This window comes from bacterium (genome assembly GCA_019695305.1).
Taxonomy (GTDB): Bacteria; UBA10199; UBA10199; order UBA10199; family JAIBAG01; genus JAIBAG01.
In genome coordinates this window covers 1-115,343 of record JAIBAG010000004.1, presented here as the reverse complement: position 1 = coordinate 115,343, position 115,343 = coordinate 1, and the positions used below count along the sequence as shown (strand labels likewise).

Here is a 115,343-nt window from a genome sequence, read left to right as displayed (position 1 = left end):
AAGATTTGTTTTGGGAACATGTCCTAAAAAACGGGTAGAATCATGAATGGCAATCAATTCTTTTAATTCTTCATAAGAATCGGCGTGCAAATCACCATGCTTCACATGATTACTTTTGGCCGACATATCGGCTTTGGATATCTCAGGAAAACCAGCAAAAGAATCAAAACCATAAATGCGACGAGTTAAATTAACAGGCTCTAAAATAGCACTGAACTTTGACCAGCTCATTAAGCCAAAACCGCGAAAAACTCCACATTCTACAATAGAGCCTTTTACAGGCAGAACACGCTTGAAAATTTCGTAGAGTGCCAAAAAACGGGTGATATTCTGGCGACGCACATATTTGGGGAAATTCTCTATTTTTTTTCCCCACGACTCCGGATTTCTATCAAAACAGGCAGCATTTTTTTTCGCTTCGTCTTTTTCGGCAGAAGTTCTAAGCCCACCTTCTACATGAATTTGCCCTGCTTTTTTTGATTGAGAGGATTTTTTCATAGTTACTTTCTATTTTTTATAAAACTCTACTATTTTTTCACAAACATAATCCACATCGTCATCGGTCAAAGCCGTGTGCATAGGCAATAACATGTATTTTTTACTCATGGCTTCGGCGTAAGGAACATCGGTATTAAGCCCCAGCTTCTCAAACTGGTGAATAAGATGCCCCCCCCATTGAATAATTGTTTTAATACCGTTTTCTTCCAAAAAAAAGCGTAATTTTTCGCGATTTTCGGCCTCAATTTCGTAGTTTTGGTAAATATCAAAGTGGGCATCATCGGCATCAGGAGCAGGAGGTAAAAGCACTTCTTTGATGTCTTTAAGAGCATTTTGATAACGCATCGCCAAAGCGCGCCTTTTGGCAATGGCTTCGGGGTATCTTTTTAACTTAAGTAGTAAAATGGCAGCCTGGATATTGTCTAGTCGTGAATTATAGCCAAACATCCATACTTTTCCGTCGTCGCCACGACCATGATCGCGCAACAGCTTTAATATTGTAGCCACTTCATCATCGTTTGTAATTACTGCTCCTCCGTCTCCAAAACAGCCTAATGTTTTTGAGGGATAAAAGCTAAATGCTCCGGCGGCACCAAAGGTGCCGGCAAATTTATTTTTAAATTTTGAACCAAGTGCCTGACAAGAATCCTCCACAATCACCAAATTGTGATTTTGGGCTAATTTTGTAACAGGCTCCATGTTGGCGGTGCGACCGTTAAGCTGAACTGGCATAATGGCACGCGTCCGCTTGGTTATTTTACGTTTTACATCGTCCGCATCAATCAAGTGATCTCTAGCACAATCCACCAGAACGGGCTTTGCCCCCACATGATCAACGGCGGCGGCCGTTGCCACAAAGGTATGGGTAGGAACAATCACCTCATCCCCCGGTTTAATGCCCACAGCCTTAAGCGCCATCATTAAAGCCATTGTACCGTCAGCCGTTCCCAGCACATGCTTAACGCCTAAAAATTGCCCCAGCTGCTTCTCAAACTCAAAAAGCTCCTGCTGCATGATATAGGCGCCCCGGCGACATGTTTCGGTAAGCACCCGGGAATAATCCTCGTCATGCTCTTTAAAAATGTGAGGGTAATTAAAAAATGGAATATCTCTTTTTTTCATAACTTAAAATCCCGTCAAACTTTAGTAGCTGCAACATACAGCACATTTGAACACCGGCTGGGCTCATGGGAAGAAATAGCCACCGGAGGAACATACGGCGCCGTATGAATATCTATTTCTGCCGGCATAGGCAATAACTCCCCAAAAAAAATACGCTTGAGCCACTTTTTGCCCGACATCGTTTTCGGCATCAGATTAAGAGCTACAACAAGTTTTTTAATCAGGCGAATTATTTTTTGCTTTAATCCAAGAGCAGTTTCAGAGAGATTTCCCAGAAAAACACAGGAAAACCCCAAAGATTGAAGCAGGGCATTGAGTTCAACAACACCATAATAGTGAGTGGAATAAGGGCTGGGGTTAAAATCGAACAGATCTTTATTGGCTGTGGCTATCAAAACCACACCCCCGGGACGCAAAACCCGCTTGCACTCCTGAATAAACTGCTTGGCAGAAGGAAGGTAATAAATAGCTTCAAATAAAATAACAACATCCAGACTGGAATCATCAAATGGCAGATGTTCGGCATCCATTTCGGTAATAGAAATGCGGTTCCCATAATGGGCCCGCGCCTGTAAAACCAGATCGGGTGTGATATCACCGGCCCGTATACTGCGAGAGACAGAAGCCAAATAGCCAAGCCCCTGCCCCACACCACAGGCTATTTCTAAAACATCTTTATTATGACAATAACCGCCCGCCCATACATACCGTTGAACAACACGGCACAACTGAGCCTGAGACACTTTTTCACCCGCTATTTCAGTAACATTTTTAAAATTTTGCACCATAATTTATAAGCTTTGATAAACGGTTTCCTGCATCCCTTGAGGCATTAACACTTCATTAATAATTCTTTTAAAAACAACCTGGTCGTCAAATTCTTCTTTCATACGTATAAGCGATTGCCGTCCCATCTCACGACATAATTCAGGATTGGTGATGATTTTTTCAATAGCCCGTGCAAGAGCTTTTGAGTCTTGAGGAGGAACAAGATAGCCGTTTCGACCATCTTCCACCGGCCCACGACATTCGGGAGTATCTGCCGCAATAACCGGCTTGGAATAAGCCATGGCTTCCAGAAGCGCACGAGGATAGCCACCTTCCCTGTAATAAGAAGGTAAAACGGAAATATCCGATAAAGCGTATAATTCCCGCACATCTTTTCTAAAACCCAGCCATTTCAAATGAGACATGGACTCCATACCACGTATATAGGAAACAGGTACTATAGAAGGATTTGAAGGTTCTTCGGGAGCCACCAACAGAAAATAAAGATGGGGCAAAGTTTTATGCAATTGAACAGCCGCCTCGGCAAACTCCTTCACTCCTTTTTGCTCAATTAAACGGGCCACCATAATCACAATCTGGCATTCTTCTGGTATTCCCAATTCCTTGCGCATATTTTTAAGTTTAGCAGGATCAATACGCTCCATACAAAAATCGGTTAAGTCAACTGCGTTTTGAGTCATAAAAGTCTTTTCTTGAGTCACCAGACGTTGCGAAACAAAATCGGAAAGATCTCTGGGATTTGTAAACCACACTTTATGAGTAGCCAAGCACGATAGTTTATACAAAATAGTCATCAACCCCTGAAGCAGAGATTCTTTAAAAGAAGAAGGAGCATTAAAAGTTCTGCCTAGCCCGCGCACCGCCATCACTCTTAAAGGAATACCGGCAAAAAAAGCGGCAAATTGCCCATAAATATTGGGCTTGGTGGTAAAGGTAATGACCGCATCACATTTTTCTTCTCTCATCATTTTATAAAGTTTGAAAAAATAACGAAGATCACTGAGAGGCGAAATAAAACGCTTCATCGGAAGCTCCCGATGCGTGGACAAAACTTCATTTTTTAATTCTTCACGATACATATCAGCAGAAAGGCCTTCTACAACACCACCCACCGTCACCAGCTTTACTCCCGGAATTTGTTTCAAAAGACGAGAGAGTGTCTTGCAAAATAAAAGAGTGGAAAGATCATCAGGATTCACACAAAGAATCTTCATTTATATTTTCCCCACGATGCCAGCATAAAAAAAGTCCATAAGCGCTTAGCCCAGCGCTCATCATCAAGAGATGTTTGCCTGTTTACAAGAGCACTTACCTGATCACGGTCAAACATATCAAACAAAATACTGTTTTGAGACAAACAGGTATCCCTGGCCATATCATAAAGATCCTCTTTCATCCAGCGTACAAGAGGCATTTCAAAACCTCTTTTGGGGGCCGATACGATTCCGTCTGGCAAATACCGTTTGGCAATAGACCGTAAAACAGGCTTGGTATCTCCTCCCGATAGCAAATTTCTTTTATCAAGTCCGGCCACCCAATAAACCAGTTCCTGATCTAAAAAAGGAGAACGCCCCTCCAGGCCATGAGCCATGGTTGCCATATCAATTTTAGGCAGTAAACAATCAGCCATCCCCACTAAAAAATCAAAAGCCATAAACTGGGCTAACGGCGGCAAGGAAGAATAGTCGGATAATCTTTCACTTAAAACTTCACGCGTAGAGAGCTGGTTATGAAAAGAATTTTTGCCAAGAAAAGCTTTTTCTTCTTCATCAAACCCGTCAGAAGACCACAACAGATAACGAGTTTGGGCATCGGCCTGAGCTGCCCGTATAAAACGATGAAAAAAGGAATAAGCATTCCGAAAGCCCTGAGGTTGCGGCAGTATTTTTGCCAGCCCGCCCAGACTTCCTTGAGGCAACAGCTGCAGGATAAACTGAATTTTTTGAAGCCAGCGCATGGCATAGGTACGTCTGTAGCCACCAAAAAGTTCATCACTACCTTCGCCGTTAAGAACAACTTTTACATACCGTGATGCCTCCTGAGAAATGGCATAAGTAGGTACAGCGGAAGGATCGGCAAAAGGTTCATCATAAGTCCGTACTATTTGAGGCAACAAATCTCTCAAATCCGGGTCGAGCCGTATTTCGCGATGCTGCGTATGATAACGTTCGGCTACCAGACTGGCTAAATGAGATTCATCAAAACTGGAATTTCCAAAACTAACGGTAAATGTCTGCAGCGGCTGGGAAGACTGCAAAGCCGCCATAGCGGTAATTAAACCACTATCAATGCCTCCCGATAAAAATACCCCTACCGGCACATCGGCACGCAAGCGAAGTTTAATGGCTTCGTTTAAAAGACGTTCCGTTTCTTTTTCAATTTCCTGAGGCGACAAGATACGGGATGCCTCGTTCGGGAAACTCCAGTAGTTTATTTCTTCCCGCACGGTAAAATTTTCTTTAAAACATACAAGGGTACCGGGATTAATTTCTGTTATTTCTTTATAAATAGTTTGGGGGCCCACCACAAAACCAAGAGTCAAATAATCGGAAAGAGCCTGTGAGGAAAGATTTACTGATATATCAGGATATTTTAAAATTCCTTTTATTTCCGACGCAAAAACAAGACACTGATGATCCTGATAAACATACAAAGGTTTTTTACCTACCCGGTCACGACCTAGCCATAGAATTTTCTTTTTTATGTCCCAAAGAGCCACGGCAAACATCCCGCGCGCGCGCTTTAAGGTTTTTTCAATCCCCCATCGCTCCATGGCCTCCAGCAACACTTCCGTATCGGATGTTCCTCTAAACTGAACACCCATACCAGCAAGCTCTTCGCGCAATTCAACATAATTATAAATTTCCCCGTTAAAGGTGAGTACAAAGTTACCGCTCTGAGAAAGCATGGGCTGCTTCCCATCTTTGCTTAAATCAATAATGGCCAAACGGGCATGACCCAGCACCAGTTGCCCCTGGGCATCTGCCCATGTTCCATGGCCATCCGGCCCGCGATGACTGATCGCAGACACAATCGACGAAACCTTTTCTAAAAGAAAAGCGGCTTCTTTGGGGGAGTTAAGATAAATTCCGGCAATACCACACATAGTTTTAAAGTTTTAGCCTCTGTATAAACTCAATAAACTCTGGCGCCAGAGACTGTGAACCCCAAAAAGACAAATGATGCAAATCGCGAAACAGGAGTTTGCCATCAGCCACCGGGTAACAAAAATCATCAGGACACAAATTCAAGGAAGGATCCCAAAAATAAACATTCTTATTTTTTTCCATGAGTTCCGAAAGCGTTTTCAATTCGGTTTCCTGCTCCTGTACAAGTAATTTTTTAGAGGCCCTGCAGCTTTCATTGTCAGACCTGAACCACTCGGGGGCACATTGAGCCGCTGACAGGCCAAAAGAAGGCGTAGGGCCTGTAAATACAACGGAAACCCCCTTTAAGTTCACGGCAGAAACAAATGCCGATAAATCGGACATTGTTTTTTCATACACTTCCTTAGAAGACAGTTCACGTCCGTTTTCCAGATAAATACGAGACGGATTACCCCCTTCAAGAGACGAAGGTTTCTCAAAAAGGGAGCGTGCCCCGATCAGAACAATATCTCCCGGCTTTGAATTTTTAATAACCGAATCCAGAACATAATCAAAGTAATCTTTACACAGGTCGTAACGGTAGTTAATTCCTCCCACCATTTGAAAAGCACTGATTAAACGACAGTTGCTGATGGTTAATGCCGAATAACCATAACCCGTTTTTTGAGATACCGCTTCCAGCATGGGAACAAGGTGCTGGGCATGGGAATTTCCTATTAAATAAATAAATTTTTCATTTTTCTCTACGGTTGAACAACGTTCCAGCAGGTTGGGAGACAGAGCATCACGATATTCCAGATGGCAACTTCGTTGTGGTGTTTTAAGAGAAGGCGTCAGAGGTTCGTTTTCTTTGGGCCACAAATTATAATACTGAGAAACATTACCCAGATATAAACGGGAAGGAGGCAACTCATAGAGAGCATAAACGAGAACAAGACAAACAAGGCCACCGGCCATCCCCATGAGCACAACCTTCCCTCCCTTCACAGAAGCATGCCGGCAAGGCATTTCTATATAGGTGTAAGATAAATACGCAGCACTTATAAAAAGAAAACAAGCCACCACCACAGGTAAAAAATGTTCCAGATTAAAGTTCCAGCGCATGAGAACAAAAACGGGATAATGCCATAAATAAAGCGAATAAGACATGAGTCCGGCTTTAACAAACGGACCGGAACCAATGGTTTTATTCAGCGGCGAAGACGAAAATCCGGCAATAATAAAAAAAGCCGTACCCAAAACAACCAGTACATAATTCAATAAATTTCCCGGGCCTGCGTTAAAAGAAAAAAACAAAGCCACAATCAAACACAAACAGGCCGCATACTGTAAAATAATATTTATTTTTCTGCCTATAGAGGCAGCAATAGCATCCTTGTTTCTAAATAAAAGAACGCCAGTAAAAAGCTCCCAAAAGCGGGCCAGCGGATTATAAAACGCCGAAACACCGGCATGAAAGAGTAAATAAATCCAGTAGCCCAGAGATAAAAGAGCACACAGGCCGATAAGAATATCTACTTTAATCTTAGCACGAACCGACGCTATAAAAAGTCCGGCTGTTAAGATGAGAGGAAAAACAAAATAAAACTGTTCTTCTACACCTAATGACCAGGTATGAACAAAAGGATTAAGCGAAAGATCAGGGCTAAAATAATCAAAACGCGCGTATAACAGGGCCACATTACTGGCTCCTACAAGAGCTGCCGCAGCCGTTTTAAACAAGCTTCTCAATTCGGAAAATGGAATGAGTAAACAGCTTAAAATGAGGCTGATGATAATATTGACATAAAGAGCCGGAAGAATTCTTTTAATACGACGACTATAAAAAGAAAGTCCTCCCTTGAAATATCCGCTAACCAGACTCGCTTGCAACGATTGAGTCACCACAAATCCGGAAATCACAAAAAAGATATCTACTCCCAGAAACCCGTTTTTAAAAATACCGGGAAACAAATGGTATAAAATAACAAGAATAACTGCCACGGCCCGCAACCCATCAATATCGGGGCGATAATAATTTTTATTTTCAGGAATTAGTTTCAAGAATTATGTTTTCTTTTCAAGAACAAAAACAGCATCGGCGGATAACAGAGGCAAAACCATAGCGGCGCTTTTTACCTTAAATCCATGCAATTCACATTCGGCAGCAATTTGATTGAGGGGCATGGGACATGGAGCCGGCACATGGTTGCGCTTAATCCGGGACAAAACAAAATGCTTAAAACGCTGCAGGGGCGTATCTACACTACACGTAACAATAGCCAGTTTGCTTGTTAAGGCCGCAATTTCCTTTAAGGCCGCCCGTTTAATATCTAAAGGCACCCGATGAAGAAAACCCAGTGTTACCACACACGCAAATGAAGAGCGTGCAAACGGTGTTTTGGTAATATCGGCCTGGGTACAGCTTAATAATCTGCCTTGAGGATATTCTTCTTTCGCCATCGCCATCATTTCGGGAGAAATATCGCTGGCCACAATTTTGAAAGGAAAGTTGTGAAGAAGCTCGCCAAGAATACCCGTGCCGCAAGGGATATCTAAAAGCTGATCGGAAGATGTCCAAGTATACCGGCTCAATTCACGCGCAATTTTTTTATGTTCGAGCCATGTTACAAAACGGCCCCATGACCAATCTTTGGTATGGAAATTCTTATATTCCAGAGCTCGTTCCGGAGTACGATAGGCGTCTAGTGTATCTTTTTTATAATCAGTACTATTTTTCATTGAGGGAGTAGTGCGTAACTTTCAGAAACTTGTTTTTCATAAAATGATTTAACATAGATTCTGGTTGCCAAACTTTTAATTGCAGCAGGCCAGGAAAGGTAATTTAAAGAATCTAAAGCAACATACCAATGCTTAAGCTGCTCTTTAAGTAAAAAAAGATTGTAGACCGGCGATGATAAAACTCCCATTTGCTGGAAATAAGCTTTTAAAAAAGCATTCTCAGCTTTTCGGTCAGGCTCATTTAAGAAAAGCAAACGCTTATTCCCCCAATAGAGAATCCGGTAAGTCATTAAAAAACGAGCCAGATCTGCCTCATAAAAGGTCACTTTAGTTTTACCCGGATCCAGAAAATAAATAGTTTTTTCTGTATCAAGTAAAACATTTCGAATGTCAATGCCTTTAAAGGTAGGCACTTCAAAAGTTTGTGCCTTAAAATTACTAATAGATAAAATCTTCTTTAAAATACGCTCTGGCCAGGCACTTTTGCTATTCTTGGCCAATTCATGACAATAAAATTCATATTTAGACACAGAATCAGACAAACTAAAAAGACGAGAAGTAGAATGCAATTGATGAAAACGACCTAAACTTGCCCCTATTCTTCCCATCAAATCCTGTAATTGTTTACCATCCTTTATAAAACCAAAACGCCTTCGTAAATCCATACGACGGAACTGATGAATAATATCAGGAGCAAATATACGATCGGTAATAAGCGCATTATAGGCGGGAATTGTTCCGCGCAAATTAACCCAACGAACATTAAAGTGGTCCACTTTCCAATTTTGGTTCAAAAACCTCAAGCTGGCTGCTTCTTCATCACCTAATATTCGATCTTTATGATTAATAGGCAATATTTCAATATCGCTCCCTCTCATATTGTCTTTTGGAATTTTTACAAAAAAATGAAGTTCTTGTGAGGAAATGCTTAAGGGAAAGGTAAATGAAAAATAGTTTTTACTTAAAGGGCCTATGTGCACAGAATTCATATCGGCAACGCCCAGAATTTCTCTCGCCACCTGAAAGCCCAACTCCTGATAAGTTTTTTCGTTTGAACTTATAGCCATTTTTCAGCCCACATCTGAAAATTAAGCATCAACATTATTTTTTCGGCACGCCCGCCTTCGTAGCGATAAAAATTATCCATTTCTTTTTTGACTTCATGCTCATTTAAAACACCTGTTTTTTTAATTTGAGCGGAAGAAAGATAATCCTGAGCCATTGTTTTCCAGGGACCACGTAACCAGTCATAAAGAGGGATGGAAAACCCTCTTTTTGGCAAATTTAGAACTGATGGTTCAATATGAGCTTTCATCATCTGTTTTAAAATATGTTTATGGTCACCGCTTTTGTAAAGGTAGGGTAACGGCAGAGAAAAACTGAATTCAGCCAGACGGTGATCGAGCAAAGGATCACGGCATTCTAAAGAAACAGCCATTGAAGCCCGGTCTACCTTGGTTAAAATATCATCGGCCAGAAAAGTAGTGAAATCGGTACGCATCATATGATCGATAAAATCATGTTTGGATTCCAATTTTATCTCTTTCTCAAAAACCGTTCCCTCTACCATGTTCTCATGCTCCAGATTCAGCAAATCTCCTACAGAATTCATTGTCCATCCCTTTTCGTTCATAACCCGAATTAAATCGGATGGGCCACGAACACCTATAATATCCGTCGTTTTCTCATAGCGGGCTATGGTTTGAGGATTCCAGCGAGGACCTTTTGTTGTAGAGAGTGCTGCCGAGATTAAAGCCTGATATGGCAAAGCCCTTAAAAGATACTGAGCGGCCAGTCGCACAGGAAAAGGAAAACAGCGAAGACGATTATAACGTGCATTATAAGAGGGATAACTTCCGTACCCACAAAAAAGTTCGTCTCCTCCATCGGCCGAAAGAGCCACCTTCACATCTTGCCTGGCAAGACGGCACAGAATAGAGGTAGGAATACCCGATGTATCTCCAAATGGTTCATCCCATATTTCAACAAAACGTGAAAGCGCCTGCTGTGAATCGTAAGCGTTAATTGTTTTGATGGTGTGTTTTAAATCCAGACTGTTAGCAACCGCTGCGGCTTTTGTGCTTTCATCATAAAGAGGATCTTCAAATCCTATTGTGATTTGTTCCAAATCTACATTCAAACGCTTTTTAACAACCATTGCCAAAAAAGAGGAATCAACCCCTCCAGAAAGAAACATTCCCACTGGAACATCTGACACCAGACGATAGGAAAATGCACTATCACACAAAGCGGCTAATTGTTCACTCGCCTCTTCAAAAGATCCCTTAAACGAGCCTCTTTTTACAGAATCCAAACTCCAATACTGCACCAAAGAAGTTGTTCCGTTTTCCGAAATACGTAAAAAATGTCCCGCCGGAACTTTATAGGTATCCTGATAAATGGTGGTATCGCTTACCGTATAGCCAAAGCAAAAAAACTGCTGCAATCCCTTGCTTCTTAAAGTGCGAATAAATAGCGGGTGAGCATACAGTGCTTTTAATTCAGATCCGAATAAAATATTGTTTGAATTTTTTTGATAATAAAGAGGCTTTACACCCACGCGGTCTCTCACCAGACAAAGTGAACAGTTTCGCGTATCCCATACGGCAAAAGCAAACATACCAATAAACCGCTTTAAGGCTTCTTCTAAACCCCAGCAGTGAATAGCATTGACCACCACTTCGGTATCAGAATTACCAATGAAGCGATATCCTTTAGCCTCCAGATCGGGCTTGATTTCCCGAAAATTGTAAACCTCTCCGTTAAAAACAATGACAAGCGAACGATCGTGGCTCCACATAGGCTGATGACCGTTTGCAGAAAGATCAAGGATAGAAAGACGACGGTGAGCCAGCCCGATACGACCGTGATGATAAAAACCTTCATCATCGGGACCACGATGGAGGATAGCATCCGCCATCAATCGCAAATTAACAGGATCAACAGGACTTCCAAAACTTAATTCACCCGCTATTCCACACATATAGTCTTTTTCCCCATCACTCTCCAGATTTCAGAAAGCCGCTTTACCTTGTCATCAATCAGATAGTCGGCAAATACCGAACGTCTGGCTTCTTCTCCCAGCTTAGCGCGTATTTTTTCGTCAGATAGCAATAAGCGCCAGCGAGCAGCAAGGGCATCAACATCACCCGGAGCAATTAAAAAACCGTTTTCTCCGTCTTTAATCGCTTCACGCAAGCCTCCAACAGCCGAAGCCACAACAGGTTTTCCTAAAGCCATAGCTTCCAAAACTGCACGCCCAAAACCTTCCGCCAAAGAAGGATGCAATACAATATCCGCCAGACTTGCAATATTTAACGCGTCTTTTCTCCAACCCGTAAATCGCACATGTTCCAACAAACCATGTTTTTTGATTAAATCTTCCAGTTCATTCTTATAAGCACGATATTCCTCAATAACATGATCGCCTACAAAGTATAAACGCGCACGAGGAAAATCTTTTACCAGTTGTGCCAGGGCTAAAATGGCAAGATGTTGTCCTTTAGGACGATACAGCTGCGCCAGAACAACTGTATTAAGAAAACCGGAGTTGATATCGAGCTCTTTAGCCAGACCCGAGTTATCCTTATTTTCAACCTGGGATATAGTAGCAGGATCCAAACCAATTTCTAAAATCTGAATTTTCTTTTTATACCATTTCACCAGATAAGGATATCGATCATCCCTGTTTTTGGCGCAGAAAAAAAGAATTTTGGAGGCTAAAATAAAACAGACACGATCGATAAAGGGGTTAGCCAGTTCTCCCTTCACATAAAGCAAAGAAGGAATACCGGCAAGCCGTGCCCCAACACCTACACTCAGCATGGCCCGCACACAATTAGCATACACCACATTTATTTGTCGGCTCTTAAAAAAGCGGGCCAGCCGTACATTATAAAAAAACAGATCAACAGCCGATTTAATCCGGCCCAACAGACTATTTCGAAGTGCCTCTCCTCCATAACGACCCAGCATGCCGGGAGGAGGCATGACAACACATTCAATCCCTTGCGATCTGAAATAATCAAGCGCCACTCCGTCCAGGGGAGCCATCACGATAGGGGTAAAAAACCGGCGGTCCAAACGCTCCAAAATCATCTTTTGGGTTAAGAAATTACCGCCCATGCCCATAGGATAAGGCTCATAAAAAATAATTTTTATTGGATCTTCCTTTTTATTCATCACAAAAAAATAGAATCAGCGGGTTTCCCGCAAGCGCTTTAATTTTGACGGAAAAATAATTTTTAAAACTCTCATAAAAAAAGAAACCGTAAAAAAACATACCAGGGGCCTTACAATATCATTGGGAATAACACGCTCAAAAGTGCCATTTTCGATCAAATCGTTAAATAAAAGAATAAAGAAAACGATGACAGAAGGAGAATGCTTTGCAAGAAAAGAAATTTTTGGATAATATCGGGCAATAAGGCACGCCACACAAAAAACTACTATTGGAGAAAACCAATACCCAAAATAAAGATACAAAGTACCCTGAATACCCCAAGTTTCGCTATTATAATTGATCAAAGCATCATGATAAATATAATCATAAAGTTGATTAATTGTTAGTAAGTTGGAAAAAGGATCTCCCGGCATCAAATCATTAAAAATACGCATGACTGTATTCCAAGGATTAAAAGTTTCCCAAGGGGGGTGGATAAAATGATCGTTCAATATTAAAAATTGAGCCTGGAGACTGCTAAGTCGATGTAACAGCTCTGTGAGTCCAAAAAAAATTGTACTCATAATAGCATTATTCGAATCGAGTAAATTAAATCCTTTCTTTGCTGTTTCCCATATCACCTCAGGATCAGCCCCTGCCCTTAATAAAGGCCTGAGTACCTGGGCAAAAAGACCTGCAAAAATAACCAATGGTAACAATACAATAACCATCGTTATCTTTTTTAAATCATTAAAACTCAGCCTTCTTTCAAAATTAAGAAAAAACCAATAACTTGAAGCCATGACCAAAACAATAAAAACAGCCGATCGACTGCCTCCCGCACTATTGAGCAAGCAATAAGAAATGACCGGTAAAATAAGCAACCAGTTTCTTTTTTCAGATTTGTTATAGTTTAAAAGAATAAAAGCATAGAGGCAGATAAAATTGATAATATAAGGTGAAAAAAGACCATACCCGAATGAACCGGAACTTTCTCCAGTCATCATTCCTTCCCAGGCTTCGCTTGGCGATTTATAGTTTAAAAAAGTTAAAACAACCCAAATGAGCCAGAAACGCCAGTCTGCATTTAATATATAGGCATCAATTTTTTTAAAAATACGCAGAGGGAAAACAGGTTCAGTAGGCTTAGAACGCACCAGTAACGTCCCTAAAAGCCAGGCTAATAACAAAGAAAACAAGCTTATATAAACTATGCCCGCATCATGAGGATTAAAAAAGAAATTATTCAAATAAATATATTCCAGCTGTTTACCATCAAGATAAGGAAGAAATATATCAACGTAAGGGCGAATAAGATAAACTTTGAAAACATAAAATGAAATGAGTATCGTGAATAAAAAAACCCTGCCCGATAAAAACATGAGGGCGATCACAAAACACGACCCCATAAGAGCCAGACTCGCCACATAATTTTCATTAAAAAAATCATAAGCCGCAAACGGGATAGCAAAGCCGTAAAGAATAAAAAAAACTACTGCGAGCGTTCGTATTTTCATATTAAAATACTATTTATCTCCCTAGTCTCCAAAACTTAAAAACAAACAATATCCATAATTTTATTTTATAGCGGCCCCATTTTAATTGATTTAAACAAATCCTGATCTTTTCTTTTTCATCTCGCAAAAGATACAATCTACCCTGCATATAAATAAGCTCCTGACTTATTTTTTGATAACCTGATAAGGATGCCACATCGGGATTTTTCTGCAATTCATCCACGAATACTTTAAACTCATTGACCTGGCGTTCTTTTTGTTTTTGCCCTTCATTATTACCATGCAAGCGATAAAAGGCCAGAGGCTCCTGAACACTGTCCATTTTCCAGCTCATGGCTAAACGCACCGTTAAATCCATATCACCAATAACATGAAAACGTGGATCACAGCCCCTCTTTAAACTTTCAAAAGCAGTGCGACGCAAAACAAGCGTTAAAAGGCCAACAGGATAATCTAAAAGCAAGTCGTTAAGCACCCGGCCTCGGGGCAGCTTTTTTTTACGGAATATTTTTTTTACACCCGTTTCCTGCTGAACAATCCAGTAGTTACTACAAACAAAACCTACCTCAGAATCTGCTGTAAACAGAGGTATTTGTTGTTCCAGTTTACGGGGAGCCCATGTGTCATCAACATCTAAAAATGCAAAAAACTCTCCTTCTGCCTTTTTAACAGCATAATTCCGGGCTTCATAAAGAAAAGTATGTGTGGGAGCATAAAAATACTTCAGCCTGGAATCGCTATAGCTTTTAAAAATACTGGCACTCTCATCGGTAGACTGATTATCCCAAAAAATAATTTCAAAATTTTCATAAGTTTGCGCCAAAACGCTATCGATGGCCTCACGTAGATATTTTTGTCCGTTATAACAGTTCATGATAACGCTTACGAGAGGACTGTGATGACACGCAGAAGTGGAGAGTTCGGTCATACTGATTTGCTTAGTTGATCGGCCACATAGTCTATGTCGGCCGCAGAAAGGTCGGGATGAAGAGGAAGGGTTAAAAGTTCGGGGAAAAGAGATTCAGTTTGAGAGCAAGGAAGAGCTTTGGAATCATGATACAGACTTAAAAGATGGTTGGGCTGATAATGAACGCCCGTTTGAATACCTGCTGCCAAAAGTTTGTCTTGCAAAGCCTTGCGGTCTAATAATCCTTTAATGCGAACCACATAAATATGGGGAACAGCAGCGCTACTTCGCTTTAAAAGTTTTATTTTTGTATGCCCTTTAAACAATTCATCGTATCGGCTGGCCAGGGTTTGTCTTATTGCTGCCATATGAGGCATTTTTTTAAGCTGCACAAGGCCTATAGCCGCCATGATATTACTCATGTGATAACGCCAGCCCTGAAGGGTTACGTTAAATTCCCAGCTTCTCTGGCCCAAAAATCTTTTTTCGGAATCTTTTTCAACACCCAGTAAACGGGCGTCTTTTACTTTTTGTAAAATATCCACATCATCGGTAACAATACACCCGCCTTCTCCGCTAGTAATATTTTTAATGCCGTCAAAACTAAAACAGGTAATATCACCAAAACTGCCAATACGTTTCCCTTCATGAACGCTTCCAAAGGCATGAGCCGCATCTTCAATAACGCGCAACTGATGCTCACGGGCAAAGGCATAAATTTCGTCTCTGTTGCCTGACTCTCCTGCGTAATAAACGGGCATAATGGCTTTTGTTGAAGGAGTCAGTCTTTTTTGGGCATCTATTAAATCTACCAGGCAGGTATCGGGATGAATATCGCAAGCAACGGGTTTGGCACCGGTAGCCGAAATAGCCTGAAAAGACGCCACATAGGTAAGTGAAGGAACTAAAACTTCATCACCGGCCTTTAACCCACAGGCCTGAACGGCCAGATGCAGCGCCGCCGTACCATTTACCACACACACGGCGGGGCGCCCCAAAAAAGCACTTAATTCCTTTTCAAATTTCTCTACATAACTGCCCATTCCCAGATATTCGAAATCCAATACTTCCATAACCGCCTTTTTTTCTTCAGGACCTATACAGGATTTGGAGAGACGTATTATTTTTTGTGTCATGAACTATTGTTACCACTGATAGGGAATGAAAGGATCATCCACCGGTTTTACTTCGCTTTCCGAAGGATCATGCGGAATATCGGCACAATTGGCCAAAAGTGCCGGTACCGAAGAGATGCAGCTAAAACCATACCATAGTCCCGGAAGAATTTTTACGCGGGAATAAGCATCCGGTCTTCCCAGCTCTATAACCTGAAGCTGACCGTGGCTTTTGGAATGTTCGCGCGCATCATAAATCACCAGACGAATCCGTCCAACCGGAACCGCCAGATTTTGCGTTTGCTTGTGGTGACATTTCCAGGCCTTCACGGCACCCGGACGAATTTCTGAAAAATAGCATTCACCAAAGCGTGTAAATCCCTCTGCATCAGCACGTAACATATGCAAAACGGCACCACGCTCATCGGCAATTTGTCGAAGCGGGGTTAAAACAATCCCGTCTATTTGATCATGGATAGTCATTTATGGCTTTTAGTCCAAACAAGTTTTTTACTTACACCCTCTTTTTCGTAAAAAGAAATCTGATCCATGGTATGAGCATACATATCGGCATTATGCTTGTAATAAGCCTTGTACCAGTCACCAATCATGCGAATCGTATCATCGTAATTCAGATTGGGCTCCCACTTTAATTTAAGAAGTGCCTTGTCACAATTAAGCTTGAGCAAGCCAGCTTCATGAAAAGGAATATTATCTGTAATTTGGTACGCTTCCTGAGACGATTTAAAGCCCCAATGACGACCCAAATCACTCAAAAGTTCAACCACGGTACGATTTTGTTCAGCTCTAGGACCAAAATTAAATGTTTCACCATGAAGTGCATGATCTTGCAACAAGGCGTGGCCAAGAGTGAGATAACCGCTGATAGGCTCTAGCACATGCTGCCAAGGCCGTGTAGATTGAGGGCTCCTGATTTCGACAGTTTTAGATTCACTCCAGGCTCTCATGCAATCTACAACAATTCGGTCTTTAGCCCAATCTCCGCCTCCAATAACATTTCCGGCGCGCCCCACCCCAATACGCACAGGATGGTTTTTCGTAAAAAATGAATACAGGTACGATTTGATAACCAGCTCGGCTGCTCCTTTGGAACCACTGTAAACGTCCCTACCTCCCAATGCATCAGTTTCTCGATATCCCCATGGCCATTCAAGATTATCATAACATTTATCGCTAGTGACCATAATAGCAACACATGGTTTTTGTGCAAAACGTAAAGCTTCCAAAATATTCATAGTGCCCATGGCATTGGTCGTCATGGTTTCTACCGGGTTTTGATACGAAACCGATACAATGGCCTGAGCTGCCAGATGAAAAACAAAGTCGGGTTTTTCTTCTTCGATAACCTTACGAACGGTATTGAGATCTCTAACATCAGCAATAAGATGACGCATGTGTTGCGATAAATTTAATTCATCAAACATAGCCGGATGAGTAGGAATATCTTTGGAAAATCCAACAACTTCCGCGCCCAGTTTAAGTAACCAGGATGTTAGCCACCCCCCCTTAAAACCAGTGTGCCCGGTAACCAACACACGCTTATTTTTATATGCATCATTAAATATCATACACCTGCCTTTAGCCAGGGCGCTTTTCCAGTTGCCCACATTGCCTGTAAGGCTTCTTTATCTCTTACCGTATCCATACATTGCCAGTAACCAGGATGCTCATAGGCCATTAACTGGCCTTCCTGAGCCAAAGTTTCCAAAGGTGATTGTTCCAAAACGGTAGCATCATCAGTTAAGTAATCAAAAAAACCAGGTTCCAAAACAAAAAAACCTCCGTTAATCCAGCCCTCTCCCGACTGCGGTTTTTCTTTAAAGTGGGTCACTTTTCCCTTTTCCATATGAATGCCACCAAAACGCGCCGAAGGCCTGACGGCCGTAACAGTCGCCAAGCGTCCATGGGCACGATGTGCTTTTAACAAAGCAGCAATATCAACATCTGCTACTCCGTCTCCATAGGTAAGCATAAAAGTTCCATGAGCCTTCAAATGATTTTTAAGACGAAGTAAACGACCCCCTGTCATTGTGTTAGCCCCTGTATCAATCATTGATACCTGCCAATCTTCAGAGGTAGGATTTTTATAATCGACTTGTCCATTTTTTAAGTTAACCGTTAAATCGCTTTGACGAGCATGATAATGTAAAAAATAATCTTTAATAACCTCTCCCTTATAGCCTAAGGCCAAAGTAAAATCTTTAAAGCCGTAACGTTCGTATATTTTCATTACATGCCACAAAATAGGTCGTCCGCCAATTTCAACCATGGGCTTGGGTTTAATCTGGGTCTCTTCAGAAAGGCGAGTACCTAATCCACCACATAAAATAACTGTTTTCATGATCTATCCTTATAAAGGGTTTTATACATCAGCAAGAGCCTGATATCCAATACTGCTCTCCCACAAAACCTTCTTCAAAACTTGTATATCCTGCGCGATTCATGATGTCTTGGAATTCTTTTCTGGTCCTTCCCCACCCCCAAAACTGGCCACGATGGAATAAACCTGTTTTTTCCAAACACGCTCTCAGAAAAGCTTTCACTTTTCTGCCTTTAGAAATCACATGCCCTTTCATAGAGGCCGGCACATCTTCTAAAGAGCCAAAAATAAGCAGCTGTCCCTTCCCGGGAACAAGACAGGAACGAATATCTGCCAAACAACGAACCAGAGAATCGGTATCAAAAGCATATTCAACAACAGAAAGATAAACCAGGTCAAATAAAACCCTTTTCGGTAAACACTCGGGAATATAGCCCAACAGTTTATGATCATCCCCAAATTCAGAACCAACCCATTTCCATGCATGAGGGGTCACATCGTGCACATACAAATCAACACCCGTATTAAGGGAGCGAATATAATGCTCCATGAAACCCAAACCACAACCCACAGAAAGAACCTTCCCTGTTTTGCACTTTTTAATAACAAAATCGGCGCATGCTTCTTTCACCCCACGCCACGACTGTGATATCTCATTCCAATTCTGGTATCTTTTAAAAAATTCTATATAAAATTTGGAATAAAAATCGCTATCAGCCAAATTTTGGGATGAGATAACAGCAAAATCGGAAAACTGGATTCCCTGCCATTCATTTTGAAACATCTTATACATATTTATGAGTCAAAAAAACTATATGGACAATGACTGTAAAAAAATATTTAAGTTGGCATCATTAACAGGACTAAACCCTGTCATAACACGAGTACGAATGAGATTAAAGGCGGTTTTAAATTCATCTTTTCGGGTCACAAAAACTTCCATAATACGCCCCGAAATTTCGTTCTCTTCAAGAGCCCGCAAAACAGGAAACTCATCCTGCAGAATATCCAGATAATTTTCCATCACCCCAAGCTCACTCCTTAAAGGCAAAAGAACACATCCTGCCAACACGACATCATAAACTCCGGCTGTTCCCAAAGCAACGCAACAAGACACTTCTTTCATTTCATCATATATTTCTCCATCCGCCCAGCGCCAGCCCTCCGGCAAAGAAACAAGACCGGCCAATTCCAAAACAGATTCTCTACCCGTCATAGGATGTGGTTTAACCGTTACCGGCACATTTAAGGAAGAAAGCAAGGGCGCCTGAGACACCATTTTGTGTAAAATTTCAGAGCTTAGGTCATTATCCAAAGACAGTAAAATCAAAAGTCCTTTCTTCTTTATATCATCAGGCTCTTGTAAAAATTGCTGTCTTAAAGCAGGACCTGCTAGCACACGTTCTGCCGGGACTCCCTGTTTTAAAAAAACTTCTTTTCCTATATTTCCGTTTGTTACCACAACATCTGGGTTCATAATAGAAACCCACTCGCTGGGCAGCGACCAGAAAGCTAAAAAATCTCTCGAAGCTACAGAGTGATTATACCCCACAAACTTTACCGATTTCAGATGACCTTTAAGTGCATGAACCTGAACATGTTCCGGGGGCATGCCCTCATAAACATCCAGAAGAGTGAGATGCTCAAAATTTTGTGCCCAACGTTTTAAAGCAGGCCCATAAAGCCAAAAACGAACTTGAGCCATAGAAACTAGTTGTTCAAAGCGCTCACGGCAAACAAGCGCTCCAATGTGCACTCTGTTTAAAACAGGATTCATTTTTACAAAAACGGAACGTATATGGTTAAAAAAACTCTTCACATAATCCGTACATGTTAAGTAATCGGCAGGAACAACAGTGTCATTTTGACGTAGAAAACGATAAACCTCAAATAAGGGTTTACGGACATTATAAAGCCAGGGCAAAAAATAAACCTGTTTTCCTTGTTTCTTAATCCATGAGGGAAACATTGCAAAATAACGATCCACAATACTGCCATCAGCTTTGAAGGCCTTATCATCAAGACATTGATGAACAAGGACTGCTCGTCCGGCAGGATTTTTCTGAGGAGTTCTTGTTTTTCTTGCAAACCAGGCATGTTTTACAGCATGAAACACTTCTCTCACTACATTAACCCCAGTACGGTAAATAAACCTGGAAATATCTTTAAAAGTTCCTCTCCAAGTTAAAATGCTTTTGCTTACGGTATAAGTGAGTCTTAAATTTTCCTTAAAAAACTTCAATAAGAACGTGTCTTCACACACAATAAGTATCTTATCGACAGAAAGGCATTTCTTTTTTAGTTGCTCGTTTAAAGCACACAACTGACAAAAATGGATGAATAAAAGAGCAACCATATTGTTTCTGCCCGCCACATGCGACATCCACCAGTACAGTGAATCCTTATTAGCCTGGCGCTGCGCCTCAACCCATTTTAAAAATTCACCCCTATTTTCTTCAAATTTATCTCGAATTCCCTTTGATAATGACACCCTCTGACCACCAATGCGCGCTTCACAATACTTCATACGCGTATAACGGGTACCAACATATATCCATACACCACTCCATTTTATTGGAGCATCGGCATGGCATAAAATAACTTTCATTTAGACGGAGTGTAAATCAGGAACGGCATTATTATTTAAGCCTTCAATAGCAGCACGACCCATTGCTAAAATGGCTTCCCAAGCACTGCCTCCCAGATGAGGTGTAGCAAAAAAATTGGGAAGCTTAAGAAGTTCCTGATCCTGTGGAGGCTCGATATGAAACACGTCAAAGGCCGCAGCTGCCATTTTTTTTTTAGTGAGCATTTCTTTTAAAAAAACTTCATCCACCAAACCACCTCTGGCTGCATTAATCAGGATGGCCTCCGGCTTCATAAGTGAAAGATGTTGTTTATCCAGCATCCCGCGTGTTGTCTCATCAAGAGGAACGTGCAGAGTAACAATATCGGCAGAAGATAAAAGAAATTTTAAATCCACTTTTTTAATTCCATGTTCTTTATAAAAATCGGCATAATCCCTAATATCATAAACCAGAATTTCGCAATTAAACGGCTTGAGTAAATAAACCAGATCTTTGCCGATATGGCCGCAGCCAATAATACCCACTTTTTTGCCCGTTAATTGCCCGCCAATATGCTGCCGCCAGGTACCGTTTAAAACTTCCTGATGGGCCAAAGGCAAATGGCGCAACATCATAATGGCAAAGGCAATAACAAGTTCGGAAACGGAACGTTTATTAACGCCTCCTATCCATCCCAAACTCTTGCCATGAGCCTTCATCGCTTTCATATCAATCATATCCAAACCCACACCGTATTTACTAATCACTTTAAGTTCAGGAAGGCGGGATAAAACAGATTCGTCAATAGTCTCAAGTGCGGTAATGGCTTTTTCATATCCTTTTAAAAATTCCACCAGGCTGTCTCCGTTTAATGAAAGTCCCGCATCATTAAACTTGGCCTCAGGATAATGGGCCAAAAGTTCTGCACGCAATACAGGATTATTGGAAAAAGATCGGGAACAAACGGCAACTTTTGTAGAAGAACTCATTGAGAAATACTTGCGAGGGATTCTCGACATTGAATTTTAAAAAGATCGTCAGGCTTCACCTGAACACGCTCAATAGCAGCATCGGTTCCTACAGGAAAAATTAATCCCAGCATGGTGCTGGTATTTTTTTTGTCTTTCATGAGAGCAGACAATAAAGCATCAAAAGAAACTTCTGTTTTAGAAAACGCATGATAATTTTCTTTTAAAATACCATGCATGCGTTCATATTCACCGGCAGGCATCAATCCACGTTTTACCGAAATAAAATTAGCCATATCCATACCCATAGTTACAGCAATACCGTGAGGTACGGCATAACGCGTAGCCGATTCAACCGCATGCCCAAAACTGTGCCCGTAATTAAAAATATTGCGTATTCCCCGGTCAAATTCATCCTGTTCAATAAATCTTTTTTTAATCAAAAGAGCTTCCCGGATATATTTTAGTAAAATTTTCCGGTCGGCAAACAAGGCTTTAAAATCGGCAGCCAGGTTATTAAAAGACTTCTTCCCATCAATGGCATGAACTTTAATAATTTCACCCACGCCTGAATGAATATCTTTCTTTTCAAGAGTATCTAAAAATTGTGTATTAATAAAAATCTGATCGGGAGGATTAAAAGTACCTAGAATATTTTTAGTATCGCCAAGATTAATAGAACTTTTTGAACCAATACAGGAATCGGCCTGTGCCAACAATGTTGTGGGAACAAAACGCCAGCGAAGACCACGCAATAAGGTACTGGCAATAAAACAGGTAATGTCTTGAATAATTCCGCCACCGATAGCAACAAGCATATGATCGCGGCGCACTTTGTTAGCAACCAACTTTTTAAAAACGGGAATAATCTGCTCCAGCGATTTATTGTCTTCAATAGCTTCTATAATAATCAGATTGGGATGTTTTAATATTGGGGCAAGTTCATCCTTATATAAGCGAGCTACATTGGCATCGATTAAAAAATGAGGTTCACCCTCTAGCAAAGGATCAATACCTAGAGATAAGAGATTATGAAAAAGAACCGAATAAACCCCTTTGTAAGATTTAACGTTGATTATTTCAGACACGGGTAAAGCCCCCATCTATGGCAATATTCTGACCCGATAAATAGGTATTTTCTTCACTGGAAAGCCAAAGTACCAAGCGCGCAATTTCATCTGTCTGTCCAAACCGGGCCGCCGGAATGGATGGAAGAATAGCTTTCACTCCTGCATCTCCTAACACCCGGCGCGTCAACTCAGTATCAATAAAACCTGGCGAGATACAATTGGCCACAATACCGTCTGCAGCATGCTCTGCAGCCAAAGCCGTAGTTAGACCGTCCAGTGCAAATTTACTGGAAGAATAAGACGCTCTTTGAGCCTTACTAATTTTTCCCCAAATAGAAGAAAGGTTCACAATACGACCCCACTTTTTCTTTTTCATCGAAGGGAGAGCCGCACGACACAACATGAAAGGAGCAAACACATTAACCTGCTGGATTAATAAAAATTCTTCGGGAGTAATATCGACAAATGGAGCTATTTTATTAATACCTGCATTGTTAATCAAAATATCGGGTGCACATTGGTTTACAAAATCAGCGCATTTCTGAATTTGGTCCCGATCACTAAAATCAGCACTCACCCATTCCTGGCATATAGCTGCATCACCCTGTCCTGCTTTTGTATGAGTTCCAATAACATAGGCCCCCTCAGCTCTAAACGCCAGCGCCATAGCTTTTCCAATGCCACGAGAAGCGCCAGTAACCAGTACTTTTTTTCCCGAAAAACGCATTACACCTTGCCTTTTTGCAGCTTACATTGAAACCAGTGTGCCAAAACATGGTTCATAATCAGATGAGCATCTTCAACAGGACCATAGTCACCTTTTATGGTGGGGGCATGAATCACCACATCGCACATATTTTTTAATTTACCACCGTCAAAACCTAAAAATCCGATAACACGCCCACCGTGAGATTTTACCCATTCAACAGCATTCACCACATTGGGTGAATTGCCACTGGCCGAAATCACCAGCAATCTGTCTCCTGGTTTGTAATGTATTTTTAACTGGCTGGTGAACAGATTTTCATACCCCACATCATTAGCAATGGCCGTAATCACAGAACTGTTGTCCGTTAACGCAAACAATTTAAAGGGTTTGTCTACCCCTGTTTTTTTAATGATATCAAAACCAATATCATTAGCCATGGTTGTAGCCGTTGCCGCCGATCCACCATTGCCCGCTACAAATATAGTCCTGCCCTCATTTCTGGCGGTTTCCAGTTCAGCCTCCAAAGCCACCATTGAAGCAATATCCATTCCATCCAAAACGGCTTTTAAATAGTTAAAATATTTTTTAGCAAACTGTCCGATGTTTTCATCGGATTTAAATAAATTATTTACGTTATTCATAACTCAATCCTCTTTTATTTTTTATATACATCACTCAAAACATTTGGATCAGGAATCTGGTAAGTTTTACGCCAAACAGGATCAGAATAATAAATATTATAAACCAGCTGCATGGTACGCAAGGCATCTTCAGATGTTCCACTCTGCACAGGCTTATCATGTAAAATAGAGTCGGCAAAAGAAATGATTTCCTCATCCCAAGAAGGATCTCGATTATAACGAGTAATCTGTTCTTTAGGATCACCACGATCATTATCTGGATCGGCGTGTATTACCGTTAAGGTTTCATCACCATAACTTTTTGTTCCCGACAAAATACCACCTAAAGTAAGGCTGCCTTTTTGCAAATTAATATCTAAATGAAATCGGTGCCTCCACTGAGTGGCAGATGAGCTGAGCATGCCCACAACGCCATCAGGTGTACGCATCAGTGCATAAGCATTATCTTCTACGTCATATCCCCAATGACTGTTAGAAACAAAACTATGAACTTCACTAAAATCTCCTCCAAAAAGCCTCATCAAATCCACCATATGGATTCCTTGATCGAGTAATACTCCTCCACCTGCAATAGCACGTTTGGTACGCCAGTCTGACTGGTTAAAGGTAACAAGCTTGGCTTTACCATACAAACCGCGCATGTTGATAACACGACCCAATTGACCTGATCTGAGTATCTTTAAAGCATCCTGAACCGAATCGTGATAACGATGGTTAAACCCATACATCAGCTTAAGACGGGGATTCTTTTTTTCATAAGTTCTTACCCGCACAATATCGTCAACATTGCGTCCGGGCGGCTTTTCACAAAAAACATGGAGGTTACATTCAAGACCTGCAATCGTCACCTCTGCAGCAATATCATTAGTTAAACAAACTATTAAAACATCCAGTTTTTCCTGAAGTAATTGCTTGTAGTCTTGATGATAACGAACACCGTTCTCCAGAGTACCCGACCCGTTAAACGTACGATCGCAAACGGCTACCACTTCCATTTGAGGATGGCGGTCGATACAATCTTTACGCCGTTTTCCCACCACTCCAAATCCGGCTATCCCAACACGTAATGTAGATTTTTTAATAATCATTTTGAAAACTCATGATACCAGCCAAGGGCAGTTTCAAAACCGTCTCTTAAAACAGCGCTATCGCAACGGTAGGACACAAAACGAAAACCGGAATCCAGAAGAAGTTTTAAATATTCTTTATCACGGGCAACAGACCCCGCTACCAGGCCATGACTTTCAATTATAGACACCTGATCGCGCAAAGCCCCCAACACTTTAGGATGGGTTAAATCGCCGGGAACACCATACACCTGAGAGAGATCATAGACCCCCAGATAAATCATATCTAAATGAGGAACTTTGGCGATTTCGGGAATATTACGAATTCCTTCTTCGCCTTCAACAAGAACACCTACAAACATTTGTTCATTGGCATGAGCCATTTTTTTTGCCAGATCACGATCTGAGTATCCGTGATTACGTGTGAAAGGCGACAATCCACGGTCTCCTTCGGGAGCATATTTACAGGCTCTCACAAAAGTCTCTGCCTGCTTGGCGGTTGCCACCTGAGACATCATCACATTTTGAACGCCAATTTCTAAAGCATGAAGAATATGATGAGGCTGAGGATCGCTTAAGCGGATAATAGGAGTACACCCTCCCACTTCGGAGGCATAAATTTCTCTTTCGGCCGTCTCAAAACTCATCGGGCCGTGCTCCATATCAATAATAACAAAATCCAGATCGGTTTCGGCAATCACATTCACAACCGAAGGCGAAGACAACATGGACCAGGTTCCAAAAACACGTCCACCCGATTTTAACTTTGCTTTAAGCTTATTTGTGTATTTCATTTTTTCTTCCCATATTGCTGGTAAAAAGGATCTTGGCTCATAGCGGCTTCAGCTTCTTGCCTGTCTTTTTCAGTGTCTACCGAAATACTTTGAAAGGGGGAACGAATTGCTCTCACTTTTACACCATGCTCAATCGCTCTTAATAATTCGATGGATTCAACACGTTCATAAGGCATCATTGCCATATCTTCAAAGGCCATCAAAAACTTTTTACGAAAAGGCATAATGGCCACTTGTTTAAGACGAGGCCCTATCTCATTACGTGTATTCGACGGAACAGGTGAGCGTGTCATAAATAAAATATCATTGTATTTATCTACCAACACCTTAACCTCATTCGGATCCAGCCATTCCTGTTCATTTGCATCGGCTACTAATGTTCCTAACTGAACAGCTTTATCCTTCAACAAAGGCTCAACAGCCAAATTGATCATATCCGGATGCACAAGAGGTTCATCACCCTGCACCACCACCACAATATCATCATCATCTAAATCAAGTTGTTTACAAGCTTCGGCAACACGCAAGCCGGGTCTCGAAATATCGGGGTCTGTCATAAGAAATTTACCCCCAAAACCCAACACCGCATCACGAACAATGTCGTCACATCCGGCTACAAATACTTCATCTACTTTATCGGCCAATAATGAACGCTTGTAGACATGTTCCACCATGGGCATATTCAAAATTTTACACAGGGGTTTTCCAGGGAAACGTGAGGCCCCCATACGGGCAGGAATACCAATAACAACTTTCATAATTCTCCTTTAAAAACCATTTTTAACCAATTCTTCCTTAACCCATCCCGACATGATTTCAATGCCCTTTTCCAAAGTAACAGAAGGGTTCCAGCCTAAATCACTGCGAATAAGAGAAGAGTCGCCGTATATTCCAAACTGGTCTCGGCGTGTGGGATCGCCGTAAGTAATAGGGTATTCGGCCATATCACGCCCCCATGCTTTAATAATAGCCTGGAGCAACTCGCGAACATAGGTTTGACGACCCGTTGAAATATTATAAATTTTCCCGTAAGCCTTCTCATTCATACAACGCATAAAGGCGTCAACCACATCAGCTACAAAAACAAAGTCACGAAACCGCTCTAATGATCCACGAATGAAAAGAGGCTGGTTTTTGGCCACATAGGCCATGTAAATACTCACCATGCCCTGCATCAGGTTTTGCATATCCTGCAAAGGACCATAAACGTTAAAGAGCCTCAAACAGGTCGTGTTAACTCCAAAATTTTGATAGATAGCGCACAAATACTCCGATGAAATTTTACCAACAGCATAGGGGGATGGAGGTTTAATAGCAGCACTTTCACTTACCGGTAGACTGTCAGGTTCACCATATACATTCATAGAACTGGCAAAAATAAGTTGCTTTACTTTCTTTTGGAGACACCAGTTTAATAAGGTCATCGTAGACAAACCATTGGCTTTTAAATCGTAAAGAGGACGTTCAAAAGATAATTCCTGCCCCACGTGAGAGGCTAAGTGAAAAACAACATCAACAGGCTCAGCCGGCATCTCCAGAATGGCATCATCCCTTCCCAAATCGAGCCATAAAAAACGGGCTTTTTCCGGAACATTAGATCGGCGTCCGGAAGATAAATTATCAATAACAAGAACATCCCAGCCTTCATCAAGAAGGCGTCGGGTAAGATGGGATCCGATAAAACCGGCACCCCCGGTTACGATAGCTGATTTATTTTTTTGCATGTTGTTTCCTAAATTTCAATAGTGGCAAAAACCATATCAGAATAGCCGTTTTCTTCAAGAAACTTAAAGTACTGCTTATTACAGTTATTAAGGAAAGCATTGAAGTTTTGTTCCACTTTTTTGGGCAAATCTGCCTTTAAAGAACCTTGGGGCAATGTAGCTTGCATGCAGTCCCAGCGGCTTGGCTGAGGTTTTTTTAAGAAAGTCCAATTTAAATTGTTAATTAAACTTGTTGACTGAAAAGGATACATCTTAACGATCTTATATCCGGCTTTTTCACACACACGGGATAAAGTTTCAGGTTTAAAATAATAGAGATGAGGCTCCTGATAGTAAAAATTACGATAAGGCTCCACATCAAATATCCAGACTAAAGGATCCATCAAATTAGGGATTTCAAGATGAATGCGCCCTCCAGGCTTTATAAAGGATTTAAGTCCCTTTAAAAACTGGATCGGATCAGCCGCATGTTCTAAAACATGGAACAAACAGACATGATCATAATATCCTTTAGGCAAATCACTCTCTTCAAAAGGCAGGGAGCTAGTAGGGATATTTCTTACTTCCTTGGCATAAGCTGCTTCACGCGCACTTAATTCAATACCTTGCACTTCAGTCACCTGGGGGCGTAGAGCTGTTAAAAAATATCCTGTACCACTTCCTATTTCTAAAACACGATCTGTTTTCTTGATATAAGGAAGCACTTTTTCAAGACGGCTAGCCTGAACAGGCAAAAACGATTCAAAAAGACTATCGAGCTGGCTTTTAACGTCCGAATAATAATCCTTTGAATACTGCTCCTTGTAAAACTCATTGAGTTTAGCCGCGTAGTGCGTAGCTCCCTGTATTCTGGCTAATCCGCAATCGGTGCATTCAACAACCGTTCCAGGACGATCGTGGCGTAACTTGGTGGATAAAACCCGGTATTTTTCACTATGACATAAAACACATGTATCATTCATAAAACTATCTCCCTTTTAAAAAAAATGGATTAGTCAATTCTCCCAAACCTTCAACACGGGCCGTATAAATATCACCATGATTAATGAATCGCATGCCCACTGTATCTGGCGGGTTGCCGGTTAAAACGATATCCCATGGCTCTAAAGTAATCCAGGTAGAAAGCCAGGATAAAATACGAGGCCATTGCCATACTTGTTGTGAAGAACGCCCCCGGCGAATAACCTCTCCATTTTGAACAGCCTCAATAATACAATCACGAGTATCAAAATCGGTATCTATCCAAGGACCAATAGGACAAAAAGTATCCGGGGCTTTGGAACGAGCCAAATGATGATCGCGCCCCTCAATATTTTCAACCGACGCATCGTTCCCAATGGTAAAACCCAAAACAAAATCACGAACATCAACAGGATTAATATTACGCATACGACGGCGTATCACTACACCCAATTCGGCTTCTCCCCACCAAGGCAAATCGGGAAATGGATTAATAACAGGATCTCCAGGATTACAAATACTACTACCAGGCTTAATAAATACCATTGGCTCTTTCATATTGGGCGAGTAATGATCAATCCCAGGAAAATTAATCGCCATACACACTATCTTAGAGGGCAAACATGGTGCCAATAGCTTAACTTCTTTAAGAGAACAAAGCCTATTTCCCTCTTTAGCCGACCCATCTAAAACATCACCTTTTAACTCATAAATATCTTCATTATTAATTATGCCCAATTGAGGAACTACACTATTCTTTATCTGATATCTGATAATTCTCATAATCTTACCTTTAGAGAACGCATTTCTTTCAAAAAAACTTGGTGGAAGCAATCAACATTATTCATTACATTTATAAAACAACTTTTTTTCATGGGTAGTATTTAAAATATTGGCATCATTCAAAATCAGCATCTTTTCTCTTTTTGAAATTATGTATATTGATGGACCCATTGTTCTAATTCAATTTCCCATAAATGCTCCCAGTCGGTAGAAAAATTGGCATAATTCTTAATAAATGCCAAACGAGCTTTCTGTACATCGGGCCTTTGCCACCAAACCTGTGGGTCTTGCGCTATATTTTTTACAAACTGAGCAGCATCGTGACCGCTATTATGCAAAATACCCACGGCATACAAATCTGCAATATAAGGCTGCACGGAGGGTCGAAAAGCATACATTTCCTTTTCAAAAAAACAGATTGTAGGAATATTCATGGCAAGCGTCTCCAACCATGCCGTTCCCAGATAATTATGAATCACCAAACTTGATTGAGCATACGATACAGGACCAGTCAATGTCGTATCATCCAATTCTACATGGCTACTGGCATTTTTTAATTTTTCCATTAAATTCCATCCATAATCGTTAAAGTAAGGCCTTATTTTAAGGTTTTTTACAAATTTCGTCTCGCGTACAAAATCTAATGTATTGTCAATCATACCTTCGGTTGTGCCAGGTAATCCTGCAAAATGAATACGAAATACATAAGAAGGCATTACTAAAAGATTAAGTAAAATTTTACCCTTTGTTTTTATATAATAGAAAGCATTGGGCATCTGTAAACATAAGGGTTTTACTTTTTTATCTTCAGACATCCAACCTGCAGAATAAAAGCAATCCGCTATCCTTATTTCATAATTTTCACTAGGCTCGATTAATCCAATACCATAAGCACCACCATGCTGATGATTAAGCACCTTCGTTCCTTCTTTTCGCCAATCTGCAAGAAGTGTTTTAAAAAGCACATGACCATGGAGGCCATCGGCAGTGAAAACCACCTTAGGCCTAGGCAAATCAAGAGCTTTAGCTTTCTTAGAGTACGAAACAAAACCTTCTAAATATATAAAAGGTATATAAAGAGGTACTAAAGCCCACAATACATCGGAAAAGCTTGTTAAAGGGCCAGATTGAGATTGAACATTGCGCCAGACACTATCGATTTTAGCAAAAACATGAATAGGATAAAGATAATCATCCTGCCTGGCCCAAGAAGACCATTTTTTAAGAACCTTAAGCCAATGTATACGACTACACCTAAAATATGGGCGCGAAAAAACAAATGGGGCATTTTTGCCACCAACAAGTTGTGTAACAAATCGCAAAATATTCCGCTTTAATCGTGTCTTTAAATTAGCTTTTCCATAAACCATACTCTCCACATTAAATGCAAAAACTTCATTTTTCCCTGTCATTACAAGTTTTTGCACAAGGAAACGTAACTGTTCGTTAAAACGGGATGAATTTACATTTACATACTGGAAATCTTGGCAATCTGCAAATATGGGCAGAGTGATTGTATCAAATTGGAGTGGAAAATCATTACCGCGAATAACTTCTTGATAAGAAGCATACACAATGTGACTAAAATTCATCAGCCATTCACCGCAAATCACATCATAATAATCTACAGATTTATCCAAACCATGATAACTGTTTAATAAATCTGTCAAACGAGTTAAAAGAACATGCTGCTGCGGCTCTAAAAACTGTAGAGCCTGAGTAATTTCAGCCCTATCCCATTTAATAGAATTGAAACAAACGCTCGGAGATGTTTTTAGGTTGAGATTAAATTTCATTCTTGCGTTAAGAAACGATTAAAAAAACCAACTGAAATAATTAGGATGTAGGAAAAGACTCACTTGATAAAATAAGAGTAACACGACCTGCCATAGTAGACAAATCAAGAGGGCAATCGGAATCAATAGCGTGAACACCATGCACTGCCTGAGCATCGTGAATATAAATATCCCCCGGCTGAGAAAAATCATCGATTAAAATTTCTTCACCAGTTTTTCTTTTATAATAAACTCCACCCGCTTTGTAATCAATCCCTTTTCGGGTCACAGACATACCAATATTGAAAATACCATCGTTATTATAGGCATCAAAATGCTCATTCATAAATCCTCCACCTACAGGATAATGGAGTATCTTGGGAAACTCATAATACTTGGTACCATTTAAAGTATACATCCCGTCTGAGTAAGCAACCTTACGCTCGGTTAAAATATCTCTGAGTTGCTGGAGAACTTTAAAACACCAGGAAAACGTATCGTCCGGATTCCAAAAAAAACGTGTAAACATCCGACTAAGCCTTGCATTACATTGAGAATAATCTCCACAATCCACACGCTGAAAGTTTTTCATACGCTCTACAATAGGGCCGCTTCGGCGTAGATCTTCAGAAGATTTAAAGTAAGAATAGTGCTTCTTGTATTCGGAAATAACTTCTTCAGGATTAAATACACCGCGAATGACGCAAAAACCAATTTCTTTAAGCAATGTTTGAATGATTTGCCTCTTTTGAGGCAAATCATTCAAACCTTTTACATTCACTAAAAAATCCAAGTTTTGTGTTACCATGATTCAATCAGGCTTTTTTCAATCTAAAAAGATAATACGCGTGGTCAATCTCCGGATTACCTTCGATGCCTTCGTAATATGCTTTCAAGAACTCAGGATACACCTTTTTGCAAAGGTATGTCTTAAAAGAAGCTCTGTCTTCAGCAGAAATTTTGCTCTTGGTGTGCTCAATAAGACTTGGAATAAAGACGCGTTGAGCAATATCCTGAAAAAAGAAAATCAACTTGTTAACAGTAGGAATAACTTCGAGCGTTTCAAATTTATAATCGGAGAAAAATGCCTTCCAATCAGCTACACTACGCGAATAACGGCTAGTTAAAGCGCGTCGACCACCATCCATGGCTTCAAAAACTTGCTTAAGTGGTTTTTCACGCAATTCTTCAGCTAGCTTCTTGGTAAGATGCATTCCATGAAGATGTTCCGAAGGAAGAACCACCAAGAACTCACCGTTTTTCTTTAAAACGCGTTGAACAGTGGCTGTTGCAGCATTAATATCACTTGCCCAGTAAAAAGCAAAAAGTGAAATAACTTTATCAAACCGATCGGCTTGCAAATTATTTTTTTCAAAAGAGCCTTCAATAATTTCATCATAAAAGCCAAGAGATTGGGCAACCTTTATATGATGATCCTTTAATTCCAAACCACAAGCAATGCGGCGTTCAGGTTTTACCTGAAGAGCCTTAACTACATCAGGTGTATCATAAATATCGCCAGACTGATTTTCTCCAATTTTCTGATTTTCAGATTTAGCTGTGGTAAACCTGTCATAGTCAATAGGAAGTCTAGCTCCCAACATAAGAGCCGTAAAAATACCATCACCACAACCAAAGTCTAACACTACATCCTCAGGTTTTAATCTCTTATAAACATTGTAAGCAGCAAATGCATCCCAAGGGATATCAAAGGGCTTTAACCAATATAAATCAGCAAATGTATCCAACAACTCGAGCAGTTTTGGGTCGTTGTATGATGTTTGTTTGTTACTCATATTTTCTCCTATGATTAAGTTCCTACTTGTTGTTTACGATTAATATAATTTTCAATCAATATCGTACGTCCATCTACTTGTGCCTGTTCGGCAACTTCCATTTTACGAGGATAAAAGCACTTACGGCATACTGGTACTTCCTGAAAACCGTTCTCACGTGCATGCAATGTACGTACACGATTTAATTTTTCACCATGCCATATTTCATAAATAGTCTGATTAAGTGCATTCCCGATAATTTCCTGACCATATTCATCGCTATTGCACATCATTGCTTCTCCTGTGGACGAAACAAATACACGCTGATAAATCTGAGGGCAAGAAAAGTTTTTTTCATAAACGATATCGGAATCAGCGTCATTCCCCAAATAATCGATAAGTGGGTTAAAAGCTACCAGATCAGACGCTTCTTTCATGGTAGAATAAAAAAGCTGTGGATTTTTACGGATAGCTGGCCAAACGCCCTGTACCTTAATTGTAGGCTTAGATAACCCATGGGCACGTTTATATTCCATAATATTTTTTAGCTTTAAAAGAGTTTCCTCATATTTAAGAGGGGCACGAATTCGGTTATAATCCTCCCCCACTCCGTCAAAAGAAACTGTTATCCAATCGGCACCAGCTTTCACAAGCTCTTCAAAAAAAGGCAACTCCAATTTCCATCCGTTAGTTAAAAATGAAACCTCTTTAACACCTTTATCTTTTGCATAACGAACAGCATCTACAAATTTTTTATGCAAAGTAGATTCGCCTCTCCAGCTTAATCTCACAGCTGGAACCTTTCCTGCAATTTCATCCACCACCTTGGTAAAAAGCTCCCATTTCATTAACTTGCGGCTAACAGTCTCTTTGAAATGATCGGTTGTGGTATAACACATGGGACATTTTAAGTTACACGAAGAAGCCAATTCAATGTCTACTAATAAAGGGTATTCACGCACTTCCTTCTTTGCAGGAAGAGCCTCCCAGTCAGAACGGTAACGGGCATATTCTAATTCCCAGCCCTCACTCATTTTACGATTAAATTCTTCGGATCTTTCATTGGTATCAAGGTTATAATGACCTTTGTTCAACTGGACTGTTTTACCATCATCGGTAGATAGCTCGTCACGAAATTGATTTACTTTTGCCATAATATAACCTCTTTAAAACTTCTTCTCTTTACAGTTTTTTTACTAATATACTTATTTATTCTTGTAAACTTGATAATAAGACTTGAGATTACCGCCAAAACTCAACTTGAACCAACCTCTATTGGGGCTATTAACCCCTTCCAAATCAACTTCTTTGACATGATGATTTTGAGACAAATTCTTAAAGGCGCCCCAATGTGCCAAAGTTCCTTGCCATAATTCAGAGTGCTCCGGGTGACCAGCTCCAAAAAGATAGTAGGCTCTTTTACTGTCCCATGCGTAAAATACCGTGTAAACAATAACCCCCTGGCTATTAACAACTTCATATAGAGCACCTCGACCAGCTGCAATCAACTGGTCTATAACACGCGCCATGCGAACTAATTTATCTTCGGAGGAAGGGTCCCCTTGTCTCACCATTAAATCACGATAATAACCAACTAATAGCTGACTGTTTTTTCCCAACTGAACAGTTCCTCCCTGCTTGTGGGCCTGGCGAATATGACGCTGCCGTAACGTATCCATGGCAAGAAAAGCAGCCGAAGATTCATCGGCAACGCCCTGGCCCAGTTCAGAAACATCTACATAAGTGGTGTAGCGAAGATCGAGAGTAAATTTATTATTCTTGTCCGATTCGTGATAACAGTGCCAGATAAAAGGACGCAAATCTTCAAATTGAGGCGCTAAAGCCAGCTCAATGGTTTCAAACTGGGAAGTTAGACGCTGAATAATAAATTCTGTTAATTCAAACTGTTCAAAACGTAAACGAACCTGCTTTTTGGTTTCTTCATTTAAAAAAAGAATACCATTATGAATAACCAGATCATCCAAAACACAGTTATTATCCTGCTGCCCTTTTACTACACAGACTCCCGCCTTGATATGCTCTCCCTGTTTAACAAGATATAACTGATGACGAACGCCGGCCGCCTCTAAAAAGAAGCGCTCGCAAAATAAATTGCTTTGAGGAGACAATTGAATAACCTGATCCCATTCTTCGGGGCCGGGGTTAGCAATCCACTGATATTTATCTTCAGACAAGGGTCAGCACTCCTTTTCCTCTTAATCGTTCAATAATGGGCAGTAAAGCTTCTGAACCCACACCGAGTTCAACAGCAATATCATCAACAGACTTACGGCCATCGCACAGAAAAAGAAGCCATAAAATCAAATCGAGTTCAGAACGCCCTCCAAGTTCAGGTCTCTGAGCTCCTCCCTTGGAGGGATAAAGATCATGCTTGGATAGCATCACCTCGCCACAAGGAATAGTATTTTTATAAATACGACGGGCTTCCAGTTTTTTAATAAGATTGCAGTACAGCTCAAATGTTTCAAATATTTGGGAACCTGTCACAAAAGATAAATTATCAAGCGAACTATGATACTGAGGATATTCGTAATAACGGTCTTTACACAGGGTCACGCAATTAATTTTAAAACCTTGCGTGGAATATTGTCTTTCATCACTACCATGAATATCGAACGGATAAGTTTTAAATGTTTTACCAGCTTCTTTAAAAACCGATTCAACCAGTCGATTAATGGGATGTTCTTTATTCCAGGCCTGTTTATAACCCACATCCCCCTGCCCTCCCACGGTTGTTACCACCAGACCAATATCAATATGCTTCATTTTGGCTTCGTTCAAAAAAGAATAGGCAATGGCACCCAATGTTTCGGGAACAAAAACAATACGGTAAGACCAATAACTGTTTTTAAAATTTCTAAGATGTTGAGCTAAAAACGCGGTTAAAATTACTCCGCTCAAACTGTCATTGGCCATGGAAGGATGACAAATGTAACACGAAATAAGAATTTCCTGCTTTGATTTTCCGGGAATAAGACATTCGCCATACGTTAAAGACCCGGGCTTTAAACTGCTATCGATTGATACTGAAAAAGGTCCCTGACTTGTCTTTAAAGCGGCATATTGATCGTGGGTCACACAAAAGCCCCATTCTTCACGATAATATGTAGTACGATAGGGAATCGCATTGGGTAAATGAGGATGACGATGCAAGTGAGGCTCAAGCTCTTCCCAGCTCAAGGTTTTTTGAACGGGAATACTATAGCTCATCACATGCAGATTATTTTCTTTAAAATCGGCAATGCGCGTTCCATCAGGCAAACCAATAAAAGCACCGCGAATATCCCATTCGGGCGGAACAACCCAATCGTAAGTTTTTGTTCCTGAGGGAATTTCTTTTACATCTATAGGAGTAATTTCATTTAAAATACGAAGAGTCTCACGATTACCAGAACCTGTTAAACTGCGACAAATAGGAAACAATTTTTTCAGATAACGGTCTATTTCAACACTTAAAGTCTGACTAAATTCCATATTTTAGCGAATATTCTCGTCCTGTTTTAAAGCCCAATTCACAATCTCAAAAGCCGGCGTATCAAGCCCAATTCCTGCATTGACTGCGCTTTCCAATTTCAATAGATCTTCAGGAGTGTCAACATCAAAACGAAGATGGGGATAAGATAGCCCCGCAGGGGCGGGAACAGAAAGCATGCGATATTTTTGAATATGATCCCATAAATAAAGAGTCACATGTTCACGATAGCGCAAGTCTCGTGCAATATCTGCAATCTGACGCAAAATTTTTAAATCGATAATTTCGGCACCAAAACCATCGGCATACCCACTATTCATTCTATTTTGATGGTTACAAGCATAATCACAAGGATTAGCCAGGTAAAAATCAATCAGCCTGTCAATTTCAACGCCATCAATAAAAGGGTTATCAGCGCATACTCTAACAATCTGATTGGACTGAGTAAGTTGGGATGCATTTAAAAAACGTCCTAATACATCTTGCTCATTCCCCCTGAAAACTTTAACACCCAAATTACTTGCTACATCAGCAAGAGGATCATCGGATGACAACTCGGATGTCGCCAAAATAATATCATCCAGCTTAGAAGCTCGCTTTACACGATGAATCACCCATTCAATAATAGGAAAGGCCCCTAGAGGGGCCAGCATCTTTCCCGGAAAACGTACAGAGCTCATCCGGGCCTGAATAATAGCAACCGTTCTTTTTTTAGCGGGATTTTGTAACAATATCACTCCACTGCAAAACGTCATCCGCTTTTATATCTCGCAGCGCGCTTCCTCCGATAACTTCATCCCAATGAATAGGACTCACACCTGTACCAGGTCTTTTGTATGTCAAATCGGATTCAGTAAATTTATGACCTTTAGAAATATCACGTGCCGCCACAATACTCCTCCGGGCATTTAAACGAGAAATACCTTCGGTGGTAATAGGGCTTTTATGTTCAGCGTTACCCAATAAGACATGGACACGCTTGGCAAGACTTACAAAACGCTTCAAATCATTTACATCCATAGCATGATAATGATCATTGCCGATTAAAGTTTTATCATGCGTAAAATGCTTTTCAATCACAACAGCACCCAATAAATACGCGGAAACAAGGGATGTCATGGCATCATCAGGCAAAGTATGATCGGAATAACCAATCAAATGATCTGGATAGGCTCTTTGCAAACCCTTAATCATCCGGAGATGGGCATTGGCATTCTCAGTGGGGTAATTTAAAATACAATGTAGCAATAAAATATCTTTAGCTCCAGCACGGGTTAGCGTTTCAACGGCAATATCAATTTCTCCTAAAGTTGCCGCCCCCGTTGAGAGAAGTACAGGCTTTTTTTTGGAGGCAATGCGACGCAAAAAAGGAATATTGGTTAAATCTGCTGAGGCAATTTTAAAAAAAGGCATGAGAGGATCTAAAAACTCAACAGAAGCGTCATCAAAAGGGGTAGATAAAAAATCAATCCCCACATTGCGACAATGAGCTGCTAATTCTACATAATCTTCGGGGCTAAAATTATCGTATTTTTTAAAAAGCTGATGTTGGCTCAAGGTGGGTTCTTTGGTTGTATCCCAATAAGCCGGGGAATGTTTGGAAGCAAGAGTATCAGCCTTATAGCTTTGAAACTTTGCAGCATCAGCCCCGCCCTCTTTGGTCAGTTCAATAAGTCGCTTGGCCTGTTCTAGTGAACCTTCATGATTCACACCAATTTCAGCAATAACATAGGGGAGACTATCGTTTGATAATATTTTATTTCCGAGTTTAATTGATATCATTTTAAACATCCTTGCCCATGCTTTTTTATAAGATTATCCCGATGTAAATTCATCGCTTCTACATTATTAGTAATATTATTGCTATGACGACGATAACGATATAACGGCAGTTCTAAACGATGAATTTTATACTTTTTCTCAAAGCGAATACGGAGATCACGATCTTCATGAAGTAAAAAAGTTTCATCATACAATCCAATATCAATAAGTTGTTCTGTTCGAAACATAACACCACAGGCAATCGGATCTTCAAGACAATTTTTGCGGGCTATTACTTCTTCACGATCATCTACCAGCAGATAATCACAGGCTACAGCATCCATATGAAGATTATGAGAGAGAAAAAGACTCAAAATTCTTAAAAATTCGGCATTAATATAGTCATCAGAATCAACGCGAACCAGATAAGGTGCATTTGAGGCACGAATGCCACGATTTAAAGATGCCGGCAAGCCCAGATTAGTTTCATTTTTTACCAGAGTAATATCGTCGTGAAAAAGTTCTAAGGCATAAGAAGTGCGATCCTGACTTCCATCATCAATAACAATAATCTCATAATCTTCACGCGGAAAATTTTGCGCTAGAATAGAACGCAAACAACGACCAATGTATTTTTCCTGATTATGAACAGGAACAAGCACCGAAATTTTTGGAATTTTTTTCATACTTTTTCTTTCAAAACCTGGGATAAGGCCGTTCTTACGGCTTGCGGCATGTTTTCATTCATTTTAACAATTACCGGCAACGACACACAACGCTCTAAATGAGCGCGGGACTGGGAAAAATCATGGTTTAAGTCGCCCCCATGAGCCTTAACCAATTGAGGCATATGATTCCATGTTCCTGCAAAATGCCATGTTGTTGCTTCGGGCAGTATTTTTGTGGATATTTTTTGTGCTAATAATGCATGGCGACAATTTAGGGCTGTTGTCTTATCTGACACACTAAAAACAAGCGCATCTGCTGTTTCATAAGCATGCTCAGGAACTTCACGAGGAGAGATGCCGGGTAAATCACTAATGGCGTTCCACAAACGATCCCGATTGACACGCTGAGCTTCAATAACAGAAGATAATTTTTTTAACTGGGCAAGACCAACCGCCCCCTGCAGCTCCATCATTCTAAAATTAAATCCGCTACCGGCACGGGTATCTTCCCAGCGCGGAACTGCAGGATTATTTTCATGACCGTGGTCATGCCAGGCCGCGGCTCGCTGATAGTGTTTAGAATTATTAAAAACAATCATCCCACCTTCACCCGTTGTCATCGTTTTGGCAAAGTCAAAACTAAAAGTTCCTATATCACCCCAAGTACCTAAATATTTCCCTGCCAATTTTCCACCGCAACCCCAAGCGGTATCTTCAATAAGAATTAATCCATATTTTTGGCAAATTTCTTTTATTTTTGTGAGATAAGCTGGAGTTCCCAGCATGTGAACAGCTATAACGGCACGCGTACGCTTATTGATTCTCTTCTCTAAATCTTCAGGGTCTAAATTTAAAGTTTTGTCGATTTCAGCACACACAGGAGTGGCACCCGATTCAATAATAGCTTCAACCGTTGCTACAAAAGTAAAACTCTGCGTAATCACTTCGTCACCAGGACCTATGCCCAAAGAAGCCAGGGCAACACGTAAGGCAGCCGTACCTGAAGTAACCGCCAAAGCATGAGGCACTTGCATATAACGGGCAAAAGCCGTTTCAAATTCCTTTACCTTGTAACAATCACCTCTCAGCTGATCAAAACCGTGGCGAAAAAGAACACCCCCACGCGCAAAAACATCATTCACTTCGTTTTGTTCTTCAATTCCTATAACTTCAAATCCGGGCAAGCTAACCTCTTTTCAAGCCAACAGGCTTACATTTTTTTAAAAAGCGATACAACCTTGTCGTACGTCAGAATATCGCGATAATTTTCACCCAAAGCATTGGTTAACGGTTTTTGATGAATAAGCGTTGCATTATACAGGGCTTTGTATTGTTCATCGGTTAAGTTGCGAGCCACACCTTCTGGAACCGATACATTCTGGCGTTCGGCCATTTTCCAAAACTCATCATAAGCTTCGGGATAAAACTCGCTCATGGCACGCATCACAATACAGTTGGCCACACAGTGATGGAGATCCAGAACAACGCTTAAGCCTGCAGAAAAAGGATGAACCACTCCTACGTAACTGGTCGCAATGGCACAACCTCCCAAATAAGCGGCAACCATCAAGCGCTCACGCGACTTAGCATCCATCATGTCATCGTTTAAAAAAACCTGACGGCACAGATTAATAGTTTCACGCGAATACGCATCTCCCACAGCATTACGATAAGAACCCGACAAAGCTTCTACACAATGAATATAGGCATCCATACCCGTATAAAAATACTGGTTACGGGGAACTGTCACTGTTAGTTCGGGATCTAAAATCACATGATCAAAAACAGTGTAATCGCTGTTCATGCCCAGCTTAAGACCTGTTTTGGTATTGGTCATCACACAGGTACGGGTAGCTTCAGCTCCGGTACCCGAAATTGTAGGAATTCCTATTTTATGAACCGCCGGCACCTTCACTAAATCCCAGCCCTGATATTGTTCGGCTATACCTCCATTGGTTAAAAGATTGGCTATCGCCTTGGCGGTATCCAGCGTAATTCCTCCACCTAAGCCCACAATGGTTGCAGGATTTGAAAAACCATCCGCAATTAAACGAGCTACTTCCTGATCAATTTTATCGGTTTTAGGTTCATGATCAGTGGGTACAAACACAACGCAATCTTGAGTCTGAATATCCAAATGACTTAAAACTTCTTTTTTATCTTTAAAAAACTGATCGATAATAAAAACAACTTTGCCTCCTGCCTCTTTAGAACGGGCACGGCGAGTGGCAAGATGCTTGGGAAGTTCTGCAACAGAGCCGGCGCCAAAGTTAAAGCTGCCAACGTTTTTAACAAGTTTTATTCCGGTTTCGAGAATTGAAGGGGCCATATTAAAATTATCCTGCTATATTTTTTTGAAACAAACTTTGCTCATTAACAAAATGATCGTAAAGACCGGTATCTGCTATCTGGCCTTTTTCAAGCTTCACAATCAAATCACAATGCTTAAGAGTGGTAAGCCTGTGAGCCACAATAAAAAGCGTTTTCCCTTTTAGTGCATCAACGGCTGTCATCACTTCTTTTTCTGTTTTAGTATCCAGGGCACTAGTCGCTTCGTCCAGTATCAATACAGGAGGGTCACGATAAAGGGCACGGGCAATTCCAATTCTCTGACACTGTCCTCCCGATAAACGAACCCCTCTTTCACCCACAATAGTATTTAAACCTTCTGGCAAACTACGTACAAACTCATCCAACTGGGCGGCCTTAATCGCTTTTTCTATAGCCGCCTCATCAATTTCATCATTTTTTAAACCAAAGGCTACATTGTTTTTAATTGTATCATCCGTCAAATAAATATTTTGAGGCACATACCCTATTTGATCCTGCCAATCTCGTATATTAGACTGTATATCCAAACCATCCACCATTATTTTTCCACTGATGGGCGTTAACAAACCCAAAATCAAATCAACAAAAGTGCTCTTGCCGGCACCGCTACCACCTATAATTCCAATACAGGAACCTTTTTTAACAGTCATGTTTACATTTTGTAAAACAACATGACTGGATTCGGGATAAATGTAACTTATATTTTCCAGTTTGATGTCATGAGCAAAAGACAATTTCCCGGAAGATACAGCAGGAGGAATAGTTTTAAATTCTTTGAGGCTGGTATATAAAACATTAATAACAGGATAAGAAAAACGTAAACTCTGTATCGTATTTAAAATTCTGTTTACGGAAGGCATTAAACGAAAAGCAGCGGCAGCAAATAAACCCATAGTAGGCAAAAGAGACGTCATGGGCTTTCCCTGAACCAGCATTGTGAAACCAATTAATACGAGTCCCACAACAGCTAAAAACTCCAGCCATAACCGGGGAAGAGACTGCAAGGTATATTGTTTCTTGCCCACATCGGCATTGCCCACATTATGAACTGCGTATTGGGATAAAAAAGAATCTTCCCTTCCCAGTATTTTAACATCCTTTACACCGTTTAATCCCTCCTGAAGATGCTGAATGCGAAGGCCGTCATGAAACTGTCTGGCCTCTCCCCAACGCGATATGCGTGACCGGGTAAAAGCATGAAAAACATACACAGCCAGACCCAGCACACTCACCACCCAAAGTGCACCAATGGGCTCAACGTAAACAAGTAGAACGGCAATACCCAGCACCACAAAAATTTCGGTTAAAAGGGTAATCCCCATATTCATCACATTAAAAGTAAAATGATTGGTTTCGTTAATAACATTCCGAATAAGTTCGGAAGAATTACGTTGTAGATGAAACGTATAAGGCTGGCGTAAATATCCGGAAAAAAGCTCCTGAGAAAGACTGGCCTGTACTCTGTATGCAAAACCGGATTGATACCAGGATAAAAAAGCGAGAAACCCTGCTTTAACGGCATAGACAACCAATAATGAAACTAGCCCGATAACAACAAGCTCGGTCTGACTCCCGGCCCCTTTAATGAAAGGCTGAAAAAAAGAAATTTTAGCCACCTGACTCGGATCAACCATAACAGCCAAGGCCGGAATAATTAACCCCACCCCCAAAGTCTCCAACATCATGCCAATCAGTATAAGAAAAATAAGTGTTGGCTTTATTTTTCTATTAGGCGCTTGAAGTAAGAATAATATTTTTTTTAAAATAGAAGGTTGCAATTCTTAGGCTACCGCCACTCTATCGAATGATAGAAATAAAAAAGTTGAATAATAACAGGAAAATACATTAAGGAGTGCTTTCTATAAGTTAATTAAGTATAAAACGTCAATAAAATATTATACGACCGACATTACTCAAGATATGTATAGAAAAGCCAAAAAAACTAAGTTGGCTGGACATCTACCCTCCTTTAATAACACTCAGCACCTTCCTGGTGATCGTATACTGAATTAGAGGAAATTGTTATATTTTGTGATCGGCTTACATATATACCACAATTATGAGGCTGACTTTGAGAGCTACTATAAATTATGTTACTAGTGATAGAAATAGAATCAGCTTCAAGAACACCTATTCCAGAATAGCCACTGTTAAATATTATGTTGTTATCAAGAGTAACAAGTCTATCTATAGGACTGATATCGCTACCTCTACCCCAAGAACCAATACCTCCAATGCCATAGGCGCTGGAATTAGCTATAGTGTTATTTGATACTTCAACATTGAGATTGTCATCGCAAAAATATACACCATCTGCACCTGAAAAAATAATAGTATTGTTATCAATAATATTATTTCTGGCACTGCCCAAGTGAATACCGTCATTTTTACTTCCAATAATTTTGCTGTTCGTTACAGTAACATCTTCATTGGCGATCAAAGTTATTCCTTCATAACCCGCATCGCTAATTTCTACGTTATCAATAGTAACATCTGTCGAATGAGAAACCACTATACCTGCAAGATACCATGATTGTATTCCTGCATCATTTTTATTTCCATCTATCATTAAATCTCGAATGGCAATGTTATTTGATGAATCAATGGTCATCACAGGAAACGTGCTTGATATAACAGAATTTTGAGAAACAAAAAAAGAATCATTTATATTTCTAACCAGAAATATTTCATTTCCAACAACATGATCTATCTTACCCAAAAAGTTTTTGTAGCCCTCAGTAGAAGTATCATCTCGTAAAAAAAAATTTCCACCAGCTTGAAATAGAGTCCCATTTTCAACAGAGATAGAACCATCCCCCAAAATAGCATCTCGTGTTAAAAAGCTAGAATTGCCCGAAGTAGCCTTTAGCATTGTTTGGTCTTCAACACCTACAATAGTGATATTATCATCGGAAATTCTTAATTGACCTGAAATAACATATTCACCACTATCTAGTTCAATAGTACCACCATTAATGCTTAATGAATCGATCGCCTGTCGAATAGCCCATTTGTTTAAAGCAGGATTTGCATCTGAAGCTTCTGCTCCCCACCATTCGGGATAAACAGGATTAAGCGTGGTCTCATTGTTTATTTTTATATCATAAATATTTTCAAAAATGTGACATCTACAAGCATAAACACTACCCTCTACAACAAGAGCTATATCGCCCGATAAATTAATGCTGTCATCTTCGGGAACTGTCAGGTCTCCGTGCACAGTAACTAAATTGTTATTAATTTCAATTTCTGTACCCTCATCAACAAATTGAGATAATTCATCATTAATAACTTGGTCATCGTAATAAAAGTTATCGGAAGGAATAAAGAAACTACTGTAGTCTTCACTAGAAGAAGGAGATTCTGACGTTGTTGATTTATTTGAAGAGCAACTCACATTTAAAAAAAACACTACCAATAAAAGTCGCATTACATTGCCAAGAATTAGCAAAAAAAAATTTTTCATGATTTAAAAACTACTGTAGCCAATCAAATAAATCAACTTATACTAAATTTTGTGGCCATTATTTCAGTTTTTCGCAAGAAAAACAGATAATCAAAGAAAATAAGCAGGATAGCATCTACTGATGATAACACTGAATTTATGCTTTATTTTGCCTATTTTTTGAGCTAAGTACATTATTACGATACTATTAAACGAGGATTTTTTTGTTCTACCATAAAAATAAAATAACCACCTTTATCCGTCGCTTTATCAAACCCATTCTCTTTGTTTGTGATTGCGTTTCTGTTTGCATCGCTTGGGCAATGGCACTCTATATTTATACATTAAACACCCATACCACTCCTGACTTTATAAAAATTTTCATGCAAACAGTCCCCTTATTTTTGGGTGTTAACATGGTTCTTTTTCATGCCATGGGACTATACAGAGTCATTTTACGCTATGCTAGCTTTCTCTTTGCAATAACTCTTATTAAAACGGTCTCCATAGGCGCTCTATTATCTTCTTTTTTGGTAATTTTTATTAACTCGTCTGAATTCCCGATCAATATTTTTATTAATTATTGGTTTTTCTCGTTGAGTCTTGTGAGCCTGAGTCGATTTTTCCCCCGATACTACACTGAAAGTACTCTTAAGTTTACCGAAGGAGAAAAAAACATTCTCATCTATGGTGCAGGAGATGTAGGTGACGCTTTAGCTCGCAGTCTGATGAGAGAAAAGCACATTTATAACGTTATTGGCTTTATTGATGATAATCAGCGCAAAGTAGGACTTAAAGTTCATAACATCCCTGTACTAGGAACCCATAATCAATTAGCCAAACTCGTAGCTGATTATGAAATTTCTGAACTCATAGTCGCTATCAGCAAATTTAGACCTGAATCTTTGCGAGAACTAGTTAAAGAATGCCGTAAAATGCGTGTTATCTGCCGTATAGCTCCCACCTTACCGGGAATGATCAAACAAGATGTTCATATTAAAAACATAGACATTGCCGATCTCTTAAAAAGAAATCCGGAAGATTTGGACGAGCGCCAAATTGAACGTTTTATAAAAGACAAAAAAGTGCTCATTACTGGCGCCGCGGGCTCTATTGGATCAGAGTTAGTCAGACAGGTTATCCGATTTAACGCTTCGCGCGTGATTTTGCTTGATAATTCCGAGTACGGCCTCTACAAAATGGAAGAAGCTCTTCGCGAAAGTTATCCTAACCAAAATCTTAACTTACGCTATACCTTACTCGATCTTAATAACCGTCATGGCATAAATGCACTTATACAGGAAGAAAAACCTGATCTCATTTTGCATGCCGCGGCGTTTAAACATGTACCCATGATTGAATACAACCCCTTCATTGGTGTGATTAACAATGTTAGAGGGACCATTAATCTTGTTAATGCTGCCCAGCATTACAACATCGAAAAGTTTGTATTAATATCAACCGATAAAGCGGTACGTCCTACTAACGTAATGGGTGCCACTAAGCGTATTTGTGAGCTTTACATCCAAAATCTAAACTTAAGATCTAATACCGAATTCGTAGCTGTGCGTTTTGGCAATGTTTTAGGGTCATCAGGTAGCGTTATCCCTAAATTTTTAAAGCAAATTAATGCTGGCGGGCCCGTTACTGTTACTCATCCTGATGTAGTACGCTATTTTATGCTTATTCAAGAAGCTGTTGAATTAACTCTTCAAGCCGCTTCTATTGGTCACGGCGGTGAAATTTTTATTTTAAATATGGGTAACCCCGTTAAAATTAAAGAAATGGCTGAAGACCTTATCTTTCTGGCAGGAAAAGAACCATATAAAGATATTGATATTGTTTGCACGGGTTTACGTCCGGGGGAAAAACTGTTTGAAGAACTATTGATTGATGAAAGCGAAAAGAAAACTCAGTACGAAAATATCACCATCGGAAAAACAACTATTCTCGATTGGGAAGAACTTAAAACAAAAGTAGACATGCTGATTGAAACTGCTAAAACATTTAACCGTGATGAACTACTGTTACGAATCAAAGATATCGTAACTGAGTTTAACCATAAAGACTTGCCCGAAGAATCTCAAACTAGCAATGTGGTGCCACTTACCCCGCGGCATTAAATATCTTTTATTTCCCAAAACTAATTTTAAGTCCTGAACTCAAAAGAAAATTATGCCTTGAGACAGATGTAGAATTAAAATTACTGACATGTTCATAACCCAACCCAGTATTAAGTGCGATTTTTTTAGAAACTTTAAAATCGCCATCAAGCCTGGTACCAATTCTTTTTTCAGCAGCTGTATCTAGTGTTACTACAAATTCTGAGCTGGGTGTTTTAAGCCATAGATTATTATCGCGATTTTGATAGTAAAGAGAAGCGCGTAAACGCGTCTTATCACAGGGATGATAATATAACTTGCCCGAAACACTGTAAGCATCCGACCCAAGCTCATCGCCAAGTATTTGTTTATTTAAAGTATAACCCGAAACAAAAACACCATGGCGATAAAAAATTGGTGCCATATAACGAAACTCGGCACGAGCCGACAACTTGCCCTTGTTATCTATACGAGGAATGTATAAGCCACCCAGATAACTCCAGTTAGTTTTAAACCTACTAAAAAAAGCATCGTCCGACATCATTTCAAAATAAAGAGAAGCTCCTCGCAGTGAAGACGGAAAATTGATACGTCCATCAAAACCATATATTCTATTTGATAAATTTTCGTTCTGAATACCCGACGTTGATAAAAATCCCCCACGGGAAGCAAAAAATTCCCCAAATACCTCTCCGGGTGAAATTTCGGGTCCGTTCTTTCCACCCATAATCAAAGCTTGCGATATACCTAATTCAAAAAAAGATGCAGGCTTGAGTGTAAATTTAAGTCCAGTAAAAAAAGGTTGGTCCGCAAAATCCTCGGAGCCTAAATTAGCCACAAAAAGAGAAGGTTTAAACAAACCCAAATACTTAAACACCCATGGGAAATAAAAAGGATGATCGGCAGTAAGCATCATCATATCCAAAGGACGAGCGTTCTTAGAAAGGAGAAGTCCGCCGTTTTCACCTTGGCCCCAAATCACTTCATCTCTACCTATGGTCACTGAAAAATTTTTGTAACCGCTTTTTAAATAAAGGCGAGTAGGAATTAAATTAAAATCATCGTTTATCGAATTTCGCGGGAATAAAGATTCAATCCCTATTTTAGAATCAAGAATAAGATAACGACTATCGCCTCCCCAGCTTGTTAAATCTAAGGAGTATTGAGCACCGTCTACATAATGTTTTCCGTTTTGATTGGCGACTAGAGGATTTACACGAGCATCAATTTGACCTACACCGTTGGTTGCTAAAACATTCCGCCATGGGCTGTCTAAAAAAGTAACGTTTACCTCTAGTGAGTCAAACGGATGAAATTGAAACGGTTTGGAACTGGGTCTAAAACGTTCGTTCAAATGATCAATCAATTCAGAAGCATAATCTTTTCTTCGATCACAGCGCTCACGTTTCGCGCCTTCAAACTTATCACAAAGAGCTTCAGAATTCTCCTGTGCTTCTTTCAACATACGTCTGATTTGCTCTTCGCTCCACGGCCGCTGACCAATAATGGCTTTTTTAACCAAACCATGAGCAATTAAAGTATCGATATCGTGATAAACGGGGTCGGAAACAGGAATATTGCGCGTTATCACCGTTTCCGATGCAAAACCAAGAAAAGGAAACAAAAAAAGAAAAAGAAAGATTTTTTTATTCATTATTATTCTACGCTCCAGGTTGTACCGCCAGCACCGTCTTTTAAAACGATTCCTTTGGCAGCAAGCTCATCTCGAATAGCATCCGATTTGGCCCAGTCTTTATTTTTACGCGCCTCGAGGCGTTCGTTAATTTTTTGATTGATCCAGTCTTCCGTAATTCCCTTGGTGGCTAACGCTTTAATATTTTCTCCCAACAAAAACGCGACCGCGTTCGAACCAAAAATACCCAGCACCTGATGCACGGTTTGCACTACATTTAAAAAATCGGCACACGTTTTTTCGGATGGAATTTTCTTTTCGTCTAAAATACGGTTCCATTCGCGAATGGCTTCAAACAAAAGACCCAACACACGCGCTGTGTTAAAATCGTCATCCATAGCCTCAGTAAAACCGGTGGATAACTTTTGATTAAGCTCGTCCAAAGCAGGAACGGCTACACGTTTAGCAGATTGAGGAATGGTTTGAATACGCGCCAAACCGGTATACCAGCGGAGTAACGACTGGCGTGTAGCCTCGATATTATCTTCGGTATAGTCAAGAGGGGAACGATAATGGGCCGCCAAAATAAAAAGACGAATTACTTCGGGGTGTAATGTTTTAAGTAATTTATGAATCGTTAAAAAATTCCCCAGCGACTTACTCATTTTTTCGGAATTAATATTGATAAACCCGTTATGAATCCAATAGCGCGCAAATTTTTTGCCCGTAGCGCCTTCGGATTGAGCAATTTCGTTTTCGTGATGAGGGAACATAAGATCGCGTCCGCCACCATGAATATCAAAACTTTCACCCAAATACTTAATACTCATGGCCGAGCATTCGATATGCCAACCTGGGCGTCCCTTACCCCAAGGCGAATCCCAGTGAGGCTCTCCCGGCTTTACCCCTTTCCATAAAGCAAAATCCAAAGGGTCTTTTTTCTTTTCATCTATTTCAATACGCGCACCCGATTCCAGCTCATCAATTTTTTTGCCCGAAAGCTTGCCGTAATCTTTCTTTTCGCGTACGGCATAAAACACATCACTACCACCGGCATAAGCCATCTTTTTTGAAATCAGTGTTTCAATCAACTGCTGCATCTCGGCAATATGCTCGGTAGCTTTCGGTTCTACCGAGGGGCGCTTATTGCCCAACGCATCCATATCGCGGTAAAAAGCCGCAATATAACGCTTGGCAACTTCCTTCCAATCGCTACCTTCTTTAATGGCCTTGTTGATAATTTTATCGTCAACATCCGTAAAATTACGTACGTAATTAACATCAAAACCTTTGTGCAAAAGATAGCGATACACCATGTCGAAGGTGATTACCGCACGCGCATGCCCCAAATGACATTCGTCATAAACCGTCACGCCGCACACATACATACCTACTTTACCCGGGGTGGCTGGAACAAATTCTTCCTTATCTTTAGAAAGTGTATTGTAAATGTATAAACTCATAATGTTGTAACAAGAACAACGGCCGATGCCGACATGCCCTCGCCCGTACCTGTAAATCCCATACCTTCTTCGGTAGTGGCTTTAATATTCACCGCATCTTCAGAAAGATTGAGAAGGGAGGCGATGTTTTTTCTCATCTGGTTTTTATATTCTTTTAATTTGGGAGCTTGAGCCACCACCGTGGCATCCACATTGGCGGGTTTATAGCCCTGACTAGCTACTTTTTTGACGATATCGGCCAAGAGAATTTTAGAATCGATATCTTTATACTGTTTATCCTGATCCGAAAAATGCTCGCCCAAATCTCCAAGACCAGCTGCTCCCAACAGCGCATCGCCGATCGCATGCAAGAGCACATCGGCATCGGAATGGCCCAAAAGTCCTTTTTCGTAAGGGATGGTGACACCGCCAATGATAAGCTTACGCCCTTCTACAAGACGATGCACATCGTAGCCCTGTCCAATTTTTAAATTTGTTCCCATCATTTGCTCTGCCTGCGCCAAATCATCCGGCGTGGTCACTTTTATATTTCTTTTTTCGCCTGCTACCACATAAACCGGAAAACCGGCCTCTTCAACCAAAAAAGCCTCGTCGGTAGCCAGTGTATTGAGATTGGGTTTTTTGGCATAAACCGCGTTTAAAACAGAAGCCTTAAAGCCCTGCGGGGTTTGAACAGCCTGCAGCAAACGGCGATCGATTGTTTTCCCTACTTTTTCTTCATTAACTTCTTTGATTGTATCCGAAACGGGCAATGCCGGAATAACAGCGCCCTTTGCAAGTGTTGCTTCAGCTACTTTTTTAATGAGATCCGTTGATACAAGAGGACGAACGGCATCATGCACAAGAACAACATCGTCTTGTGTAGCACCGGCTTGAATAAAGCCTTTATAAACCGACTCGGCCCGTGTAGCACCACCCTGCGTTAGAACAATGCGAGGATCAAAAGTTTGAGCAGATAACGCTTTCAACTCATCAGCCGGCAAACACACGATAATTTTTGTAAAAAGATTTGCGTTTAAAAAAGCACCCAACGTATGCTCAAGAAGAGTTTTGCCACGCAGAGTTAAAAATTGCTTTTTGGTAGAGGCCCCAAAACGCACTCCACTACCAGCCGCCGGGATAATGGCAAACGTGTTACCCATTGATAAAATTCCTCAAAATATCTTTTCCGGCAGTAGTAAGAATAGACTCAGGATGAAACTGTACACCCTCAATGGGCAAAGTTTTATGACGCACACCCATAATAATGCCATCTTCGGTCCAGGCCGATACTTCAAGATCTGCCGGGAGAGTTTCTTTTTTAATGATGAGCGAATGATAACGTGTGGCCGTAAAAGGATTGGGCAAATCTTTAAAGATAGTTTTACCGTCATGAAAAATTTCGGAGGTTTTCCCATGCATAATCTGCGGCGCACGGATGACATCGCCACCCAAGGCTTCGCCAATGGATTGATGCCCTAAACAAACACCTAAGATGGGATATTTCCCCTTTAACTGCTGAATAAGCGGCACCGAAACCCCCGCTTCCTTCGGCGTACAGGGCCCGGGGCTAATCACAATAAAATTGGGGTTTAATTTTTGAATCTCATCCACCGTAATTTTATCGTTACGGTACACTTTAATTTCATCATCCGGATTTTTAAGCTGCGTAATAAGAATTTCGCCCAAATACTGCACCAGGTTGTAGGTAAACGAATCGTAATTATCGATGACTAGTATCATGATACACTCTCCACCGCCGTCATCAAGGCGCGCGCCTTATTGCGACATTCCAAATACTCGCGTTCGGGGATAGAATCGTACACTACACCACCAGCCGCCTGAACGTAGATTTTTCCCTTGGTAAATAAAGCAGTGCGAATAGTAATGGCCATATCCATATTGCCGTTAAAGCCGATATAACCCACACAACCACCGTATACTCCACGACGGATACCTTCCAGCTCTTCAATAATTTCCATCGATCTAATTTTAGGAGCACCCGTTAAAGTACCCGCAGGAAACGTAGCCTTCAGCACATCAAAAGCATCACAGCCGGGTTTCACCTGGGCCGATACGTGACTGACGAGATGCATCACATGCGAATAACGTTCCACTACTTCCAATTCCGAAACATGAACCGTACCCGTTTTAGCCACCACGCCTAAGTCGTTCCGCCCCAAATCGACAAGCATCACATGCTCGGCCCGTTCTTTGGGATCGGCGCGCAATTCTTTTTCCATGCGTATGTCATCTTCTTCAGTGCGCCCTCGGCGGCGTGTGCCTGCAATAGGGCGCAAATCCATCTTACCGTCTTCCAAACGCACCATTAATTCGGGAGAAGCACCCACTAAACTGAGAGACGTATCGCTGAAAAAATAAAGATAAGGCGAAGGATTAATCCGGCGGAGCGCACGATACAAAGTAAAAGGATCGATAGTAGTTTTGCCTTCAAAACGGGTAGAAACCTGCACTTGAAAGATATCGCCTGCCTTAATGTATTCTTTGGCTTTTTCAACAAGCGCACAAAATTCTTTTTCGCTACGGTTAGGCTTTAAAGTAGTTTTAGTTTTCTTTGCTTTTTTGAGAGCCGGGGCAGGCTTGGCGAGCCTTTTGGCCAAAGCTTCTATTTTTTTAACCGCTCCGGCATAAGCCTTTTTAAGTGAAGTCCCGTTTTCTAAATAAGCATGGTTCACCAAAATAATAACCTGTTTTAAATTATCGAATATGGCAATCGTATCAGTAATAAAGAAAACCGATTCCGGAATGCCTAAATCGTTCTTGGCGGTGGCCGGTAATTTTTCAAAATGGCGGGCCATGTCGTATGCCACATAACCAATCGCCCCGCCCGCAAAACGCGGTAAATCAGGATGTGCTACCGGCTTATAAGCACTTAAAGTTTCTTTGAGAAAAGACAGTGGACTCCCTTGAACAACAAAAGTTTTTTTCTTTTTTTCTTCTTCGACTTCAATCGTTTTATCCCGCGTCCGGATTATTTTTTGAGGTGACGTTCCCAAAATACTATAGCGGCCCCACTTTTCTCCGCCTTCCATGCTCTCCAGCAAAAAATCATATTTGCCGGTTTTAATTTTCAGAAAGGCAGACACAGGCGTATCCATATCGGCCGGTATCACGGCATACACAGGCACCAAATTACCCTTTTTGGCCATGGCTGAAAAATCTTTAAAAGAAACTGAAATCATTGAAATATGTGAATAAATAATTTAGAGAAGTTAGGCAATTAGATTCGTAACCCCTCCCGGCCTCCCTTAAGCTAAGGAAGGGTTGGGGTGGGTTACTCTTTATGACCAAACCGGCCGCTATATTTGATTTAGACAACACCCTCCTTCCGGGGGCCTCTTCGCTTATTCGTTACATCAAACATCAGGTGCGTAACAAAGAAATCTCCCGTTTTACCATTGTAAAAGCGTTTTTTTTATCCCTGTTACACAAGGTCGATTTAGTGGATATCGAGCGGATTTTAGATGATTTTGCCAAACCCTATGCCGGAAAAACCGAGGTGCAAATCTGGGATATGGTGATCCCCTGGTTTGAAAAAGACATTAAACCTTATTTGGCCCAAGAGGCTAAAAAGCAAATTGCATGGCACAAAGCCCAAGGCCATATCACGGTGATGCTCTCAGCCGCTTCTCAGTTTGTGTGTTACCCAGTGCGCGATTACTTAGGGCTCGATTACTCGCTCAATTCAATGGTAGAAGTAAAAAATGGGACTTTAACCGGCCACTTTGCAAAACCTCTATGTTATAAAGAAGGAAAGTTTCATTATTTAAGCGAGCTTGTAAAAGAACAAAATTTAGATTTGGCTAAAAGCTACTTTTATACCGATTCTATTACCGATTTACACACACTTGAACGGGTGGGCTACCCTGTAGCAGTTAATCCAGACCCTCTTTTAAAAAGAGCCGCTAAAAAAAGGTTTTGGACAATAGAGAGATGGACAACAACTACGCAGTAAAAAATAAACTACTTTTTAATGTTAAGAAGCTCTTCCAATTCGGCAAGATGATTTAAGTCTTTAGGCCGATTGGTGGCTTTCTTGTTTTTAATCAAGCCTTCAACCGAAAGAATGCGGCACTGCAGATCAAAAAGGACGAGAGTATCGGAGGCATTAAAAATCTCATTGTAAGAAAAAAAGCCGGGTATCTCCGATAGCAAGTCAAGATCTCCCAAATTTGTTTTAAGCGTTAAATTACGGCTATTTTTAAATGTATCCTCGTCAAAAATAAAAGGAAGATTTTCCGTTTCCATACCACGCAGTGCAATTTTTAACGGCTTAAGGGCCTGAACTAGCTTTTTTATGTTTTCTGCGGAATACTCGTAAACAATATCCAAATCGGCCGTTACAAAACTACACCCCTGGGCAATGGCCGCAAGTCCACCAATAAGAATAAAATTAACCTGATGATTAACGAGGATTTGAAGAAGTTGTTTGAAGTTTGTCATGATCTTTAATAATTTTGGCCGTCTTAAGTTCTTCGACAAAACTCATAAAACGCATATGCTCTTCCAACCTTTCGGTAGGGGTCAGCTTGAGCCTTGCTACAAGCAGAGTTCGATCAACCCCGTATTCATTATGCGTTTTTTTGAAATCATCTTTACTCATAGTTCTATCATGCCATAGATACATGAAAAATAAACATCTTTTATTTTCTCTTCAAATAAAACTCATTCGAATTCTGCCAACTGCCATCCGCCCAGCTAAACTTAAGACGATTTTTACCAACAGGAACAAGACTTGCCGTAATGTCCAAACTTTTCCCTTCGGGAATTGCTACATCCAGATTTTTCCCCACTTGCCATTGCCCCCGATAAAAATGTTCCACTTCTATTTTCAAGGGTTTAGATGAAAAATTCTGAAGTGATAGTTTCACCAGATCTTTATCATCATAAAATACTTTGTTCGATCGTATTTGAGATGAATTTGATTTATTAAAGATGCCAATATCCGTTCTATTGGCAAAAGTCCCTTCATCCCAATTGTGCTTCCATCCCAAATCTACATGCACCATCATTAAGTTTGGATAATACCCTACTCCACCAAAACCCAACTTGCGGGCATATTTCATCAGAGTTTCTTCACGGATTTCATCCAGATGAATATCGGCCGCAATGCCCCGGATATGGTTAGAATTTTCCGCCACATTGCGCCCGGCTTCTTTTAAATTTTTATTATAGGTTTCGGAACGATAACCGCAGATCACTTCTACTGTATCCGCTTCAAAATGGTCCTGCAAATGATCGAGTAAACGAATGAGATTGATATCCATCTCGCGTACTTCTCCGCTATCGCGCGTGCGCATGAATTGGTTAATCTTTTCCATGGCCCCAGGAAGGACACGACCGTCTCTTTCATACTGAATTTCCAAGAAATCACCCAAATGACTATGGTAGAGTCTTAAAAAACCATCCCTTTTATAGGAGATTGAGTTAGCAAATAGAGCCCCAGAGAAGCCCAAAAAGAGGGCTATCATTACTAGAAAACCAGCTAAAAGCTTATTTTTATTCATGTTTTTAACTTTCTAAAAATTAAAAAAACAGGTCCTACCCATTGACTTTACAGAGCAAGTATGAAAAAAGGATGACCTCCTGCGTTATTCACCTCTTTCGTACCATAAATAACCGCAGTTTAAGGAGCTAAAAATTATGTCGGATGTATCCCCTTTACCTATAAGCAAAGAAATAGAAGAGAAAGATGTTGTCGTCATCCGCTTTTGCGGCGATTCGGGCGATGGGATGCAAATTACCGGCAGCCGTTTTACTCAGGCAACAGCCTCTGTAGGTAACGATTTGGCAACTCTTCCCGACTTTCCCGCCGAAATTCGTGCCCCTGCCGGAAGCTTAGCGGGTGTTTCCGGTTATCAAATACAATTTTCCTCGCGCGAAATTCGTACTCCTGGCGATGCCCCCGATGTTTTGGTTGCCATGAACCCGGCTGCTTTTAAAACCAATTTGGCCGATTTAAAAAAGGGCGGCATACTTATTGTTAATTCGGATGCTTTTAATGAAGAAAACTTAAAATTAGCCGGTTACGCTCAAAATCCTCTCGATACCGAAATTGTAAAAGATTACGATCTGTACAAATTCCCTATTACTACGTTTACCACGCACGCACTAGAAACTTCTCCGCTCATTAAAAAAGATAAAGAACGTTGCAAAAACTTTTTTGCCTTGGGCCTTATGTACTGGCTTTATCAACGTCCATTTGAACCAACACTGGAATGGATTGATAAACAATTTTCTAAAAAAGTGGACGTTGCCAATGCCAACAAAATGGCCTTAAAAGCCGGCTACTATTTTGGAGAAACCACCGAAGCTTTTAAAAAGAGTTTTCGTGTAGCCAAAGCACAACTTAATCCCGGCACCTATCGTAACATTACGGGGAATGAAGCAACCGCCATCGGCTTTATAACAGCAGCCCAGTTAGCGAGCAAAAATTTAACCTATGCCACCTATCCCATCACACCGGCATCGGATATTTTGCACGAACTTTCCAAACACAAAAATTTTGGAATTAAAACCATCCAGGCCGAAGACGAAATTGCCGCCATTGGCGTGGCCATCGGCGCTTCGTTTGCAGGCGACATCGGACTCACCGGCACCAGCGGCCCTGGTGTAGCGCTCAAGAGTGAAGCCTTAAGTTTGGCGCTGATGATGGAATTACCTTTAGTATTAATTGACGTACAACGCGGCGGTCCTTCCACAGGTTTACCCACAAAAACCGAACAGGCCGATTTGTTGCAAGCCCTCTACGGCCGTCACGGCGAAGCTCCTGTAGCCGTTGTGGCTCCTGCTACCGCCGGTGATTGTTTTCATATGGCCATCGAAGCTGTTCGTATTGCCACCGAATTTATGACCCCCGTTATTTATTTATCGGATGGTTATTTGGCTAACTCAGCCGAACCCTGGGTAATTCCCGATTACGATAAAATCCCCAAAATTAAAATTGAGCACCCCAGCAACCCCGAAGGGTTTAAAGCCTATCAACGTAACGAAAAGCTGGCACGCCCCTGGGCAATCCCTGGCGTAAAAGGCTTAGAACACCGTTTGGGCGGCTTGGAAAAACAGGATGTTACCGGCAACATCAGCTACGACCCTAAAAACCACGAGCACATGTCGCATGTGCGTGCCAACAAAATTAAAGGGATTGCCAAGTATTTGCCCCCCTTAGAAGTGTTTGGCAAAAATGAAGGCGATGTGTTGGTGATTGGCTGGGGCGGCACACACGGTTCTATCACAAGTGCCGTGGACGAGTTGCAAAAAGAAGGCATGAGTATTTCCAGCGTGCACTTGCGCTACTTAAATCCCATTCAAAACGATTTGTACGGACTGATTGAAAATTTTGAAACCATCATTGTTCCCGAAATTAATTTGGGTCAATTGGTAAAAGTACTGCGTGCCGAAACCCTGCGCGATATTAAAGCCATTAATAAAATTCAGGGAAAACCGTTTAAAGTGGAAGAATTAAAAGAAGCCATTAAAAAATTTGCCGCTGAAAATGCAGCAAAAAATAAAAAATTGGCTTAATCTGTCCCCCTTTGTAAGGGGGACTACAGGGGGTAGCCAAACTTATCTACCTCCCCTAACCCCTCCTTACAAAGGAGGGAAAAAAGACATTGTCTCGTTACAAAAGGAAATAATATGGGTGCCGAAAACGACATTAAACCGTTAACCAAAAAGAGTTTTGAATCCGACCAGGATATACGCTGGTGTCCGGGCTGCGGTGATTATTCTATTTTAGCCTTCGTTCAACGCGTATTGCCCGAAATGGGCATCCCTAAAGAAAAATACGTGTTTGTATCAGGCATTGGATGTTCCAGTCGCTTCCCCTATTACATGAACACCTACGGCCTCCACACCATCCACGGCCGCGCTCCTACGGTTGCAACAGGTATTAAAGCCGCTAACCCCGATTTACAAGTATGGGTAGTCACCGGTGATGGCGATGCCCTCTCTATTGGTGGCAATCATTTTATTCATGCCTTGCGCCGCAATGTGGATATTAAAATTCTTTTGTTTAACAACAAAATTTACGGACTTACCAAAGGGCAGTACTCGCCTACTTCGGAATTTGGCAAAAAAACCAAATCCACTCCCTACGGTTCGGTAGATTATCCTTTAGATCCTATTTCGTTAGCACTGGGCAGTGAAGCCAGCTTCGTAGCGCGTACCGCGGATAATACTCCTAAGCATTTAACTGAAGTGTTGCGCCGTGCCGCTCATCATAAAGGCAGTGCCTTTGTAGAAATTTTCCAAAACTGTATTATTTTTAACGACGGCGCTTTTGATCCCATTACCGGTAAAGAAGTGCGTGACGACAATACTTTATTATTAGAACACGGCAAACCTCTTCTCTTTGGTAAAGATAAGAAAAAAGGTATACGCATTAAAGGTTTTGATCCCGAAGTAGTAACCGTGGGTGAAAATGGTGTTACCGAAGCGGATTTAGTGGTTCACAACGAAAACAATCCTAACCCGGCCTACGCCTTTTTACTGTCGCGTTTTAATCTCCCTCAATTCCCGGTTCCCATGGGTGTATTCCGTCAGAGCGAACGTTATACTTACGATGGATTATTGAATGATCAGGTGGATACAGCCTTAAGCATGGGTAAAGGAGATATTAAAAAACTCATTCACGGCCCTTCTACCTGGACGGTGGAGTAATTGTTTAACGATTAAATCCAACCAATCTCGCGATAACCTTGGTAGGTTTTTTTAACCGCCTCTTCCACATTGTGTTTGGGTTGCCATCCCAAATCATCTCTTAAAGCTTTTGACGTACACGAGTAGGCTTTGGCCGTAATTTGTTTGTATTGCTTGATATCCAGCTGATTGGTGTAAGGGATAATTTTAGAGAGTGCTGTTGAACCTAGCATGAGAAGATACAACAAGGGCTGGGGCACTGAAAGCATGAACAAACGTTTGCCTGTCGCCTTCTTAAGGCTCTTCCATATCGCCGAAGTTTTAATTACTTCATCGTACACAGCAAAATAAGTTTTATGTTTGTTACTCACATCAAAACTCATCGCTACAATCGCTTCAATTAAATCATCCACATGAATAAAACTGATTCCAGCATCAAGGCCCATTACTTTAAAACCAAAACGATAATGCGCCATTTTAAAAAGAGTGAGCATGGCCGGATCATGAGGGCCCATCACAATACCAGGTCTAAAATTTGTTACAGGAAATGGTGTGTTCTGATTCAAATACTCTTCGGCCGCAAGCTTTGATTGTCCATACGGCTCAATGGGATTATTGGGCGATTTTTCATTTTTAGGTTTACCATCTAAACAGGGGCCGGCAGCAGCCAGAGACGACGCATGCAACATCCGTTTTGGCTTCCAGCTCTGACGCTTTAAACATTCAACAAGGTCAATGGTTGCCTGCGTGTTGATATCAAAATAGCCTTGTACATTTTTAGCTGCCACAATGCCGGCAATGTGCAGTACATAATCAACTTGCGGGAGCTTTAATTTTTTATCTTTAAAAAGAGAAAGATCGCCTTTGATAAATTCGATGCCCTTTTTAGGAAGCGAGGCGGCTTTTTGAGGATTACGCACCAAGGCATAAACTTTATGCCCATCTGCTGTTAAACGATTGCAAAGATGTGTACCAATAAAACCGGTGGCGCCGGTTATGAGAAAAGATTGTTGTGTCATATAAGAGTATATTCTTTATAAGGTGTCGTACAAGGATGTCCAAACGCCACCTTCATACTTTTTTGATGCGGCCTCATAATTACAGAGGCTACCGTTTCGGACGTTAAAACATGATGTCTACAGATGGTATTCATATTTCCCTCTGCACCAGCATGGTCGGCCATTAATGCCATAACATCAGCTTCAGAATATTTTTTGTTTTTATCAAACAAAGTATCAAAACGACTTTGACGCTCCCAATTAGAGCGGTGTACAAATTCTCCCCTAAACATTTTGGATCCACGGGTTTTAAGCGGCAATTCATTTTTTTCCATTTCATGAACCTGATACTTATTAAACGTAACGCGGTATGCACAGTTTGAATGCCTCAACATATTGCTACGGCTTGATACTTCTACCACATCGGTATTTCCATTTTTGTCCATCATACTAATCATCGATCCATTACTCACAGGTGTTTTTAATATTTTTTTGCGAGCTTCTTCTGCTGTGCTACAAGTATCTAAACAATCCTGCAAAAGCCAGGTTACAAAAAGCCCTTCATTGTCTTTTTTTATCCCCTGTTCAAAAGCATGATTGATGCTAAGAGCCAAACCTTTTTCATTAATTCCAGCTATAGAACCCGGAATAAGAGGATACGAAACACTAAGTGAAGCAAGCTTATTTTTAGGACGCGATTCTTTAATAAAAGTAAAAGCACCAAACGATTGGGGATAATCATGATTATAAGCTAAAAGTGGGCCATCGTTTGCAACAAGAGCTAATGAGGTACATCCCATCACAGGATAATACGGCAATTCGGATGTCAGGAGCTCTAAAACAGCAATACCATAAACAAATTCAAATGATAATTCCGATCCTTCTGCAAAACCATTCAGCCAATCATACCAGTGACTGTGTTTCTCTTTTAAATGACTGGCATGATAGCCTAAAAACTTTTTTCCTATTTTTCCAAAGCCCCATTTTAAAAATGAAGTGGGCACAATTTTAAAAAGCCCCATGGGTAGCAACTCAATACTTTTAAAACTTGTTAACACATCGTCCACAAGCCCTTTAAACAAACGCCCCTGGCTAAACCCCATTTCCTGATCATTTCCTACAAACAAAAACCGACGTTCTGGCACTATTGCTGCTATGTCGCTCATACACTCTCCTCTGACACACAAATAGTATACGCTGACTTAATAGTCAACGTATTTATATTTAAAATAATAAATACATTGATTTCATATATTTATTAGTATATTTTTTGGACCTAAAGGATAATTTATGCCAAAAAAGAAAGATTCACTTTTAGAAGCTGAAAGAAAAAAACAAATCATTCTCACCACCTATCGCCTCCTCATTAAAGGTTCTACACACGATTTAACTCTCGATAAAGTTGCCAAGCAAGCGCGTTTAAGCAAGGGGCTCGTCATCTATTACTTTAAAAACAGAGACAATCTTATTACCGAAACCATGCAGGCTATTTTGCTGGAAGAAAAAAATAGATTATTAAGCTTAGCGGCAGGCGTAGAACCCGTAACAGAAAAAACAAACAAGCTTGTTGAAGCGGGCCTTACCTCGCGCCAGGAAATTGAAAATATGACCCTCTTTCTTATCGAAACATGGTCGTATGCTAAAAATAATCCTGCCACCCAAAAGGCCATCATTAAAAATGCACTCGACTTTCGTTCTATTTGTAAAACTTTTGTTGAAATTGGGAAACAGGCAGGCGCTTTTCAAAATTTAGATGAAGAAATGTTATCTATATTTCTGTATTCGCTCTTCGAAGGATTATCCATTCAAATTACCATGGACAAATCGCTAGACGTGGGGGCCATCAAAAACTTCACACTCACACTTTTAAAAATAATTATGAAACAGTCTTGATCTTGCTTTTTCTAAAATTCTCGGTCCAATACAAAAAGGCGGGATAAAAGAAAAGCGTACTCACCAACAAACATACAAGACCTATAACCGCCGTTAACCCTACCGATTGAAGCCCTTGATGGTCGGTAAAGAGCATCCCCAAAAATCCTATGAGAGTTGTTGAAATAGCCACCAAGGCCGAATTCCCCACATCCGACACCATATCTTGAATGGCATGGCTGGTAGGATCCAAATGATAATGATGGTAAAGATGGATACTGGTATCAAGACCCAAGCAAAGTAAAATAGGAAAATTGATTAAATTAAACACATTCAGCTTTAAATCAAAAATCCCCATAATGCCCGACATTAAAAGCAAACCAAACGACATAGGTACAAAAATAAATAAAGCCGATTTAAAACTTCCAAAATCCCAAGCCACCACTAAAAAGATACCAACCAAAATAATGGCAAACACAACACCCGCTTCTTTTTTCATAAGATTAATAGCATCCGCAAACAAAAATGATCCTTCGGCAGGATAAAAGTTTTTGAGAGGTGTTTTAATTTCACGAATATCATTGGCATAGGCCATGGCATTGCGAGCATCCGACAAAGACACTTTATCGTAAATAAAAACAAGATATCCAGGAACACCCTCCAATCCTTTAAACTGCCTCACCAAATTTTTGGGCAAGTCTTCTACCTTAATGCTACTGGGTTCAAGGTAAGGTAAATAGGCATCTACCTTGGATCTTTCGGCCTCCTTCATCAGCTCTCTGTTTTTTAGCAAAACATCCTTAACTTCTGCCAAAAGTTTTCGCTTTTCTTCAATGGATTGAGGTAAAAAATCGAGGATAGATTTTACCGTATCCACCGTTTTTGATTTTGGAATAATTTCGTTAACAGCATCCACTACAGCCTTGGTTTCTTCCAAGGAATCAGTAATAACCACAGCGGGTGTTTTAGAAAGAGGAAATACTTTGTAAATTTTAGATTTCACCTGCCAATATGTATTTCCCTTGCTGCGCAAATTACCATAATTGTATTCAAACTTCATTTGCAATACACCCACCACTGCAACCACCAATAACGCCACTGCCATATAAACAATTTTATTAGATAAAGGCGTTTTTTTAATCCACAAACGTGTCCCTTTTAGTTCTTGTGGTTTAATAATTTTAAGTTTTTCTGCTAAAATCCAGATTATGGGCGAGTAAATAAAAAAGGCAAAATACTGAATAAAAATACCCACGCTAATTAAAATACCAAACTCCTGATACCCTTTAAAATCGGCAAAAATAAGCGTACAAAACGAAAGCGAGGTTGTAATAGCGGCACTAAACGAAGCCCGTCCTGTTTCATAGAGTACTTTGGCTATTGTGTCTTTAAGACTTAAACTAACAGCCCGCTCTTTCATGTATTGCGAAAACAAATAAATACCAAAATCAATTCCAAAACCAAACAAGATGGCTACTAAAAAAATGGTTAGTAAATTAAGGCGCCCTACCAAAAAATAAGCCGCCCCAAAATTCCACAAGGTTCCTAACACCAGAGGAATCATGATGTAAAAAACAGCCCCCACACGTCTAAAAAAGACAAATAGTAAAATACAAATGGCCAAGGTAGATAAAGTGGACGAACCAAACAGATTACTTTTTACCGACTCAAACTCATCCACCTTATTGCGATATTCCCCACCGATGGTGGCTTTTAAATTAGGATCAAACCTCTTAACATCTTGCCCATCCACTATTTGTTGCAATTCCAAGTACGATTTTTTGGCAAAATCAATATTGGTCATAGATCCCTTAGGCCACACAATAGCAATGGTGTATTGTAAATCGGGATCTTCAAAATAGGCCGAACCAAAACTGGTACTTTGGTACTTACGCTCAATATCCGAAAAATCGATATCGGTGTTTTTTTGATCGCGGGAATCAAATAAATCGATCGTAAGTGGGTTTTTGCGGAATGAAATAGTACGATCAATACGGTTTTTAATTTCAGTAATATCGTCTACCGACAAAAACAAAAACTTGTTCTTCTTTATTTTTTCCCAATTCTTTTTGTACTCGGCAATTTCCACCCACTGCAGCTTTTGGGCTTTTTCGGTAAACTCTTTAGCATACTCACGCCTCACTTCGGGAGTAGCACCCTCCAAAACCAGCATAAAATTACCAAACCCACCTGTTTTTTGGATAACTTTTTTTAGATTCACTACACCTGGAAAATTATCGGGCAAAAAAGCCAAATAATCACTATCAATACTCAATTTTTTGGCGCCATAGAACGAAACACCGGTCAACACCACGCCAAGCAAAATCCACACATAAAAAAAGCGGATTAAGTTATCCGCTATTTTTTCAAAAATGGATTTCTTCCAGAATTTATCAACTAATGGTTTCATATTTACTTAAACACTATCTTTAAAAATCTCCTCTTACCGGCTTGAATTAAATATTCACCTTTTGTTTCCATGGTAAAATCTACATTAACTACCTTTTCCTGATTAACCTTGGCTCCACCCTGCTCAATTAAACGCCTGGCTTCACCTTTACTTTTAACCAAACCTGCCTCGGCCATAAAGTTTACTAAACTTAAAGCCACACCGCCTGCTGGCAAAATCTTTTCTTCCACATCATCCGGCACGTCTTTTTTAGCAAACACCTTCTCAAACTCACTTTGCGCATAAAGCGCTTCATCCTTACTGTAAAAACGTTCCACCATCTCTAGGGCTAAATTCACCTTAGCCTGCTTGGGATGCAGAACTCCCGCGTCCACGTCTTTTTTCATTTGTGCTATTTCAGCAAGCGTTCGGCCACTTAATAATTCGTAATATCGCCACATCAGTACATCGGTAATAGAAAGAATTTTTCCAAAAATCTCCTTAGGAGGCTCCTGTATCCCAATGTAATTATTGTAAGATTTACTCATTTTTTGAACACCATCCGTGCCTTCCAACAGAGGCATCATCAACACTACCTGGGGTTCCATATTTTCTTCACGCTGAAACTGACGACCAACAAGCAAATTAAATTTTTGATCATTTCCACCCAGTTCAATATCGGCATGAAGAGCTACAGAGTCCCAGCCTTGCAGTAAGGGGTATAAAAACTCATGAATAGAAAGGGGTTCGTTACTTTCAAAACGTTTGGCAAAATCATCACGTTCTAACATGCGCGCTACAGTATAACGACCTGCCAGCTTTATCATACCAATAGCGCCCAAAGGATCTAGCCATTCGCTATTAAACCGTACTTCGGTCTTTTGCGGATCTAAAATTTTAAAAACCTGCTCCTTATAAGTAGCCACGTTTTTTTTGATTTCGTCTAACGTAAGGGGAGGACGTGTTTTAAGACGCCCGGATGGATCACCTATTCGGGCCGTAAAATCTCCAATTAAAAAAATAACCTGATGACCTAAATCTTGAAACTGGCGCAGTTTGTTAATAAGAACGGTATGCCCTAAATGTAAATCGGGAGCTGTAGGATCAAAGCCAGCCTTTACGCGCAGTGGCTTCCCTTTTTTGAGTTTATCAATCAATTCTTTTTCGTTGATAATTTCGGTAGAGCCCCGTTTAATAACGGCCAATTGTTCGTCGATAGATTTCATACTAGGCCTTGTAGATGTCGTTTTCGGCTATCACCATTTGCACTTTTTGATCCCATTCGTCTTTAGCAATTTCTTCCACCACCTGAAAACTATATGCCAAAGCTACCGTAGGTAAGGCTTGTTTCTTTAAAAGCTCATCGTAAAAGCCTTTACCATAGCCAATGCGGTAGCCTTTTTTATCAAAAACCACGCCAGGCACAACGAGTAAATCGATGTCAGCCAGTTCTTCAATCTCTTCGCAGGTATCTTTTGGTTCCAAAATACCCCAGGCACCCTTTTGCAAATCACCTGGATCGTTCACTTCGTAAAAACGAAGTCCCTGCTCTACACGCGGAAAATAAACATTTTTACCTTCCTCTAACGCCCTAATAAATAGCAGCGTCGTATCCACTTCATTTTTAACTGGAGAATAAAGAGCCAAATTTTCTACATCTTGCCATAAAGAATTTTTAATCAGTCGAGTCTGAATACGTTGCGAACTTTCTCGAACTTCTCCTTCACTTAAACTTAAGCGTTTGGCTAAAATTTCTTTTCGTAATTCTTCTTTTTTCATTCTTAAATCCAGTACTTTGTTATGGGGCTTTTGATAAAGGTCCAGATGCAAGGCATCCGACGAGGACCGACTGAGACGTACCGTGAGTACGTCGCAGGGAGTGTCCGAGGAGGATAACGCCGCAGATGGGCCTTTATCGAAAGCCCTCTCCCAAAGAAAAAACCCCACCATGAGGCCGTATCAGATTCCTATTTTTTGAATCCTGTTAAACAGGTGGGAACCATGTTACCTCTTTAGGCTTCCCACCGAAGCAGGCATGCACACCAAGGCAAGGGACAGTCCCCTAATCAAAAACATAGATCCTTAAAATACCAGAACCTACACGCACCAGGCAGGGTTGGGATATTTTACTTAAACAAATTCCTTTTGTACACGGTCAATTATAGTTTCAATTTGATGCGACCATGATTGAACCTGTTCGCTTTTTTGCTTCTTTAATCTAAAAAAATCATCCGCAATATTAAGAGCGGCCAAAATAGCCACATTGGCAGTTGCCACAGCCTGATCGTGAGATACAATTTCGTGCATCTTTTTATTCACATAATCTGCCACTTTTTTTACATGCTTCTCATCAGCATCACTTTTAATGGTAAAGTTCTGATTTAAAATAGTGAGGTTATAAGTTTTTTTCATGATGGATGGGTGATTACAATCTTGGACGGTTCCGGTCAAGCCAAATAAAGAACTATTTCATGGATTTATAAATAAAAATTAAAGTATTACCGAGCGTTTTCTTTTTCCCATTTTTGTATTTGGTGAGCCATAAAATCGGCGTCTTCTTCTTTATACTTACCATAGGGAATACCGGTAAGCTTAAACGGACCCATTTTAACCCGTACTAGTGTTTTAACGTTTAAAAAAACTTTTTCACACATCTTGCGAATTTGTCTATTGCGCCCCTCGGAAAGAACCATTTCAAGCCAAGTTGATTTAGGATTTTCTTCTACAATGGTAGTGGGAACCGGCTGGGTTTTGCTATCATCAATTACCACCCCTTTACGCAAACGGTCCAATTGCTTTTCGCTAGGACGCCCCTCCACTTTCACATGATAGGTTTTACGCCCCTCATAACGGGGATGGGTTAGCTTTAAAGATAACTCCCCGTCATTGGTAAGCAATAAAAGACCTTCCGATTCAAAATCGAGGCGACCCACCGGTTTTAGCTTGTGGTATTTTTTTGGCAAATAATCATAAATGGTTTTACGCCCTTCAGGATCGCTGCGGGTTACCATGCATTCTCGAGGCTTATGAAAAAAAAGATAGATGTACGATTCAAGCGGGGGTAGTTTTTTTCCTAGAACAACAATTTCGGCATGAGCAGAGTCTATCTTAACACCCATGGTGGTTACTTTTTTGCCATCCACAATTACTTTTCCGGCTTTAATCAAATCTTCGGCTTGACGGCGCGAATGCTTACCACGGTTGGCAATTACTTTTTGAAGGCGTTCCAGAGGCATAGATATCAAACCCGTTAGCTAGGCTGCGCCTCATCGGTAGGCTTTTCTTCTTCTGTTTCGGTAAAAATTTCAGATTCCAAATTTTTTAAACTATTCAGCGAAGCATCCAAATCACCCAATAGTTCGTTAGACTCGACATCCAACGAATTATCAAACGAAAGTTCTTCAGCAAAACTTTCTTCATCACCTTCGGCAATAATTTCATCATCACTTTTAGCAGACGATTCGCTTAATGTGGCGTTTAAGGTATCTAAATCTTTTAAGGTGGGCAGTTCAGAAAGAGAACTTAAGCTAAAGGTTTCGAGAAAGGCTTTAGACGTACCATACATAATGGGACGTCCGGGCTCTTCGCTACGACCCACAATTTTAACCAAATCCTTTTCGAGTAATGTTTTTAAAACACCGCCCGTATCCACACCACGGATATCTTCAATTTTATTACGTGTGATGGGTTGCTGGTAGGCAATGATAGCCAGCGTTTCCATACTAGGAGCCGACAGCCTGGGCTTGGGCAACTTATAAACCTTACGAACAACAGCAGCCATAGAATGCTTAGTACGAAATTGATAGCCCTTAGCCACATTCACCAGTTCAAAACCATGATCGGAGCCTTGATATAAAAGAATAAGCTCATCCAAACAATTTTTAATATCGGCTTTAGAAATTTCTTCGTTTAATTCTTGCTGAGCAGCTTTTAACTGAGCCAGGGGATCTAATTCGGCGGCAGCTTCGGGCGCTACTTCTACAGCTTCAGACGCTTCACTCTGTTCAGCTTCTTGCTCAAGTTCTCCTTCGATAGAAACAACATCGGCACCGCCGTCGGCGCTGACGGCCACTTCTTCTTTAGGCTCTTCCGTGCTTTCCAAAATGCGTTTCATTTCGCTTATAGTAAGCGGTTCGGCCGTAATAAAAAGGAGTGCTTCAAGCTTTGCTTTCATTTCAATTGTTTCCATAAAATCTCCTTAGAGCTCCAACTAAATTTCTTCTACACCGGTTAAGGTGTGATCGTTCAAATCAATTTGGCGTTGAATGCGTATAGTGGCATAACGGTCCATTTGAAAAATCCGGATCATTTTAAGACGAGCCATTTCTAAAATGGATAAAAAGGTAATGACTAAAACCGGACGTTCTCGCACATCATCAAAAAGCTCTTCAAAAGTAATATTATCTAAAGCCTTCAATTTATCTACAATCTGGTAAATACGATCGGTAATAGAAATACGCTGTACGTTTACTTCGTAAGTTTTGCCCTTGGGAACTTTTTTAAGAATTTCGTTAAAAGCCTGAATAAGTGCAAACGGCTCTACATCCATCATTTCTTCTTCGGGTTCAAGATTATCGGGTTTAAATTCAGGGCGACTAAACACATCGCGACCTAAAACAGGCCGTGAATAAATTTCTTGAGATGCCAATTTATAGCGCTGATATTCCAAAAGTTTTTGCACCAAATCAGCACGAGGATCTGGACCTTCATCTTCTTCATCGTTTTGCTCGTTTAAAAGAAGTCGTGATTTAATGTGCGCCAGCTCGGAAGCCATAAGAATAAAATCTCCAGCTACATCTACATCCAGTTCTTCCATTAAATCGAGATATTCGTTGTATTTTTCAAGCATGAACGAAATGGGGATGTTGTAGATATCAAGATCGTTCTTTTTAATAAGATGCAGAAGGAGATCGAGCGGCCCTTCAAACATGTCGAGATCAACTTTATATTCGATTGCTTCCATAGATGTTTTTTATACCGAAAAGCCCATCACGTCTTTTACTTCTTGTAATGTTTTTTGTGCCACGGTTCTGGCTTTGACTGCTCCCTCGTTTATTATGTCATCCACCATTTTGACATTTTTTTCAAGACCCGATCTGCGTTCACGCAAAGGTTCTATCACGGGGTTTAAGTGGGAAAGCATCAGCTTTTTACAATCTACACAACCTATGGCAGCACTGCGGCAATCGGCAGCCACCTGGCTTTGAACATTTTTAGGGCTCACTTGCTGATGAAAGTGATATATTGGGCAAATATCCGGATTTCCTGGGTCTTTTCGTAGTTTTCGGGCCGGATCGGTAAAATAACCCTTAATCTTCTTTTCGGTATCGGCCGCGGAATCAGATAAATAGATACTATTATCGTAGCTTTTAGACATCTTGCGGCCATCCGACCCCAAAATTTTGGAAGCGCGGGTAAGCATAGGCTGAGGTTCGGCCAACACCTCTTTTTTATACAAAAAGTTAAATCTTCGTACAACTTCGCGCGAAAGCTCAATATGAGCCACTTGGTCCTGTCCTACCGGCACATGGGTGGCTTTGTAAAGCGCCACATCGGCCGTTTGCAACAGGGGATAACCCAAAAAACCGTATGTTGATAACTCTTTATGTGAGAGTTCTTGCTGTAAATCCTTAAAGCTGGGAACACGTTCCAGCCAGCTTATAGGCGTGATCATGGAGAGTAACAAATGTAACTCGGCATGCTCGGGGACATGTGACTGAACAAAAATAACCGCTTTTTTGGGATCGATACCGGCAGCCAGCCAATCGATAAGAATGCTTTTTACCGAAGCACGCACTATGCCAGGGTCGGCATATTCGGTGGTAAGGCTATGCCAATCGGCCGCAAAAAAATAACACTGATGTTGGCTTTGAAGTTTGAGCCAGTTATCAATAACCCCAAAATAGTGACCTAAGTGCAGTTTTCCGGTGGGACGCATGCCCGATACAATAGTGCTCATAGAATGTTTTGTTCTAACCTGAATGGTTAAAAATTCAACATGAATCTGGCAATAAAAAGAGCAGGTATAAACACCAAATACGTAAGTGCACCCGACATCAGGAGTATGATGGCTATCATCATGGAATAGGGTCTAATTTTAGCCCATAGGGCCGTTACGCTACGAGGCAAAAGTCCTGTTAATACCTTTTCACCATCCAAGGGATAAAGGGGCAATAAATTAAAAAAGGCTAGCGACAAATTTAGCAAAACAAGCTTTTGTGCTGCATTTCCGTTAAAAAGGCCCATTTTAAAAAGAAGAGCCAACAAAAATGCCAACACAAAATTAGAAAAAGGCCCCGCAAATGCCACAAGCATGGCATCACGTTTTACATGACGGAATTGAGAATAATTAACGGTAACAGGCTTTCCCCAACCAATAACAAAACCGCCGGTAAAACCCAAATAACCTGCTAAAGGAAGTGCAATGGAGCCTATGGGATCCCAATGCTTAATGGGATTAAGAGTAAGACGCCCCATACGCTTGGGGGTATCATCACCCAAGATATGTGCCGTATAAGCATGAGAAGCCTCGTGAAAGGAAAGCGATACAAGAAAGCCAATAAAAAAAATAATAAAGTCGGGTTGTAGTAATTTTTCCATCACAAACTGGGATCTGGCGCACCAACAGGATCGGGTGTTTTTGATAAAATATAGGCGATATCGTAATTTTCAAGTGGATCGCCGGATGTTTTTTTAGGAGCTTTGCCCTGATGAGCCTCAACAGTAATATCTCCTTGAGGTGTGTCCTGTTTGGGCTTGTAAGGTAAATCTACGGCCGGTTTTTGCGTGGCATCGGACGGAGCATCCTCCACTGTATGTACATTGGGTTCAATTGGGCCTAAATCGGGAGGTGTTTGAGCCTGGGCCGACAATGCCATTAAAAGGAAAGTGGCACATAAAATTTTATTCATCACTTTCCACCTCCTCTTTGGCAGGCAATTCAAAAATGCGCGTAAGCTCCTGCGCCAACACGGGATCAACCGTTGCAAACGATTCGTATTTTTTGCGGGCGGCCGCATATTGCTTGGTGTCTAAATCGAGTAAAATTAAATTAAACACAATACGGGCATCGGCCGGGTTTAATTTTTGTGCTTTTAAATAGGCCTCTCGTGCTTCTGTGTATTTTTTAAAATCTCGAAGTACATTGCCCTGTATAAGCCACAAATCGGCCGTGTCTTTAATTTCACGCGCACGTCCTAGCCATGCCATGGCACCATTAAAATCGCCATTTTTAGAATAAACTTGGGCCAGCTGCTGCATGAGAATAGGATTTTTAGAATCCATTTCTAGCGCTTGCCTATACGGTGTAACAGCCTCGTCAAAAGCCCCCATCTTTTCGTAGCAAAAAGCCGTATTATGCAAAGCAAAAAGAGATTTAGCATCAATCTCTAGTATCTTTTTATAAACATCCAACGCTTCGGTATATTTTTTTTGATCACGCAAAACATTACCTAAAAACGATAACGCCACAATGGAATTGGGTTCAGCTTCAACCCATTTTTTAAATATGGCCTCTGCTTCCGCCAAGTTTCCCGAACCCCTAGCCTCTAGCCCCTTTTTCTTGAGCGAATCCACGGTTTCAGCAACATCAAGCGATAATCGACGTAAAAATTCAGGTTCCGAAATTTTGTTATTAAAAAAATCGGCGGCATCATTCATGTAAAAATGAGCTTTTAATTGCGCGCCTTCGTCCCCTTTCATTTCCAAGGCTACTACTTTTACCGAGAGACCCCCTTTATAAAAAACTTCAGCCAATTTTAAACAGAGTGATTTTATTCCCTCCTGAGTTTCAGGTTCGGTATTGGCAATACGAATGGTAAGCAAATTACCGTCTTGTTGTTGCAAAAAAGGCTCGGCAATATTTTGGCGCAGTACTTCTTCCAGCGAAACAGTTTTGGGTTTTGAGGGAGAGGCAGGGGGTTCTGTTTGAGAAGCAGGCGATAGAGACTCTTCCGGCTTTGAGGACGAGCACGCCGTTAAAATAATAAATGAAAGTAACAATAAAAAGCGCATCTTTTTACCAACGTAACATAGAGCAAAAAAAATCAAAATAAAACTCGAGAAACAAGTAGGCCCCCTCTTTAACCATTCACCATCCACTATCAACCATCCACTTCTTGGTGGGGTTTACCCCCCCCACACCAGGGCTAAATACCTGAATTAGAGGCCTTTTACTGAAAACCTATTAAAAATACAATAATAATTTCAAGTACTTATAAATGGACACTTTGGCATGGGGGTTGCTTTATACATGGGAGAGCCATAGTGGCTTTTAAAATAAGGGCGTATATATGATGAACATGAACATCGATACCAACTATCTTATCAGACAAATGCAACCTGGCCTCCATGACGACGAGATTAAAAAAATCATTAACGATTATTTGGCCTCGTTAGGTATCGATTCGCAAGACGAAATTGATGAAGTAACCGAAGCATTATTTCCCGATATTGAAGCTAAAATTAGCGAGTTAAAAGCAAGTTTAACTGAATTACAAGGCACTATTTTAAAAATTGACCGTAACGATACTGAAGGTCGGACTAAGGGCAAAGAATTGATAGATGGCCTGGAAGATCAAATTAAAGAATTGGAAGAATTATCCGATGCCGCTCACAGCAGTTTGGATGAAGTAGGTCAGTATATTTTTGATGGTTCAAAACCCGTTGTTTATAACGCTTCCGATTTTAACGAAGATGGTACCGGCACCTACTATATTGATGTAAATAATAGTGAAACGGGCGATGATTATTTAGCCGGCTTATCCACCTCAACCGATGAAGCTAGCTCTAATGACGACCCTTACAAAAATTTTGACGACAAACTTACTTCCGACCCGGATGTATTAACCAACAAAACAATGATCCGTCTCGATTTTTCCGATTTAGCGGGTGAAGCAGAAGCCGGCTATCCTCTATCGTACATTAGTAGCTGGGACCCAACAAATGGTCGTTTGGTTATTAAAACACAAATTTCGGCCACCGCATTTAAATTAACCGAAATTCGTAATTACAATCCTAAAACATGCGCTATTGCCATTAATGGTTCATTTATAAGCGACTTAAACGACGATCACTGGCGCGATGTGGTTCCTGATGAAATTACACAATCTATTTATCCTGTAGCCGTTGCCACCGATGATCAAAGCGTGAATTTGTACGATACGCTTCATTACGGAAATGTACCCATTGCAGACCGCTTAAAAGAAGCCGAAGGGTACAGCGATGTGGTAAATCATGCCGTGGATACCTGGAATAGCTTGGATGATTTGGCCAAAAATTCGGGAGTACCCGCCGATAAATTTGCCGAGATCACCAAGGAAGTAGCCGATCAACTTTATTTACTGATTGACGATCCTTCCCTTATAGGAACCGAAAAAGGTGAAGAAATTTTAGCCGAGGCTATGAAAGTGCTGGATGAAAGTGGCTATTCAGGAGCAACTCTTGCAAACTTAAAGGCTATGTTGATGCTGCATTTTATTAAATATGATGCTGCTATTGTGGATGATATGTTAGGAGAAACCGAATTGATGAACATGATGACCGAACTTTCGGCTGCTGTTGATGCTGAAGGCCATCACTTGCCGCTCGCCATAGCTGCCTACATTGTGGCTAACGATAAACTGGAAATGGGCCTACCGTTAGATGGTGATACTATTAAAGACCTCTTTACAAAATCTGAAACTGTAGATGGCGTGACAACAGATAATACCGACTGGGAAAACTTAAAAGCCTGCATGATAGCCACACAAAACACGTACCAAAGCATGGGCTTAGGCGCCAACTCTACTGTAGATGGATTGGTAGCAGAGGGCTCTGAACATACAGCAAAAGTAGAAGCTGATCAAAAAGTCGCAGAATCAATCGTGAAAGCCACATCAAAAGATAAGGCTAGTGACGGCACCAATATTATTGATTATGGCTTAAATGAACTGGCAAATTATATTAAGGAAAATAGCATGGAATGGGAATATGTGAATGATGGAGATATCTTAAAATATATGGAAATAATCAGATACCTTTTTGATGACGGCTGGACCTTGGAAGATGCGATAAACCATCCCCTTCAGGCAGTATCTAATCCTGCAGGACACCAGCCTTTTGCCACATGGACTCGTGAAAACATCATGGCAAACTTTATTAAAGTATTACAAATAGCTTGGGAATCAGACGATCCCGATATGAAAAAATTTGTAGCTGCCATTATGAATGAAAACAAATCCGGCTTGCTTGACGGTCTAAATTACAGAGATGAAAGTTTAGATTGGGATCGTACCCCCGTTGAGGATTTTGAAAAAGATGAATATAAGTGGGTAGATGAATGGACGGCCAAGCCTACGTCGGATAATCCAACTGTATAAAAATGGATAATGAAAAATAAGTAAAAGTAATTAACATAATTAATACCCAACCCGCACCACCCCCAGCCACTTGGCGGGGGCGGTGCGGCCGGCTTTATAATTCTGTTCCCAAATCTGGAATTTTCTTTTTGAATTCATTCCACGAACATAATTTAAAACTTTTATATTCATACGAATCGAGCCCACCATACATACAAGTCCCTTTTATTCCGGTAACTTTTTGATTTTTTAGTCCGTCAAAATATTCCAGATCCTTAAAAAAACTGGAATGCATGGTTTGAGAGGACTTGATTTCAATCGGGTACAAGTTTTCTCCCTTATCAATAATTAAATCTACTTCATGGCCATGAACATCGCGCCAAAAATAAATGGGGGAAGAAAATCCTCTGTTAAAATAATTTTTCATCACTTCCACAATCACCCAATTTTCATAAATAAAACCGCGCAATGCGTGACTGACCAAATCTTGCGGAGTACGAATTTTTAGCATATAACACAACAGGCCAGTGTCATAAAAATAAAGTTTTGGAGATTTCACCACTCGTTTTCCGAGGTTTTTATAGTAGGGGGCAAGTGAAAAACAAATAAAACCAGCTTCCATCATCGATAGCCACGATTTAACAGTGGGAGCCGATACACCCACATCGGTTGCGAGCGACGAGTAATTAATCAATTGACCAACCCTGGCCGAACAAAGAGACATGAATCGCTCAAACAAAGTGAGCTGATCAATTTTAATCAGCTCTCGTACATCTCTTTCAACATAGGTTTGATAATACCCTTCCAGCCATTGCTGAGGGGAAAGATGTTTGTCAAAAATACGCGGATAACCGCCTTCATACATCCTCTCATCGATGGATTTTTTACTTTCATTTCCTTCGCTAATTTCGTGACTGGAAAAAGGCAAAAGCTTTACAATAAGAGTGCGGCCGGCGAGCGACTGCGTGATTTTTTCCATGAGCAATAACTGATGAGAACCCGTTAACACATAATGATCTTTAAAACCCGGCTCATCCACAAATGTTTGGATATACGATAAAAGATCGGGAACACGTTGCACTTCATCAATAATAAGAGAACCTGAATAGCGGCTAAAAAAACCACGGGGGTCTTCCAAGGCTAATCTACGATCATCGGGAGTTTCGAGAGAAACGTATTGATAAGCAGGAAACAGGTGACGAACCAAGGTAGATTTGCCCGACTGCCGAGGCCCCACAACCGTTAAAACTGGGTAATTACCACTGTTTTTTTCGATATACTATGTAATATCTCTTTTATACATACTTGATAATATTGCACTATTTTATAAGTCCGGTCAATTAAAAGTCAAACTTTTAAATAGCCGCCATATTCATCTATACCCAACTCCCATCACTCCCAACCCCTTGGCAGGTGCCGTACGGCCGGCTTTTTTGCGGTCTCCGTGTTTAAGCAAGGCTTTAAATTCAATCAAAGTCATTTTCCCTTTTCCGACATCCACTAAACTCCCCGCAATGGTGCGCACCATTTGTTTTAAAAATCCTTTTCCGCACACATCCATAACAATCAATTGGCAGGGTTTGTTTTTTAAATAATCTATTTTTTGCTTTTTGATCCGTTCAAAATGAAAAAATAAAAAATCTTTTTGTGTTTTAATTGTTACCGAAAAAATGCGCCTCACCTTGCTTTTAGCTGTGCTATCGGCCGCACAAAAAGCACTAAAATCATGTTCACCTTTGAGCATGGCAGCGGCCTTTTTCATTTTGGCCACGTCGAGCGCATATGGAATGCGCCAGGCCATGTCGTCTAAAAAAGGGCTGGGAATCCACGAATTAAAAATTAAATAACGATATGTTTTCTTTTTTACATCAAACTGCGCATGAAATTTTTCATTTACTTGTTTAAGACTAATAATGCCAATATCGGGCGGAAGTAATGACGTAAGCCCATGGTGAATTTTATGGAGGGGAATTTTACAATCGTCCGGCAAATCAAAATGGGCCGTTTGCCAAAAAGCATGCACCCCGCTATCGGTGCGCCCACTGCCTGCCACATGGATTTTTTGATTTAAAATTTTACCAAGTGTTTTTTCCAAAACCTGCTGAACACTCACCGCCACATTTTGCGTTTGCCAGCCAATGTAGTTTGTTCCTTTATATTGTAAGGTAATTTGAATGCGCATTAGAAAGTCATGAGAAAGCCAATGTATACGGCAAAACCCGAAAGATCTAAACCTGTTGATTTAAAACTATCAATTTTGTTATAGCGCCCCTCAAAGGTAAGATACATGTCGTCAATGCCGCTATCGCGTAAATCGGAGCCTATATCTTCAAACTTGTTGAGCAGCACCGCAACACCGCCTAAACCGTGAAAACCTACTTTAACTCCCTTAATAGAATCACCGGCTACACTCTCTCTAAAAATCACATAATCACCACCAACTCCTACATAGGGAACTACAATTTGATCTTTCATAAAATCGAAGCGAAAAATGATATTGTTTCGGATAGGAATAAGTAACAGTCCCGCCGAATCGCCAGATGGCGTACCGGTGGTAGCCCCTACAGCCGTACCCGATAAATAGCCAGCACCCGCAGCAACAGTAATATTGAGTTTAGATTTATACAAATACCCAAACTCTACCTCGCCGCTAAAATTACAGCAGTTTCCATAAATATCTTTAACCACTTCATTGCTAGGAAAAGTAAGCGCACCTTTAAGCTCAAAACTAAAATATTTTTTTTCGGGCTTTGCAATTTCGATATCTTTAGAAATTTCCTGAGCGTTCACTGTAGAAGATAAAAGAAAAAACAGAACAATAAACGCTATTTTTTTTGCTCTATTTGTTAATAATAATGTTATCCAAACAAAAAGCATTGCAAAAAATGAATATGAAACCTTGGGTTTCCCTTCATTTAAAGAACATCCTGTTTCTCCCAACAACCCGGCTGCTCCAACCGTTAGTTCGGGACGGGCAGCTTCGCTAAAGGTAGAAAGAACTCCCGTTTGCGAACTGTTATCGGTAGCGTCCATGGCCACACAATAATACACATTGTTAGTCAGCCCGCTAATTGTGCCTTCACAACTGCCGCTGCAACTACCACTTACGGTTCCGGTACCATCCGGTGCTGTGGTAAAATCCAGAGTACCCGGGCAGCTAGGATCGGTCTGTGACTCGGCTTCTTTGGCATACAAAGTATAAACACTAATATCGTTATCGGTAAGGGCGGTAAAGCTTACATAAACCTTGTGATTACCAAAACTGGTACCGGTAATGGTTACTTCTCCGGGAGGACGATCTACCGTAATATCCACCGCATCTCGGCCAACATTCCCATCACCATCAGTCACAAAAATAAACACTCTATTTGTACCCTCTTCAAAAACAGCACGATCAAAAAGGCTAATATCAATTGTTGAGGTAGTTAAATCGCTATCGGCTGTATCAGCACTTTGATCTTCAAGCAACACAGTACCCGAACTTGACGTAATATCAGAATTAACCTTTACATCGTAGGTTCCCGTTTCATCGGTTTGAAAAGTAAGAGTAAATGTAGGTTCAGCTTCGGTAACCGTAATAGGGCTAGCGTCGTCTATAGTTACAAATGGATTATCGGAAATAATCGAAAGAGTGGCGTCGCCGTTAGACGAATATAAATAACCGTCGGTGTCACTTGAAGCAACTAAAGCTCCAGGCAAACTATCAAGAGATATAGGATCAAAAACATCGGCCGTAGCATCATCCATATCAACAATGGGAAAAACCCCTGAAATAGAATCGGGAACAGAAGCATCCACAACCGAAATGCCATCAACACCAGAAATAAAAAGATAAGTAGAAGTAGGATTTAAAACATCAGCTACCCATAAATCGCTTAATGTGGAATTTTCGTCGCTTTCAAAACGAATGGGATCAACAGTTTCTCCACCAGTCAGTTGATCCACAAATTCTTCGGATGAAGTGTCTAATACCCAAATAGCATCGTTAGTATTATCAAGTATGTATACAAAATCACCATCGGGAGTAGCCGCTAAAGTTGTTAAGTCTGGCTCCGTATCATCGTCGTCATCGGTAACTGGTACATCAAGTATTCTTACCGTACTGCCCCCAGCATCAAGAACCAACACCTTGCCATCTTGTGCAGCAACAAAAACTTTTTGACCGCCACTACCATCGGTAAATATTAAATCGTTAGGGGTGAAAGAATCGGTAATATCAATATCGGAAACGAGCTCAAATGATAACAATTCCTCTTCATCAATATCGTATGAATACAAAAAGCCCGAACTGGAATCGATAAAATACACCACGCTATCGGCAGAATCGACATCGGCAACAACTTTACTAATATTAGAACTTTGCAAAAGACTTGATATTTCAATAACGCGTGGATCGGTAATAGTATCGGCATCATCATCGGAAGCAGCCTCCACATCGTCATTTTCGTTTTCAATATCATCTAAAAGCACCTGTGCTAAATTACCATCACCTAACGTGACTAAAAGTGTATTACCATCCCCCAAAAGCGTAATACTTTCAATATTCTCATCAAACTCAGCAGGCTGTTCGCTAATTTCGCTCCAGGTTTCGGTATCAATAATAGTAATTTGTTTGCCAGATGAGCCTATAATATAGCGATTCGCAAAATCACCGGTAAGAGGAACTATAAGTTTTGAGATTTGTGTATTAAAAACGCTTAAAGGAGCCCCTTCACTTGCTGGCAAGCGTTCGGTAAGAGGCGCTGCATGTAACAATGTAGAATAAAGAAAAAAGAAAAACCCTAAAATGGATATTTTTCTCATCATTATGAATTAAGCATATTCAATCAGTTTTTCGGCAATCTGCACAGCATTTAAAGCCGCACCTTTTAAAATTTGATCGCCAACTACAAAAAGATTGATGCCATTTTTAAGGCCCAAATCACTGCGAACTCTTCCTACATATACATCATCCTGACCCGATACTTCAACAGGCATTGGAAAATAGTTTTTCTCCCGGTCATCAATAACTTTAACCCCGGGCATCTTGGATAAAGCGGCATTCACTTCATCTAAAGAGAGTGGCTTTTCCAGTTCCAAGTGGATCGCTTCGGCATGAGCACGGAATACAGGCACACGTACCGATGTTGGGCTTACTAGGATTGAATCATCATGAAAAATCTTGCGGGTTTCCTTCACCACTTTCATTTCTTCCTGCGAATAGCCTTCGGGGCCAATGGCCGAATCGTGCGAAAAAAGATTAAAGGCAATAGGATGCTTAAAAATATTTTTGGTAATCTTACCACCAGCCAAATATTCTTTGGTTTGGTTTTCTAACTCGTCGATGGCTTTAGCACCAGCACCGGACACAGCCTGGTAAGTCGCCACCACCATACGTTTCACGCGAGACAATTTATGAATGGGCCACACAGCCATACCCGCAATAATGGTGGTGCAATTGGGGTTAGCAATAATGCCTTTGTGTTTTTTAATATCTTCCGGGTTAATTTCGGGCACCACAAGAGGCACTTCGGGGTCCATACGGAAAGCGCTGGAATTATCCACCACCACAGCCCCAGCTTTAACAGCCGCATCGGCAAATTCCTTGCTTCTATCGCCGCCGGCCGAAAAGAGAGCTATATCCACCCCTTCAAAGGAGTCGGCTTTTAATTCTAAAACGGGCCAGGCTTTTCCCTGAAACATCATTTTTTTACCCACCGAACGGCTGGAGGCGAGTAATTTTAGTTCACCAACGGGAAACTTTCTTTTTTCTAACACTTTTAAAAGTTCTACACCCACAGCGCCTGTGGCACCGGCTATCGCAATGTTATATTTTTCTTTCTTCTGCATAAAATTAAAGAGTAACCCCCTCCCGTCCTCCCCCTTAATTTAAGTGGGAGGGGCTGAGATAGTCCTCCTCCCTTAAATTAAGGGAGGAGACAGAGGTGGGTTACTGTAGTTTCTTAACAATTAATTCACCCATTTCCTGGGTTCCTACTTTTTTAGTTCCTGCAACATAAATGTCGGCTGTTCTGTAACCTTCGTTCAACACATCTTCCACGGCTTTTTCTATCTTTTTAGCAATGGCACCCTGGTTAAACGAGTAAGTCAGCATCATCGCCGCCGATAAAATAGTGGCAATGGGATTAGCCAATCCTTTACCCGCAATATCAGGAGCCGAACCGTGCACAGGTTCGTACATCCCGCGTGTGCCCTGCCCCAGAGAGGCCGAAGGCAACATGCCGATAGAGCCCGTCAACATGGAAGCTTCATCACTCAAAATATCACCAAACAAATTAGTGGTGACTACCACGTCAAATTGCTTGGGGTTACGGATAAGCTGCATGGCACAATTATCCACATACATGTGCGAGAGCTCTACGTCCTGATAATCCTTATGAGTACGGGTCACCACATTGCGCCACATTTCGGTAGCTTCGAGCACATTCGCTTTATCGACAGACATCACTTTACCACGACGTTTACGGGCCAATTCAAAAGCCACTTTCGCAATGCGTTCAACTTCGTGCGTGGTGTACACTTCGGTATTAATCCCTTTTTCTTCACCGTTGGGCAGTTTTTCTACGCCACGGGGTTTTCCAAAATAGATACCGCCGGTCAGTTCGCGTACCACCATCATATCGATACCTTCCACCACTTCGCGTTTTAAGGTGGAAGCATCCACCAACGCATCAAAAATAACGGCGGGTCTTAAATTGGCAAATAATCCAAGTTCGGCACGCAAACCGAGCAATGCGCGTTCGGGACGAACTGAATAATCGAGAGGTTCCCATTTGGGGCCACCCACGGCGCCGAGCAAAACGGAATCTGAATTCTTGGCTAAATCGAGCGTTTTCTGCGGCAAAGGATGCCCGGTAGCATCGTATCCGGCACCACCCACGGGGGCTTCTTCAAAATTAAAACGGATATCACTCGTTTTTTCGATAACTTTTAAAACTTTAACGGCCTCAGCCGTTACCTCAGGGCCAATCCCATCACCAGGGAGTACGGCGATATTGTATGTTTTCATAATATTTAAAAGTAACTCACTTTCTACGCCCCTCCCACTTAAAGTAAGGGGGAGGACGGGAGGGGGTTACCTCTTCTTAAATAATTCTTCCAGCTTCTTTTTTGCGATTTCGGCCTCTGTTAATCCGCTCGCCCCTTGTTTTAGAGAAGCTGGATCCGGTATAGCGAAAAAATCACAAAAATTGGACCGGTCTTTTTCTAATACCCTATCCGCCTGTGTTTCGCGGCACTCATTATAAGAACTGCGATCATAATGTTTGCAATTATAGCAAACATGCAAATCATTCCGGCAATGCGGGCATTCTTCCTTGCGCCCTACAGGCAATGGCACTTCCGCATTTTTTTTGCAGGAATGACAAATCATGAGCTACTATAGAGAGGGAGACGTATACGTCACCGACTTCACTTGATAAAACTCAAGACGATTTAAAGCCTGAATATAAGCCATCGCTGAGGCCACAATAATATCGGTATGCGCACCATTACCACGCACGGTTTTTCCGTTATCGGTGAGAGTCACCACCACTTCACCCTGTGCATCGGTGCCACCGGTAATGGCATTCACCACATATTTATCGAGCGTGCCTTCAAATTTAGAAATGGTACGAATAGCCATAAAAGTAGCATCCACCGGGCCGGAGCCGCTTTGGGTTGATTCTCTAGCTTCGCCGTCCACTTTCATTTTTACCGTCGATTTGGGGCTAATTGCGGTGCCACTTTCCACATGAACATAATCCAGTTCATATTTTTGCGTTTTTTCATCTAAGCCGCCTTCAACAATGGCCATGATATCTTCATCGTACACATTCTTCTTTTTATCAGCCAAATCTTTAAAAGACTTAAAGGCCTTATCGATTTCGGTTTCGCTTAAACTAAAACCAAGACCGCTTAAACGATCGCGGAACGCATGGCGCCCCGAATGTTTACCCAACACCAGTTTATTACGCGGGATACCCACCGATTCGGGCGTCATAATTTCGTACGTATTTTGATGCTTTAAAACTCCGTCTTGATGAATCCCACTCTCATGAGCAAAGGCATTTTCGCCTACAATGGCCTTATTGGGCTGCACCGAAATACCAGTGATGGTAGAAAGTAAACGCGAGGATGGGTAAATTTGCTTTTTATCGATCCCGGTTTCAAATTTCATTAAATCGTTGCGAACAGACAAAGTCATCACTACTTCTTCCATGCTGCAATTCCCGGCGCGTTCGCCAATGCCATTAACCGTACATTCTACCTGTGTGGCACCCGCCTGAATAGCCGCCAGCGAGTTGGCCACGGCCAAACCCAAATCGTTATGGCAGTGCACACTCACGTCTACCTTATCGATCCCTTTTACATTTTTCATCAAGTAGGAGATGAGATCAAAATATTCGGATGGGATAGTATAGCCCACCGTATCCGGTACATTCACGGTTTTAGCGCCTTCGGCTATCGCAATTTCAAACATCTGCGCCAAATAAGCACGATCACTTCTGGTTGCATCCATGGCCGAAAATTCTACGTCGTCACAAAACGATTTAGCAAAACGCACAGCTTGAGCCGCATCTTCCAAAACCTGTTCGCGTGTTTTTTTAAGCTGATATTTTAAATGAATATCGGAGCTTGAAATAAAGGTATGAATGCGCGGTTTTTTGGCATGTTTAATGGCTTCAAAACAGCGTTCGATATCCATTTTATTGGCCCGAGCCAATCCTGCAATAGTTGGTCCTTTTACTTCTTTGGCTAAACAGGCCACAGCTTCAAAATCGCCCTGGCTGGCAATGGGGAAACCCGCTTCAATAATATCTACATTGAGACGCGCCAATTGGTGCGCCATGCGCAATTTTTCTTCCAAATTCATGCTGCAGCCGGGCGATTGCTCGCCATCGCGCAATGTTGTATCAAAAATTTTAATATAATTCTTCTTCATAACATCAATCTTTCAAATCTTTTTCGCCGTTCACAGCTTTAAGCGCCGTACGGTTTGTAATTTCGGTCTCATCATCTTCCATCATCAGTTGATCGGGATCGGCCTGGAAAAATTTCACCATAAAATCTTTAAAGTTTCTTATTTTTTCCGGGGAACGGAGTAGCATTTCTAAAAGACCCATACTCACATAAAAAATACCAAAAATAAAAAACATCACCTGCGGTGCCGATGCCAGCACAACAATAAAAGCAACTATGAGAAAGAGCAGAAAAAAATTCACTCTCTTCTTTTTATCAAGAACTTTAAAACTGCGATAAGGCACATTACTTACCATCAGCACCGCTAAAAAAAACATCATGAGTGGAGCCGCAATACCAGGACGTGCTGCCCCACCAAACAGACTATCGCTAAAAATAATATAGCTTACACAAAAGCCGGCAGATGCAGGAGTTGGCAAGCCTTGAAATGCCTTCTTTTCTACACTCCCTGCCTGCGTGTTAAAACGCGCCAAGCGCAAAGCACAACAAGCAGTATGAATAAAAGCGGCAGCCCATCCCAACTTGCCGTAATCTTTCAGCGTCCAGTTGTACATAAGCAAAGACGTGGCCACACCAAAAGTAGTTAAATCTACCAGCGAATCATATTCCAAGCCAAATTCGCTCTGCGCATTGGTCATGCGCGCAACACGGCCATCCATAAAATCAAAAAAACCGGCCAAAATAATCATCCATGCCGCGCTTAAAAAATCACCATGAATAGAACGCACAATGGCAAAATAACCACAGAACAAATTGGCCGTGGTAAATAAATTTGGCAAAAGATAAATTCCTTTTTTTAATCCTTCATGTTTCATGTTTTTGTTATAGCTGTGCTAAAATTGTTTCTCCGGCTTTAACCTTTTGATCCATTTTAATTTGGATATCGGCTTCTACAGGCATATACACATCCATGCGCGATCCAAAACGAATGAGTCCAAAAATATCGCCCTTCTTGTAAGAATCACCTACTTGCGCATAGCTTACAATACGGCGCGCTAAAAATCCGGCAATCTGAATGAATAAAACTTCAAAGCCTTTTACACTTTTAACAACAAGTGCATTTTGTTCGTTATCAAGTGATGCTTTTTCAGCGTACGCAGCAAAATATTTCCCTTTATTGTAACTCACTTGCGTAATTGTACCGTCAACGGGCACACGGTTTACATGCACGTTAAAAGGTGACATAAAAATACTCACCTTTTTTACCTTACGTTTTAAAAAACGGTGTTCGTCCACTTCACCAATAAAAATAACCGTGCCATCGGCAGGGCAAATAATGGCGTTTGGATCCTGAGGCACCTCACGCGCCGGATTTCTAAAAAAGCTCACCACCCAAATAAAAAGCGGTACCAAAATAATTTCGGTAAGCGGATGTATAAAGTATCCAGCCAGCATTAAACCAATGGCTATGGTGATGAACGGATAGCCTTCGGGCGCTATGCGATGATGATTTTGTACTCTCACTTGGAGCGCTCCATGGCTATTGCACCCGACTGAACAAATTCAATAATGCCAAAAGGTTTGAGTAAATTTAAAGCCGATTGGATTTTAGGTTCATCACCACGCACTTCAACAGTAGCGCTCTTTGCATCTACATCCAAAATTTCGCCACCAATCATCTCAACGGTTTTTAGAACATCAGTGCGTGTTTTAACGCTAATATTCACTTTAAGGAGGGCATACATCCGGCAAATAGCTTTTTCGGCTACAAGATCGGTTACCTTAATGATGTTCACCAGTTTATTGAGCTGTTTGGTAATTTGTTCCAGCATCGCATCGTCACCGGTAGTCACAAGTGTCATGCGCGATAACGCCGGATCAAGTGTTTCGGCTACCGTTAAGCTTTGAATGTTAAAACCACGGCCCGAAAATAAACCCGCAACACGGGTTAACACGCCAAATTCGTTTTCAACTAAAACTGATATCGTATGCTTCATATTCCCTTTCAAAAAAATAAAGGCCGTTTAACCACACGGCCAAGAAAAAACTGTGTTTACAGGGGTTTAGCCCTTTTAGAGGGGTGTGTCAAGGGAGGGCTTAGCCAAAATCTGGGGGCTGAAGATACTGGAGTTTAAACTCATGAATAGTGGTGGGTTTTATACCGGAATCAAGAATCATTTTAGCTACATATAAAGCCTGCGGCATCACATCGACTGTGGCATGATGCAGGGAGACCTTAGCCTCATTTAATCCGTTCACTCCAGGACCAATTAAAAAAGCCTCTTTGGACTGAGAATCAAGAAGTTCCAATAAATCATTCTGGTTATAAACCTGGTCATCTACTAGCGATATAATTTTGTTTCCGGTTTTCTGATATACACCCGCATAGTAACGGCCTCTACCAGCCAAATAAACGGGAATAAGCGTAGCTTGGTTTTGCTCTATACCTTTACATAAAGAGGCTAAACTAGAAGCGGCATAAACCGGTAGCTGCCGCATTTTAGCCAAACCTAATAACGTTGCCGCCCCCACACGCAAACTTGTGTACGCACCAGGGCCATATGTTAAACCCACCGACTCAATGTTTTGATGAGTGAGCGCATGTTTGCGAAGAAGTGAGTCGATAAGCGGCAATAATTTTTGAGAATGCGCTACATCATCCGGTAAGGAAATGATTTGATCGTAATCTTCAGCACTCTTAAAAAGAGCCGCACTGAGTATCTTGGATGACGACTCAACTACTAATAACGGAAATAACCCTTCACCCTTCACTCTTCACCCTTCACTTCCTAAAAAAGCCCTTTAATTTTAGCAATCATGTTAGAAAAGCTCCAAATGCGATCGATATCGTTAAATGTAATAAGAACCATAAGGCTTAACAACAGCACCAGCCCCATCGATGTAAAAAAGTTACGCACCTTAAGCGACAACGGACGTCCACGCAGTCCTTCAATTCCCATAAACAACACATGCCCTCCATCCAAAACAGGAATGGGTAAAAGATTCATCACGCCTAGCTGCATGCTTAAAAACGCCATAAAATATAAAAATTCCGAAAAACCGGTTTTAGCGGCTTCGCCAGTAGCTTGCGCAATTTGCAACGGACCACCAAGGGATTTGTATGAGAGCTGAAAGGTAAAAAGACGGCCCAACACATCAAAAGTAAGACCCATAAGTTTGGAAAATTCTTTAAAACCTTCTCGAATGGCCTGAAAAAACGGATAACGTTTTTTAATAAACATGTTGGGATCCTGATATTTTCCAATACCCACCATAAAGGCCTTCATGTCGGTATTGTATTCGGGAACAATGGATGTTTCTCCGGTAACATCGCCACGTTTATACACCACCGTTAAGGCACTGCCATCGCTGGCACGAATGCTTTCTACCAAAGCTTCCCAAGTTTCCACTGGTTTGCCATTAAGCGACACAATTTCGTCTTTATCTTTAATTCCTGCTTTGCCTGCAGGCCCATTTGCACTCACACTGCCCACAATAGGTTCGTTACCCACAAAATACTGGGGTTCAATACCGGCATAGCCCATTTTTTGTTTAGTATCGGGCGCATTCACCAAATTAAGTATAACTTCATTTTTTTGATTGTTGCGTTCGTAAGTAAGAGTAACTGCATCATCGGGGTGAATAATAATAAAGTTTAATAAATCACCCCAGGTGTGCATTTCTTCTTTATTGGCCAAAAGAATTTTATCACCTTTTTTAAGTCCTGCTTTTTCGGCAGGAGAATTGGCTTTTACACCGTACACTAAAGGAGCTTCTTCCAAAACGGCCGGAATATGACGGCCAATCATAAACACAATAGGAATGAATAAAAGTGACAACAATAAATTCATGGTAGGGCCAGCAAAAACAGTGGCTAAACGAGCCCACAAGGGTTTAGCACTAAAAGCATCCGGCGAGTTGGCAATGGCCTGAGCTTTAGCATCATCACCTTCAGCTTCGGCAACGGGGTCTTCACCATATAATTTAACAAATCCCCCAAGAGGCAAGAGTGAAATTTTATACTCACAACCCCCACGTGTAATGCTAAACAGTTTGGGCCCAAAACCAATTGAAAACTGTTCTACTCTTATGCCCGATTTACGAGCCACAATAAAATGCCCCCACTCATGTACCAATACTAAAATTCCTAGGGCTACAATAAACGATAAAATGGTCATCATTGTTTTTTCTCCAATCTTAAATCTCTTTAAACTCTTCTCTCAATCTCCAGCACCCAAAACAGGTGAAGCGGGCTTGATGCTTTTTTATTTTTTAAGAACATGCTCTTGATCAAGGGTTCGCCTTCTCACAAAAGACCTCATGTTCTTAAAAAATAAAAAAGCATCAAGCCCGTCACACCACCATCCTGCCAGCACACTCCCGCGCCCAACGATCACTCTCCACCACCACATCCAGCGACGTCAGCTTACAAGCCTTATGGGCCAAAAGAGTATTCTCTACAATTTTTGGAATATCTACAAAACCTATTTTCTCTTTTAAAAACGCATCCACCGCAATTTCGTTTGCGGCATTAAGAACCGCCGGATAAGTATCAGCTTTTTCAGCAACGTCAAAGGCCAGTTTTAATGAGGGAAAACGTACAAGATCGGGCTCAAAAAAAGTAAGTTGCGACAATTTTGGTAAATCCAACGGCGTCGTCCCCGTTTCAATGCGGCGCGGGTAGCTTAAGGCATACGCAATGGGCACGCGCATATCCGGATTCCCCATCTGGGCTAACACCGAGCCGTCGTTATATTCTACCATGGAGTGAATAATACTTTGTGGATGCACAACAACACCAATTTTAGAGGTGGGCATGTTAAATAACCAACGTGCTTCCATGACTTCGAGCCCTTTGTTCATCATACTGGCCGAGTCGATCGTAATTTTAGCACCCATATCCCAGTTAGGATGCTTTAGGGCATCTTTTACTGTGATGGATTTAAAATCGGATAAAGATTTATGTAAAAAAGGTCCACCAGAAGCGGTAAGAATAATTCGTTTTACGTCCTCAACAGACTGCCCTTGCAGGCATTGAAAAATAGCCGAGTGCTCGCTATCAACAGGCAATATAGTTGCCCCATGTTTTTTAGCCACGTCACTCATCATCTGGCCTGCAATCACCATGCTTTCTTTATTGGCAAGCCCCACCGTTTTACCCTGGCGAAGGGCTGCGAGTGTAGGCATCAGGCCCGCTGCGCCGACTATAGACGAAATCACCACATGTGCATCAGGATGTGACGCTACTTCTACAGCGCCTTCTGCACCCACCATTATAGAGCAAGATAAACCATTTAATTGTTGTTTAAGTTTTTGGGCCGCGGCATCAGTAGCTACCGACACGAGTTGCGGTTTAAATTTTTTAATTTGTCCCGCCACCACATCCACATTATTGCCGCAGGAAAGTGCCACAATTTGAAATTTATCGGGATGACGATCCACAATATCGAGTGTTTGTACACCGATGGACCCGGTAGAACCTAAAATGGAAATCTTTTTTGTCATATTCATTTCCTCCCCTTTGTAAGGAGAGGCCAGGAGGGGTAGAGAGTGCACAGAACCTCTACCTCCCCTCAACCCTCCTTACAAAGGAGGGGAAAAAAGAAGAGCAAACAAATACACCACAGGGCCATTAAACAAAACAGCATCCACACGATCTAAAAGTCCACCATGGCCAGGAATAAGTGTTCCAGAATCTTTAGCACCAACAGCGCGCTTAATAAGCGACTCGCTCAAATCACCCAGCGGCCCCCACAAGCCCAGCATAAGAGCGAGAAGCGTTAAAACAATGGGAGAAAAATCGGGCCATAACAAATAACGCACCACAAAAGCACCCATCACACTAAATACAGCACCCCCAATATAGCCCTCAATACTTTTACCCGGCGATATTTTAGGCGCCAGTTTATGTTTGCCTATAGCATGCCCTGTTAAAAATGCCCCCGTATCGGAGGCAAAAGTACACACCAGCATAATAAAAATCCAAAAATGCCACTGTGGTAATGCACAAATTAAACCCCAAACCGCAAATAACCCTGCCGTGTAGAAAAAACCAAAAACAAGCAAGGCCGCTGTATTCAGTTTTACATCAAAATCGTCGTCCCCGGAAAAACGTGAAATAAACGCACTCATCACAGTGAGTACAACCAATGGTAAAACAAAATTCACGTTTAAAAAGATAAGTCCGGCTGTTAAAAGCCCAGCGTAAAGAATAGAGGCAATAAAAAAGAACCCTTCACGTGAGGGGAAAACTAATCGCAAAAATTCCGACATCCCAATCATGGCTACACCCACAATTACCAGCTGAACCACAAAAGGCGGTGCATAAACCAGCATGAGAATAACAACAAGAGCGAGTGGAATTCCGTAAATCCAACGTTTCATTCAACTACAGTGAATAGTGAATGGTGAATAGTGAATAGAAAGAATTAATTTCTTCTCCATCCACCATCCACTACCCACTATCCACTTCTTAAATCTTACTCAACAGATGCCCCATTTTGTCTTTCTTGGTTTTAAGATATTTCCCATTATGGTCGGAGGCTTTTACTTCAATCGCTACACGCTCCACCACTTCTAAACCATAACCACCCAATCCCACAATTTTTTTAGGATTATTAGTCATCAGTTTAATTTTTCCCAATCCTTGCGCCACAAGAATTTGCGCGCCAATACCGTACTCGCGCAAATCGGGTTTAAAACCTAATTTTTGATTGGCTTCAACCGTATCTAAACCCTGATCCTGTAAATTGTAGGCTTTGATTTTATTCACAAGCCCAATCCCGCGGCCTTCCTGGCGGATGTAAAGCACAGCCCCCTTGCCTGCTTCGGCCACCATGCGGAGTGCTGCATGCAGCTGCGGGCCACAATCACAACGCAGTGATCCAAAAATATCACCGGTTAAACATTCGGAGTGCACACGCACTAGCGTAGGTTCATCGGGCTTAATCTCACCCATGGAAAGAATGATATGATGATAATCGTTTACATCATTGGCATACACTCGCATGTTAAAGGTACCAAAATCGGTAGGCAAAGGCGACTCGGCTTCGAGGTGCACGAGCGTTTGATAACGCGTGCGATAATGCACAATATCGGCCACGCTAATAATTTTTAATCTGTGATCTTTTGCAAATTTCTCCAAATCAGGCAGCCGCGCCATGGTGCCATCTTCTTTTAAAATTTCACAGATAACAGCCGAAGGATTAAGCCCGGCCAGACGAGAAAGATCCACCGAGGCTTCGGTATGCCCTGTGCGCACAAGTACACCGCCATCACGCGCGCGCAGTGGAAAAATATGTCCGGGGCTTACTAAATCGGACGGCAAGGCCCCGTCTTTAATAGCAGTTTGAATGGTATGCGAGCGGTCTTGCGCAGAGATTCCTGTGGTAACACCTTCCCGTGCTTCAATAGAAACCGTAAAGCCCGTTTGATGTGGGCTTTCGTTTTTATTCACCATCATGGGCAACTGAAGCTCTTTTACTTTTTCTTCGGTAAGCGATAAACAAATTAAACCACGGCCATACTTGGCCATAAAATTGATAGCCTCAGGTGTTGCAAATTGCGCAGCCATAATTAAATCGCCTTCATTCTCACGCCCTTCATCATCCACCACCACCACAATTTTGCCATTTTTAATATCGGCAATAGCAGCTTCTACGCGGGTATATATTTCATCTAGTTTTTTAAATTCTTTTTCCATAATTCGTGTATCGCTTATCGCAGATCGCAAATCGCTCTTAAAGAGCAAAACTTTTTTTCTCTTGCGACAAACGATCAGCGATAAGCGATAAGCCCTCTTACATATTTCCCCAACATGTCGGCTTCCATATTCACCAAGTCACCAACCTTTCTCTCTCCTAAATTGGTGATTTTTTCCGTATGCGGAATAATATAAACTTTAAATTTATTTTTTTTGAGTCCCGAAACCGTGAGACTAATCCCATCAATAGTAACCGATCCTTTCGGGATGAGATACTCGCTTACACCGGCCGGGGCTTCAAGCGTTATTTCAAGAGAAGTATCGTTACGTTTTATGCTGGTAATTTTTCCAACTCCATCCACATGCCCCAATACAAAATGGCCCCCCAAACGATCGCCCGCTCGCATGGCCCGCTCCAAATTAACCATCGTCCCTTTTTGATATGTTTTAATCTTAGTTTGCCGGATAGATTCATCAGAAACATCAAAGGTAAGAGTTGCGCCTTTTTTAATAACGGTAAGGCAGCAACCATCAATGGCCACACTTTCACCCAAAACCACCTTTTTAAGAGGTATTTTGGGCTTTATCACCAAGCGTGCACCGTCAGATATCTTAATAATATCAACGATTTTTGCAGAACACTCCACCAGTCCGGTAAACATGGGTAGGGTTTAACGTGGGATGAGGCTAAAGTCAATGTGGGACTCAGGCCTCTTTGCGACGTGCTTCAATTAATACTTGGTTAATCCAGCGTACTAATTCTTCCTGTTTGGCATCACCAAACGGGCTTCCAATTTTTTGTTCCACACTTTTTAGAAATATAACACCCAACTCGTCGTTTTGGCTCTCTTGGTTTTTATTAATATGGATTACTTTAAAAGCCGTTTGAAAATTAATTTGTTTGAGCCATTCGCTTTCAAACTCCATATGGTAAAAACCATCCATAGAGGCTCGCCCTTCAATTTCAACTCGGGCACCCGAAGCACTTAAATTAACAAGCTTGGCCGGTACAGGACGTTTTTCTTGATCGTAAACTTTAATGGCGTGAGGGCCAACCTTTTCTACACGTACAAACTCACGACGGTTAACCAGTTTATTGCTACCGGGCACAACCTTTAATCCTACCACATCAAGACGTCCCGATTCTTGCGCGTCTTCAATCATCACTTGCGCCACAAAGCGGATAATACCCCTATCGTTTTTAGCTACAATAAAGCATTCAAGCTGTTCTTGTAAAAAAAGTTCCGAAAGATAATCTACCCACAAAACATCGTCTTCTACGCGTCGTATTTGAACTGTGCCATTATAATCACCAATATGAAAATACAGGCCTGTTTTTTTTAAATCTCGATCGGCTAGAAAATTTTGAGACATACCCTTCCCTTCAATAATAGAACACTGCACCCAGAGACACTTTTTTGACTGTTATTGATGGGGGGCTAAAAAGTCAAGAATTACTCATTTATTTCCTTACGGCGGCTTTCAATAAGGAGGTGATTCATCCAACGCACAATTTCTTGCTGTTTGGTATCACTAAAGCCTTGCTGCATTTGTTTTTCGATATTTTTTAAGAAAATAATACCCAGACTTTGGCTATTATCTGGCTCATTCTCAACATGAACCACCTTAAAAGGGGCTTCTATATCAATTTTCTTTAACCAATTGCTGGTAAATTGAAGCTGATAAAAACCGTCTAGGTTTGCTTTACCCTTAATATTAATTTTAGCCCCCGAAGCGCTCAAATTAATTAATCGAGCCGGAACTACGTTATTAATAGAATCATAAATATGTAACTGATGCGGCCCCACATGGCGAACACGAACAAATTCGCGACGATTTACAAGCTGGTAACTTTGCGGTAAAGCCTTAAGGGGCGCCACATCCAGCAAATCGGCATCTGTTTTTTTGTTTAATCGTTCAGCCACAAAGGTAACAATACCTTTATCGTTCTGAGCTACCACAAAACATTCCATTTTAGGCATTAAGCGTAATTCGTCCTTGTCATCTACCCACAGCACATCATCTTTTATGCGTCTAATTTGAACAGCACCGCGATAATCACCTACATTAAAATAAAGCGGCTTCTTTAAATCAATCTGGCTTAAAAAATTTTCCGACATAATAGCTCCTTTTATAAATTGTCCAATTGGATAATTTATTATCCAATCATGGCATATAAAAGGAGCCATAAAAATGCCAGTGTTTTTTTAGTGTCATTTAATCGTTTTTATAATTAATATAATAATTACAGATATTTACAATATGCGCTCGCTAAATTAAAAAAAAAGCCTCCCAAGCCCCATAAATATAGGTAAAAAATAACCTTATTTATTCATAGGTTGTTAATTTACAATATTTTTTTGTTTAATTAGAGGCACAAAATTAATAAAATTTTTTTGTCCGTTCCATACTTTAAAACTATAGGTTTCAAGGACTTACGAATATGAAGAAGGGGTCGTCTTCAAAGTGGTATTTTTTATTATTTTTCTCTCTGGCACTAGGCCTAGGAGGGTTTACCTATTGGAAACATACTTGGTTTACTCATATTGATCACAGCCTCGAAAACGTCAACCAACACTACAAGGTGGGCATGGATTTAAACACCACCTTCCAAAACCTTACTCTTCCCAACCTACTGGATGAGCATGTTCCAACAAGCAAAAAAGAATTTTTTAGCTACACACAAGAACAGATCGAAAGTTTTAAGCACACATTTGAAACACTCGTTCACTTTGAAGATAAAAAACTTGAAAAACCACTAACAAGCCTGGAACAAACCTTCAATTCTTACCATCCCTACTTACTGGAACTGGCTTATTACAAAAAAACGGGAGATGACAAAAACGAAACAGATCCAGAAGAAATAGAGCGATTAAATAAATTATCTAACAAAGTTCTTGGCCTAGAAAAAAACCTGCGCGAAGGAATAAGCGCCATTATAGACATTATTGAAAAAGAACAGCACGAAACAGCCGAAAGCGCTCTTGAACACAATAATCTAACAAAAAAATACGATCTCCTATGGAGCCTTTCTTTTGGCATTATCTTTTTAGCCATACCTATCATCCTGCATAAAAAACTTTTTAATCCACTTCTTAATCTTCAAAGCATTTCAAACAACATTAAACAGGGCAAATGGTCGGAAAAATATAAAAAAGCTACCGGACTTAACGAAATCAAATTCATACAACAATCGCTCATCGATACAGGTGAAAAACTTTTGGAAGGGGAATCACAAGGAAATATTGTAAATTTTTTAAATAATCAGGTACTCGCAAATTCGGTTATCTTAAGACGAGATTTGCGCATTAGCCAAATTGGAACAAAGGCTGCCAAATTACTTGGTTATACTCCGGAAGAACTTCAATCCAAACCTATCACTACCATCTTAAGAACAACCAACCCCGAAATTTTGGAACAGGCTCATAACTATGAAAAAGGGAATGAAATTCAATGTGAGCTAGTAAGAAAAACAGGACAAACCTATCCATGGATTATAGAACCATACACCTACAAAGAAAACGACAAGCTTAAGTATGTATACCTAGTTCTTAAACCACCCAAAGCCCTGCCTAAAAATGAATCTGAGCTCAAATACATGAAAGCCATTGAAAAACTAAACGCATCTAATGTGCGCTTTAGAAATGAAAATGAAAAAATGCAAAAAAAATTACTGGAAATGGAAAATATGAACGGAAAAGAGCTGCCACTGGTGGAAATGAACAGGGCTGTTACTAAATGGTTAGAACATTTTTTAGCAACCTGCGGACAAATTATTACAGCCCGCACCCGGTTTGACATTACTACCGGTGATGAATTGCTGAATATCGATTCCTTCAACTTGGCATTAAGCCATGCTGCAAGTGATATTTTAGACAGATCGTCTCACCAATCACTCCATATTGAAACTTGCTATATTACCATTGAACCCAACAGTAAAAATAATCTTGCCGGCGATTACAAAGTTATCATGATCTCAAACTCAATGACTAATTTTGAACTAACTAAGGGAACGCTTAAGGCCGTAAATGCAAAATGGGCTCAAAACTTTGCCCATTCTCAAACTAATGCAGCCGTTTACTCAAACGGTAATCCTAACAATATGATTTATGTCTTTTACTTTCAAACCGAACAGCACACTTCAGAAATGGAAAGCGCAGAACTAATACACTAAGAAATAAGATCTGAATAAATCCCAAATAAAATTTAAGCAAACAACCTCAAGTTATTACGCTGGAGGCGTTTCTTCTTTAGGAGCTTCGGGCACAGATTCGGAAGAAGGCTCAGGAGAAGCAACTGTAGATAAATTGCTTGCATTAAGAGGAGACGTGGCGCCAAAGCAAACATTTACTTTTGCATCATTTGTAATGGATAAACTCATTTCATTGAGCAAAGCCAAAAACTCGTTAGAACATTGATGCGAAATTGCCTTGGTCATCACATTCTTTTTAATTTCGGTAAAAAGAATATCAATCCATTCACGCGACACCTTAAACATGTGAACGGGAAAAACAGTTGTGGACGATTCTTCAAATTGATCCTGCATATTAACCTCGTTATAGTATTACCCCAATGTTTGTTATGCTTTAAGAGTAACAAAATAGAATACTCATATCAACATTTAACTTATTGATTAATATGACAAATATATGACGATTGGGTGTTTTTTTACCCTTATTCTGGTAATACTTGCGTTAAATGCTGTGTTTTGAGCTGCCCACTAGAACCCGATAATTTCAAAACATCATGTTTAACACGGCAAATCTGATCGTTTTTACAATAAAACAAGACTCCTTTATAACGATTGGGCGGCAATTCCACCTTACTTGTACCTTGTAAATATCCTTTAAAACCACCACTCACTGTAAGCACTACTTTTTTACCCTCCAAATCGGTAGGAATAGCAATGCCACCCAACATATCCATCTTAAAGGTTGCATCTTTTATTCCTTGAGGCAGCGTATACGAGTAACCATACGATGTAACGGCAGTAAACAATTGTTTCAAACTAACCAAGTGCCATTCAATAGGAACGCGCATTTCACCCACATTGCCCACTTCAAATAGAGAAGCACGCCAGGCACGGGTATCAATACCAATTACCATAAAATCAAGCACCATGTTATAGGACGTACTTTTTGTAACATCGCCGAAATGCGATTCATACCACAAGTAAAGCTTACCGTTTTGCGGCGTAGGAGCATCTAACCCAATCGCAACATTTAATTCGTGAGGACTTAACCCTGTGGGAGGCCCCTCAAGCTCAATCCCTTGCAACAATACATAGTAACGAATATCCGGATTGTTTTCCCAATCGCCAAAAATCTGATCAAACTTTGTTAGATCCAATACTGCCAACTCTCCTCTTTTATGCCCCGCTAGTGACGACATACTTTTTTTGCCGGTCAACACCTTAAAGGTGGTGTCGTCGTAAATCACTGCCTGAGATAAAACATTAGCATCATACAGTGAAGGCAGGGCTTCCGGTTTTTTGAGAATAAGTTTTAAATCGTTAAAAAGACTAATTTTACTGGTGATGGTGGCCACAAAATTTTGTATCACCATAAATACAGGATCAAACCTTGAAAAATTGGAGCGATCAATATTTTCGGTAGAGGCAATAGAAGTCTCTAACCACTGCAACTTAAACCCCGGGGGCGTATCACTTTCCCAATCAAAAATGGTGCCTCCCCAAATAATATTGCCCGCCGAATAGGAATATTTTTTAGCAGGCAAAGCAGCCGGAGAAACAAGCTCTTTTTGAGCTAGAGGTTCTCCTGTTTTTTCAGAAATTTTTTCAGCAGACTTTTCCTCGGTTTTAGTCAAAGAGCTTTGGGGTGTTTTTTGGGCCGGCAATGCATCAGACTCTTTAGCCGGTACTGTAGGGGAATGATCTTCTGCCTGAGCTGCAAAAAAAGAACAAGTTAAACAAGCTACAACACAAAATCCCTTAAAAAAAGTACGCATGATCTAGTTTTCAAAAGGAGCCGATGAAGTATCGGCGGGCATAAATCCTATTTCCTTAAATAATTTTTCAAATGCTTCCTGCTTTTGAGAAAGCGACATATTGGGAAATTCTTTTACCAAAACATCCATTTGCTGAATAAGCTTTTGCTTCTGGCTTTGAGGAAGCGGGGCTTCTTTAATAACCTCGCGTATCTGAGATTCGTAAAAACTTGCTAAGTGCCGGTTTACATATTGCCCTGCAAAATAACCGGCAACGCTTATCCCTCCGGCAATAATCATAAGCATAAACACCATCCCCAAAAAACAACCACAGGTAAAAGGGAAACAACCTGATGACTTTTTAACAGGAACAGGAGCGTACATGGGCTGAGCCGACATTTGGGGAGAATCCATGGGGCTAAAATGTAAAGGAAAGGCTGATCTTCGTCAACAACGCTTTATCATCTTTATTTCCTACCAAATAACAATCTTGGTTTTCACAACTCATGGCATGAATATATATATTTTCCTTTTTACCTTCCCATGCTTGATATTTTTGTGTTGTGCCAAACTTTATTAAAAGAGGCGCGCCCTCTTTTTCTCCCGCCGCTACCCAGTGATTATCCACAACACTTAAAGCATGCCCATTAGAGCCCGCATCAAAAAGAAAAGGGGCTTCTAGCAATTGACCTTGTTCATGCCATTTTACGAAAAAAAGGCGAAGTCCATGAGTAACGGAAGTATAACCTGTTACCACTACTTCGTCCTTTAACGTCATCACGGCGGCGGCATAGTCGGGGCCGTCACCTAAATGAGTAGTAAAAAACCCATCTGGCTTTCCTATAACCGTAAACCGGGCCACCATCATATCAATATCCCCTTGTGGGTTTAAAAAACTACCAGAAGCAAGCAAACGGCCATGATCATCTATCGTTAATCCAAAAAAACGATCGTTGGCAGAGCGGTTTAAAAAAACAAAGCCCTCATCTCCAAAACTCTTATCGATATTTCCTTTTATATTCATGGCACCCACAAAAGCCTTGGCACCCGCTGGCTGTTGCGAAAAACCGCTAAAATAGAGGCGCCCCTCTTGACTCTGGGCCAAATAATGAATTTCATCCTCTCCGCCCAAGTTAAACACCCACTGATTTTGTAACTGGCCATCCGAGGCAAAATATAAAATTAACAGATCACGAGCGCCCCTTTTTCCCATTGTACCTGCGGCTATAAATGACCCATCGTGGTGTACAATCAACCCGTATATCCGAGCAGGTAAATTAAGTTTAACCACACCTTTTTTCCCAAAGGAAAAATCCGTTTCTCCAGTTTTATTAAAACGCTTAAATGCCAAAACAGATCGGGCTGTGGCATTGGCTGTAACCCCCACCACCACACGCCCCTTGCCATCAATCCCAACAGCCTCACCCCTATCCTGGCCGGCAGAAACTGAGAAAGTGTTGAACACAGTAGACTCATCAGCCCAAGCACACACAGAACAAGCAAGAAAAAAAAGAATGAAAAAATTACGAAGCATAATGCTCCCGCCATTTTTCAAACATAAGAAGACTAAAAAGAACCTTCCTATTATTTTTTTTACCCTGCAAATGTTCTTGTACTAGCCTAGTAATAGCGTGCGGGTTAAAAATACCGGCCTTATCAATTTTTTGAGGATTTAAAACATCTAGCATAGTTTCTTTAAGCTCGTACTTAAGCCAACGGGCAATGGGAATTCCAAAACCTTTTTTAGGCCGATACACAATTTGACTTGGCAAAAATTTTTGCACTGTTTTTTTAAGGATATATTTTGTGGCTTGGCCTTTAGATTTAAGAGTATAGGGAAGTTGCGATACAAAATTTACCAGTTTAATATCTAAAAATGGCGCGCGCACTTCAAGAGAATGTGCCATAGAAGCACGATCAGTTTTTACCAAAATATCATCGGTTAAATAAAATTTTTGATAAAAATACAGCATCTGGTCGGCTACATTGTGGCTTTTACAAGCCTTGAGGGCTTCGGCAATAATATTTAAGGGGCCTACCTGGGCTAATTGCGTTTGCGCTAAAAAAGATGGTGTAAAAAATGTTTTCATTTCATTTTCGTTTAATGCTCCCAGCCAAACCTGATTACGCAACACCGGAGGATAAGAGGCTCCGTATAAAAACTGTTTTATCTTAAACTCAAAACTCATATCTTTATCAGACACAGGAAGTAAATTTATAGCCTTTTGTATGCCTGTTTTTATAATTTGAGGAAATTTTTGAAAACGCGTTGCCATAAGACCCGCATAAAATGTGGGATAGCCGGCAAAAATCTCATCACTGCCGTCACCACCCAAAGCTACCGTCACATATTGACGCGTAAAGCGCGATAATAAATAAGTGGGAATAATAGAATAATCGGCAAAAGGCTCATCCATAAAAGCCGCTATCTCGGGTAAAATGGCAATCATGGTTTGCGGATCCAAAACCTGCGCATGATGATCGGTAGAAAATGTTTTGGCAACAAGGTCGGAATGTGAAGACTCATCAAAAGATTTTTCATTAAAATTAATAGAAAATGTTTTAATATCACGCCCCGAACGGTGGCGCGCCATAAGCGCCACAAGAGACGACGAATCAACTCCACCCGATAAAAAAACACCCAAAGGAACATCGCTTATCATGCGTCTCTCGGTGGCACTGTCGAGCAAAGCATCAATTTTTGAAACAGCCTCGTCTTCGCTTATATCTAGTTTTTGATCGCAAAGAGGGATGTCCCAATACCGCTGAATGTCAATTTTATCGCAAGAAGCTGTTAAATAATGGGCGTGCGGTAATTTACGGATACTCTTAAAAATAGAGAGAGGTGCCGGCACATATTCGTACTGAAAATAGTGCGCCACGGCTTGCGGATCAATTTCTTTTGAAACAAAGGGATGACTTAAAAGCGCCTTAATTTCGGAAGCAAACACCAAACAAGCTGCGTTTTTAAAATAATACAGAGGTTTTTTTCCAAAACGATCGCGGGCAATAAATAATTTTTGATCACTATTATCCCACACGGCAAAACTAAACATGCCGTTTAAATCTTCCAAACACTTTTCTTTTTTAAGCGCGTATAAATAAAGCAGAACCTCGGTATCGGAATGCGTTTTAAAAACTACACCTTCCCTTTCAAGCTTAAGCTTAATGTCGTTAAAATTATATATCTCACCGTTAAAAACAAGAGTGTAACGCCCATCCGGGGTTGTCATGGGCTGTACTCCACCCGCCAAATCAATAATGGAAAGCCTTCTGTGCCCAAGCCCGATATTATTGCTTAAATAATAACCTTCATTATCAGGCCCTCTATGCGTTAATTTTCGGTTAATATTTTGCAAAATCTCCCGACTTACGGGAGTAGGACTAAAATGGAAAATGCCGGATATGCCGCACATGACAATCAGTACCTTCTACAAAAATGCCTAATGATGAAAATTTACTTTATCCTGAATAATGTAAATGGTTTTTCCCTGCGATTCGTGATAGGTGCGCATAAGCAACTCGGCAATAAGCCCCATCATAATAGAAATTATCCCCACAAGAGATAAAAACACGCACAAAAGTAACAACGGATTTTTGTGGGCATACACACCTAAAAAGAATTTTTCGTACAACACAAAGGCAGCTAGTAAAAAGGCAACGGTATTAAGCGTAAAGCCAAAACCACCAAAAAGATAAAGCGGCTTGGTAGCAAACGAGCCCAAAAATTTTACCGTCATTAAATCAAGCATCACTTTAAAAACACGTGACAGGCCATATTTGGAATAACCCTTGGTACGCGGCAGGTGATTGACCGGAACTTCGGTAATTTTGGCACCAGCTAACTTGGCATAAGCCGGAATAAACCGATGCATTTCACCGTAAAGATTGAATTGATCGATGTAACGCGCATCATAAGCTTTCAGTGTACACCCGTAATCTTTGAGATGCACACGAGTTACTTTAGAAATCATCCAATTAGCAAACCATGAAGGCAACTTGCGTGTTATAAAGGTGTCTTTTCTGTCACGCCGCCAACCACTAACTACTCCATACCCCTCTTTCATTTTTTCGAGAAGTTTTGGGATATCACGCGGGTCGTTCTGATTATCGGCATCAAGCGTAATATAAACTTTACCCCGTGCTTCTCTAAAACCAGCTGCCATGGCAGCCGTCTGACCAAAATTACGGGTAAAACGAATAAGCTTTAAATGGGAATCTTTAGCAGCAACAGCACTGATAAGCTCAAAACTACTATCGGTAGAACCGTCATCCACCAATATAATTTCGTAGGAAAGTCCCATATGAGGAACAACGGCATTTACATTGTTGTACAAATCGACAATATTTTCTTCTTCATTAAAAAAAGGAACAATAATCGAGATGTCATAAAGTTTTTCGGACATTTTTTTAACCTAGCAAAACCTTTTTTGCTTTGCTAGAAGTTTAAACAAATGAATATTCTTATTACAGGAGCGGCTGGCTTCATTGGCTCTCATCTATCCGAAGCGCTTCTTAAGGCCAAACACAGGGTTTTAGGGATCGATAATTTTAATACTTTTTATGACCCGGCCCTTAAACGTCAGAACCTGGCAGACATCCAAAAAACAGCCGAGCAAAACGGAGCTTATTTTCAGTGTTATAGCGGCGATATCAACGATACCGACATGCTCGACACTATTTTTAGCACCGAAAAAATTGATGCGGTAGTCCATTTAGCCGCCATGGCAGGCGTGCGCCCTTCTATTCAGGATCCTGTGCTCTATGAAAAAGTAAATTGCCTAGGCACACTTCAACTGATTGAAGCTGTAAAAAAACATGGAGTTAAAAACTTTGTTTTTGGCTCCTCTTCTTCGGTTTATGGCCTTAACACCAAAGTACCTTTCAGCGAAGACGACCCCATTAACCTTACGTTTTCACCCTATGCTTATACAAAACGTGCCAATGAATTATGCTTGTATACCTATCATAAGCTCTACAACATCAATACAGCCTGCCTCCGTTTTTTTACCGTGTATGGCCCACGTCAACGTCCCGATTTAGCCATCCGCAAGTTCACCGATTTGTTATACACTGGTAAGCCCATCCCCATTTTTGGAGACGGGAGTTTTAAACGAGACTTTACCTATGTAGACGATATTATTGATGGCGTGGTAAAAAGTATGGATTGGTGTTTAAATCAAAAAACTCCAGCTTACGATATTTTTAACCTGGGCGAATCGGCCACCACCAGCGTACTGGAATTAATTGATTTAATTGAACAAACATCGGGCAAAAAATTTGTAAAAGAATTTCATCCGGCACAACCGGGCGATGTACCTATTACCTTTGCCGATATCTCTAAAAGCAAAAAAATTCTGGGCTATAATCCTCAAACCCCCATAAAAAGGGGTATAGAGAAATTTATTAAATGGTATGAAACCAAATAAAATTTTTTATTTTATTCTTCTCATCTTCTGTTGCCTATCACTGGCAACCGCCTCTGTAGCTTGGGCTAAAAAGAAAGATAAAGAGGCTCAAGCTTCTGAAAAATCGGCAAATACAGATGCTGAGACAAAACAGGAAAAACCAAAAAAAACTAAAAAGAAAAATACCGAAGAAGCCCTACCTCCGGCACCAGAACCTTTAGCTGCCCCTCCTATAGCTGTAGCCCCGCCTCCCGAACCGGTTAAAAAGAATTTGGGATTCCTCTTTCTCTATCCCGATGGCGAGGGAACACCGGAGGAAGCTCAACCCATTTTGGATGCTCTTTTTGAATTTTTAAAAGAAAAAACAGGTTTAATAATTGAGGGGCATTATGTAACCGACCAAGCCAAGGCTTTGGAAGAATCCAAAACCGCCGATATGGCCGTTGTGAGCTTGGGGTTTTATGCAGCCAATAAAAAAATTGTTCTTATGGAAGTAGCACTGGAAACACAACTTAAAGGCACACCCAACCCGGCAGCCTATACTTTAGTGGGAAACAAAGAAGATAAAACCGAAACAATAAAAACCGTATATACTTCGGCTTTTATACCACCGTCCCTCCTTAAAATTATGCTTCCAGACACAAATACCAAAAGGGAAACCACCCATGAAAGTATTGCTCTTCTTAAAAAATTAGCTACAGCTCCTGGAAGCGGTGCTTTTTTAATGGATCCGTTTGAATATAACGCTTATTCCAAACTCAATCTTTCGTGGAAAGAAAATTTAAAAAATATCACCGTTACCAAAGCCTTTCCACAAGCGCCGTTTGTATTTTTAAAACCGCTTGTAGGTAAACGTGAGAAAATAGTGCAGGCCTTACAAGCTTTATCGCTAGATCCTAAGGGAGTAGATATTTTAAGCAGTTTACGATTACAAGGATTTGTAACTACCAATGCAGAACAGTATAAGAAAATTTTAGTAACAGACACTACCGAGCCGCAACCCACGCCCCAATAAGGCCCGCTTTATCACCCAATTTTGCTTGTTTAATTACCACACCCTCGGCTGTTTTTTGATAAAGTCTCTTCTTTAATTCCTGCATCACATGCGGCATAAATAACGCGGAAGATTTAATAATACCACCGCCAAGCACAATATTTTGAATACCCGTAATATTAATAATAGAACTGAGCCCCATCCCCAAATAATAACCAAACTGTCCAAACAAATCGCGTGCCAGCACATTACCCTGGCTAGCCAGCACCGATAAATTTTTCACAATTTCAGAAGGGCCATCGCGCAACAATGCTTGCAAAGCATGGGCATGCGGATGTTCATAATCGAGAGCTGCTTCTTCAACCATGCGTATAAGTCCACTTCCGGAGGCATACGTTTCTAAACATCCTTGCCCGCCACAACCGCATAAAGGGCCTTCCGGATTAATTACCAAATGCCCAAACTCTCCTGCAAAACCCTGAGTACCCTGAAACACTTTATTGTTAATCATGATGGCCCCACCAATACCCGTCCCTAAGGTTAATAACAAAAAGGTATCCCAATTTTTGGCAGCCCCAACAATACGCTCGCCATAGGCAATCATATGGGCATCGTTATCGATAATAATTTTCTTTTTGGTCTTGGCTTTTAATTTTTGAACCAGTTTAAAATTCTGCCACTGAGGATAATGAGGCGACGCATACACCATGCCTTTTTTAGGAGAAACAATTCCCGGAATTCCCATGCTTAAAACAGGGATCTTCTTTTTAACTTTTTCTTCAAGTTGGCGTACCATCCCCGCTAAAAAATCAACAGTGTCCTCCATGCCCCTCTCGCGCGGGGTAATTTCTTTAAATGAAAAAAGGAGTTTTTTCCCTTTAACCACACCAGCTCGCGTATGGGTACCACCAACATCAAAAACGCCTATAAGTGACATGGATGTGATACTAGTGCATTTTCTCCTATGTCCCTAATGATTTTTGACTTAGTATAGTCCCCTCATGCATACTTTTTTTTCCACACACGAAGTCAATGCCGGCACCCTTGAGCTCGATAAAACTAGTCTCCACCATTTAGAAAAAGTACTGCGCATTAAAAATGGCGAGAAAATTAAAATTGCTACACCTGCGGGTAAACTTTACCTTGTTACTTATCACAACAAAATTTTTACAATTGCGGAAGAGCTCACCCCTCCGCCAGCCCCCTTACCCTATCATCTTTATATGGGCCTTTTAAAAGGTGAGATGTGTGAATGGGTGCTAGAAAAGGCCGTAGAACTCAATGCCACGTCCCTCACCTGGGTAATTTCAAAAAATACTGTTGCCCGTGAGATAAAACCCAATAAATGGGAGAGGCTTTTAAACTTAGCGAGTGAGTCTCAAAAGCAATGCGGCAGGCTTCAGCCCCTTAAAATAAACGCTCCCCAAGTACTTGAAAAACTTGTAAACTTATCCACTGAGGGAGTAAATATTGTTTTAAACGAAACCGAAACGGGGCTTTCACTGGAACAAGCCTTAAATGAAAATAAGCCCCCCTACCACTTATGGATAGGCCCCGAAGGGGGATGGGATAAAACCGAGCTCCTCTTGATGAAAACCCAAGGTTTTATTTCGACTCAGGCCGGAGGATTAATGCTGCGGGCCGAAACTTGCGCCATGTATGCAGCAAGTCTTGCACAAGGAAAATTGACATGAAAATAGCCATCACGCTCGATATCACTAAACCTCATACCAAATACTTATGGGTATCGTACACTCTGCATTTGGGTGCAGACTTAGATGAAAAATTAATTTTAAATTTCCCTACATGGTCGCCCGGCAGTTATCTAATACGCGAGTATCAAAGCGCCGTTGATCAGTTATCGGTAGTTAACGAACAGGGAAAAAGTTTGCCCCACTCTAAAATAAATAAATCGCAATGGGAAATTGTACTTAAAAAATCTAAAACCATAAAACTAAACTACCGCGTATACGCCAACGATTTAAACGTTCGCGGAGTATATGCCGATCATGAAATGGTTTTTGCTCATTTGGTAGCGGCCCTGTTTTACCCAGACGGAAAACTATCGACGCCTGTTACACTAACCGTTAAAACTCCACCACATTGGAAAGTAGCCATTGGCAAAAGCGGCAAAAACACTTGCTCGTTTGAGCATTTTGACGAAGTTTACGATACACCACTTCTTGCCTCTCCACATTTGGTGTTTGAAAAATTTTCAATTCCGGGCACCAAATACACTCTCGCTTTTTTTGGAAACTTTTGCGGAAAAACCAAACAAATTGCCGAAGATGTTAAAAAAATTGTGATTGTGCAGAAAAAGATTTTTGGCGAAAACCCCTGCCCGCATTATTTGTTTCAAATTTTATCTATTAAAGACAGTTATGGCGGACTCGAGCACTCCTTTTCGTCTACCAATATTTACGATGGCTCTCGTATTGACGATAATAAAGAATATAAACGTCTGTTAGGGCTCCTGTCGCACGAACATTTTCATTTATGGAATGTAAAGCGTATACGCCCGCGCAGCCTTGGCCCTTTTGATTACATGCGCGAAAATTATACGCACGATTTATGGATTGCCGAGGGCATTACCAGTTTTTATGACGATCACACCATGTTACGCGCGGGATTACTAACCCCCAAAGAATATTTTGAAATTTTGGCCGATAATTTAACGCGCCTTCTCTCTAACAAAGCAAGCCAAACTCATTCATTATCAGACTCCAGCTTTGACGCCTGGATTAAATATTACCGCCCCAACGAAAATACTCATAACACAGTAGTGAGTTACTATATAAAAGGCAGTTTTATTGGGCTTATGCTTGATACTTTATTGCTTAAAAAATCGGGAGGCAAAAAATCTTTGGATGATGTAATGCGCGAACTTTACAAATTGTACAAAAAGCGTCCATCCTTAGGCTTTACCCGTGAAGAATTTATTGAAAGTCTGCATAAATTAAAAGTGGTGAACATCAACAATTTTTTAAAAAATTACGTGGATGGTACCACTGCTATCAATTGGCAAAAAATATTTGCCGACATTGGCGTAAAATTATTACCCAAAAAAGAAGGCTCCAAATATTACCTGGGCTTGCTTACCGAAAATATAGGCAACTTACTGGGTATACGCATTATCCAAGAAGACTCTCCGGCTTATAACAGTCCTTTGCAGGCTAAAGACATTTTAATTGGTATTAACGGGCAATTCATTCAAAATGCCGATCAAATAGACAAACATTTAAGCAAAAACAGTGCGCGTGTTTTATTTGCACGCCGCGATAAATTGCACGAAGCTGTCATTTCGTTAGACAATCGTAAAAATTTTCCGTCAAAACTAGAAATTTCTACAACAATGAGTCCTGCTATTAAAAAGGCCTATAAGGCTTTTATGCGCTTATGAACCTACCCTATGTTATTGCCCATCGCGGTGCCTCGGGAGAAGCTCCCGAAAACACCATGAAGGCGTTTGAAATTGCCGTTCACCAACAGGCCGACGGTGTGGAAATGGATGTTTTTTTAACAGCCGATAAAAAAGTAGTGATTACCCACGATGAACATACCGAAAGATTAACAGGTATTAAAAAAGAAGTAAGACGCTCTACCTATAACGAACTAAGAGAACTTGATTTTGGTGAAGGAGAAAAAATACCTTTATTAGATGATTTTTTGGGGACTTTTAAAAACAGATTTCAGGTAATCAATATCGAAATTAAATCTACCGGTTTTTTTACCGATGGTATTGAAGACTCTCTTATTCATTTAATAGATAAACACGCTGTATGGGATCAAGTTTACGTCTCTTCATTTAATCCTTTTAATTTGTACCGCATGGAGCGCAAAGCCCCTCGCTTAAAAACAGGATATCTGGTTTCGCCTATGGATTTTTGGAACAAACGTTCCTTTTTTATCAGGTTAAGCCACGCTAAAAGTATTAATTTAGACCATGCCTGGTGTAACGAAAAACGCCTTGATAAATACCGGAAATTCGGCAAGGACATATGGCTATGGACAGTAAACCGTGAAAAAGCCATGGTAGACTGGTTAAATATGGATGTAGCGGCCATTATTACCAATTATCCGGCACGGCTAAAAGCCCTGCGCGATAATCCGGCCTTAAGAAAAAGTATTTTATGAAAGCAAATAAAGTAAATAACGATTTTGGTTTAGAAGAAATTACCATGCTTGAAAAACGCGACAATATCATCAAACCTGTGCCGTCGCCGGATATAAAAAATATAGATTTTGAAGATGAAACCACTTATTTGGAACCCGAAGCAAGTAATAGAACCTGGTTTCAAAAGTTTAAAGAGTGGTTAGGAAATAAAAAATAACTTAGAAAGCCAGCCATGTCAGGACATTCGAAGTGGTCTACCATTAAACGTAAAAAAGGTGCTGCCGACGCCAAGCGCGGCGCTATTTTTGGAAAAATGATTAAAGAAATTACCGTGGCAGCCCGCATGGGCGGCGGTGATATTGGTGGCAACCCGCGCCTGCGCCGCTCGGTAGAGAAAGCCCGCGCCATTAGCGTACCAAACGACAACATTGAACGCGCCATCAAAAAAGGCACCGGCGAGCTTGAAGGTGTTAACTACGAAGAAATCACCTACGAAGGCTATGGCCCCTCGGGTGTAGCCGTACTTGTGGCTTGCCTTACCGATAACAAAGTACGCACGGTAGCCGAAGTGCGCAACATTTTTTCCAAAAAGGGCGGCAACATGGGCGATAGTGGCTGTGTGGGCTGGATGTTTGGGAAAAAGGGTATTTTTATTTATGACAAAGGAAATTTAACCGAGGATGCGCTCATGGAAGCCGCTTTGGATGCCGGCGCCGAAGATATTAAAGACACAGGTGATAACTTTGAAGTAACCTGCGACCCTACCCAGTTTGAAGCGGTTCTTAAAAATTTGGAAGATAAAAAACTAAAACCAGCCTCTGCCGAAATAGCTATGTTGCCACAAAATACCGTAAATATTGCCGAAAAAGAAACCGCTCAAAAAATTCTGGCTTTAATTGAGGCGCTAGAAGACAATGAAGACGTTCAAAACGTGTACGCTAATTTTGATATTCCGGCAGAAATTTTAAATTCCATTGCATAGTGAACGCATGGTGTGCCATGCCTTTAAATAAGCATGATTATACTAGGCATCGATCCAGGAAGCCGCATCACAGGCTATGGGCTTATAGAAAAAACGCCCAATAAATCGCTGCATGTAGAATGCGGTGTTATTTATTGTGCCAATCTACAAACGTTGCCCGAAAAATTGGCCACTATTTACGATGGTGTAGAACGCCTCATTCTTAAATTTAAACCCCAAGCCCTTTCTATTGAAACCGCCTTTTACGCCAAAAACGTAGCCAGCACATTAAAGCTGGGGCATGCTCGTGGCGTGGTATTGGCGCTGGCTTATAAAATGGGGCTCCAAATTTTTGAATATGCCCCGCGTTCTATTAAACAAACAGTAACCGGTTACGGCGGAGCCAGTAAAGAGCAGGTTCAAAAAATGGTAAAGACACTCTTGGGTTTGCCCGAAATAGCCGAGGAAAATGCAAGCGATGCACTGGCTGCAGCTTTGTGCCATGCGCAAACCAATCAGTTAGTGGATATTTTAAAACAAAAGCTTAAAACTCCTGGAGTCAACCTGGCTAAGGCCGGGGTCCATCTTTAGGAGACTGGATACCGGCCTCCGCCGGTATGACTGGATATTTTTTAGTACTTTTTATGATTGCTCAACTTACAGGAATATTAAAAAACATTACCGAAGATGGCTGTTTGGTAGATGTAAACGGCGTGGGATATGAAGTATTTGTTTCTAAAAACTCCGTTCCCCTCCTTACGCAAAAAACTGGCCCAGTCACATTGTATATTTATACACATATGAATGAGGGCAGCATTTCTCTTTTTGGTTTTATTTCCGGTTCCGACAAAACTCTTTTTAAAAAACTAATTTCGGTGTCGGGCATTGGCCCCAAAATGGGTTTGCAGCTCCTCTCCGGCATGAGCACATCCGATCTCATCATGGCCATCACCACCGAGAATGTTGCAAAGCTAACAACCATTAGTGGTATTGGTAAAAAAACGGCCGAACGCTTGATTGTAGAGTTAAAAGACAAGCTCATGTCTTTAGCAGATGATAAAACAGCTTTAAGCTTAGTAACTAACGCTACTAGCCGTGGGGGCGCCTACGACGAAGTAGTATCGGCATTAATGAATTTAGGCTATAACCGTCAAACAGCCGAAAGAGTTATGGGTCAGGTACCGGTAACAGCCGAAAGCCGTGTAGAAGATTTACTAAAAAAATCACTCACAGTATTGGCGCAAAACGCGGGATTATAAAAGACGATGGAACGCTCCAACAATAATTTAGCCGGAATACCCGTAGAAGACGACCGACGCTTTGATGTGAGCCTGCGCCCTAAAAATTTAAGCGAGTATATTGGCCAGACCAAACTAAAAGAAAAATTATCGGTATTTATTACGGCTTCTCAAAAAAGGGGTGAGGCACTCGATCATTGTCTTTTTTGCGGACCTCCAGGTTTGGGCAAAACTTCTCTGGCCAATATTATTGCACACGAAATGAACGCGCCGCTTAAATCTACATCGGGCCCGGTGATAGAACGTTCGGGCGATTTAGCAGCCTTGCTTACCAATTTGGAACCTGGTTCTGTACTGTTTATCGACGAAATTCATCGCTTAAACCCTATTGTAGAAGAAGTGCTGTATCCGGCCATGGAAGATTTTACGCTCGATATTGTGATTGGTCAGGGGCCTTCAGCAAAATCTATTAAGCTGGATCTCCCCCGTTTTACTTTAGTAGGGGCCACAACGCGTGCCGGCCTCCTTACCTCACCACTCCGCGATCGTTTTGGCATTGTGGAACGTTTAGATTTTTATGAAGCCGCCGATTTAAATCAAATTATTACCCGTTCGGCCTCAATTTTAGGGGTATCCATAGAAGAAACTGGCGCCATGGAAATTGCCAAACGCTCGCGTGGTACTCCCCGTATTGCCAACCGTTTATTACGCCGCGTGCGTGATTACGCCGAGGTAAAAAACAAAGGCGTTATTAGCCTCAACATTGCTCAATACGCTCTTGAACAATTAGAAGTAGATGCCATGGGCTTTGATGCTATGGATCGTAAATTTTTAAGAGCGTTAATAGATAAATTTGGCGGCGGGCCGGCAGGCATTGAAGCCATTGCCGCCAGCATTAATGAAGAAAAAGAAACTTTGGAAGATGTTTACGAACCATTTCTTATTCAACAAGGTTTTATTAACCGTACCCCCCGTGGCCGCACCGCCACGCCTCGTGCTTTTGAATATTTAGGATTTAAACCGCCCGCAAAAAGTACCAATCAAGATTCTTTATTTTAAAAAAAGCTTCCAAGAAATAGACATTTTTTACTTACACGTCATTTTTCTATTTAAAAATTTTCTAAAAGAAAATATGATAGAGGGTTCCAAATACGGAAGCGTTGTATTTTTATGCACTTAGTAGAGAAAAAAGATTTCAATCTTATTTTTTATATTCTCGCCTCAGTTATTTTTGTGGTGTTTCTTATCTTTTTGCTATCGGGCGAAAAAGGACTCATTCATTTGCATGCGCTTGGAAAAATAAAAAGGAATTTAGAAAACCAAAACCACACCGCTTTGCAGGAAAATTTAAGTTTGCGTTATCAGGTAAAAAGCCTCTACGAGTCTGACGCTGTAGAACATTTGGCCAAAGAAACCTTAGGTCTCATCAATGCGGATGAGGTTGTGTATATTATTAAGTAATTTATTCTTTATTCACGTGTGCTTCGTCACGTGTGCTTCGTCACACGTACTTCGGCAATTTTAGCACCCAATAATTCTTCGGCTTTTTTAAGGATGGGATTAGAGAGCGCTTTCTTTTTAAGCGCGTCTTCCTTTTCTTTTTGGGTAGTTTCGCGCACATCCCGCGCCGAAGGAGGGGCATCAATAGTCCCTGCAATGGGTTTAAGAGTAAAAGTGATGGTCTTTTTATAGTTCGTTTTTATAAAATCTTCTATTTGTGCCTTTTTGGATTCTAGCATTTTAAGATAAACCGAGTTTTCAAAACCCACGTCAATTTTCTCGGCATCCACCGCCAATGGACGTGCATGTTCTAGCATAGCGCCTAGTGACGGCACTTTTTTAATAATTTCGGCTACAAATTCATTCCACACAAAAGTACGGGGTGAGCTTTGTTGAGCTGCTTGCTGCGTTGGAGCAACGTTTTGCGCTTTTGGCTGAGAGACAGGCGGTGTAAAACGCGAAGGAGTAGATGTAGCAGCACCGGGAACACTGGGCATAACAGGGGTGCTTGCCACCATTTTCTGAGAAAGCTCGGCAATCGACATAAGATCACGCGCATGCATCATTTTAATCAGTGTGGTTTCAAATAAAAGACGAGGAAAATCGGAACGGGCTAATTCTTCAACCCCTTTTCCTAAAATCTGAAACTGGGTTAAGAAAAAGAACGTATCGTAATCTTGCGAGAGCTTTTTTAAGTTATCAATTTCGTCCTGGGGCAAATCCACATACTTCTCCCCTCCTTCGCGGATAACAGCCAAGTGACGGAAGAGTTCCAGCAAATTTTCACCCAAGATTTTGAGATCAAAACCTTTGTCATAAATTTTATTCACAATATCGAGGACGATATTAATCTCTTTTTTAAGCAGGCCATCGAGGAGATTGAGAAGAATTACACGGTCGGCCAAACCCAGCATATCACGGATTTTATCAGGGCTTGCATTGCTGCCGCAAAAACTCACCACTTGATCCATCAGCGATAAGCTATCACGCACCGATCCTTCGGACGCCCTTGCGATAAGAAAAAGAGATTCTTCAGGTAAGGTAATTTTTTCGGCAGTTAAAATCTTTTTAAGGTGACCCACCAGCACCGGATAAGCCACGCGTTTATAATCGAAGCGCTGACAGCGCGATAAAATGGTGACGGGAATCTTATGCGGCTCGGTTGTAGCAAAAAAGAACAAAAGATGAGCCGGCGGTTCTTCCAAAATTTTGAGAAGCGCATTAAACGCATTGGTAGAGAGCATGTGCACTTCATCGATGATATAAATTTTGTATTTTCCGGTAGAGGGCAGATATTTTGCCTGTTCACGCAATTCACGCACATCATCCACACCGGTATTGGAGGCTCCGTCGATTTCCAAAACATCCATGGAAATGGATTTGGTAATTTCCTCACAACTTTTACATGTACCACAAGGGGTAATAGTAGGTCCTTTTTCGCAATTAAGAGATTTGGCAAAAATACGCGCCATGGAGGTTTTCCCCACTCCACGAGCCCCGCAGAAAAGATAGGCATGATGCAGGCGATCGTGTTCAATAGCATTACGAAGAGTGGTGACAACGGGGTCTTGGCCGATCACTTCGGTAAAATTTTGAGGACGGTATTTGCGGGCAAAGACTTGGTAGCTCATAGTTGCTGTCATCCTGAGCGTACACCACAAGGGTGCCACTTCGAGGGCGAAGGATCTCCTTCGAAACACTTTGTGTATGCATAAAGCACTTGAACGAAGTTCAAGTACAATTAATTTGTAAGTTTCTATCTCCGCCTTACAGGCGAATCTATAAACTAACAAATTAATGCAGCCAGGCTGATCCGCGGCACAGGGTTAGAATCCTACCGTTGCTTCCTTCCGGACCTGGCGGGGTTTAGAAACTTGTTCCTTGCACGGGGCCCGGCTGCCCTTAAAGGCCTACTCAACTTTGTGGGGTAATTCAAGGGAGAAGAATGGGGGAAACAAAGGCTATTTAATCGACTGCAACAAAGCGTATTCCCCTTCCACAAAAGGCTTCACCCACTCATTCACCAAACGGTTGATGGGTTTTTTACGGGCTTTAGCAACAGCGTGCATCTTCCTCAAAATATCTTCCGGAAATCTTACACTGGTGGGGCCATTAAAGTTAATCGTGTGATCCGCCTCTTCCCACTGCGCATCATCTTTCATTTCTTTTTCTAACTGCTTTAATTGTTTGGCTGTATATTTCTTTTTCATATTTTTTAAAACGCCGTGTGCACCCAAATCCATCCGGGCTTTTCATCATCCCAACTGTAACAAATTTTTAACAACCTCCCACTCAACGCGCGCCCTTCAACCATGTAATCGGCGCTTCTCTTTTTTTTATTTTTTCGCGGCCATAAAACTCCAGATTTAAAAACAGAAATCACTTCGGCCTCAGTAACACCATGCTTAATAAACATATGCTCCCAATTCCCATCAATACCCACTACGGTTTTACCCTGCAAAAGAGCCATAAAAAGTATTACAAATTAAATATTAAAATTCAATAAAAATAAGTATTTATGTAAAAATAATGAATACAAAAAGCACACAGTCAGGTGTACAAGATAAAGCAAGGAGTATGCCATTTTGTAAGTAGTTGAAATTTAAAGAATGGATTTCAAAAGGAGTCTCACGACAGTCTCAAAATCGGACTCTTGAGTCTCAGCTATGAACATTGTAGGACCACACCATGAACGAAGAAGCCTTTGAAGGCACCCTAGTTTTAGAGAGACTCGCCGAGATTGATAAAGTAGATGACTTTTTTGAAGCCATTGATGCGGATGATTTTGAGAAAGCTAAAAGGCTAATGCAAAAAGCTGGCGTTGATGCGGAAACGATTGCGATCGTCTTAAAGAAAATGCAAGAAGCTAACGGGGAGCACTGATACTTACTTCAAAAAGTGAAGTTTCTCAAAAATAAACACACCCACAAATAAAACTGCCGTAGAAATTCCCATCGAGAGGATAAAAGGCACTTTGGCCTTAAACAAATAAATAGCCGCTACAAAAAAGATGAGGCTGGGAATTACCCATATGAGCACGTCGCGCGTGTACGATTCCAGCAGGGCTAAATCTTTTGTTTCTACGTAAATCCAAATAAGGGATAAAAAAGTCATAAGAGGCAGCGCCGTAAGAAGCGCAGCCCATTTAGGGAAAGTTTTAGCAAGAGTACTGGTTAAAGCAATCAAAACCCCCGATAACGCCGCTTTAAAAATAAAAAAGAAAAACGATTGCGTTGTCATTTTATCCCTCTTTCCGTTTAAGTTTTACACTTAATGTTTTTACCAATTCACAACACACAGCCCCTGCCTTATCAATACCCTGCACATTAAATACCGGATGCGATTTGCCAGTTTCGTCTAAATCACTTTTAATTTTTGCCAGCATCTCATCAGTCACTTCAAAGTTAAAGGTAATATCTGTTGTAGCCGGTTTTGTATAATTGATGGTGGTGGCTTTATCCCAAATAATATGATTTTTTTCGCCCAAAATAAAAAGCAGCATCAGCATAAATTGCGGGTCACTGGCGGCATAAAGAGTACCTCCAAAGATGGTGCCCACATAGTTTTGATTAAGAAAACTTCTTTTCACCACAACTGTCATTTTTTTCCAGTCATTGGCAATAAAGGTGGTTTTAATGCGACCGAATAGATAAACGGGAAACCAGTTAAAAACTCTTTTAGCTCTTTGTGGAGTTAGTTTTATTTTGCGATAAAAGCTCATGGTTATACGAAGCTACCCATTTAACCCCTTCTATACAACTCAAAAAACCATATGGTAGCGCTTGCCTTTAGTTTAAAAGAAAGTTAAGAGCCCTGTTGCCCCAGCAAGTTGCATGGAGCATTTTTTTTGATTATTAGATTTTTAAATTAAGGTAAAAAAAATACCTTAATCTGTAAACGCTCCGTGCGCTGATAGCGCCCGGATCATTAACATAGATAAGGCCGGGTGCCCCTTTCGCGAAGCGAAAGAACTATAATAGACGGCGCACTCTTTGCGACTTAAATTGGTGGTTTGCTAGAAGCATTTTTTTTGATTATTAGATTTTTAAATTAAGGTAAAAAAAATACCTTAATCTGTAAATGCTCCGTGCGCTGATAGCGCCCGGATCATTAACATATTAAGGGGAGAGGTGGCCGAGTGGTTTAAGGCGCACGCCTGGAACGCGTGTGTACGGGAAACTGTACCGAGGGTTCGAATCCCTCCTTCTCCGCAGTACCCTAAATGGTCCGGGTTTTTAAAAAATTTTGCGGCTTGCGCCGCCCCCGGACCATTTAAGATTTTGTAAGAAAAAGGGCCAAAACTCTTGGAATTAAAAGAATTGCCCCCCAAAATAT

110 protein-coding genes, 1 tRNA gene and 2 other RNA genes (1 of these 113 running past the window's edge) are annotated in these 115,343 nt (G+C 40.9%); 20 read left to right on the top strand and 93 right to left on the bottom strand.

Going from position 1 to position 115,343, the window contains the following annotated elements:
* The 41 genes from K1X76_03560 to K1X76_03360 all read right to left on the bottom strand — a co-directional run.
* A protein-coding gene (locus tag K1X76_03560) for a TylF/MycF family methyltransferase (protein ID MBX7148138.1) crosses the window boundary here: on the bottom strand, positions 1 to 498 show its 5' portion. It extends 285 nt beyond the left edge of the window; the window shows 498 of its 783 coding nt (coding positions 1-498); it begins with the start codon at positions 496 to 498; its stop codon lies off the left edge, out of view.
* 9 nt (positions 499 to 507) lie between these two features.
* Positions 508 to 1,620, bottom strand: coding sequence for a DegT/DnrJ/EryC1/StrS family aminotransferase (locus K1X76_03555; protein ID MBX7148137.1), 1,113 nt, complete (start codon positions 1,618 to 1,620; stop codon positions 508 to 510).
* 14 nt (positions 1,621 to 1,634) lie between these two features.
* Positions 1,635 to 2,408 (bottom strand): class I SAM-dependent methyltransferase, encoded by a 774-nt coding sequence (locus tag K1X76_03550; GenBank protein ID MBX7148136.1) that lies wholly within the window; start codon positions 2,406 to 2,408, stop codon positions 1,635 to 1,637.
* A gap of 3 nt (positions 2,409 to 2,411) precedes the next feature.
* Positions 2,412 to 3,623, bottom strand: a complete 1,212-nt coding sequence (locus K1X76_03545; GenBank protein MBX7148135.1) for a glycosyltransferase family 4 protein — start codon at positions 3,621 to 3,623, stop codon at positions 2,412 to 2,414.
* A complete protein-coding gene (gene asnB, locus K1X76_03540) occupies positions 3,620 to 5,515 on the bottom strand; it encodes an asparagine synthase (glutamine-hydrolyzing) (GenBank protein ID MBX7148134.1) in 1,896 nt (631 codons plus the stop codon). The genes K1X76_03545 and asnB (K1X76_03540) overlap by 4 nt, the downstream gene beginning before the upstream one ends.
* A 4-nt stretch (positions 5,516 to 5,519) precedes the next feature.
* Positions 5,520 to 7,559: an acyltransferase gene (locus K1X76_03535; protein ID MBX7148133.1), complete on the bottom strand. Its 2,040-nt coding sequence runs from the start codon at positions 7,557 to 7,559 to the stop codon at positions 5,520 to 5,522.
* A 3-nt stretch (positions 7,560 to 7,562) separates the two neighbouring features.
* A complete protein-coding gene (locus tag K1X76_03530) occupies positions 7,563 to 8,237 on the bottom strand; it encodes a class I SAM-dependent methyltransferase (GenBank protein ID MBX7148132.1) in 675 nt (224 codons plus the stop codon).
* Positions 8,234 to 9,304, bottom strand: a complete 1,071-nt coding sequence (locus K1X76_03525) for a hypothetical protein (GenBank protein MBX7148131.1) — start codon at positions 9,302 to 9,304, stop codon at positions 8,234 to 8,236. The genes K1X76_03530 and K1X76_03525 overlap by 4 nt, the downstream gene beginning before the upstream one ends.
* On the bottom strand, positions 9,295 to 11,220 hold the full coding sequence (gene asnB, locus K1X76_03520) for an asparagine synthase (glutamine-hydrolyzing) (GenBank protein MBX7148130.1): 1,926 nt from the start codon (positions 11,218 to 11,220) through the stop codon (positions 9,295 to 9,297). Before asnB (K1X76_03520) ends, K1X76_03525 begins: the two co-directional genes overlap by 10 nt.
* Positions 11,208 to 12,419 carry a glycosyltransferase family 4 protein gene (locus K1X76_03515; GenBank protein ID MBX7148129.1) on the bottom strand — a complete coding sequence of 404 codons (1,212 nt, stop codon included), beginning with the start codon at positions 12,417 to 12,419 and terminating at the stop codon, positions 11,208 to 11,210. The genes asnB (K1X76_03520) and K1X76_03515 overlap by 13 nt, the downstream gene beginning before the upstream one ends.
* A gap of 15 nt (positions 12,420 to 12,434) precedes the next feature.
* Positions 12,435 to 13,781, bottom strand: coding sequence for a hypothetical protein (locus K1X76_03510; protein MBX7148128.1), 1,347 nt, complete (start codon positions 13,779 to 13,781; stop codon positions 12,435 to 12,437).
* Positions 13,782 to 13,929: 148 nt separating this feature from the next.
* Entirely contained in the window at positions 13,930 to 14,790 is an 861-nt protein-coding gene (locus tag K1X76_03505; GenBank protein ID MBX7148127.1) for a glycosyltransferase, read from the bottom strand.
* Between the two features lie 50 nt (positions 14,791 to 14,840).
* Positions 14,841 to 15,959: a DegT/DnrJ/EryC1/StrS family aminotransferase gene (locus K1X76_03500; protein MBX7148126.1), complete on the bottom strand. Its 1,119-nt coding sequence runs from the start codon at positions 15,957 to 15,959 to the stop codon at positions 14,841 to 14,843.
* Positions 15,960 to 15,968: 9 nt separating this feature from the next.
* On the bottom strand, positions 15,969 to 16,421 hold the full coding sequence (locus K1X76_03495; GenBank protein ID MBX7148125.1) for a dTDP-4-dehydrorhamnose 3,5-epimerase family protein: 453 nt from the start codon (positions 16,419 to 16,421) through the stop codon (positions 15,969 to 15,971).
* Entirely contained in the window at positions 16,418 to 17,524 is a 1,107-nt protein-coding gene (rfbG, locus tag K1X76_03490) for a CDP-glucose 4,6-dehydratase (GenBank protein MBX7148124.1), read from the bottom strand. The genes K1X76_03495 and rfbG overlap by 4 nt, the downstream gene beginning before the upstream one ends.
* Positions 17,524 to 18,300, bottom strand: a complete 777-nt coding sequence (gene rfbF / locus K1X76_03485) for a glucose-1-phosphate cytidylyltransferase (GenBank protein MBX7148123.1) — start codon at positions 18,298 to 18,300, stop codon at positions 17,524 to 17,526. The genes rfbG and rfbF overlap by 1 nt, the downstream gene beginning before the upstream one ends.
* A gap of 28 nt (positions 18,301 to 18,328) precedes the next feature.
* The gene (locus tag K1X76_03480) at positions 18,329 to 19,063 is read right to left on the bottom strand and encodes a class I SAM-dependent methyltransferase (GenBank protein MBX7148122.1); all 735 of its coding nucleotides are present in this window, start codon (positions 19,061 to 19,063) and stop codon (positions 18,329 to 18,331) included.
* A gap of 27 nt (positions 19,064 to 19,090) precedes the next feature.
* Positions 19,091 to 20,887, bottom strand: coding sequence for a hypothetical protein (locus K1X76_03475; GenBank protein ID MBX7148121.1), 1,797 nt, complete (start codon positions 20,885 to 20,887; stop codon positions 19,091 to 19,093).
* On the bottom strand, positions 20,888 to 21,835 hold the full coding sequence (locus K1X76_03470; protein ID MBX7148120.1) for a phosphoglycerate dehydrogenase: 948 nt from the start codon (positions 21,833 to 21,835) through the stop codon (positions 20,888 to 20,890).
* A complete protein-coding gene (locus K1X76_03465; GenBank protein MBX7148119.1) occupies positions 21,832 to 22,902 on the bottom strand; it encodes an iron-containing alcohol dehydrogenase in 1,071 nt (356 codons plus the stop codon). The genes K1X76_03470 and K1X76_03465 overlap by 4 nt, the downstream gene beginning before the upstream one ends.
* Positions 22,895 to 23,611, bottom strand: coding sequence for an SDR family oxidoreductase (locus K1X76_03460; GenBank protein ID MBX7148118.1), 717 nt, complete (start codon positions 23,609 to 23,611; stop codon positions 22,895 to 22,897). Before K1X76_03460 ends, K1X76_03465 begins: the two co-directional genes overlap by 8 nt.
* The gene (locus tag K1X76_03455) at positions 23,611 to 24,234 is read right to left on the bottom strand and encodes an SIS domain-containing protein (protein ID MBX7148117.1); all 624 of its coding nucleotides are present in this window, start codon (positions 24,232 to 24,234) and stop codon (positions 23,611 to 23,613) included. The genes K1X76_03460 and K1X76_03455 overlap by 1 nt, the downstream gene beginning before the upstream one ends.
* A 14-nt stretch (positions 24,235 to 24,248) precedes the next feature.
* Positions 24,249 to 25,322, bottom strand: a complete 1,074-nt coding sequence (locus K1X76_03450; protein ID MBX7148116.1) for a Gfo/Idh/MocA family oxidoreductase — start codon at positions 25,320 to 25,322, stop codon at positions 24,249 to 24,251.
* Entirely contained in the window at positions 25,319 to 26,095 is a 777-nt protein-coding gene (locus K1X76_03445) for a hypothetical protein (GenBank protein MBX7148115.1), read from the bottom strand. The genes K1X76_03450 and K1X76_03445 overlap by 4 nt, the downstream gene beginning before the upstream one ends.
* The gene (kdsB, locus tag K1X76_03440; GenBank protein MBX7148114.1) at positions 26,092 to 26,853 is read right to left on the bottom strand and encodes a 3-deoxy-manno-octulosonate cytidylyltransferase; all 762 of its coding nucleotides are present in this window, start codon (positions 26,851 to 26,853) and stop codon (positions 26,092 to 26,094) included. Before kdsB ends, K1X76_03445 begins: the two co-directional genes overlap by 4 nt.
* Positions 26,854 to 26,862: 9 nt before the next feature.
* The gene (locus K1X76_03435) at positions 26,863 to 27,819 is read right to left on the bottom strand and encodes an NAD-dependent epimerase/dehydratase family protein (GenBank protein ID MBX7148113.1); all 957 of its coding nucleotides are present in this window, start codon (positions 27,817 to 27,819) and stop codon (positions 26,863 to 26,865) included.
* Positions 27,820 to 27,827: 8 nt separating this feature from the next.
* Positions 27,828 to 28,781, bottom strand: coding sequence for a class I SAM-dependent methyltransferase (locus tag K1X76_03430; GenBank protein MBX7148112.1), 954 nt, complete (start codon positions 28,779 to 28,781; stop codon positions 27,828 to 27,830).
* Positions 28,782 to 28,785: 4 nt separating this feature from the next.
* Positions 28,786 to 29,562, bottom strand: a complete 777-nt coding sequence (locus K1X76_03425; protein ID MBX7148111.1) for a fumarylacetoacetate hydrolase family protein — start codon at positions 29,560 to 29,562, stop codon at positions 28,786 to 28,788.
* Between the two features lie 149 nt (positions 29,563 to 29,711).
* On the bottom strand, positions 29,712 to 31,358 hold the full coding sequence (locus tag K1X76_03420; GenBank protein ID MBX7148110.1) for an LIC12162 family protein: 1,647 nt from the start codon (positions 31,356 to 31,358) through the stop codon (positions 29,712 to 29,714).
* 40 nt (positions 31,359 to 31,398) lie between these two features.
* Complete coding sequence (locus K1X76_03415; GenBank protein ID MBX7148109.1) at positions 31,399 to 32,145, bottom strand: hypothetical protein; 747 nt, start codon at positions 32,143 to 32,145, stop codon at positions 31,399 to 31,401.
* A 7-nt stretch (positions 32,146 to 32,152) separates the two neighbouring features.
* Positions 32,153 to 33,133 carry a class I SAM-dependent methyltransferase gene (locus K1X76_03410; protein ID MBX7148108.1) on the bottom strand — a complete coding sequence of 327 codons (981 nt, stop codon included), beginning with the start codon at positions 33,131 to 33,133 and terminating at the stop codon, positions 32,153 to 32,155.
* Between the two features lie 14 nt (positions 33,134 to 33,147).
* On the bottom strand, positions 33,148 to 34,266 hold the full coding sequence (locus K1X76_03405) for a radical SAM protein (protein MBX7148107.1): 1,119 nt from the start codon (positions 34,264 to 34,266) through the stop codon (positions 33,148 to 33,150).
* 51 nt (positions 34,267 to 34,317) lie between these two features.
* On the bottom strand, positions 34,318 to 35,307 hold the full coding sequence (locus K1X76_03400; protein MBX7148106.1) for a GNAT family N-acetyltransferase: 990 nt from the start codon (positions 35,305 to 35,307) through the stop codon (positions 34,318 to 34,320).
* Complete coding sequence (locus K1X76_03395) at positions 35,300 to 36,607, bottom strand: DUF4910 domain-containing protein (protein MBX7148105.1); 1,308 nt, start codon at positions 36,605 to 36,607, stop codon at positions 35,300 to 35,302. Before K1X76_03395 ends, K1X76_03400 begins: the two co-directional genes overlap by 8 nt.
* Before the next feature lie 3 nt (positions 36,608 to 36,610).
* Positions 36,611 to 37,336, bottom strand: a complete 726-nt coding sequence (locus K1X76_03390) for a glycosyltransferase family protein (GenBank protein ID MBX7148104.1) — start codon at positions 37,334 to 37,336, stop codon at positions 36,611 to 36,613.
* Entirely contained in the window at positions 37,317 to 38,387 is a 1,071-nt protein-coding gene (locus tag K1X76_03385; protein ID MBX7148103.1) for an N-acetylneuraminate synthase family protein, read from the bottom strand. The genes K1X76_03390 and K1X76_03385 overlap by 20 nt, the downstream gene beginning before the upstream one ends.
* The gene (locus tag K1X76_03380; protein ID MBX7148102.1) at positions 38,384 to 39,052 is read right to left on the bottom strand and encodes a glycosyltransferase family 2 protein; all 669 of its coding nucleotides are present in this window, start codon (positions 39,050 to 39,052) and stop codon (positions 38,384 to 38,386) included. The genes K1X76_03385 and K1X76_03380 overlap by 4 nt, the downstream gene beginning before the upstream one ends.
* Positions 39,049 to 40,218: a DegT/DnrJ/EryC1/StrS family aminotransferase gene (locus K1X76_03375; GenBank protein MBX7148101.1), complete on the bottom strand. Its 1,170-nt coding sequence runs from the start codon at positions 40,216 to 40,218 to the stop codon at positions 39,049 to 39,051. The genes K1X76_03380 and K1X76_03375 overlap by 4 nt, the downstream gene beginning before the upstream one ends.
* A 26-nt stretch (positions 40,219 to 40,244) precedes the next feature.
* Positions 40,245 to 41,363, bottom strand: coding sequence for an iron-containing alcohol dehydrogenase (locus tag K1X76_03370; protein MBX7148100.1), 1,119 nt, complete (start codon positions 41,361 to 41,363; stop codon positions 40,245 to 40,247).
* Positions 41,364 to 41,370: 7 nt separating this feature from the next.
* Positions 41,371 to 43,050, bottom strand: coding sequence for an ABC transporter ATP-binding protein/permease (locus K1X76_03365; protein MBX7148099.1), 1,680 nt, complete (start codon positions 43,048 to 43,050; stop codon positions 41,371 to 41,373).
* Between the two features lie 284 nt (positions 43,051 to 43,334).
* Positions 43,335 to 44,831, bottom strand: coding sequence for a right-handed parallel beta-helix repeat-containing protein (locus K1X76_03360; GenBank protein MBX7148098.1), 1,497 nt, complete (start codon positions 44,829 to 44,831; stop codon positions 43,335 to 43,337).
* 362 nt (positions 44,832 to 45,193) lie between these two features.
* On the opposite strand from K1X76_03360, the gene K1X76_03355 reads away from it, so the two are divergent.
* Positions 45,194 to 46,933 (top strand): polysaccharide biosynthesis protein, encoded by a 1,740-nt coding sequence (locus K1X76_03355; GenBank protein MBX7148097.1) that lies wholly within the window; start codon positions 45,194 to 45,196, stop codon positions 46,931 to 46,933.
* A gap of 7 nt (positions 46,934 to 46,940) precedes the next feature.
* Here K1X76_03355 and K1X76_03350 read toward each other — a convergent pair whose 3' ends face one another.
* Genes K1X76_03350 through trpE form a run of 5 tightly spaced genes read right to left on the bottom strand, consistent with a single transcriptional unit; the run spans position 46,941 to position 53,190 of the window.
* Positions 46,941 to 48,566, bottom strand: a complete 1,626-nt coding sequence (locus tag K1X76_03350; protein MBX7148096.1) for a capsule assembly Wzi family protein — start codon at positions 48,564 to 48,566, stop codon at positions 46,941 to 46,943.
* A 2-nt stretch (positions 48,567 to 48,568) separates the two neighbouring features.
* Positions 48,569 to 50,008, bottom strand: coding sequence for a cysteine--tRNA ligase (gene cysS / locus K1X76_03345; protein MBX7148095.1), 1,440 nt, complete (start codon positions 50,006 to 50,008; stop codon positions 48,569 to 48,571).
* Positions 50,005 to 51,150 (bottom strand): 2-C-methyl-D-erythritol 4-phosphate cytidylyltransferase, encoded by a 1,146-nt coding sequence (gene ispD / locus K1X76_03340; protein ID MBX7148094.1) that lies wholly within the window; start codon positions 51,148 to 51,150, stop codon positions 50,005 to 50,007. Before ispD ends, cysS begins: the two co-directional genes overlap by 4 nt.
* Positions 51,143 to 51,730, bottom strand: a complete 588-nt coding sequence (locus K1X76_03335) for an aminodeoxychorismate/anthranilate synthase component II (GenBank protein MBX7148093.1) — start codon at positions 51,728 to 51,730, stop codon at positions 51,143 to 51,145. The genes ispD and K1X76_03335 overlap by 8 nt, the downstream gene beginning before the upstream one ends.
* Entirely contained in the window at positions 51,727 to 53,190 is a 1,464-nt protein-coding gene (trpE, locus tag K1X76_03330) for an anthranilate synthase component I (protein ID MBX7148092.1), read from the bottom strand. Before trpE ends, K1X76_03335 begins: the two co-directional genes overlap by 4 nt.
* 101 nt (positions 53,191 to 53,291) lie before the next feature.
* Here trpE and K1X76_03325 point away from each other — a divergent pair, with 101 nt between their 5' ends.
* Positions 53,292 to 53,963 carry an HAD-IB family hydrolase gene (locus K1X76_03325; GenBank protein MBX7148091.1) on the top strand — a complete coding sequence of 224 codons (672 nt, stop codon included), beginning with the start codon at positions 53,292 to 53,294 and terminating at the stop codon, positions 53,961 to 53,963.
* Between the two features lie 8 nt (positions 53,964 to 53,971).
* Here the strand turns inward: K1X76_03325 and K1X76_03320 are convergent, their stop codons facing one another.
* The 3 genes from K1X76_03320 to K1X76_03310 are packed head-to-tail and all read right to left on the bottom strand — an operon-like array spanning position 53,972 to position 55,515.
* Positions 53,972 to 54,451 (bottom strand): hypothetical protein, encoded by a 480-nt coding sequence (locus K1X76_03320; protein ID MBX7148090.1) that lies wholly within the window; start codon positions 54,449 to 54,451, stop codon positions 53,972 to 53,974.
* Entirely contained in the window at positions 54,414 to 54,611 is a 198-nt protein-coding gene (locus K1X76_03315; protein ID MBX7148089.1) for a hypothetical protein, read from the bottom strand. Before K1X76_03315 ends, K1X76_03320 begins: the two co-directional genes overlap by 38 nt.
* A gap of 40 nt (positions 54,612 to 54,651) precedes the next feature.
* Complete coding sequence (locus K1X76_03310; GenBank protein ID MBX7148088.1) at positions 54,652 to 55,515, bottom strand: DUF882 domain-containing protein; 864 nt, start codon at positions 55,513 to 55,515, stop codon at positions 54,652 to 54,654.
* Positions 55,516 to 55,651: 136 nt separating this feature from the next.
* Between K1X76_03310 and K1X76_03305 the strand changes: the two genes are divergently transcribed.
* Both K1X76_03305 and K1X76_03300 read left to right on the top strand, forming a co-directional pair.
* Complete coding sequence (locus K1X76_03305) at positions 55,652 to 57,532, top strand: 2-oxoacid:acceptor oxidoreductase subunit alpha (protein MBX7148087.1); 1,881 nt, start codon at positions 55,652 to 55,654, stop codon at positions 57,530 to 57,532.
* A gap of 114 nt (positions 57,533 to 57,646) precedes the next feature.
* Complete coding sequence (locus tag K1X76_03300) at positions 57,647 to 58,669, top strand: 2-oxoacid:ferredoxin oxidoreductase subunit beta (GenBank protein MBX7148086.1); 1,023 nt, start codon at positions 57,647 to 57,649, stop codon at positions 58,667 to 58,669.
* Positions 58,670 to 58,680: 11 nt separating this feature from the next.
* Here the strand turns inward: K1X76_03300 and K1X76_03295 are convergent, their stop codons facing one another.
* Positions 58,681 to 59,667, bottom strand: coding sequence for an NAD(P)-dependent oxidoreductase (locus K1X76_03295; GenBank protein ID MBX7148085.1), 987 nt, complete (start codon positions 59,665 to 59,667; stop codon positions 58,681 to 58,683).
* Positions 59,664 to 60,812: a C45 family peptidase gene (locus K1X76_03290; GenBank protein ID MBX7148084.1), complete on the bottom strand. Its 1,149-nt coding sequence runs from the start codon at positions 60,810 to 60,812 to the stop codon at positions 59,664 to 59,666. The genes K1X76_03295 and K1X76_03290 overlap by 4 nt, the downstream gene beginning before the upstream one ends.
* A gap of 124 nt (positions 60,813 to 60,936) precedes the next feature.
* Here K1X76_03290 and K1X76_03285 point away from each other — a divergent pair, with 124 nt between their 5' ends.
* The gene (locus K1X76_03285) at positions 60,937 to 61,539 is read left to right on the top strand and encodes a TetR/AcrR family transcriptional regulator (protein MBX7148083.1); all 603 of its coding nucleotides are present in this window, start codon (positions 60,937 to 60,939) and stop codon (positions 61,537 to 61,539) included.
* Here K1X76_03285 and K1X76_03280 read toward each other — a convergent pair.
* From K1X76_03280 to K1X76_03225, 12 genes are all read right to left on the bottom strand, one after another.
* Entirely contained in the window at positions 61,523 to 63,928 is a 2,406-nt protein-coding gene (locus tag K1X76_03280; protein MBX7148082.1) for an MMPL family transporter, read from the bottom strand. The genes K1X76_03285 and K1X76_03280 overlap by 17 nt on opposite strands.
* 2 nt (positions 63,929 to 63,930) lie before the next feature.
* Complete coding sequence (gene tyrS, locus K1X76_03275) at positions 63,931 to 65,133, bottom strand: tyrosine--tRNA ligase (GenBank protein MBX7148081.1); 1,203 nt, start codon at positions 65,131 to 65,133, stop codon at positions 63,931 to 63,933.
* Position 65,134: 1 nt separating this feature from the next.
* Positions 65,135 to 65,686, bottom strand: a complete 552-nt coding sequence (locus tag K1X76_03270; protein ID MBX7148080.1) for a 5-formyltetrahydrofolate cyclo-ligase — start codon at positions 65,684 to 65,686, stop codon at positions 65,135 to 65,137.
* Positions 65,687 to 65,843: 157 nt separating this feature from the next.
* Positions 65,844 to 66,027: non-coding RNA, 6S RNA (gene ssrS / locus K1X76_03265), on the bottom strand.
* Positions 66,028 to 66,037: 10 nt separating this feature from the next.
* On the bottom strand, positions 66,038 to 66,319 hold the full coding sequence (locus tag K1X76_03260) for a cell division protein ZapA (GenBank protein MBX7148079.1): 282 nt from the start codon (positions 66,317 to 66,319) through the stop codon (positions 66,038 to 66,040).
* 86 nt (positions 66,320 to 66,405) lie between these two features.
* A complete protein-coding gene (locus tag K1X76_03255) occupies positions 66,406 to 67,143 on the bottom strand; it encodes an rRNA pseudouridine synthase (GenBank protein MBX7148078.1) in 738 nt (245 codons plus the stop codon).
* Positions 67,144 to 67,157: 14 nt separating this feature from the next.
* Positions 67,158 to 68,096, bottom strand: coding sequence for an SMC-Scp complex subunit ScpB (gene scpB, locus K1X76_03250; GenBank protein ID MBX7148077.1), 939 nt, complete (start codon positions 68,094 to 68,096; stop codon positions 67,158 to 67,160).
* A gap of 21 nt (positions 68,097 to 68,117) precedes the next feature.
* The gene (locus K1X76_03245) at positions 68,118 to 68,870 is read right to left on the bottom strand and encodes a segregation/condensation protein A (protein MBX7148076.1); all 753 of its coding nucleotides are present in this window, start codon (positions 68,868 to 68,870) and stop codon (positions 68,118 to 68,120) included.
* 9 nt (positions 68,871 to 68,879) lie between these two features.
* Entirely contained in the window at positions 68,880 to 69,866 is a 987-nt protein-coding gene (gene trpS, locus K1X76_03240; GenBank protein ID MBX7148075.1) for a tryptophan--tRNA ligase, read from the bottom strand.
* Positions 69,867 to 69,892: 26 nt separating this feature from the next.
* Complete coding sequence (locus tag K1X76_03235; protein ID MBX7148074.1) at positions 69,893 to 70,507, bottom strand: site-2 protease family protein; 615 nt, start codon at positions 70,505 to 70,507, stop codon at positions 69,893 to 69,895.
* A complete protein-coding gene (locus tag K1X76_03230) occupies positions 70,507 to 70,818 on the bottom strand; it encodes a hypothetical protein (protein MBX7148073.1) in 312 nt (103 codons plus the stop codon). Before K1X76_03230 ends, K1X76_03235 begins: the two co-directional genes overlap by 1 nt.
* Entirely contained in the window at positions 70,811 to 71,920 is a 1,110-nt protein-coding gene (locus K1X76_03225; protein ID MBX7148072.1) for a tetratricopeptide repeat protein, read from the bottom strand. Before K1X76_03225 ends, K1X76_03230 begins: the two co-directional genes overlap by 8 nt.
* A gap of 278 nt (positions 71,921 to 72,198) precedes the next feature.
* Between K1X76_03225 and K1X76_03220 the strand changes: the two genes are divergently transcribed.
* Positions 72,199 to 74,265: a hypothetical protein gene (locus K1X76_03220; GenBank protein ID MBX7148071.1), complete on the top strand. Its 2,067-nt coding sequence runs from the start codon at positions 72,199 to 72,201 to the stop codon at positions 74,263 to 74,265.
* Positions 74,266 to 74,359: 94 nt separating this feature from the next.
* On the opposite strand, the gene K1X76_03215 is transcribed toward K1X76_03220, so the two are convergent.
* The 17 genes from K1X76_03215 to K1X76_03135 form a co-directional block, all read right to left on the bottom strand.
* On the bottom strand, positions 74,360 to 75,481 hold the full coding sequence (locus K1X76_03215) for an ATP-binding protein (protein ID MBX7148070.1): 1,122 nt from the start codon (positions 75,479 to 75,481) through the stop codon (positions 74,360 to 74,362).
* Between the two features lie 135 nt (positions 75,482 to 75,616).
* On the bottom strand, positions 75,617 to 76,426 hold the full coding sequence (gene truA / locus K1X76_03210; protein MBX7148069.1) for a tRNA pseudouridine(38-40) synthase TruA: 810 nt from the start codon (positions 76,424 to 76,426) through the stop codon (positions 75,617 to 75,619).
* Positions 76,426 to 79,050 carry a hypothetical protein gene (locus tag K1X76_03205; GenBank protein ID MBX7148068.1) on the bottom strand — a complete coding sequence of 875 codons (2,625 nt, stop codon included), beginning with the start codon at positions 79,048 to 79,050 and terminating at the stop codon, positions 76,426 to 76,428. Before K1X76_03205 ends, truA begins: the two co-directional genes overlap by 1 nt.
* A gap of 6 nt (positions 79,051 to 79,056) precedes the next feature.
* Positions 79,057 to 80,073, bottom strand: coding sequence for an aspartate-semialdehyde dehydrogenase (locus K1X76_03200; GenBank protein MBX7148067.1), 1,017 nt, complete (start codon positions 80,071 to 80,073; stop codon positions 79,057 to 79,059).
* Positions 80,074 to 80,173: 100 nt separating this feature from the next.
* Positions 80,174 to 81,253, bottom strand: coding sequence for a 3-isopropylmalate dehydrogenase (gene leuB, locus K1X76_03195; protein ID MBX7148066.1), 1,080 nt, complete (start codon positions 81,251 to 81,253; stop codon positions 80,174 to 80,176).
* Between the two features lie 369 nt (positions 81,254 to 81,622).
* Positions 81,623 to 83,167: a 2-isopropylmalate synthase gene (locus K1X76_03190; protein MBX7148065.1), complete on the bottom strand. Its 1,545-nt coding sequence runs from the start codon at positions 83,165 to 83,167 to the stop codon at positions 81,623 to 81,625.
* 4 nt (positions 83,168 to 83,171) lie between these two features.
* Positions 83,172 to 84,020 carry a CDP-diacylglycerol--serine O-phosphatidyltransferase gene (gene pssA / locus K1X76_03185; GenBank protein ID MBX7148064.1) on the bottom strand — a complete coding sequence of 283 codons (849 nt, stop codon included), beginning with the start codon at positions 84,018 to 84,020 and terminating at the stop codon, positions 83,172 to 83,174.
* 7 nt (positions 84,021 to 84,027) lie between these two features.
* Positions 84,028 to 84,645, bottom strand: coding sequence for a phosphatidylserine decarboxylase family protein (locus K1X76_03180; GenBank protein ID MBX7148063.1), 618 nt, complete (start codon positions 84,643 to 84,645; stop codon positions 84,028 to 84,030).
* Positions 84,646 to 84,665: 20 nt separating this feature from the next.
* On the bottom strand, positions 84,666 to 85,142 hold the full coding sequence (gene ilvN, locus K1X76_03175) for an acetolactate synthase small subunit (GenBank protein MBX7148062.1): 477 nt from the start codon (positions 85,140 to 85,142) through the stop codon (positions 84,666 to 84,668).
* 100 nt (positions 85,143 to 85,242) lie between these two features.
* On the bottom strand, positions 85,243 to 85,917 hold the full coding sequence (gene tsaB / locus K1X76_03170; protein MBX7148061.1) for a tRNA (adenosine(37)-N6)-threonylcarbamoyltransferase complex dimerization subunit type 1 TsaB: 675 nt from the start codon (positions 85,915 to 85,917) through the stop codon (positions 85,243 to 85,245).
* Positions 85,918 to 85,934: 17 nt separating this feature from the next.
* A complete protein-coding gene (gene rseP, locus K1X76_03165) occupies positions 85,935 to 87,326 on the bottom strand; it encodes an RIP metalloprotease RseP (protein ID MBX7148060.1) in 1,392 nt (463 codons plus the stop codon).
* Positions 87,327 to 87,498: 172 nt separating this feature from the next.
* Positions 87,499 to 88,656 (bottom strand): 1-deoxy-D-xylulose-5-phosphate reductoisomerase, encoded by a 1,158-nt coding sequence (locus K1X76_03160; GenBank protein MBX7148059.1) that lies wholly within the window; start codon positions 88,654 to 88,656, stop codon positions 87,499 to 87,501.
* A gap of 72 nt (positions 88,657 to 88,728) precedes the next feature.
* On the bottom strand, positions 88,729 to 89,529 hold the full coding sequence (locus K1X76_03155) for a phosphatidate cytidylyltransferase (protein ID MBX7148058.1): 801 nt from the start codon (positions 89,527 to 89,529) through the stop codon (positions 88,729 to 88,731).
* A gap of 88 nt (positions 89,530 to 89,617) precedes the next feature.
* Complete coding sequence (locus tag K1X76_03150) at positions 89,618 to 90,817, bottom strand: bifunctional 3,4-dihydroxy-2-butanone-4-phosphate synthase/GTP cyclohydrolase II (GenBank protein MBX7148057.1); 1,200 nt, start codon at positions 90,815 to 90,817, stop codon at positions 89,618 to 89,620.
* 104 nt (positions 90,818 to 90,921) lie between these two features.
* Positions 90,922 to 91,509: a riboflavin synthase gene (locus K1X76_03145; GenBank protein ID MBX7148056.1), complete on the bottom strand. Its 588-nt coding sequence runs from the start codon at positions 91,507 to 91,509 to the stop codon at positions 90,922 to 90,924.
* Between the two features lie 43 nt (positions 91,510 to 91,552).
* Positions 91,553 to 92,221 carry a PilZ domain-containing protein gene (locus K1X76_03140; protein ID MBX7148055.1) on the bottom strand — a complete coding sequence of 223 codons (669 nt, stop codon included), beginning with the start codon at positions 92,219 to 92,221 and terminating at the stop codon, positions 91,553 to 91,555.
* A gap of 80 nt (positions 92,222 to 92,301) precedes the next feature.
* Positions 92,302 to 92,967 (bottom strand): PilZ domain-containing protein, encoded by a 666-nt coding sequence (locus K1X76_03135; GenBank protein MBX7148054.1) that lies wholly within the window; start codon positions 92,965 to 92,967, stop codon positions 92,302 to 92,304.
* A gap of 470 nt (positions 92,968 to 93,437) precedes the next feature.
* On the opposite strand from K1X76_03135, the gene K1X76_03130 reads away from it, so the two are divergent.
* Complete coding sequence (locus tag K1X76_03130) at positions 93,438 to 95,021, top strand: PAS domain-containing protein (protein MBX7148053.1); 1,584 nt, start codon at positions 93,438 to 93,440, stop codon at positions 95,019 to 95,021.
* Between the two features lie 54 nt (positions 95,022 to 95,075).
* Here K1X76_03130 and K1X76_03125 read toward each other — a convergent pair whose 3' ends face one another.
* The 6 genes from K1X76_03125 to K1X76_03100 all read right to left on the bottom strand — a co-directional run bounded on the left by K1X76_03125 (position 95,076) and on the right by K1X76_03100 (position 101,199).
* Positions 95,076 to 95,393, bottom strand: coding sequence for a hypothetical protein (locus K1X76_03125; GenBank protein MBX7148052.1), 318 nt, complete (start codon positions 95,391 to 95,393; stop codon positions 95,076 to 95,078).
* Between the two features lie 128 nt (positions 95,394 to 95,521).
* On the bottom strand, positions 95,522 to 96,814 hold the full coding sequence (locus K1X76_03120; protein MBX7148051.1) for a hypothetical protein: 1,293 nt from the start codon (positions 96,812 to 96,814) through the stop codon (positions 95,522 to 95,524).
* Between the two features lie 3 nt (positions 96,815 to 96,817).
* Positions 96,818 to 97,207: a hypothetical protein gene (locus tag K1X76_03115; GenBank protein MBX7148050.1), complete on the bottom strand. Its 390-nt coding sequence runs from the start codon at positions 97,205 to 97,207 to the stop codon at positions 96,818 to 96,820.
* Positions 97,208 to 97,211: 4 nt separating this feature from the next.
* A complete protein-coding gene (locus tag K1X76_03110) occupies positions 97,212 to 98,327 on the bottom strand; it encodes a hypothetical protein (protein ID MBX7148049.1) in 1,116 nt (371 codons plus the stop codon).
* Positions 98,317 to 100,209 carry an asparagine synthase (glutamine-hydrolyzing) gene (gene asnB, locus K1X76_03105; GenBank protein ID MBX7148048.1) on the bottom strand — a complete coding sequence of 631 codons (1,893 nt, stop codon included), beginning with the start codon at positions 100,207 to 100,209 and terminating at the stop codon, positions 98,317 to 98,319. The genes K1X76_03110 and asnB (K1X76_03105) overlap by 11 nt, the downstream gene beginning before the upstream one ends.
* Before the next feature lie 27 nt (positions 100,210 to 100,236).
* On the bottom strand, positions 100,237 to 101,199 hold the full coding sequence (locus tag K1X76_03100) for a glycosyltransferase family 2 protein (GenBank protein MBX7148047.1): 963 nt from the start codon (positions 101,197 to 101,199) through the stop codon (positions 100,237 to 100,239).
* Between the two features lie 48 nt (positions 101,200 to 101,247).
* Between K1X76_03100 and K1X76_03095 the strand changes: the two genes are divergently transcribed.
* Positions 101,248 to 102,222, top strand: a complete 975-nt coding sequence (locus tag K1X76_03095) for a GDP-mannose 4,6-dehydratase (protein ID MBX7148046.1) — start codon at positions 101,248 to 101,250, stop codon at positions 102,220 to 102,222.
* On the top strand, positions 102,209 to 103,216 hold the full coding sequence (locus tag K1X76_03090) for a phosphate/phosphite/phosphonate ABC transporter substrate-binding protein (protein MBX7148045.1): 1,008 nt from the start codon (positions 102,209 to 102,211) through the stop codon (positions 103,214 to 103,216). Before K1X76_03095 ends, K1X76_03090 begins: the two co-directional genes overlap by 14 nt.
* On the opposite strand, the gene K1X76_03085 is transcribed toward K1X76_03090, so the two are convergent.
* Complete coding sequence (locus tag K1X76_03085; protein ID MBX7148044.1) at positions 103,188 to 104,132, bottom strand: ROK family protein; 945 nt, start codon at positions 104,130 to 104,132, stop codon at positions 103,188 to 103,190. The two genes, K1X76_03090 and K1X76_03085, sit on opposite strands and share 29 nt — an antisense overlap.
* Before the next feature lie 64 nt (positions 104,133 to 104,196).
* Here K1X76_03085 and K1X76_03080 point away from each other — a divergent pair, with 64 nt between their 5' ends.
* The 9 genes from K1X76_03080 (at position 104,197) to K1X76_03040 (ending at position 110,969) form a co-directional block, all read left to right on the top strand.
* Entirely contained in the window at positions 104,197 to 104,889 is a 693-nt protein-coding gene (locus tag K1X76_03080) for a 16S rRNA (uracil(1498)-N(3))-methyltransferase (GenBank protein ID MBX7148043.1), read from the top strand.
* Positions 104,886 to 106,595, top strand: coding sequence for a hypothetical protein (locus K1X76_03075; protein ID MBX7148042.1), 1,710 nt, complete (start codon positions 104,886 to 104,888; stop codon positions 106,593 to 106,595). The genes K1X76_03080 and K1X76_03075 overlap by 4 nt, the downstream gene beginning before the upstream one ends.
* Positions 106,592 to 107,329, top strand: coding sequence for a hypothetical protein (locus K1X76_03070; protein ID MBX7148041.1), 738 nt, complete (start codon positions 106,592 to 106,594; stop codon positions 107,327 to 107,329). The genes K1X76_03075 and K1X76_03070 overlap by 4 nt, the downstream gene beginning before the upstream one ends.
* Positions 107,326 to 107,526, top strand: coding sequence for a hypothetical protein (locus K1X76_03065; GenBank protein MBX7148040.1), 201 nt, complete (start codon positions 107,326 to 107,328; stop codon positions 107,524 to 107,526). The genes K1X76_03070 and K1X76_03065 overlap by 4 nt, the downstream gene beginning before the upstream one ends.
* Positions 107,527 to 107,541: 15 nt before the next feature.
* On the top strand, positions 107,542 to 108,291 hold the full coding sequence (locus K1X76_03060) for a YebC/PmpR family DNA-binding transcriptional regulator (GenBank protein ID MBX7148039.1): 750 nt from the start codon (positions 107,542 to 107,544) through the stop codon (positions 108,289 to 108,291).
* A 33-nt stretch (positions 108,292 to 108,324) separates the two neighbouring features.
* A complete protein-coding gene (gene ruvC, locus K1X76_03055; GenBank protein MBX7148038.1) occupies positions 108,325 to 108,861 on the top strand; it encodes a crossover junction endodeoxyribonuclease RuvC in 537 nt (178 codons plus the stop codon).
* A gap of 53 nt (positions 108,862 to 108,914) precedes the next feature.
* The gene (ruvA, locus tag K1X76_03050) at positions 108,915 to 109,529 is read left to right on the top strand and encodes a Holliday junction branch migration protein RuvA (protein ID MBX7148037.1); all 615 of its coding nucleotides are present in this window, start codon (positions 108,915 to 108,917) and stop codon (positions 109,527 to 109,529) included.
* Between the two features lie 6 nt (positions 109,530 to 109,535).
* Entirely contained in the window at positions 109,536 to 110,567 is a 1,032-nt protein-coding gene (gene ruvB, locus K1X76_03045; protein MBX7148036.1) for a Holliday junction branch migration DNA helicase RuvB, read from the top strand.
* Positions 110,568 to 110,678: 111 nt separating this feature from the next.
* Entirely contained in the window at positions 110,679 to 110,969 is a 291-nt protein-coding gene (locus tag K1X76_03040; protein ID MBX7148035.1) for a septum formation initiator family protein, read from the top strand.
* A gap of 26 nt (positions 110,970 to 110,995) precedes the next feature.
* Here K1X76_03040 and dnaX read toward each other — a convergent pair whose 3' ends face one another.
* The 4 genes from dnaX to K1X76_03020 form a co-directional block, all read right to left on the bottom strand.
* Positions 110,996 to 112,639: a DNA polymerase III subunit gamma/tau gene (dnaX, locus tag K1X76_03035; protein ID MBX7148034.1), complete on the bottom strand. Its 1,644-nt coding sequence runs from the start codon at positions 112,637 to 112,639 to the stop codon at positions 110,996 to 110,998.
* Between the two features lie 167 nt (positions 112,640 to 112,806).
* Positions 112,807 to 112,906, bottom strand: an RNA gene (gene ffs / locus K1X76_03030) — signal recognition particle sRNA small type.
* A gap of 63 nt (positions 112,907 to 112,969) precedes the next feature.
* Positions 112,970 to 113,218, bottom strand: coding sequence for a hypothetical protein (locus K1X76_03025; protein MBX7148033.1), 249 nt, complete (start codon positions 113,216 to 113,218; stop codon positions 112,970 to 112,972).
* Positions 113,219 to 113,223: 5 nt separating this feature from the next.
* Entirely contained in the window at positions 113,224 to 113,478 is a 255-nt protein-coding gene (locus tag K1X76_03020; GenBank protein ID MBX7148032.1) for a hypothetical protein, read from the bottom strand.
* Positions 113,479 to 113,696: 218 nt separating this feature from the next.
* On the opposite strand from K1X76_03020, the gene K1X76_03015 reads away from it, so the two are divergent.
* Positions 113,697 to 113,891 (top strand): hypothetical protein, encoded by a 195-nt coding sequence (locus tag K1X76_03015; protein ID MBX7148031.1) that lies wholly within the window; start codon positions 113,697 to 113,699, stop codon positions 113,889 to 113,891.
* A gap of 3 nt (positions 113,892 to 113,894) precedes the next feature.
* Here the strand turns inward: K1X76_03015 and K1X76_03010 are convergent, their stop codons facing one another.
* Both K1X76_03010 and K1X76_03005 read right to left on the bottom strand, forming a co-directional pair.
* Positions 113,895 to 114,248: a DUF3147 family protein gene (locus K1X76_03010; protein MBX7148030.1), complete on the bottom strand. Its 354-nt coding sequence runs from the start codon at positions 114,246 to 114,248 to the stop codon at positions 113,895 to 113,897.
* Between the two features lies 1 nt (position 114,249).
* The gene (locus K1X76_03005) at positions 114,250 to 114,729 is read right to left on the bottom strand and encodes a DUF4442 domain-containing protein (protein ID MBX7148029.1); all 480 of its coding nucleotides are present in this window, start codon (positions 114,727 to 114,729) and stop codon (positions 114,250 to 114,252) included.
* Between the two features lie 403 nt (positions 114,730 to 115,132).
* On the opposite strand from K1X76_03005, the gene K1X76_03000 reads away from it, so the two are divergent.
* Positions 115,133 to 115,219 (top strand) — tRNA-Ser (locus K1X76_03000).
* Positions 115,220 to 115,343 lie beyond the last annotated feature (124 nt).

Excerpts from the sequence above, each read along its gene's own strand:
- K1X76_03010 (MBX7148030.1), bottom strand. The coding sequence starts at position 114,248 with ATGACAACGCAATCGTTTTTCTTTTTTATTTTTAAAGCGGCGTTATCG.
- ispD (MBX7148094.1), bottom strand. The coding sequence starts at position 51,150 with ATGGGTAACACGTTTGCCATTATCCCGGCGGCTGGTAGTGGAGTGCGT.
- K1X76_03555 (MBX7148137.1), bottom strand. The coding sequence starts at position 1,620 with ATGAAAAAAAGAGATATTCCATTTTTTAATTACCCTCACATTTTTAAA.
- K1X76_03190 (MBX7148065.1), bottom strand. The coding sequence starts at position 83,167 with ATGAAGAAGAATTATATTAAAATTTTTGATACAACATTGCGCGATGGC.
- K1X76_03420 (MBX7148110.1), bottom strand. The coding sequence starts at position 31,358 with ATGAAATTTAATCTCAACCTAAAAACATCTCCGAGCGTTTGTTTCAAT.
- K1X76_03525 (MBX7148131.1), bottom strand. The coding sequence starts at position 9,304 with ATGGCTATAAGTTCAAACGAAAAAACTTATCAGGAGTTGGGCTTTCAG.
- K1X76_03545 (MBX7148135.1), bottom strand. The coding sequence starts at position 3,623 with ATGAAGATTCTTTGTGTGAATCCTGATGATCTTTCCACTCTTTTATTT.
- K1X76_03025 (MBX7148033.1), bottom strand. The coding sequence starts at position 113,218 with ATGAAAAAGAAATATACAGCCAAACAATTAAAGCAGTTAGAAAAAGAA.
- K1X76_03470 (MBX7148120.1), bottom strand. The coding sequence starts at position 21,835 with ATGAGTTCTTCTACAAAAGTTGCCGTTTGTTCCCGATCTTTTTCCAAT.
- K1X76_03130 (MBX7148053.1), top strand. The coding sequence starts at position 93,438 with ATGGATTTAAACACCACCTTCCAAAACCTTACTCTTCCCAACCTACTG.
- K1X76_03450 (MBX7148116.1), bottom strand. The coding sequence starts at position 25,322 with ATGATTATTAAAAAATCTACATTACGTGTTGGGATAGCCGGATTTGGA.
- kdsB (MBX7148114.1), bottom strand. The coding sequence starts at position 26,853 with ATGAAAGTTGTTATTGGTATTCCTGCCCGTATGGGGGCCTCACGTTTC.
- K1X76_03085 (MBX7148044.1), bottom strand. The coding sequence starts at position 104,132 with ATGTCACTTATAGGCGTTTTTGATGTTGGTGGTACCCATACGCGAGCT.
- K1X76_03325 (MBX7148091.1), top strand. The coding sequence starts at position 53,292 with ATGACCAAACCGGCCGCTATATTTGATTTAGACAACACCCTCCTTCCG.
- K1X76_03005 (MBX7148029.1), bottom strand. The coding sequence starts at position 114,729 with ATGAGCTTTTATCGCAAAATAAAACTAACTCCACAAAGAGCTAAAAGA.
- K1X76_03220 (MBX7148071.1), top strand. The coding sequence starts at position 72,199 with ATGATGAACATGAACATCGATACCAACTATCTTATCAGACAAATGCAA.
- K1X76_03480 (MBX7148122.1), bottom strand. The coding sequence starts at position 19,063 with ATGTTTCAAAATGAATGGCAGGGAATCCAGTTTTCCGATTTTGCTGTT.
- K1X76_03550 (MBX7148136.1), bottom strand. The coding sequence starts at position 2,408 with ATGGTGCAAAATTTTAAAAATGTTACTGAAATAGCGGGTGAAAAAGTG.
- K1X76_03205 (MBX7148068.1), bottom strand. The coding sequence starts at position 79,050 with ATGATGAGAAAAATATCCATTTTAGGGTTTTTCTTTTTTCTTTATTCT.
- K1X76_03350 (MBX7148096.1), bottom strand. The coding sequence starts at position 48,566 with ATGAATAAAAAAATCTTTCTTTTTCTTTTTTTGTTTCCTTTTCTTGGT.
- K1X76_03455 (MBX7148117.1), bottom strand. The coding sequence starts at position 24,234 with ATGAATAACGTAAATAATTTATTTAAATCCGATGAAAACATCGGACAG.
- K1X76_03365 (MBX7148099.1), bottom strand. The coding sequence starts at position 43,050 with ATGATGTTGGAGACTTTGGGGGTGGGGTTAATTATTCCGGCCTTGGCT.
- K1X76_03145 (MBX7148056.1), bottom strand. The coding sequence starts at position 91,509 with ATGTTTACCGGACTGGTGGAGTGTTCTGCAAAAATCGTTGATATTATT.
- K1X76_03395 (MBX7148105.1), bottom strand. The coding sequence starts at position 36,607 with ATGGAATTTAGTCAGACTTTAAGTGTTGAAATAGACCGTTATCTGAAA.
- scpB (MBX7148077.1), bottom strand. The coding sequence starts at position 68,096 with ATGGAAACAATTGAAATGAAAGCAAAGCTTGAAGCACTCCTTTTTATT.
- K1X76_03225 (MBX7148072.1), bottom strand. The coding sequence starts at position 71,920 with ATGCGCTTTTTATTGTTACTTTCATTTATTATTTTAACGGCGTGCTCG.
- K1X76_03140 (MBX7148055.1), bottom strand. The coding sequence starts at position 92,221 with ATGTCTCAAAATTTTCTAGCCGATCGAGATTTAAAAAAAACAGGCCTG.
- K1X76_03115 (MBX7148050.1), bottom strand. The coding sequence starts at position 97,207 with ATGGATTCTCCCCAAATGTCGGCTCAGCCCATGTACGCTCCTGTTCCT.
- K1X76_03445 (MBX7148115.1), bottom strand. The coding sequence starts at position 26,095 with ATGAAATACACAAATAAGCTTAAAGCAAAGTTAAAATCGGGTGGACGT.
- K1X76_03135 (MBX7148054.1), bottom strand. The coding sequence starts at position 92,967 with ATGTCGGAAAATTTTTTAAGCCAGATTGATTTAAAGAAGCCGCTTTAT.
- K1X76_03300 (MBX7148086.1), top strand. The coding sequence starts at position 57,647 with ATGGGTGCCGAAAACGACATTAAACCGTTAACCAAAAAGAGTTTTGAA.
- K1X76_03360 (MBX7148098.1), bottom strand. The coding sequence starts at position 44,831 with ATGAAAAATTTTTTTTTGCTAATTCTTGGCAATGTAATGCGACTTTTA.
- K1X76_03435 (MBX7148113.1), bottom strand. The coding sequence starts at position 27,819 with ATGCAAAAAAATAAATCAGCTATCGTAACCGGGGGTGCCGGTTTTATC.
- leuB (MBX7148066.1), bottom strand. The coding sequence starts at position 81,253 with ATGAAAACATACAATATCGCCGTACTCCCTGGTGATGGGATTGGCCCT.
- ilvN (MBX7148062.1), bottom strand. The coding sequence starts at position 85,142 with ATGAAGCATACGATATCAGTTTTAGTTGAAAACGAATTTGGCGTGTTA.
- K1X76_03230 (MBX7148073.1), bottom strand. The coding sequence starts at position 70,818 with ATGAATAAAATTTTATGTGCCACTTTCCTTTTAATGGCATTGTCGGCC.
- K1X76_03290 (MBX7148084.1), bottom strand. The coding sequence starts at position 60,812 with ATGAGCGACATAGCAGCAATAGTGCCAGAACGTCGGTTTTTGTTTGTA.
- asnB (MBX7148134.1), bottom strand. The coding sequence starts at position 5,515 with ATGTGTGGTATTGCCGGAATTTATCTTAACTCCCCCAAAGAAGCCGCT.
- ruvB (MBX7148036.1), top strand. The coding sequence starts at position 109,536 with ATGGAACGCTCCAACAATAATTTAGCCGGAATACCCGTAGAAGACGAC.
- K1X76_03405 (MBX7148107.1), bottom strand. The coding sequence starts at position 34,266 with ATGGCAAAAGTAAATCAATTTCGTGACGAGCTATCTACCGATGATGGT.
- K1X76_03155 (MBX7148058.1), bottom strand. The coding sequence starts at position 89,529 with ATGAAACGTTGGATTTACGGAATTCCACTCGCTCTTGTTGTTATTCTC.
- K1X76_03200 (MBX7148067.1), bottom strand. The coding sequence starts at position 80,073 with ATGCAGAAGAAAGAAAAATATAACATTGCGATAGCCGGTGCCACAGGC.
- K1X76_03270 (MBX7148080.1), bottom strand. The coding sequence starts at position 65,686 with ATGAAAAAAGAAGAATTACGAAAAGAAATTTTAGCCAAACGCTTAAGT.
- K1X76_03530 (MBX7148132.1), bottom strand. The coding sequence starts at position 8,237 with ATGAAAAATAGTACTGATTATAAAAAAGATACACTAGACGCCTATCGT.
- K1X76_03040 (MBX7148035.1), top strand. The coding sequence starts at position 110,679 with ATGCACTTAGTAGAGAAAAAAGATTTCAATCTTATTTTTTATATTCTC.
- pssA (MBX7148064.1), bottom strand. The coding sequence starts at position 84,020 with ATGAAACATGAAGGATTAAAAAAAGGAATTTATCTTTTGCCAAATTTA.
- K1X76_03020 (MBX7148032.1), bottom strand. The coding sequence starts at position 113,478 with ATGGCTCTTTTGCAGGGTAAAACCGTAGTGGGTATTGATGGGAATTGG.
- K1X76_03495 (MBX7148125.1), bottom strand. The coding sequence starts at position 16,421 with ATGACTATCCATGATCAAATAGACGGGATTGTTTTAACCCCGCTTCGA.
- K1X76_03125 (MBX7148052.1), bottom strand. The coding sequence starts at position 95,393 with ATGCAGGATCAATTTGAAGAATCGTCCACAACTGTTTTTCCCGTTCAC.
- truA (MBX7148069.1), bottom strand. The coding sequence starts at position 76,426 with ATGCGCATTCAAATTACCTTACAATATAAAGGAACAAACTACATTGGC.
- K1X76_03380 (MBX7148102.1), bottom strand. The coding sequence starts at position 39,052 with ATGAAAAAAATTCCAAAAATTTCGGTGCTTGTTCCTGTTCATAATCAG.
- K1X76_03355 (MBX7148097.1), top strand. The coding sequence starts at position 45,194 with ATGCAAACAGTCCCCTTATTTTTGGGTGTTAACATGGTTCTTTTTCAT.
- K1X76_03505 (MBX7148127.1), bottom strand. The coding sequence starts at position 14,790 with ATGAACTGTTATAACGGACAAAAATATCTACGTGAGGCCATCGATAGC.
- rseP (MBX7148060.1), bottom strand. The coding sequence starts at position 87,326 with ATGATGACCATTTTATCGTTTATTGTAGCCCTAGGAATTTTAGTATTG.
- trpS (MBX7148075.1), bottom strand. The coding sequence starts at position 69,866 with ATGAGCACTATTGTATCGGGCATGCGTCCCACCGGAAAACTGCACTTA.
- K1X76_03075 (MBX7148042.1), top strand. The coding sequence starts at position 104,886 with ATGAAAATAGCCATCACGCTCGATATCACTAAACCTCATACCAAATAC.
- asnB (MBX7148048.1), bottom strand. The coding sequence starts at position 100,209 with ATGTGCGGCATATCCGGCATTTTCCATTTTAGTCCTACTCCCGTAAGT.
- K1X76_03335 (MBX7148093.1), bottom strand. The coding sequence starts at position 51,730 with ATGATACTAGTCATCGATAATTACGATTCGTTTACCTACAACCTGGTG.
- tyrS (MBX7148081.1), bottom strand. The coding sequence starts at position 65,133 with ATGAAATCTATCGACGAACAATTGGCCGTTATTAAACGGGGCTCTACC.
- K1X76_03255 (MBX7148078.1), bottom strand. The coding sequence starts at position 67,143 with ATGCCTCTGGAACGCCTTCAAAAAGTAATTGCCAACCGTGGTAAGCAT.
- K1X76_03305 (MBX7148087.1), top strand. The coding sequence starts at position 55,652 with ATGTCGGATGTATCCCCTTTACCTATAAGCAAAGAAATAGAAGAGAAA.
- K1X76_03410 (MBX7148108.1), bottom strand. The coding sequence starts at position 33,133 with ATGAGTAACAAACAAACATCATACAACGACCCAAAACTGCTCGAGTTG.
- K1X76_03060 (MBX7148039.1), top strand. The coding sequence starts at position 107,542 with ATGTCAGGACATTCGAAGTGGTCTACCATTAAACGTAAAAAAGGTGCT.
- K1X76_03415 (MBX7148109.1), bottom strand. The coding sequence starts at position 32,145 with ATGGTAACACAAAACTTGGATTTTTTAGTGAATGTAAAAGGTTTGAAT.
- K1X76_03510 (MBX7148128.1), bottom strand. The coding sequence starts at position 13,781 with ATGTTTTTATCGGGCAGGGTTTTTTTATTCACGATACTCATTTCATTT.
- ruvC (MBX7148038.1), top strand. The coding sequence starts at position 108,325 with ATGATTATACTAGGCATCGATCCAGGAAGCCGCATCACAGGCTATGGG.
- K1X76_03260 (MBX7148079.1), bottom strand. The coding sequence starts at position 66,319 with ATGAAAAAAACTTATAACCTCACTATTTTAAATCAGAACTTTACCATT.
- K1X76_03370 (MBX7148100.1), bottom strand. The coding sequence starts at position 41,363 with ATGGCCCCTTCAATTCTCGAAACCGGAATAAAACTTGTTAAAAACGTT.
- K1X76_03475 (MBX7148121.1), bottom strand. The coding sequence starts at position 20,887 with ATGAAAGTTATTTTATGCCATGCCGATGCTCCAATAAAATGGAGTGGT.
- K1X76_03065 (MBX7148040.1), top strand. The coding sequence starts at position 107,326 with ATGAAAGCAAATAAAGTAAATAACGATTTTGGTTTAGAAGAAATTACC.
- trpE (MBX7148092.1), bottom strand. The coding sequence starts at position 53,190 with ATGATTTCAGTTTCTTTTAAAGATTTTTCAGCCATGGCCAAAAAGGGT.
- K1X76_03245 (MBX7148076.1), bottom strand. The coding sequence starts at position 68,870 with ATGGAAGCAATCGAATATAAAGTTGATCTCGACATGTTTGAAGGGCCG.
- K1X76_03515 (MBX7148129.1), bottom strand. The coding sequence starts at position 12,419 with ATGAATAAAAAGGAAGATCCAATAAAAATTATTTTTTATGAGCCTTAT.
- ruvA (MBX7148037.1), top strand. The coding sequence starts at position 108,915 with ATGATTGCTCAACTTACAGGAATATTAAAAAACATTACCGAAGATGGC.
- cysS (MBX7148095.1), bottom strand. The coding sequence starts at position 50,008 with ATGAGTTTATACATTTACAATACACTTTCTAAAGATAAGGAAGAATTT.
- K1X76_03110 (MBX7148049.1), bottom strand. The coding sequence starts at position 98,327 with ATGCTTCGTAATTTTTTCATTCTTTTTTTTCTTGCTTGTTCTGTGTGT.
- K1X76_03315 (MBX7148089.1), bottom strand. The coding sequence starts at position 54,611 with ATGAGTAAAGATGATTTCAAAAAAACGCATAATGAATACGGGGTTGAT.
- K1X76_03460 (MBX7148118.1), bottom strand. The coding sequence starts at position 23,611 with ATGCGTTTTTCGGGAAAAAAAGTACTGGTTACTGGCGCTTCTCGTGGC.
- K1X76_03430 (MBX7148112.1), bottom strand. The coding sequence starts at position 28,781 with ATGAATGATACATGTGTTTTATGTCATAGTGAAAAATACCGGGTTTTA.
- K1X76_03285 (MBX7148083.1), top strand. The coding sequence starts at position 60,937 with ATGCCAAAAAAGAAAGATTCACTTTTAGAAGCTGAAAGAAAAAAACAA.
- K1X76_03090 (MBX7148045.1), top strand. The coding sequence starts at position 102,209 with ATGAAACCAAATAAAATTTTTTATTTTATTCTTCTCATCTTCTGTTGC.
- K1X76_03070 (MBX7148041.1), top strand. The coding sequence starts at position 106,592 with ATGAACCTACCCTATGTTATTGCCCATCGCGGTGCCTCGGGAGAAGCT.
- K1X76_03280 (MBX7148082.1), bottom strand. The coding sequence starts at position 63,928 with ATGAAACCATTAGTTGATAAATTCTGGAAGAAATCCATTTTTGAAAAA.
- K1X76_03295 (MBX7148085.1), bottom strand. The coding sequence starts at position 59,667 with ATGACACAACAATCTTTTCTCATAACCGGCGCCACCGGTTTTATTGGT.
- K1X76_03080 (MBX7148043.1), top strand. The coding sequence starts at position 104,197 with ATGCATACTTTTTTTTCCACACACGAAGTCAATGCCGGCACCCTTGAG.
- K1X76_03320 (MBX7148090.1), bottom strand. The coding sequence starts at position 54,451 with ATGACAAACTTCAAACAACTTCTTCAAATCCTCGTTAATCATCAGGTT.
- dnaX (MBX7148034.1), bottom strand. The coding sequence starts at position 112,639 with ATGAGCTACCAAGTCTTTGCCCGCAAATACCGTCCTCAAAATTTTACC.
- asnB (MBX7148130.1), bottom strand. The coding sequence starts at position 11,220 with ATGTGTGGAATAGCGGGTGAATTAAGTTTTGGAAGTCCTGTTGATCCT.
- K1X76_03095 (MBX7148046.1), top strand. The coding sequence starts at position 101,248 with ATGAATATTCTTATTACAGGAGCGGCTGGCTTCATTGGCTCTCATCTA.
- K1X76_03120 (MBX7148051.1), bottom strand. The coding sequence starts at position 96,814 with ATGCGTACTTTTTTTAAGGGATTTTGTGTTGTAGCTTGTTTAACTTGT.
- K1X76_03235 (MBX7148074.1), bottom strand. The coding sequence starts at position 70,507 with ATGGAAAAATTACTACAACCCGACTTTATTATTTTTTTTATTGGCTTT.
- K1X76_03015 (MBX7148031.1), top strand. The coding sequence starts at position 113,697 with ATGAACGAAGAAGCCTTTGAAGGCACCCTAGTTTTAGAGAGACTCGCC.
- K1X76_03425 (MBX7148111.1), bottom strand. The coding sequence starts at position 29,562 with ATGAGAATTATCAGATATCAGATAAAGAATAGTGTAGTTCCTCAATTG.
- K1X76_03100 (MBX7148047.1), bottom strand. The coding sequence starts at position 101,199 with ATGTCCGAAAAACTTTATGACATCTCGATTATTGTTCCTTTTTTTAAT.
- K1X76_03160 (MBX7148059.1), bottom strand. The coding sequence starts at position 88,656 with ATGAATATGACAAAAAAGATTTCCATTTTAGGTTCTACCGGGTCCATC.
- K1X76_03310 (MBX7148088.1), bottom strand. The coding sequence starts at position 55,515 with ATGAATAAAAATAAGCTTTTAGCTGGTTTTCTAGTAATGATAGCCCTC.
- K1X76_03385 (MBX7148103.1), bottom strand. The coding sequence starts at position 38,387 with ATGATATCAATTAAACTCGGAAATAAAATATTATCAAACGATAGTCTC.
- rfbF (MBX7148123.1), bottom strand. The coding sequence starts at position 18,300 with ATGAAAACAGTTATTTTATGTGGTGGATTAGGTACTCGCCTTTCTGAA.
- K1X76_03500 (MBX7148126.1), bottom strand. The coding sequence starts at position 15,959 with ATGACACAAAAAATAATACGTCTCTCCAAATCCTGTATAGGTCCTGAA.